Genomic DNA, 109,585 nt, shown 5'->3' on the forward strand with positions numbered 1-109,585 from the left:
TCTACTTGAGAAACTATTGCCAATTTAAAGCCTAAATTGTAATCTCGTTGTGTACGCTTCTTCCTTGCTTGTTCTGAATGTTTCATAAATAAGTCAATTTTGTGTCAACTTATTTCAGGACGGGACACATTTAAAAAGAAAAAAGCCCTTAAAAAAGGGCTTTTTTTTTATTAAGGGTGGAAGACGGGATTCGAACCCGCGACCCTTGGTACCACAAACCAATGCTCTAACCAACTGAGCTACAACCACCATTTAATTTCGGGTGCAAAAATAAGTCATTTTTACATTTCTACAAAACAAAAAATGATATTATATTAAATCAAAAATAGAATTGACTGCTACATAGCGTTCTACGGTATAACCTTCTGCATATTCTACACCAATAATTCTTCCTAAATCATTTGCTCTATAGCGAATACTATCCATAAAATTTTTACTTGATATAGGAGTTGAGGGTTCATTGCTATTTGGATCATAAAATTGAGATTCATAAGCGATAACACTATCCATTTTCACATCTATATAATCACTTATATCAACTACAAAATCAGGTTCAATATTTTTCCATTGAATATAATGAAACACATGTTTTGGTCGCCAAGCTTCCTGAACTTCTTTATCATCAAAAGTTTCTATCCTTCTTAGACCTGATAAAAAGCAAGCATCACTTGTTAATTTACTTCCTTTGCCATGGTCAATATGTCTATCAGTAATTGCATTACAGAGCACAATCTCGGGCTTATACTTTCTTATTTTTTGTATAATTGCTAATTGATGTTCTTCATCATTTGTAAAAAAACCATCTCTAAAATTTAGATTCTCTCGTACAGAAACTCCTAATACCTTAGCAGCATTTTTTGCTTCCTGATCTCTAATCTCTGGAGTACCTCTTGTTCCTAATTCACCTCTGGTAAGATCTAGGATTCCGACTTTTTTTCCTAGCGCAACTTCTTTGGCTATGGTTCCCGAACAACTTAACTCTATATCATCTGGATGAGCTCCTATTGCTAGAATGTCTAATTTCATATTTAATGCTCTAATTCTAGAATTTTTACCTTTTCTATGGCTTGTTGGATATCTTGTGTTAAATCTTCATCTTCTTCAATACCTACACTAAGTCTCAATAGTCCATCGCTTATTCCTTGTAAAGCTCTTTCTTCTTCTGTAAGTAAAGCGTGAGAAGTAAGAGTAGGGGAGAGTATAGTACTTTCTACTCCTGCAAGACTCATAGAACTTTTGATTAGTCTTAATTCTTTTTGAAACTTACTAGCGTTAAGCCCTTCTTTTAATTCAAAAGATAGCATACCTCCGTACCCTTTCATTTGCTTTTTGGCAATTTTATAATCAGGATGAGATTTTAGTCCTGGATAATACACTGCAGAAATATCTTGATGTTTTTCTAGCCATTTGGCAAGTTTTAAAGCATTTTTGTTTTGTTGTTTTACTCGAATTCCTAACGTTTTTATACTTCTTTCTAGCATCCATACTGTAAAATCGCTCAGACTACCTCCGAAATTTTTAGCAACCTGAAAAATCTGATCCATATTTTTTTCAGAAGAAATCACCGCTCCGGCAAGAATATCACTATGACCACCAAGATATTTGGTGGCAGAATGTAAAACAATATCTATTCCCAATTCAATTGGGTTTTGATTGACTGGCGAAGCAAAAGTATTATCGATCATTGTGATAATGTTGTTTTCTTTTGCTAAATCAGCGACGGCTTTAATATCGGTAATCGTTAATAGAGGATTAGAAGGGGTTTCTATGTAAATTACTTTAGTATTAGGTTTTATTTTTTCTTTAAAACCTTCAGACGTTTGTGTGTCTACATAAGAAAATTCTATTCCGTGTTTTTCAAATTCTTCATTAACGAGATTTGCAGTTCCTCCATATAATGTTCGTTGTAAAACTATATGATCTCCTTTTTGTAAGAACGCAAATAATGTTGTGCTTATAGCTGCCATTCCACTGCCAAAAATTAAAGCAGATTCTCCTTTTTCAAGTTTAGCTATTTTTTTGGATAATGCTTCCTGATTTGGAGTATTAAAGTATCTTGGGTAGCGTTTTATATCTACATCTTCAAAAGCATATGAAGTAGACATATATATAGGTGAAACAGCACCTTTAAATTGTTCATCTTTAATTTCTCCAAGATGAGTACATATGGTATTAAAACCCATTTTTTGTGTATCCATAGTTAATGCGATAAGTCTTACAAGTTTTTGCATCTAAATTAAGATATTCAGAAGAATTCGAATAAGATTTAACAGATTAAATCTAAATAGGATATGATTTTTGATAAGGTCTACCTCAGACTAAAACATTTTTACTTTAGAAATGTTTCTCATTATCGATTGGAAGAATTGTTGTGTGTCGTACGGTTTAATAATTACATCATTCATACCTACAGATAAAGCCTGGCCTCTTACTTCTCCTTCTTCTACGGCAGTTAATGCAATAATTGGAATGTTTGGATTAAATGTACGTATTACTTTGGTTGCCTCAAGACCATTCATTTCTGGCATATTTATATCCATTAATACAAGGTCAAATTTTTCATTTTTTATCATTTCTATGGCATCCATACCATTGCTGGCAATATTACAGGTGTATCCTTTCTTTTTTAAGATATTTTGAGTTACAATTTGATTAATCTTATTATCATCGACAATAAGAACATTAAAATTGCTTGTTCCTATACTAAGGTTTTCTCCGGATTTTAAAGAAATTTCTTGTTCTTTAACTGCTTTTTCATAGAATAAATCAAAATAAAACTCAGAACCTTTTCCTTCTTTACTAGTAATGTGGATTTCACTATTATGAAGATGAATAAGTTTCTTTACAATAGCCAGTCCAAGTCCGGTTCCTTCATATTCTTGATTTTCATTTTTTACCTGGGCAAAGTTGTCAAAAATAGTTTGTTGTTTGTTTTTAGGGATTCCTATTCCATCATCCCTTACAATGAAACGAAGAACATGACTATCCTTTTTAGAATCCAGACATTTTACACTAACCCAAATATTTCCATCTTTAGTAAATTTAAGAGCATTACCGATCAGATTTATTAATATTTGCGAAAGCCTTACAGAGTCACCTAATAATGTAGTGGTTATCTTTTTATCAATGTCAATATGTACTGTGTTGTTATTACTTTTTTGTTTGGTATGAAGAGAATTAACAATACCTTCTATTAAAGTTCTAACATCAAAAGAAACTTTTTCTAATTTTACCTCATTAGTTTCTATCTTACTTAGCTGTAAAACATCATTGATTAGTGCCAAAAGATAATCTCCAGAAAATTTTAATGATTCTAAGTATTCATTTTTTTTCTTTTTGTCTGGGTTCTCCATAAGTAAGGAGGTAAGTCCAATAACACCATATAACGGAGTTCTAAGCTCATGGCTAACTGTAGATATAAACTGAGATTTTAAGGTTGACACCTGTTCTGCAGTCTCTTTTGCACTAATTAGTTCCTTGTTTTTGTCAATAAGATCATTGTTAAGTCTTTTCTTCTGAATATTGTTTTTATATGAACTTATTAAGAAAGCCAGAGAAATAAGAATTAATATAATACCAAGAATGATACTGATTCTCCATTTAACAACCTCTGATTCGCTTTCCTTTTTTTGATCCTGCGCTATTTTTATATTTTCTTTAATAACATCAACTTCATATTTAATATTAGCACGTTGAAGTTCTATTAGTTTTTTATAATCTTTTGCTTGAAGGATATTTTGAAACTGTTTTTTCTGAAAATGATATGCTCTTTGATAATCATCTTGTTTGCGATAAAGTTCAGATTTAGCTTCATACGCAGAAGCAAGCTCTTCATAAAATGTAGAAATCATTTCATCATTGTTTTCCTTGTTTTTGGTTTCTCCAAGGGCATATGATATAGCTTGATCTGTATATTCTTCGGATTCCTCGAACCTACGTACACTTAAAAAGTATCTTCCTAAAAGTCCACTTAATTTGGTTTTAACAAGGTTTGAAGATTTTTCATGTACCAGTTTTCTTGCAGGAGCAAGGTATTCATAAGCGCTATCAAAGTCATTTCTAGAAATATAATACTCACCAAGGTTTAATAGTGGTCTTATCATTCTAGATGTATCATTTAGTTTTATAGCGAATTCATAAGATTTTTTATAATAATCTACTCCTTTTTTTCGAGTGAGATTATGTTTTGTATAAACACGTGCAAGATTATTATAAAGATCAGTTTCTAATACTTTACTTTTTGAACTTCTAGCATAAGTAAGTGCTCTTCTGTAATTACTTCTTGCTTTATTATCATTTTCACTTATTTCATAATTTTTTGCAATAATATTATAGATATAGCCTAAACTTTTATCATCATTATTGTATTGTGCATTTTGAAGTGCAGCTTTAGCGATTTCAAAAGATTGCTCATACTTGTATTCTTCTTGCAATTTTTCTGCTTTTTCAATATAGCTTTGAATACTATCTGAAACTATAGAAGATTGAGATTGTACAACTTGAGTAAAACCTATTAAAAATAAGATGGTTATATGTTGAATAACGTTTTTCAACTATTAATAATTCTGGTTAATATACGTGGACGAAAATACGAAAATAGATTTAACATCGTGCAATTCACCGTAAAAAAAGTGCTATTTATCCGTATTTTTTGTAGGTAAATCAATGTTGTTGTAGGAATTATTGTTTTTTTATAAGAAAACTGTTAATGATTAGAAAAAACTATCTATATATAAAGAATTAAAATTGTGCAACAATTTTAGTTGTTTAAGTAGATGTATATTTGCGCTGTCAAAAGATTAATCAATTATAAATTTTTAAAAATTAAAATATGGCATTTGTAGGTAAAAAATTCCCAAATCTAGACGTTGACGCAATGAATGATATGGGGGATACTTTTAAACTTAATGTTTTAGAAGAGGCAAAAAACAAAGGTAAAAAAGTATTACTTTTTTGGTATCCTAAGGATTTTACATTCGTTTGTCCGACCGAGTTACATGCTTTTCAAGAAGCGTTAGGAGAATTTGAAAAAAGAAATACCATAGTTATTGGTGCTTCATGTGATACTCCAGAAGTACATTTTGCATGGTTAAATACATCTAAAGATAATGGAGGTATTGAAGGAGTTACATATCCAATTCTAGCAGATTCTAATCGTAACCTTTCTAGTACATTAGGAATTCTTGATATCACTAATGAAACGTATAATGAGGAGACTGGAGTAGTTACTGTAGAAGGTGATAATGTTACTTATAGAGCAACATACTTAATAGATGAAGAAGGTACTGTTTTTCATGAAGGAATAAATCATATGCCTGTTGGTAGAAATGTAGCAGAATTCTTGAGATTGATTGATGCATATTCACATGTACAGAAAAATGGTGAAGTATGTCCAGCAAACTGGGAAGAAGGAAAAGATGCAATGAATGCAGATAGAAAAGGAGTAGCTTCTTATTTAGCTTCTCATTAAATAGTATAACCATTGTTTTGGATTTCTCCAGAGAAGTCACTCTGGAGAAATTCTTTACTAAATATTAATTTAATTGATATGATTCAAGAGTTAACAGAAGATAACCTTTCTCAACTAGTGAAGGATAGTAATACCGTAATTGTTCAATATTCTGCATCTTGGTGCGGTAACTGTAGAATAATGAAGCCAAAATTTAAAAAATTAGCTTCTGAAAATGAAAACACCACTTTTGTTATTGTAGACGCAGAAAAATATCCTGAATCAAGAAAAATGGCAACTGTCGACAATCTTCCTACATTTGCTACTTTCAAAGAAGGTTCTTTTAAGAATCAGGTTCAGACAAATAAATTTGATGTTCTTAAAGAATTAGTAGATGAAGTTACCAATAATTAAACATCTTACAAGTTTTATTGAAGAAAACGATGAGGATTTTGTAGTAGAAACTATCGAAACCTTAGAAGCTTTAACAGAAGTTCCTTCTCTTAAAGATGAAGAATTAGATGTTATAGGGGAACTTATTTCAAATATGTATGGAGCTTTAGAAGTTGATAAAATGATAAAAGAAGGAAGCTCTAAGAAAGATGCTCTCAATGATTTTATGAAAAGAGTTCTTGGGTCAATAGACAAATAGAAAATAAAAAAACCTTCTAAAATCAGAAGGTTTTTTTATTTTCTAAAAACTTTATGAATATTACCATTTAATCTTATTAATTTTAAACCACTAAAAATAACAATCATTTATTATGGCTTCAATAACATTAAAAGGAAATACGATACATACCAACGGTACATTGCCAGAAGTAGGACAGAAGGCACCAGATTTTGAATTGGTAAATACCGATTTGTCCACAATAAAATTATCAGATTATAAAGGATCTAGAGTTGTACTTAATATTTTTCCATCTATAGATACAGGAATTTGTGCTGCTTCAGTTAGAGAATTTAATAAAGAAGCTAGTCATTTGTCTAACACTAAAGTGTTATGTATTTCTAGAGATTTACCGTTTGCCCAGGCTCGTTTTTGTGGAGCAGAAGGTCTGGATAATGTAATTAATCATTCTGATTTTAAGAATGGTGATTTTGGAAAAAACTACGGTGTAGAGATTATTGATGGACCAATGCAGGGATTACATTCAAGAGCTGTTATTGTTTTAGATGAAGATGCAAATGTGTTGTATACAGAGCAAGTTCCGGAAATTGTACAGGAACCTGATTATTCTGCAGCACTTAAAACGTTGTCATAAGATCTAATGAATAAAATGTTAAAGTTTATTGTCGGCAGGCTTCGAGGTTGTGGTTATGCATTTAAAGGTGCTGTTTTATTGATAAAAACTGAGCCAAGTATACAAGTACAGGTTGGTATTGCCTTACTTATGATTACATTGGGTTTTTATTTTGATATCACTTCAATTGAATGGATTTTACAAATTTTTGCTATAGGTTTAGTAATGAGTATAGAAGGCCTGAATACTGCGATCGAAGCTATAGCAGATTTCATACATCCTGATTTTCATAATAAAATTGGTTTGATTAAGGATATAGCGGCAGGAGCTGTTTTTATAGCTGCGATTACAGCTGTAATTATAGGAGCAATAATTTATGTTCCATATTTCATTTAGAAAATTTTTCAGTCATTTTTACGTTCCAATATAGATATTCGTATTTTTGCGGTAAGACATCCAAAAAATGGCTAAAAGAAAGGTAAGTACAAAAAGGAAAACAGTAAAAAAACCTAAAAAATCACTGAAAGAAAAATTTACATTATCTCGACAACAAAAAGTTGTCTTGGGAAGTTTTTTGTTCTTTCTGGGGATAGGGCTATTTTTTGCTTTTATTTCATTTTTCTTTAACTGGAAAATTGACCAAAGTGAAATATCCGAATTTTATAATAGAACATCGTCTCCAAAAAACTGGCTAAGTAAATTTGGAGCTACGGTAAGTCATTTCTTTATTTTTAAAGGATTTGGAGTTTCTGCTTTAATTTTACCTGTATTAACTTCGTTATCTGGAGTATATCTGTTTTTTGACCTGAATAAAAAACGACTGTTAGGATTCTGGTTTTGGGGAGTGTTAGTGATGTTATGGATATCAGTGGTCTTAGGTTTTGTAGAAAAGGATGGTGGGTTACTAGCAGGTGTTATTGGGTATGAAAGTAATGATTTTCTTAGGGATTATATTGGTTTTATAGGTACAGTTTTAGTACTAGCGTTTTTTGCTATTGTATATATAGTAGTTCGACTTAGATATACTCCGGAAAAAATATCAGATTCATTAAAAAGTACGCAAAAAAATATTGTTAAGGATTATGAATCTACTTCAAAAGCAAGTACTAATGGTCAAGCTGTTTCTGATAATACTGTAAAAAATGATACTGATAATTCTGGTTCTAGTATTAAAGAAAGAATAGACGCTATTATTGCCAAATCTAAAGATTATCGCAAAAAAGATGAAGACAAGGAAAAAGAAAAAGAAGTTGCGATAAAAAAAGAGGACACAAAGGAAATTACATTAAACCCTACCGTGAATGATTTCTATGGAGATCCCAAAAATAGAGATAATGATGTTCCCGAAAAGTTAATCATAAAATCTGAAGATAATCCTGAGGATATTGCAATGGAAGTCGAAACTACGGTAGAAGAAGAAGTTGTAGAAAACCTAAGTGCTAAATTGGTTAAAGATTTTGGTGAATTTGATCCAAAATTAGAATTAGGAAATTATAAGTTTCCGGGGATTAACCTTCTAAAAGATTACACAACTAAAACTGGTGGGATTACTATAGATCAAGGAGAGCTTGAGGAAAATAAAAATCGTATTGTTGAAACGCTCAAAAACTATAAGATAGAAATAGCTCAGATTAAAGCTACCGTAGGGCCTACGGTAACACTTTATGAGATTGTACCAGAAGCAGGTATTAGAATTTCTAAAATTAAAAATCTTGAAGATGATATAGCATTATCATTGGCTGCACTGGGTATTCGTATAATAGCACCCATACCAGGCAAAGGAACTATTGGTATAGAGGTTCCCAATAAAAATTCTACTATTGTATCAATGAGATCTGCAATTGCATCTTCAAAGTTTCAAAATGCAGAGATGGAATTGCCTTTGTCTTTAGGGAAAACGATTTCAAATGAGACATTTGTGGTAGATTTAGCCAAAATGCCTCACCTTCTTATGGCAGGAGCAACGGGACAAGGTAAATCTGTTGGACTCAATGCAATTCTGACTTCATTACTATATAAAAAGCATCCTGCAGAAGTAAAATTTGTGCTTGTGGATCCTAAAAAGGTGGAACTGACTTTATTTAATAAGATCGAACGACATTATTTGGCAAAACTACCTGATACTGAAGAAGCAATAATTACTGATAATACCAAGGTAATTAATACACTTAACTCACTTTGTATTGAGATGGATACACGTTACGACTTGTTGAAAAATGCAATGGTTCGTAATATTAAAGAATATAACGCAAAATTTAAAGCAAGAAAATTAAATCCAGAAAATGGACATCGTTTCTTACCTTATATTGTGCTTGTAGTAGATGAGTTTGCAGATCTTATTATGACTGCGGGTAAAGAAGTAGAAACACCAATCGCACGATTAGCTCAGCTAGCAAGAGCAATTGGTATACACCTTATTATTGCTACTCAAAGGCCATCTGTAAATGTCATCACGGGGATGATAAAAGCAAACTTTCCTGCCAGAATTGCATTTAGAGTTACGTCTAAAATAGATTCACGAACTATTCTGGATACCGGAGGAGCAGACCAATTAATAGGTAGAGGAGATATGTTATTCACTCAAGGAAATGATCTGATCAGGATACAATGTGCCTTTGTGGATACACCAGAAGTAGAGAGAATTACAGAATATATTGGAAGTCAAAAAGCATATCCAGATGCACACCTATTACCAGAATATATTGGAGAAGAAAGTGGCACAAGTCTTGATATAGATAAAAAAGATAGAGATAAGCTTTTTGCAGAAGCTGCAGAAGTAATTGTAACAGCACAGCAAGGATCGGCGTCTTTATTACAAAGAAAATTAAAATTAGGATATAACCGAGCAGGTAGATTGATAGATCAACTTGAAGCTGCTGGGGTTGTAGGACCTTTTGAAGGTAGTAAAGCAAGACAAGTTTTAGTCTCTGATTTGTCATCGCTTAAACAACTATTAGATAATGAATAGATCTCTGAAGAAGTGGTCATAAATAATCAACCATAAGTAATTAATAGAAGAAATGTATAAAATGATAAGAAAGATACTACTTTTACTATTTTTAGTAAGTACCATGGCTATACAAGCGCAAAGCGCAAAGGGCCTTTTGGATGAAGTTTCTAATAAGGTACAAGGATATTCTAATATTGTAATAGACTTTAAATATTCTCTTAATAATCCAACAGAAAATGTTTCTCAGGAAACCAGGGGAGATGTAACACTGCAAGGAAATAAGTACCTTCTTAAAATCATGGGGACAGAACAAATGTACGATGGTAAAAAACTCCATGTAGTTATTCCTGAGGATGAAGAAATAAATATTTCATCTCAGAATGATGAGGATGGCGCCAGTGTAACTCCTTCAAAAATGTTATCCTTTTATAAAGAAGGGTATTCATATAAAATGGATGTTGTTCAGGATATAAAGGGTAGAAAAATTCAATTTGTAAAATTAACCCCTATTGATTCCAAAAGTGATTTAAAAGAAGTATTACTTGGTATTGATAAACAAACAAAGCATATTTACAAAATGATTCAAAAACAAAATAATGGTACTAATGTTACAATTACAGTAAATAGTTTTAAAACCAATCAACCACTTTCAAAAACATTATTTGTATTTGATGAATCAAAATATGAGAATTACTATATTAATCGATTGGATTAATTAAATATTAAACTTTAAAAAATATTTTAGAGGACGTGTATTTTTTATACCCGTTCTTTAAATTTTAATAGACCTATGGTATAGGTTGTTAAAATAGACAAGACGAGTGAAGATTCTAGATAGATACATTTTAACTACTTTTGTAAAGACATTTTTTCCGCTCTTTATCATTATAATGTTTATCCTTTTATTACAGACTATATGGTTATTTATATCAGAGTTAGCGGGTAAAGATTTGGATCTTTCGGTAATTTTAAAATTTTTGACGTTTGCGACCCCAAGGTTAATTCCTATGGTTTTGCCATTGACTATTTTACTGACTTCGATTATGATTTTTGGAAATTTTGCTGAAAATTATGAGTTTGCGGCAATGAAATCGTCTGGAATATCATTACAACGTGCAATGAGAACGTTATCTGTTTTTATATTTTTTGTAGGTATTGGGGCGTTTCTTTTTTCTAATACAGTAATTCCAGCTTCTGAGAAGAGGTTTATAAACCTTAGAAAGAACCTGGTTAAAATAAAACCAGCAAGGGTAATTACTGCTAATCAGTTTAATGATATTGGAGATATAAATATTAAGGTAGCCGAAAAGTACGGTGATAATGATCAGTTTCTAAGAGATGTTATTATACATAAAAAGGCTGCAAGACCGGGTAATTTTACAGTAATAAAGGCAGTAAATGGAGAATTAAAAGGTAATGTTAATTCTGATCTGATTACACTTATACTTAACGACGGTAATTATTATGATGAAATTCAGCAAAACTCCCCACAGAAAAGAGATAAATTACCTTTTGCCAAAACATACTTCAAAAAGTATGTCTTAAATTTAGATCTCTCTTCTTTAGATAATGTTGATGTAGATGCACAACAATATAGTAAAGGATATAATATGCTTAATGTTGGAGGGTTAAAAGAAGAGATAGATACGTTATCAATTCAGGTCAATAATGAAGTGAAGAATGTAAAAACCGAAATTGATAGAAGAATAGGATATGAAGGGCTAAATAAAAACCTAAGTATAGACTCGATTCCTAAAACAAGTACTGATACTTTGGAAATACGAGATTATTTCACAACCGAAAAGAAAATACAAATTTACCATATTGCAATATCTAATACAGAAGGAGTAATACGAAAGTTAGATACTTCTCATAAAAATCTAACATTTAGAAAAAGAGCTCTTAATAAATATGAAATGTCATTGCATGACAAATATTCTTTAGGGATTTCTTGTATATTATTGTTTTTTATTGGAGCTCCGTTAGGTGCTATAATTCGAAAAGGAGGATTAGGATTACCTATCGTGATTGGGGTAGCATTATTTTTGACATATCATTTTATTGGGATTTTCGCAAAGAATAGTGCAGAAGAAGGTGGGATACCTCCATTTATTGGTTCCTGGCTTTCTACATTTATCATATTTCCTTTAAGTATATTTTTTACTTATAGAGCAACTACTGATCGCGGAGTTTTTAACTTTGATAGCTTTATTCAACCAATACGAGATTTCTTTATAAAACGATCATCTAAATCCAAAAAATAGATTTCTTTTTAGATATCTTTGTAGGAACTATATTATAAGAGTATTACTATGTCACAAATTACTGAGACCAAAAATAAAATTAAGCTAAACACCATTCAAGAGGCGATTGAAGATATTCGACAAGGAAAGGTGATTATCGTAGTAGATGATGAGGATAGAGAAAATGAAGGAGATTTTATTGCGGCAGCAGAAAAAGTGACTCCAGAGATGATTAATTTCATGGCTACTCATGGACGAGGACTGATTTGTGCACCACTGACTATTGATCGTTGTGAAGAATTGAATCTGGATATGATGGTTCAAAATAATACAGTTTTACACGAAACGCAATTTACAGTGTCTGTAGATTTGATTGGTCATGGATGTACAACGGGAATATCAGTACATGATCGTGCAAAAACTATTCATGCCCTGGTTGATGAAAATACGAGATCTCATGATTTAGGAAGACCAGGTCATATTTTTCCTTTAAGAGCAAAAAATGGAGGAGTACTAAGGCGTACCGGACATACCGAAGCAGCTGTGGATTTAGCTAGATTAGCAGGATTAAAGCCTGCTGGAATTTTAGTTGAAATCCTAAATGAAGACGGTACTATGGCTCGTCTACCTCAATTATTAGAAGTCGCTAAGAAATTTGATCTCAAATTAGTCTCTATTGAAGATCTTGTAGCATATAGAATGCAGCATGATTCACTTATCGAGAAAAAAGAAGATTTTGATATAGCTACTCGTTTTGGAAATTATAGACTTCGAGCATATAAACAGACTACAAATAATCAAATTCATATTGCTTTGACCCTTGGCACATGGAAAGAAAATGAACCTGTTCTAACAAGAGTGAATTCTACATTGTTTAATAATGATATCCTTGGAACATTAACTAATAATGCTGATAAAAGGTTAGATGCCATGTTTAAACGAATAAATTCTGAGGGTAAAGGGGCAATAATTTTTATTAATCAAGAAAGTCAATCACTTAATCTATTAGGACGTTTAAGTGCACTAAAAGAAATCCAAAACGGAAAAGAGGTAGTAAAAGCTCCTAACATTGTTATGGATAGTAAAGATTTTGGAATAGGAGCACAGATATTACATGATATTAATATTCATAAACTACGCCTAGTGTCTAATACTGTGCAGCAAAAACGTGTAGGTATGATAGGATACGGTCTTGAAATTGTAGATTATGTAGAGTACTAGATTAAATACTCTATTATGATATACTTTTTACCAGAACACTTTGTATAGCTTCAACCATTTTTGAAGCTCTTTCTGTAACTTCTGCTTCAGTCCAATTTAACTTTATAAGACATGAAATAGTACGACCCATCCATGCGTCACTGGCATCAAAAGACTTGTTATTTTTTTGTAAGCCTGATTGTACTTCTTGTGAAAGTTTGCTAAGAGATTTTTGTTCTAAAAGATGTTCCCATTTTTTATAGTAATGCCAGTTATTGTCAAACCAATAAAAACACGCATCAACCCCATGTTCTCCTAAGGCTTTATGAGCTTTTCTTGCAAGGTCTTCTGTAGGTAAAAATATATTAAGAAAAGCATAACTTTCTACTCCGGTTTCTGGAACTCGTCTATAAGTTACTTCGGGCACTGAGGATAATGCTTCACGTAAGATAGTATAATTTTTCTTTTGTATTTCAAGGGTGTGATCTAATTTCCTTAGTTGAGCAATTCCTACAGCTGCATTTAACTCTGATAACCTGTAATTATATCCTAGAAAAGGATGAGTTTCTGCTCCTCGATCATTACCAACATGATCATGTCCATGATCTTGATATTTATGTGCTCGATCAGCAAATATCTCAGAATTAGTAATAATTCCGCCTCCTTCACCACAAGTAATTGTTTTTACATAGTCAAAAGAGAAGCAACCCAGGTCACCGTAACTTCCAAGGGGTTTATTATCATAAGTTGCTCCAATAGCTTGGCATGCATCTTCTAATAGTATAAGATTGTGAGTTTTACAAATCGCCTTTAGTGCCTTAAGGTCAGCCATAGATCCACACATATGAACAGGCATGATAGCTTTAGTTTTAGAAGTTATAGAAGCTTCTACTGCTTTTGGATCTAAAGTTAATGTATCATCAATATCACATAAAACAGGTACCGCTCCAACAGATAATATAGCCTCAAAACTAGCAACAAATGTAAAGGTGGGCATTATAACTTCATCACCAGAGCCAATACCAGCACATGCTAATGCTACCGTTAACGCAGCAGTTCCACTGGATACCACCTGGGCATATTGAGTTTGCATTCTTTTTGCTAAATCCCTTTCTAGTTCTAAGGCTTTATGATGACCATTTCTCATAGGGTCAAATCCATATCGCATCAAAACCCCATTGTCCAAAACGTCTTGAACTTCTTTCTTTTCTTCAGCTCCGAATAACTCAAATCCTGGCATAGCTACAGTATTAAATTAGAAAACTCCTTTCGGCAAAAATACCGAAAAGAGTTTTGATTTTACTGTCTATATTTTAGATTTTTTTAATTATTACAAATCGTGTTGAATTGATCTGATCTAAGATATCTATCTATTAGAGACTTAGATGTTAATAATGGTATCTGTAATAGGACGTCTTACTTTTTTGAATTCTGAAAACATATCATCTTTTGCTCTATATCCTATAGGTAGTACTAATACAGATGAAAGTCCTAATTCATTAAGTTTTAAAATCTCATTATATTTTTCTGGAATAAAACCTTCCATAGGACAAGAATCGATTTGTTCTATAGCACATACTGTAAGTAAATTTCCCATAGCCAAATATGCTTGCTTTGCAGCCCAATTGAGAATTTCTTCTGAGGGTTTGTTTTCAAAAGAATCTACTAATTGCTCTTTAAAAGGTTTTAGTATTTCATCTGGCGTATTTCTCGTAGCCTTTACATTATCAAAATGTTTTGTAATGTATTTTTTTCCAACTTCATTTTCAATACAAAAAACAAGTACATGAGAGGCATCAGCAACTTGGGCCTGATTCCAGGAATGCTCTGTTAATTGTTTTTGTAGTTTTTTATCTTTTATGATCACTAACTTCAGTGGTTGTAAGCCATAAGAAGTAGCTGTAAGGTTAAACGCTTGAGTAAGTGTATCTATTTTTTGTTGGGTTAGAATTTTGGTGCTGTCAAATTTTTTGGTAGCATATCGCCATTGCAAACTTTCTATAATATTCATCCGAAGTTTTTTTTAATATGTCACAAAGATAGTATGATAACATTTACCTTTGATAGATAAAATGATAAGAAAAAACTATATCGCAATTGTATGAATACTATAGATGAATTAATCAAAACATCTGAGACTAGAATTTTTAAAGCTGTATTTCCAAACACAACAAATCATTATGAAACTTTGTTTGGAGGAACAGCATTGCAGCTTATGGATGAAGTTTCGTTTATTTGCGCTACTCGTTTTAGTCGGAAAAAGGTGGTTACAATCTCTACCGATAAAATTGATTTTGAGAAACCGATTCCAGCGGGTACTATTATCGAACTTGTAGCAAAGGTGGTTAAAGTTGGCAGAACAAGTTGTTTGGTAAAGGTTGATATTTATAAAGAAGAAATGTATAGTTACGAACGGGAGATAGCAGTTTCTGGGCATTTTAAATTTGTAGCTATTGATAATAATAAGAAACCAATTCCGATTGTATAGAAAATAAAAAACTCACTGATTTCAGTGAGTTTTTTATTTATATTATAATACATATTAAGCTTTTGCCAATTGTTTTATTTTTATTCTGAATGCCGCAAAAAGTAAAGTCATAAAAGGACTTAACCAATTGAAAATTGCAAAGAAGAAATAATCAACAACGGGTACACCTAGAACTCCACTTTGATAAGCACCACAGGTGTTCCATGGAACTAAAACAGAAGTCACTGTACCAGAATCTTCAAGAGTACGACTTAGATTTTCGGGAGCTAGTCCTTTATCTTTAAAAGCTTTGGCATACATTCTTCCTGGAACAACAATAGCAAGATATTGATCAGATGCAGTTACATTCAATGCTAAACAACTTACAACGGTACTCGCAAAAAGTCCGAAAACAGAATCGAACAAATTTAAAAGAGCTTTACTAATTCTTGCTAGAGCTCCTATGGCATCCATAACACCACCAAAAACCATGGCACATACAATTAACCAGATAGTTCCTAACATCCCTGACATGCCTCCAGCAGAAAATAAATCATTAAGTTCTGCACTACTGGTTTCTACAGCAGTATCAACAGTCATAGCTTTCATAACACCGATATACGCAGAATTAAAAGTAAGTTCTGTACTTCCTGCAATTTGTGTTACAATCTCAGGTTGTGCAATTATTGCTGCTATTGCTCCTAGTAGAGTTCCGGCAAGTAAAGCGATCAAAGGAGGTGTTTTTTTGATAATTAATCCTATCACTAAAACAGGAACAATAAATAACCAGGGAGAAATATTAAAAGCTTCATCTATAGCTTTTAATTGTTCACCAATTTCTGGAGTACCCGAGGTATCTATAGTAAAACCAATAATTATAAAAACAAGTAGTGTTATTACTATCGTTGGAACGGTAGTGTAGGTCATGTATTTAATATGCGAAAATAATTCGCCTCCAGCCATTGCAGGAGCAAGGTTTGTAGTGTCGGATAAAGGTGACATTTTATCTCCAAAATAAGCTCCGGATATCACAGCTCCAGCTGTCATTCCTAATGAAATACCTAATGTATCACCTATTCCTATAAGGGCAATACCTACAGTAGCCGACGTAGTCCATGAACTTCCTGTTGCTATGGATATGATAGCGCATATAATAACGCAAGCTGCAAGAAAAATAGTAGGATTAAGAATTTGTAAACCATAATAGATCATAGTTGGAATAATACCACTAATCAACCATGTGCCTGCCAAAGATCCTACCATTAGTAAAATGAGTAACGCTCCTGTTGTGGATTTTACATTCCGGGCAACTTCTTCCATCATTTGTTTATAGGATACCTTATTAAAAAAACCTACAATAGCTGCAACAGCAGCTCCAAGAAGTAAGATAAACTGATTACTACCACTAAGGGCATCATCACCAAAAGCAAAAGAAACATTATAAAATAACATTCCTACCAAAATAAATATAGGGATTAAAGCTTCCCAAATATTTAATTCCTTGTTTTCTATAATATTCTCGTTTTTGGGATCGGTAGGTGTGATGTTTTGACTTTCCATATGTGGTATTCGAAATTTTATGGATGTAATGTTACGATATTAATAAAAGTTATGCAATGTCTGAATAGAGTTTAATTGCTATAGGAAAGAAATTGTTATCGAATTTTAAAATGAAAATTTCGATTTTCAGGAGTTAAAATGCTTTTAATCGATGTTTTGTGTTTTTTATCGATTATATTGAGTTTTGTGAACTATGATTTTATCATAATATTAGTGATACATCTTACTTTTGAAGTGTGAAAGAAGGAAAGTAAGAGAAAAATTGAGTTGTTTGATTGATTTAAACTTTTTTTGCCCCCTTAACCTAGTAAGCCTCATACCCCCTGAGGCTTTTTAAATAAATATACAATAGGACATACGTACCTATTTAATAATATTGATTATCCTTATTGAACTAAATGTTTTTTCGATTAATTGATTTGTTGATAAAGCCTCTTCCCCCAAGAGGCTTTTTTTATATGTAAGCTTTTCTTGTTATTATCGACTTTATATAATATATTTTTGTTTCGTCGGCATTTTAAAGTATTTCATCGATAGAAAAGTTGAGGCTCATCTAATTATAAAAAAACTTTAGACCATTACCTCATATCTTTGAAGTGTACGAAAGAAAAATATAAATAAAAACATTATAAAAATATTGATTGCCTCGTTGAATTGAACTAAGCGTTTTTAAATTAAATTACCCCTAACACAAAAAAAGCCTCGAACCCCGGAGGTTTTTTTTTGTTAAAAAGATATTTAGTTTAATTTTTATGTAGAAATTAGTCAAAAAATAAATTAATGGAAACCAGTACATACAAAGGTTTTGAGTTATTCTTCCTTTTTGTTTTATTACCTACAAGTTTTTTGATAGAATATCCTAAATTGATAAAGGCAATACTAGCTATTACTGGTTTTGTTTATATTTTAATTCTTCTTAAGCGAAAAGGGTTATTAAAGCTAAAATTCCCTGATAAGGCATATTGGAGGCCTTTCTGGAAAGAAACGGTTATAAAACTAGCTATCATTGTTGTTGTTACAGGGATGTATGTTTTTTTAATTGCTCCAGATAAGTTATTTTCTGTTTTAATTAAAAGGCCAGAGGTATGGGGTATTATTCTATTTGTGTATACGTTTTTATCGGTTTGGCCGCAAGAAATTATTTACAGAACATTTTTCTATGATCGCTATTCTGGATTAATAAGAAATAAATGGTTGTTTATTTTTATCAATGCTATTCTTTTCTCTCTAGCACATCTTTTTTTAGGTAGTTTTCTGGTTCAGGTATTAACCTTTGTAGGAGGGTTGCTATTTGCATATACGTATCAAAAAACAAAATCAACCACTTTGGTGTCTATAGAACATGCTATCTATGGAAACTGGCTTTTTACTGTTGGTATGGGGGATATGTTAGCTTTTCCCGGAGCTCAGTAACTAAGATAAGTATTGAATCAATTGTTGTACAGCTTTTCCGCGATGACCGATTTTATTTTTTTCTGATAAAGGAAGTTCTGCAAAAGTCTGATCATATCCATTCGGAAGAAAAATTGGGTCATAGCCAAAACCACCAAGCCCTTTTTTATCTTCAGTAATAGTCCCAGAGCAAATTCCTGTAAATGTTTTTAATTTCCCATTAATAATTAAGACAATTACGGTTTTAAATCGGGCATTACGATTTTCTTCCTTATTTAGCTCTTTCAAAAGCTTATTCATATTGGCTTCTGCATCTTTATCTTCACCAGCATATCTTGCAGAGTATACACCAGGAGCATCGTCTAGTACTTCTACTTCTAAACCTGTGTCGTCAGCAAAACAATCATAGCCATAATTATCTTTAATGTATTCAGCTTTTTGTTTGGCATTACCTTCAATAGTACCCGAAGTTTCAGGGATGTCTTCTGTACACCCAATATCATTTAGACTAACAATTTCGATATGTTTTGGGACTAACGCCTGTACTTCTTTTAATTTATTTTTATTATTGGTAGCAAATACAAGTTTCATGTGCTGGTATAAAATGTCAATTAAGCTTTAGCGTCAAAATTAGATATCCATTTACTTTGTACTTTGAGTACTTGTTCTATAACATCTCTAACACATCCTTTGCCTCCTTTTTTGAAAGATACATATTTAGAAATTTCCTTTACTTCTGCAACGGCATCTTGAGGGCAAGTTGGTAATCCTACCATTTCCATAACCGGCATATCAGGAATATCATCACCCATGTATAAAACATTTTCTAGTTTGATGTTTTTTGAATTTAGGTATTCATTTAATTGTTTTGTTTTATGATGTGCGCCTAAATATATGTCTGTTATTTCCAATCCCTCAAGCCGTTTTCTTACGCCTTCATTTTTACCTCCAGAAATTATACATACGTTGAAACCTTGCTGGACTGCTGCTTTGAGTGCATATCCATCCTTAATATTCATAGTTCTAAGTAATTCTCCATCGGTATTAATGAGAACGGTTCCATCGGTTAATACTCCATCTACATCAAAAATAAAGGTGGTGATGTGTTGTAAGTATTCTTTATAACTTTTTTCCATATTTAGATTGTATTGCTTTAGTAAGCGTTTGATATATTTCTTTTTGTGTGGTATCTGTTAAGATTCCTAAATGTCTTTCAATTGTTTTTGAATCATTTCGAATAGCCGGGCCTGTTTGGGCTAAATCTGGATTCATTTTAGTTATTTTCTCAACGGTTTCATGGATTAAAGGATGTAAAACTTCAAAAGGAACTCCGTGTGTTATACAAATATCATTTCCTATTGAAAATAAATGATTAGTAAAATTATTTACGAATACAGCCGATACATGTAATATATTACGTTGTTCAGAAGAAATACTATAAACTTTTTCTGAAAGTGTATAGGTGAGTTTTTTTAGTAGCTCGAGATCCTCTACATTTTTAGATTCTAAACAGAAAGGTACAGTGCTAAAGTCAATGTCTTTATCTTTACTAAATGTTTGTAACGGATAAAATACTCCTCCTCTGTTAGCATTATTTAAAATACTCATAGGAACACTACCTGATGTGTGAACAACCAATCTATTGGTAAAAGGCAATAATTCAGAGATTTCTTTAATTGCATCATCACTTACAGCCAAAATGTAAACATCGGCTTCTTTAAGTGCATTGATGTTTGATGTAACTGTATCTTGTTTTTGAGAAGCATGTAAAGGTATACCTCTACGATTATAGCATTGTACTATAGTAACCAAGTGTTGATTGCAAAAGGCACTATATAAGTGTTTAGCCACATTTCCTGCACCTAAAATTGTAACTCTAATCATTTCGCAAAAATAAGGAAGTTACCTTAAAAAGCAGAGTAATACATTTTTTCATTTCTATTTTAAAATAAAAGTAAGTGTCAAAATTAAATCATCATAAAATGAAGATGAAATAAAAGAATAAAAAAAACATCAAATGCAATATATATTTATATAAAAAGAATGAAGTTGTCTTGAAACTTAAACAAGTTTAACATTTCTGTTAAAACCTTAAAATCAAAAGCGCATTATCTTATAATATCGCCCTAAAAACATTAAATTTGCCGAGCTAAAAAAAGAAAGGTATTATGCAAGATAAGCTAGCGAATATTTTGTTCTCTACACGATTAATGGCAATTTTATTTATTGTTTTTGCTGCCTCTATGGGGGTAGGAACATTCTTAGAAGATGCACACGGTACAACAGCGGCAAGGATATGGATTTATAATACTTGGTGGTTTGAGACCATAATGGTTTTTTTTGCTATTAATTTTTGCGGAAACATTGTAAGATATAGGTTGTATAAAAAAGAGAAATGGGCTACTTTGTTATTGCATTTATCTTTCATTCTAATCATTATTGGAGCTTTTGTAACCCGGTATATTAGCTATGAAGGTGTAATGCCAATTCGAGAAGGAGAAACTACAACCACCTTTCTTTCTGAGAAAACATATTTGACCATCTTTTTGGATGGAGAAATTAATGGAGAGCCTCGTCGTCGTATTGTTTCTGAAGATTTAGAACTCGCTCAGGCAACAAACAATGATTTTACCATTGATACCGATTATAATAAACAGCCTGTGACAATTAGGTATAAGAATTATATTCAGGGAGCAGAGTTGGGATTGGTAGAAAAAGAAGATGGAGATAACTATCTTAAAGTTGTAGAAGCAGGAGATGGCAATCGTCACGATCATTTTCTAAAAGAAGGCGAAATATCCAATATACATAATGTATTAGTGTCTTTTAATAAGCCTACCAAAGGAGCGATAAATATTACATATGAAAATGATGAATATTTTATAGATTCTCCATTCGATGGCTCTTTTCTTAGAATGGCAGATCAAATGCAAGGACTTGTTTTTAAAGATAGTCTTCAACCTTTAATGCTTAGATCATTATATCAAACTGCCGGAATGCAATTTGTGATTCCAGATCCTGTAATTCGTGGTGAATATGATATTGTACCTATCGAAACAAAAGAAAAGGGTCAGCAAGATGCTTTAGTTCTTGATGTTTCTTCAAATGGAGAGAGCAAAGAAGTGAAACTATTAGGGGGTAAAGGTTTTAATAATGATATGACCAAGATCTCATTAGGAGGTTTGGATATGTATTTTAAATATGGCTCTAAGCAAATGGAACTTCCTTTTGCGCTAAAACTAAACGATTTTATTGCAGAAAAATATCCAGGGACACAGAATGTATACAAGTCATTTAAAAGTAAAGTTGATATTGTAGAAGGTAACTCTTCTCAACCTTATGACATTTATATGAATCATATTTTGGATCACAAAGGATATCGTTTTTTTCAAGCTTCTTTTGATCCAGACGAAAAAGGAACTGTACTTTCTGTAAATCATGATCGTTGGGGGACCTTAATTACCTATGCCGGTTATATGTTATTGTATCTGGGATTAATGTTAATCCTATTTACCAGGGGGTCTCGTTTTAAGGATCTAGAAGAAAAATTGAGTAAAGTGAAAGCAAAAAAGAAAACATTGACCATGATTTTGGTATTGATGATTTCTACATTTTCTTTTGGACAAGATTTACCAGATCATAATGCCCATTTGGAGACCTTACCAAGTAAAAAACAATTGGACTCTGTTATTCTGGCTAATATGGTACCAAAAGAGCATGCTGCTAATTTTGGTAGTATTGTAATTCAAGATGAACGTGGTCGAATGAAGCCTGTGAATACTTTTTCATCAGAACTACTACGTAAACTCAGTAAAAAAGATACTTATGAAGGGTTAAATGCAGATCAGGTATTTGTATCTATGGTAGAGAACCCTTTTATCTGGTATAGCATTCCAATTATTGAGATTAAAAGAGAAAATGATAGTATTCGTAAGATTTTAGGTGTTCCAAAAACAGAAAGAAGAGTTTCATTAATTGATCTGGTAGAGCCTGATGGATCTTATAAATTAGCTCCATATCTGGAAAAAGCAAGTAGTACGAATACGCCAAGTAGTTTTGAAAAAGATTTCTTAAAAACTCATGAGAAATTTTATTTATTGAATCAAGCCTTGGGAGGTGGTATTCTTAGAGTTTTTCCTGTGCCGGGAGATGAAGGTAATAAATGGGTTTCTGTTCCCGAATTAAACGAATATAAGTTTACCGGAATGGACTCTGTGTATACCAGACAAATTATTCCTATTTATAGACAATCTCTTTTAGAAGCTCGTAAAACCGGTGACTATAGCAAGCCAGATCAGTATATAAAAAGTATAAAAAGTTTTCAAAAGAAATTTGGTAGTGAAGTTTTACCTACTGATAAAAAAATCAAAGCCGAAATTGCTTTGAATAAATATGATATTTTTAGAACTCTATATAGATATTATGGGGTAATAGGATTGTTGTTAATGATTTTTGTAATTGCCAGAATATTCAAGGATTCAAAAGTGATCAGAGGTTTGATTAACGGTTCTATAGGAATCATAATCTTACTTTTTATTTCACATACTGCAGGATTGATTATACGTTGGTATGTTTCAGGTCATGCGCCATGGAGTGATGCTTATGAGTCTATGATATATGTTGCCTGGACTACATTAGCAATAGGTTTAGCTTTTGGTAAACGAAGTAATTTGACAATGGCGGCAACTACTTTTGTGGCAGCTATCATATTGTTTTTTGCACATGAAAGTTGGACAGATCCCGCTATTGCTAATCTGCAACCAGTTTTGGATTCTTATTGGGTATTGATACATGTATCCATAATTGTTGGGAGTTATGGCCCCTTCTTTGTTGGAGCTATATTAGGAATTCTTTCTTTGTTACTTATCATCCTAACAACAAAGTCGAACAAGAAAAAAATGGAACTTACTTTAAAAGAAATTACTATTATCAACGAGATGGCTCTTACCATTGGATTGGTCATGCTTACAATAGGTAATTTCCTTGGCGGAATGTGGGCTAATGAAAGTTGGGGGCGTTACTGGGGATGGGATCCAAAAGAAACATGGGCTTTGGTAAGTATCATGGTATATGCTTTTGTGATTCATATGAGACTTGTTCCTGGTTTACGAAGTAGATGGTGGTTTAATTTAATGTCTGTTATTGCAGTAGCATCAATTATAATGACGTATTTTGGAGTAAATTTCTATCTTAAAGGATTACATTCATATGCTAGTGGAGATAAAGTAATCACTCCTGATTTTGTTTTCTATTCTATTGCTTTTGTGATTATTCTGGGAGGTGTTTCCTATTGGAGAAATGGCATACATTATAAAAAGAAGAAAGGGGTAGTCTAAGATTTTATATTGTATATAAAAGACTTTTGGAAGAAACGCAGCAATATTGACTTTTGGATTGAATACAGAATTAAATTATAAATTTGAAGGCTTTTGTAAATATAACCTAAACCTCTTCAGTTGATTACTTATCGGCTGTTGCTGTGCAATGTGTTTTCCCGATTATTGATTTTTAATTTCACTCTACATTATCATTATTTCCACCAACCATTGAGTTTTCGAATATAAAGTATTTGTCCAGTGTGGTAGGCCGTATGTAAAGCCATATTTGCAATTTCAATATTCCATTCTGCTATTTGTTTTTCAGATGCATTTTCAGTCACTTGTTCCCATTCTGTTTGTATACTATCTAGTTTTTTAGTTACATTTTTCCAATCCAGCTCACTATTTTTTTTAAAAGTATCTTTATTGTCATTGTTAAATTCGGGAACTTCTTCTCCTTTAAAAGCTTTTAAATTCATTTCATTCCAGAAAATTAGATGAGAAATCAATTCGCGAATCGAATGATCTTCAGTATTGTTTTTCCAATTCGATTGCTCTGGAGTAAGGCCTTCTATCGCTTTTTTTGTTGGCACAAACCATTCTTGATTTGTATGAGTATTCTTTAATTGTTGAACGAGTAACGACTTTATATTTGGGTCATTGTTATTTTCTGAGCAGCACAAAACTATTAAGGCTAATCCGATTATTGTGAAAATTCGTTTCATGGTTTTGACTATGTTGTACAATAAAATATTATTAATTTTAATCAATAACAATCTACCTTGATTTGATTTTTCTTTTCGAATATACTTAGAGGTAGATTTAAATTTTTCCTTGAAATAGTTTCTAAAACAAGAAGTACTTCTTTTTGCATTCCTATAGAACCACAAATCATTATAATTCCGTTGTTTTTTAAAGCGTTACTAATCAGATTTGCTTCTTTGGTAATCAAATCCTGAACATATATTTTATCTTTTTGAGTTTGCGAATATGCGGTATGAAAACTCGATAATTGCTCTTTTTTAATAAAATCGTTATAAATCTCTAAGGAAACTCTAGTACGTCCACCCCAAAATAAGTGAGTGTTTGACATATTTTTCTCACTAGCAATCATTCCTAAAAAAGGAGCAATTCCTGTTCCATTAGCAATCATAATGACCTCTTTTCTGATATTTGGAAAATGAAATGTGGAGTTTTGTTTTATAAAGGCTTTAATAGTGTCGCCTTTTTGAAGTTTACTAAAATAGTTTGAGCAAATTCCCAATTCATGTTTTTTAATACTTAAAAGAATATCTCCATTTACTTTTCCAATAGAATATAAGCGTTCAATTTCATCTTCTTTTGGAGAGAAAGAAAAAAGATCACCAGATTGAAAATCAATAGTACGCTTCGTACGTAAACGAAGTAAAAATGTATCATCTTCATTGATTGGTGTTCTTTCTATGATTGTAAATACATTATTTTTTCTTTTTTTCTTTTTTTGAGGTTGTTTTATATGTAAAGAGATTTTCAATGTAGAGCTCCAAATAGAAACCCAATCTTTAAAGGCTTCAAAAGATTGATTGTTTATTTTATATGGTTTTAAAACTGATGTGAATAGGGGATGAGATGCTAATGTGTGATTCACATCAAGTGCATATTTACAAAAATCAGGATATGCTAAAGAACCTAGCCCTACTACAGAAAATTGAATGCTGTTAATCGGTTGAATTGCTTTGAATTTTTGTTCGAATTTTTTTGCATTTGTAGGAGGTTCTCCTTCCCCGTATGTTGATGTAAATATAATGAGATGCCGTGCTTGTCTATAGCTGGAATAGTTGTTTAATTCAGAAATAAAGACAGTTTTTCCAATTGCAGCAAGTGCATTAGCAAAAAGAGTGGCAAAAGTGAATGTGTTACCAGTTTCAGAACCAACCAGAATAATATATTCTGACTCATCCTTGTTATGATTAGAGTGGCGTAATTTACTTTTTTTATGTCTTTTAATCGTCATTGTAAAACCAGAGTACATAAAAAATAGAATAGAACAACTGGCTATAAGTAATATGGTAGACCATAAAATATTTCCTTTTCCGGTGTGTAATACCATGCTCCATTGGGATGCCAAAGTAACAAATGGATATAGTTCTTCACTTATGATTGCCCCTGTAAATTGATTTACAATAAGTTCTCTGTCTGATAGTTTGATAAGAAAATAATCTTCAACAGAATCAGAAAAAGGAAACTCTATTGCTTTGACATTTTTAAGTGTTATGGTTTTGAAAATATCAAAATCTTTGATAGCAATTTTTGGAGTAGATCCACTATTCTCTATACTTACTTGATGAGATATTGTACTTTTTGGAAGTAAAGAGAATTTTTCTAAAGATAAATAAACACCAGTTACTGCAATGAGAAGTATGGGTATAAGTAGTAATCGACCTAAAATTATATGATAAAATTGAGCAAAATACTCTTTCTCAATTTTAAAAAAGAAACGCTTAATACTTCTTTGTCTTTTTAAGATTAACAAGACACCTGTAATTGCTATTATAAATAATATAAATGAGACAAACCCAACAAAAAACCTTCCGGTGCTTTTTAGAAACAAAGAACGGTGTAGATTGGTGGCAAATTTAAAAACAGTTGCCTTTTCTATAGGTTTACCTAGTTTTCCCCCGTTTGTAGGGTCGACATAAATTGTTTCACTATTTCCTTCTTTTGTAATTACAGATGCGATCATTGCATTATTGGCATCTATTTCGAAACTAATTATTTCGTCATAATGATGTTGCAGTGTATGTATTGTTTCTGCTACAGAAAGATCGTTACTTCCTTTAATATGAAAAGATTTTATAGAGTCTGAAATGGGTTCAAACGCCAAAACAATTCCCGTGACAGATGCTATGAGTAAAAAGAGAGAAGAAGATATAGCCAGTAAGAGGTGGCTATATCTCCATATTGAAATAGTCATTTAGTTGGTATTGTTGTTATTGTGGAAGCATACGTACATATCGTATAAACCCTTTGCCTTCTATTTTACTTTTTATAGTTTCTGAAGTTAATTCAAACTCAATATCATCTTTATAATATTTCTGATCTTCAACAGCGGTTTCAAAACGAATTTTATATCCGGTATTAATCTTGTCATTTTCTATTTCGATAATACTAATTGCACGTCCACCACCAGGTATAGTTTCTCCTGTAATGGCATCAATATCTGGCCGTCTTTTTCCATAAAAACTCCACCATTCTGGAATGTCATGATACCATTCTTCATCATCTCCTTGCACATATAATGTCTTTTGGTAATTGCCCTGAGCATCTAATAATGAAATGGCAATATATGCACCTTCACCAGTGTAATTAATCATTTGGATCATACATTTATACTTTGTACTTTCTGAACTAGTGCTGAATCCAAAGACTAAAAACAGTGTAAGTAAGAGTAAAGGGAAGGCTTTAAAAAGAAATTTATTTTTCATTTTATTTTAAAAAATTTAATACAATATTATTCTTCAGTAATAATTCATTTTCATTTGCAAGATCAAGTACTGATTCTTCAAAATCTGTTTTTATTGTTTTATCTGCACCAATTGATAATAAATACTTAAGGATGATATCATCTTTTGCCTGCATAGCTGCTTTGTGCAAGGGAGTGATACCTTCATCGTTTTTGGTATTCACATTTATTCCTAATCTTTCTATTCTTTTTAATAATTCTATATCATTTTTATGTAATGCTAAGTGAAATAAAGTATTTCCATTTGCTTGTATTTCCTTAATATCAAGCCCTTTCTCAGTAAGTATTTCTAATTTTTGATCAAATTCTTCTGTTTTTTTTGCATTAAATGTTTGCATAAGATAATAACCAAGATTATTCCCCTTTTTGTCTTTCACAGAAATATCAGCTCCTTTACCAATTAAAAACTTTACAATTTCTATAGAATTTCCTGAAATAGCGTTAGTTAACGCAGATTTTCCATCTTTATCTTTTTGATTGATATTAACTCCTTGATTTATAAAGTATTCTAAAACTGTAATATCTTTACTTTTGGAAGCCAAAGCATGTAGTGGAGTTACTCCATTTTTTGTTGTAACATTGGGGGTAATTCCTAATTTTTCTAAATATTTAAATGTAGTTAAGGAGTTTGAGCTTCTTCGAGTTCCTTGGCTGGCAAAGATCATAGCATTACCATTTTCTCTATTTAGACCTTTCGTAGAAACTCCGTTTTTGATTAACATATTCATGAATTCGATATTCCCTTTTTTGGCTGCATAGTTAAAAATACCATTACCTTTATCATCGGTACTATTTAAAGCAATTCCTTTAGAAACAAAATAGTCTACAAGGGTATACTCTGTAAGAAAAGGAGCAACTAGAAGCAGAGCGTTAGCTTCATCATGATTTTTTTCTGTGATCACATTAGCACCATGTGCAATACAGAAATCATAAATCGCTGTATTAGTTTGACCAGTTACTGCTGCAAAATTTAATACAGAATATCCATGGCTATCTATAATATCTGTTTTTGCACCCTTATCCACCAAAAATTGCATCATTTCTAAATTGTTGCGATAAGCGGCCCAAAAAATATAGGTTCTTCCGTCATGAGTCAATTTGTTAACACCATTTCCTTTTTTCGTAAGTAAATGTTTTATGGTTGTATTGTCAACTTTTTCAATTAATGCCCAGGAAACAGCATCAAAAAGGTGCTGATTCAATTCAGAGGGGTTGTTGCCTTCTTTAATTTTTTGTTCTATATCGGTAATGCTGGGATTTGTTTTCCAATATTCCCGATCTAAAAAAGCGTTACTATTTTGAGCATAAACAAAACCTATGCATAATAATAAGCTGATGCACATTATTTTTTTTGAATATCCCATTTTATTATTTTTTTACAAAGGATTCAATCACCTTTGCAATATCATTTTTCTGAGTGTAATCATCAGAGAATAAGTGTTTATATAATGCTTTATTATCAACTTTGGCTTCTAAAGATAAAGTTGTGTTTCGACCATAGATATCATCCCATTTGCTTCGAACTAATGCCCATTTTTCTTGATGTTTTACCCACCAATCAGCAGCAGCTTTGCAGCTACTATCATCTACTTTAATATAGGTGTTATATCCTTTTTCTTTGGCCAGTACAATAGGTTCTTTTCCTTCTTCATGAATCACTTTATCATTATCTTGATCGTGAACCCATCCCTTACTGGTGATTTCATGTCTATTTCCCCTTACTGTTAAGTTATAATCACTTCTTTTGGTATATTCTCGTCTAGGTAAAGGAGCGTTGGTTGTGTTCTCCCAAAAACTTTTGCCGTCTACGTGAACCCAGGTTGCAGAACCTTCGTATCTCGGACTATCATCTACCTGATATACTTTTTGAGTCCATTGTCCTTCAACAGCAGATTTGGTTTTATTTTCATATTTCCAGGTGTTATTAGTGTTGAACATGTAAAAATCTGTGTTTTCATAAATCCAATCTTGCCTCCAATGTTTTACAATATGTGGGTCAGACGGGTTTCCAACCTGAAGTAAATGCTGAATAGAAACCTTGTCCTTTTCATCAACAATCAGTTGAGCCCACTCTAAGCCCTTATCTGTCTTTGTTTTAGATGGTTTGTATAAAGAATCTTTACTATACTGAAAAGTTTCGGCAAAATTAAAGGTTACTTCAAAACAACCGCACATGCTTTTAATAGCATCAATGTCTTTTGTTTTTTTATTCTGGGCACTTAGGGTAAGAATACTAAAAATTCCAAATACGATAGAAGGTATTGTTTTCATTGTTTGATAATTTGATGTAAAAAATTTTTTCAAAATTAATTAAATTTATTTAGAATAAATAAAAATAACGAATATATTTGCGCTTTATTAAGAATGATTATAAATAACTATGTGGGTTAAAAAAATGTATCTAAGTGTGTTATGTGTTTTTGCTTTTGTAAAAGGATATACTCAGGAAACTGAAATAGATACTACAAAAGTTACTGAAATAGATGAAGTTATATTAACAGCTACTCGAACAGCAAGACAACTTTCTTCTTTGCCATTACCTGTTACTTTGGTTTCTAAGAAAAAAATTATTCAATCCGGGACTATTCGTCTTAATGAGATTCTAAATGAGCAAACCGGGATTATAACCGTTGCAGATCAAAGTGGTTTTGAAGGAGTCCAAATCCAGGGAATAGCTTCAGATTATATTCTTATTCTTATAGATGGTGTCCCTTTGGTAGGTCGTAGTGCAGGGAATTTTGATGTTAGTAGACTCACTGTAGGAAATATAAAACAAATTGAAGTCGTAAAAGGTCCATCTAGTAGTTTGTATGGCTCAGAAGCTTTGGGAGGTGTTATTAATATTATTACTTCTGCTCCAGAAACCGAAAAACTTTCTGGTAACGCTTCTTATAGAATAGGTAGTTTTACTCAGCAAGATATAAACCTGGATATCAAACAACGTATTAAAAGCTTTAGATATGGAATATTTGCCAACCGTTTCTCTAGTGAAGGGTATGATCTTAACCCTGAGACTGAAGGTCAAACTGTAAATCCTTTTGAAAACTATACTTTGAATGCAAGGATTTACAATGATTTTTCTGAAAACCTATCTTTATTTGCTTCTGCGAGATACTATAATCAAAATCAGGATGCAGGATTTATAGTTAATGATACACGTTTTGAGGGAGATAGTAAAGAAGAAGAATGGAATGCACATCTTCGTTTTGATCACAACTGGAGCAAAAATTTAACTCTTGTATATGAATTGTATTATACCAATTATACTGCGGCAGAAAAGCTAGCAGATCCTATATCTGATGATGTTCTCACAGATAGTGATTTTGATCAGCGTCTTTCCAGACCTGAGGTTAGAAGTACATATACATTTAAAAATTCTAGTAAACTCACAACAGGTTTTGGTTTTCAATATGATCAATTAGATCGTACTTTTTTTGATGAGCAAGTAGATTTTAGTTCTCAATATGCATATGCTCAATATGATATAAATGTTATAAATCCCCTCAATGTTATAGTGGGTGCCAGATTTGATAATCATTCAGAATATAGTAATCAATTCAGTCCTAAACTTGCATTACGGTATAAAATAACAAATACACTTGCAGCAAAAGCTTCTATTGGGTATGGGTTTAAAGCCCCTGATTTTCGGCAATTATATTTTGATTTTACAAACTCGGCAGTTGGATATACCGTTTTAGGGTATAATGTAGCTATAGATAAATTAAGAGAGTTACAGGATCAGGGACAGATATTAGATATTGTTGTTCCAGAAAGTGATTTAGAAGACCCGTTGGAAGCAGAAAGTTCTGTAGGGTATAATATAGGATTGACGTATAAAAAACAAAATTGGAATACAGAGGTAAACTTTTTTAGAAATGATTTTAAAAACCTAATTGACACTCGAATTATAGCTCGAAAAACTAATGGGCAAAATGTGTTTAGCTATTTTAATTTTGATAAAATATACACAACAGGTTTAGAAACGAATATCTCCTATGAGTTCAATAAGAATATTAATATAAGTGCGGGATATCAATTACTTTATGCTTTTGATAAAACAAAAGAAGATGCAATAGATAATGGAGAAGTATTTGCGCGAGATCCACAAACAAATGAGACTATCGAAGTTTCAAAATCAGATTATTTTGGACTTGTCAATCGTTCAAGACATAATGCAAATTTTAAAATATTTTATGACATCCCTTCAGTAAAAGCTAATATAAATGTTAGACTACTATATCGAAGTAAATATGCATTATTTGATACGAATGGTAATGGTCTTATCGATGATTATGATACTAGTTTTGTTGATGGTTTTGTTACCACAAATGTTGCTGCGAGTAAAACATTTTACAAAAATTTTAATCTGCAAATAGGAGCTAATAATCTTTTTGATTACACAGATCCCCTTATTCCTACATTACCCGGAATTCAATTCTTTACAAAAATTAATTATCAGTTTTAAATATTTAAAAATCATAACAATGAAAAAAGTAATTCTTTTATTAACAGCAATAAGCATCGCATTTACTTCATGCAGTAGTGATGATGATAATGATACTCCTCAGGCGGTAGATTTTACTATTAGTGATTTATCCTTGAGTAAAGGCACAGTAGGGTCAGAAGTAACAATTACGGGAACAGGTTTTCCAAATTCTTCTGATGATATTACGGTTTCTTTTAATGATGTACAAGCGGTTATAACGAGTATTAATACTACTACTATTGTGTCCTCTGTTCCTGCGAACGCTACAACAGGAGAAGTTACTGTAAAATATGATACAAAAACAATAAATGCAGGAATGTTTACAATACTAGATCCTTTAGTAGAAAATAAAGTAGAAAATCTGCCAGCACCACAAACAGGAGGACAGGGAACTGGACAAGCCATTGGTGGTGTGTTTACCAAGTTTGACTTCGAGACAGGAACGGTCACTACTAGCGAAACAGACTGGGATATTGCTTTTAGAGGAACAACGATAGCTGTAAATGGAGGAGAAGTAACAGGTACTGCTGATGAACCAGCTCGTAATGGTAATGCTGGTGCTGCAATAGTAACAGGAACATTTGCTAGTGCTACTAGTGCCGAAGGTTTGACTTTTAATCAAGATGCTAGTACAACATTTGCTATACCTACCGGAAGCGATAATGGTTGGTATAATTATAATTTTATGACTAATATTATATCTCCTATCCCTGGAAAGGTACTTGTTTTTAGAACTCGTAATGGTAATTATGCGAAGATAGAAATCTTAAGCTATTACTTAAATGAAGATACTTCTCAAAGTGGTCGTAATTATACTTTTAATTATGTGTATAACCCAAATGATGGAGAAACTGTTCTAGAATAAAGTAATAGTGTTAATTATTACATCCAAAACCATGATTTTCCGATTTATCTGGTTTTAGCAAAAAAGGGAGCTTTAATAGCCCCCTTTTTTTTACACATTAAGTTTTAATAATTGAAACAACCTAATTAGATGATTAGGATGATACGGCAACAACAGGTTGTTTTTTGGTTTCAGTTTCGTTTTTGACAACAAGATCACGTGTCAGCCAACCACTTCTTTTTGCAGTGGCTATAGCGTAAGGAGTGATCCAAAATAGGGTAAAGGCATAAAAAATACTATAAGAATATGCCCAAAACGATTCTGATGTTTTATGTTTCTTAGCATAAAATAAGGCTTGTATGCTAGAAAAGATCAGTATGCTTAATAGTGAAGAACTAAGAAATAATAGAGGGTACGTACATATAAAAAACAACATTAATAATAGAGTTGGGTATGCCATCACCATTTTTAACCATTGGTTTAGTAATAATATTCTGGTACCTGTTTTTGATCCTTCTCTAAAGTTTTCAAAAGCAAATTTGCTCATAGCAATGTTTTCACGAACATTACTTCTTTCCCATCTAATAAACATTTTAGATAAGTTTTTATATCGCTCAGGAATATTGGTGTAAACGTATGCATTGCGTTGAAAGAATACTTTATATCCTTGTTTTAAAATCATATTAGTCATAGCGCGATCTTCTCCAATTTTTGACACTTCTCCCATAAAAGTCTGATTGATCCATGCTTCGCGACAATTAAAAACAGCTTCTCGACGATATGCAGACAGAGCACCCGGTGTACATAGAACAGAACCTAATCTACTTTGTGCAGAGCGTATGAACTCAAAACTAAAAGCAAAACTCACATTTAACATACGTGGAATTATGGCTTTTTCTTTATTTAGTACGAGAACATTTCCTGCTACAGCTCCACATTCCTCATTCACAACAAAAGGACTTACCATATTGCGTAAAGTGTCTTTCTTAACAATAGAATCACTGTCAACAGTAATAAAAACATCTCCCATTCCTAGATTAAATCCACGGTATAAAGCATGTCTTTTTCCTTTATTTTTTGGTTGTTGATAAATCGAAATACGGTTTCCTAAATCTTGCTTAGCCTTTTTCATCCAAGACCATGTATCATCCTGGCTTCCATCATCAATAGAAATGATCTGAACTTTTTCATGAGGATAATCACTTTGGGCAAGGCTAACTAAGGTTTTGTATACCAATTCCCCTTCATTATATGCCGGGACAATTACTGTACACAGCGGTAATTCTTTATCAGATACTGATTCAATTACTTTATAACGTAGGTATAAAAACAGTACATAAATTAGAAAACTAACTTTGACGATAAGTAGTGAGATGCCTACTATCATTAGAGGAAGTCCCCAATTAGAATTCATTCTCTCTAAATAAATTTCTTCAAAATAAGGTTGTAAGAAATAGAACAGAGACCCTGCACCAAATAATAATAGAAATGTTCCTATTAAAATGAATGATGATTTAGAGTTTGAAATCAATTTTTCAAAAGAGTTACTATTTTTTTTTGGAGGAGTTGATGTTTCGGATGGATCAAAAGTTGTTTGCTTCATTAAAATATTTTCTTAAATGACTAGTAGGAAGTAGCCAATATTGATACCACAATGAATGTATTTGATTAACAGGTGTTTATGTTTTTTGCTTAGATTTTAAGTGTGTAGATTTTACACACTTGTGTGTAATTTCCCCGAAAAAAGAGGGTAAATTTCCCGTAGCTTTTATATAAAATTTATACTCTTATTAAGCAATTATAGGTATTGTGAAAAAAAGACTTGATTTTAAAGGCTTTAAAATCAGTTTAATATATTGACTAGTAAAAGTAGAAGCTTTTGAACACTATTATTTTTTTAAAAGAAGTAACTTTTTAAATTTTGTTGTGTCTAAAAAGTATAACCAACAAAAATCACTTCCGTCAGTATATGGACAAAAAAAGACATAGATTTAAATAAAATAGAATTTATAGATTACGTTTACAAAAAAGAAGAACAACACGGGGTATCTGGTGTCAATGACACTTTATATTTTAAGACAAAAGGTGATTCTTTTATGATTAATTGTGTTTATTTGAAAAGGAGAAAATAACACTTATCATTTAATATTTATGAACAATGTTGTGAAAGTTGCACCAGAATAAATTAAAAATAAAATATAAAAATTCGGCTCTGTTTTTATCCGAAAATTCAGCGTCTCTTTACACGCTACGATACAATATATTAAACGTTATGTGCAAGAAGCAGTATCAAATATTATAAGTTCAACAAAAGAAATACCGAATTTGGTAATTCTAATATCATAAACTACTTATTAAACTATTACCTTACATAATGTCTAAAGTCCAAACTTTGTCTCATAAAGATGATGAGCCATTACAGTGGACAAAATTAGTAAAATATACATCCTTTTAATAGAATTATTTCGTCTGTTTCAACAATATCTTTTGAATAATTTCTTTGAGAAGGATGGAAAATAAATGTTTTACCGTCAGTACTTGAAAAATGAAGTAAACCATCAATTACTTCATATTTATAAGTTATAGTATATTCAATTTCTGTACTAGATCCATAATACTCATAGTCAAACCACAAAACATCCTCCAGATCTCTTTTGAAATTTATATTCCATTTTATTCCATCGTAAGTTGTTTCACCTTTTTTCCACCCTTCACAATATGAAACAGTACTATCAAAATTAAAGAAAGATATAAAAAACGGATGGCCTGTAAAGCTCGAAAATTTTATATCTGAAAAGTCGCTATAATAATTTTCTGTATCTGCCCAGATTGTCTCATCATATTTATTTAAAAATCGGCACATCTTTGCTCCCTGACCTGGACCACAGTATATCACCGATGGATCCAGACTAGGATATTGTACTCCATATAAATCTGTTACAATATCTAGCTGTTCAGGCTGTTCAGGCTCAAATTGCTCTTTGTCGCTTTCCGTACAAGAAAACAAACCAAAGAATAAAAATAGTAAAAGCAATTTTTTCATTTCTGATAGTTTTTATAAAAACTACAACCTTAACATAAGTATTAATAATGGTAAAACCTAAAAATATTCTTAAAAAATTAACAAAAGGTCATCAAATTAAAATAGAATCCAGCACATAACAATATATAAGACCATATATCAGTTCCTCCGCCGCAGAGACGAGGCTTATAATCATACGTTATCTGCAAGCTAATATGAAAATCTAACCACAGAACTAGGTAGATACAAGTACAACAAAACACAACTGGTTAAGAAAATCAGTAAACGTAGAGTTAAAGGAAATACATGGGAGGTTAGAATCGAAAGTGAAACTTTGGGTTAGAGTTTTTTTTACTGAATTTTAATTACTACTTTTAAAAAGTAAACACAACCCCATTGTTCAATTATGATAATTGAACAATGGGGTTGTTTGATTAAATGTAAAAATAAATTCTTTGAAAATTAATTACATTTTTATCGATATAAAATATATAGTTACTATAGTAACTATATTCAATTTTGTAAAACATTCTAAAAATGAATATCTCCATTAGATTTATCGGAATTTTATTCTTTTGCTTTTGCTCCTGTAAAAGTTTAAATGATGAAAAAGAAAGGCAAATAGAACAAAGCTCAATTCTGTCCGATGATAAAGTAGTGATATTATTAAATTCTGATCATTACAAATGGCTTAACGAAAATTATGGGTATCAAAAATGGCAACCTAAGGAAAACGAAATCATGTCTATCCAAGAAATCATTGATAAAGCTATCAAAAATGAAGAATTTGACTTTTTAAAAAAGTCAATAAATGAGAATATTAATAAGTATTACAGACAATATATCCCATATATCAATAAAAAGGGAGAGAAAGTAATTGAAATTAATGCCTTTTGCGAAATTTTGGAAATTCCACCTTTACCCGAAAGTGAATCAACACAGTGGACAAAAATGGATTGGAAAAATGAATATATAGTGGTTGATGATGGGGGAAACTGTTATTGGCAAATAACCATTAATATTGATACGAAGACCTATAAAAATTTAACGGTAAATGGAGTGGGATAAAAAACGTTTTACAACATTCTATATGAAATTAGAGCAATTTAGTGCTAGATCAAAAGGTCATTTCCTTTTTGCAATGGCGCTAGATTTTTATAAATTAAATAAGAAATAAAAATGCGCAGATAAATCAATTGGTTCAGGTTTACAGGCATTGCTCCGATTCATATATTTAGCGTTAGTGGTCATATCAAAAAACTCAAAATTTAATAAGTCAATGAATCATGTCAAACAAAATAAAAATACTTGAAGAAAAAGTAGAAGTTTTAGAGCGCGAACTTAATAATTTATCTTCGGATTTTAGAAATTCTTTTGATTATATTGAAAGAGATCCAAGCGGTTCTTTAAATAAAACTCGAATAGTATTGGAAAAAATACTTTTAGATATTTACGAACGTGAAATGAACAAAAAGCAGCCCAAAAAACCAGAAATTGGATCAATGCTTAATGACCAAGATTTTACTAAAAAAATTGATCGGCGTATAGAAACTAGAATAAATTCTATACGACTTATGGCAAATCTCGGCAGTCATGGAGAAATTGTATACAAAGAAGATGCTATAGATATGTTAGACAGTTTGTGTAGCATTTTAATCTGGTATTTTGATAAATATTTAGGTATCTATGTATATCTAAGTGACGAAAAAGAAAGAGTCGATAGATTATTGGAAGTTGGAATGAATAGCTTTATCGAAAAAAAGTATGACCAAGCTATTGCTAGCTTTACAAAGGCAATAGCACTTCATCCATCAGAAGAAAAATTCAAAAAGCGAGGGGATGTATATCTCGAACAAAAAAAGTATGATTTAGCTCTTGCGGATTATGCCATGGCAATTGAGATTAATCCTAATTATACTGAAGTACATAATAATCGTGGGTTAGTATATCATGGACAAGAAAGATTCAAACCAGCAATTGCCGCTTATTCTAAAGCAATAGAAATTAATTCTGATTTTTCTAGAGCATATAACAATCGTGGATATACTTATGAAAAACAGGGAAATTATGAGTTAGCAATAAAAGATTATTCTCTTGCAATAAAAACAAATCCGACTATTTCCAAATATTTTGAAAATAGGGGGTATTTGTATCAACAACAAAAAAAGTACGAATTTGCTCTTGCAGACCTTTCTAAAGCTATAGAGATAGATTCAAATAATTCTAGTGCCTATTTCAGTCGTGGATGGATATATGAAATACTAGAACGGGATGAATTAGCTGTTATTGAATTTTCGGAATCTATTAAGCTAAATCCTAAATATTATCTTGCTTTTTTCTATCGGGGAATTGTTTATGAAAAACTAGGAAAAGATAAATTAGCTATCAATGATTTCGCTATGAGTATCGAACTTAACCCTAGTTTTTCTGATGCATATCATTTTCATGAAAAACTATCAACAAAACTTAAACAAAAAGGATAAATTCAAAAAAGAGTCTTTTCTTTACTTGTTTAAAGCTATAAACTATTCTGTATTTTAAACAATAATTATAAATTATAGTGATATGAATTCTTTTTTTCATGATATTAATTCAGCAAACCTACACTTCATTGGAGTATTTAAATATGAATCAAAGCATATCAAAAATGATTTATACTCGGAGTCTTCATATTTCTTTAATAATCAGGACTATTTTTATCAAAAATATTATCCTAATTGGCTTCATTCTTTTTTTAATCAAAAAACACTACCAGAATATGGTATTAACAATAACCATTTACAACTAAAAAAAGAACATCCCTTATTGCGACAAAAACAAGAACTTATACTACGAGCTGGCGAAGAAGATAAAACCATACATTATGCCTTGTCATCAATAGAAGTTTTCTTGTTTCGGGCCAACTTGGGAATTTTCGTAATTAAAACAACACTTTCTAATGAGCATCACAATAGCGAAGACATTGCTTTGTTTGCAAAGAAGTTTAGGAATACGACTATAAACTCAAACTATACGAATTCAGATTATTCTGTTAGTTTGATAGAAAAAAATATTGTCTCACAATTTCATTCCGACAGTAAAAGCTGGAGACAGTATAACCCACAACTCAAAACAGCTTTTTTTCTTGACATTGCTAATCAACTTAAATCTGATAAAATGAACCAATTATTATTTGATATTGGAACATTTACTGCACCTCTCTATGATGACCTTTTTATACCTGATTCTGAATACTATGAACGGTTAATAGTAGATAACACCATTGCACTTTTCCAAAACTGGAAGGTACTAAGTCTCTATGATAGTTTAACACGTATAGCTGTCAATTTAGATAAAAAGGACACTTTTCGTTTGTGGGAAAATGAATATATTTTGATCTATGTTTATGTATTGTTTGCACGTTACTATTTGTATCACATTAATAACCAACTCACTAACATCGAACTTAATCTTAATGAAAGCCAACTTATTCGAAATAATTTTCATCATTTCATGAATGATTTCGAACACAGCAAGATTTCATACAAATACCTGCCTAACGAAATTTTCGAAAAACTAAAAAATGTTTTAGGTATTAAGGAAGAAATAGTAGTAGTAGAGCAAAAAATTAATCGCATCAATCAGCGCGTTCAAGAGAGGTATGAGAAGAGAGTAAATGCAATATTAGTCTTACTCACTATTTTAACCGTACTCTCTGTGGCTTATGATGCTGGTCAAATGACTCTTGAATGGATTAATGCGAAAAGCCAAATTTTGAAGATTCCATCATTTATCTTTTTAATTATCATCTCATTAATTCTTGTCATTTTATTTTTTCGAAAGAAACTAAAATAGAAACACGAACCGCTAACACCGTATAAAATTAATTGCTAAAGTCTAATAAGTCCTAGTCGAAATATTTGTAGAATATCCCTCAGGTTCGTCCTTTTTTTGCTAATATTAGACAAAAAACTATTGATGAATTAATGAAAGTTCAATAAAACGATCTAGTACGTAAAATAATTGCGTAGGTAACATTTAATTTGATCTGTGTATAACATATTAATAAAATGAATGAAAAAAAAAGCTTACATATAAAAAAAGCCTCTCAAAAAGAAATACATCTTTACACTTTATTGGGAGAATCTCTATGTGCAGTTCAAATATTAGAGGACGCGTTAAGCCATGCGATTGTTTTAAAAAAACAGAACCGGATCAAAAGAAAGAAGCAGATGCTCTTTTAAATAAGCAACGATTTTACACATTTGGTAAGGCCCTAGACATCGTCAAAAAAGAATCATTACTACCCAAACCTTTGGAGATTGAATTGTCAAAACTTCTAAAAGAAAGAAATTGGCTTATCCACCATAGCATTACGGATAATAAAAATGACATTAAATTAGATACTTATTTTTATAAACTATTTGAAAAAATAAAGGCTATTTCATCAAAAGCTCATGAATTACAGATTTCAATTGAACTTGATTTAATTGAATATAGCGAAAAGAAAGGAGTTGATATGACTAATGTCAAAAATAAAATTGATGAGCATTACGGAATTTAGATTTTAATAAAAAGTTCAAATAAAAGATGACAAATACTAAAATTAACTGGTATCATACTATTGTAGCAACAGATGATAATAAAGTAATCAGCGTTACAAATAGAAACTTTGAAGAGAAAGCTGCAGGTTTTCTACATAATTTTCTTGAAGTCCCTTTAAATACTCAACAAAACAGAGCTGTAACTAATACAAAAGCATTTACAGAAACTGAATTGTGTAATGTTTTAGAATTATTCAGGGATTATCAACAATATAAGGAAATTGAGTTTTTGAAGGTTTGTATAGGATATTTAAGATCAAATAAAAATGTTGAAAAACTAACATTCACTTTTCATAATAACTAAAGTCTAAATACGAGATGAGTAATGAGAACATAATAAGGTGTTCGAGAATATGTAAGCAACTTAATTAATAAAAAATCTAATAAAAGTAATATAATAACAGGATCAAGTAGTAATTTGAACAATTAATAATTGTATCCTCAATCAAGATTGTAGATTATTCTTTTATGCGCTTCATCCCTTGTTTTTTCGGGGTATTTATCTTTATAAACGGTATCAATGTCATCTCGTTCATGCCCCATTAATTCATGAATAATATCGGGATCTATGCCTTTGAATTTTGCTAAAGTCGCAAAAGTGTGTCTGATATGTTTTGTAGAAAATTTATGTTGTATAGGAAGAACCTCTATTTTAAGTAATTTAAAGGTTTTGCCAAGGTCTCTATTGTGATTATCTCTAAATGTTTTGTACTCAACAAAACCTTTTCTACAAGAAGAAAAAGAAGATTTTGAAAACAAAAAAGTCTTACATATATATGTAAGACTTTTTGTGAGCCCGATAGGATTCGAACCTATGACCGCCTCCTTAGAAGGGAGGTGCTCTATCCAGCTGAGCTACGAGCCCGTAACTCTGTAAAAGTCGGGGTGGCAGGATTCGAACCTGCGACCTCCGCGTCCCAAACGCGGCGCGATAACCGGGCTACGCTACACCCCGAAAATAAAAGTGCGGAGAGACCGGGACTCGAACCCGGGCGACACTTGCGCGTCGACAGATTAGCAATCTGCTCCATTACCACTCTGGCACCTCTCCTTATTCTTTTATGAACGTCGCATTATTGTTTCAAATGCGGATGCAAATGTAGCTTTTATGAATCTACAATGCAACATTTTTTTACCATATTTTTCTATTTGATTATTGCACGTTTTTAAAAAGTTGAAAATCAGTTTTTTCAGAAGAAATAAATTAGCTTACATTTTGATTTACGAGTTGAAGAATCCTTAAATACTTCTTTTATATATTTGTAAACTATTGACCTATACATTATGTTATGAATATGAACAAAAACAATATAGGAATGAATATGAAATGCTTTTTGGTATTTTTAGTATTTGTTTCTTCATATACTTTTGCCCAAAAGCCTATTCTTTTAGAAGATTTTACATTTAAAGTAGGAGAGAAGTATAAAAGAATACGAAGTCTTAATACGTATCATGTAGCTTCTGGTAATCGGCTTGCATCTATTAAAAAGGGACGTAATTCGATGACAATACAACGATATTCTCTTGATAACCTAAAAGAAGATGTAAAGAAACGACAAGTTGTAGAAGATAAAGGTGATTTTGAAACTGTGATGGAATTGGGAGGGAAAGCAGTTGTGTTTTATTCTATTAATGACAAAGCATATGCTCAAAAAGTTTCACTTACTGGTATAGTGGTAGAAAAACCAATCCAACTTGTAAATGATAGAGAAAATATTAATAGAGATTTTGGTTTTAAGAGCACATATGGGTTTGATGCCGGAGGAAGGATAAATAAGTTTGCTTTTAAAAAGTCTGCAGATGGTAAAAACCTCTTGGTCTTATTTCGTATAGAAACAGGCTCGAATAAAGCTGATAAAATAGGAATTGCTGTGTATAGTGATGCTTTAAATCTTCTTTGGAAAAGAAAAGTAACATTGCCTTATCCTTCTAACAGAATCCAAAATGAAGATTTTGCTATAGGTAATGATGGGCATTTTTATATGACTGCTTCAATTTTTAATGCAGAATCAGATGATAAAGATAAATTAGAAAACACATATCATACAGAAGTTTTTAAAATCACTCAGGATGGAAGCGAGGTTATTAAAAGTAAACTTGATATTTCTGGAAAATCAATAACTGATGCGGCTATAGAAGTAGATGACTCCGGGAAAATAAAAATCTCTGGTTTCTATGCGAATAGAGGTAATAAAAATGAGATTTCGGGTGTTTTTTCTGCTACACTGACTGATAATGGGACCGTAGGGTCTGTTATAAAGTCTGACATCCCTGAGGAAAATTTACAAGCTCTAATACTTAAAAGAGAAGAAAGGATAAATGAAGGAACTCAAAAAGACAATGATATGAAAGATCTTGAAAACCTTAGAGTTAATGATGTTGTTTTTAATGCAGATGGGAGTACAGTTTTATTTGGAGAACAACGCTTTGTAGAATCTTTTACAACATCGAGTTCGTCGGGATCAAGAACTACGTATAGATATTATTATAGAGATATTTTTGCTTTCAAACTCTCTTCTAATGGTAGTATGATATGGATGCATAAATTACCAAAATATCAAATGGGAACAGTAAGTAAAAGGAGTATGTCATATAAGAACTTTATGCACGGAGGAAAACATTATTTATTCTATATTGACGATTTTACTAATCTAAAACGTTCATTTGATGAAACTCCAACACGATATTTTGATGGGAAGAAAGAGTTTATTTATCTAACATCTTATGTTATCGATGATACTACTGGAGAGACTACTAAAGAAGCTATCTTAACAGGAAGTGATGTTAGAAATTCTAGATTAGATGTTTTAGAAATTACTAAAGCTGCTACTTTGCCTAATAAAGATATGATTCTTGAAGCGTATGATGGGAAAAAGAATAATTTATTAGTCAAAATATCGATAGTAAAATAATAAGTAGACTACTTTTTGGTTATACCTTCGAACAAGTGTTTTTTTCTTTTTATAATACTATATAGTTAATGAAAATTATTTCCGCATTATTCCTGTTTTTCTTTATGACTACTGATGTCATTCGTATTGAAGATATACGAGATTCTTACAAAACCTGTACTGTTTCTAAAGAGAAAGCAGATCAGTTTTATGAATTGACAGAGAAAGCACTACAAAATGACGGTGCTATTTATCAGGGATATCATGGAGCCGCCTTAGCATTAAAAGCTTCTTTTTCCTGGAACCCTTTTAATAAGTTGTCTTATTTTAATAAATCAAAGAAAGTAATCGATAAATCAATCGAATTAGAACCTGATAATATAGAACTAAGAATGATTAGGTTAAGTATACAATCTAACGCGCCCAAATTAGCAGGATACTATAAGAATATTGAAGAAGATAGGGACTTTATGTTGGCTAATATTGATAAAGTTAATAATGAAGGTTTAAAAGCGTATTTAAAAGGTTTTATTGAGCATTCTGATGTCTTTTCAAACTCTAATTAGTCGCGTGATACTTTTTTACAATGAATCATGATTTTTTTATTTGTATGATCTGTGGTGAAAAATAAATAATCATCACCTCCATCTTTAATTTTTAACTTTTTTCTCAATAAAGCCACACTTTCTGGAAAGTTCCGTGTAGTTACATTAGCTTTTGTAATTCCTGATTTTGCTATTACTTTTTTCTGATAGGGATATACAATAAGAATTTCAAAACTCCTTCCGGGAAAATCGATGATTTTTTCAGAAGTATAAAGATGAGAGTGATTATGAAGCTTTTTTAATCCCAATGTATTGCCAATAATTAGAAAACCACCACTTTTTAGAATAGCGGCATTGGGTTCATAAAGATAAGATTTAGGAGCGCTTAGGTTTAATGGTTGTTTGATTTCTTCATTCTGGAAAAAAGAAAATTCTTGGTTGCCAGATTTTTGAATATTAACGGTGATCATTCTAATTTCACCAGTATAACCCTTATTTAGAATCCATATCAATTCCTTAACTTCATTATTTACAGCCACAATATGGATTTCCTTAACATATTGTAATGCTTTAATTCCGGTATGAATATCTAATAGCGGCGAGGTTTTTATCATGATATTAGAACTCTTGCCAAATAAAAGTTCTAAGTTATTAGGTACATTAGGAAGACAATCTTCAAGAAAAAATACTTTTCCTTTACTATCATGTCGTCTTGAAGGATCAATATATATCCAATCTACAGTACTCTGATTTTTAAGAATTTCTAATCCATCTCCATGTATAGTAGTAATATTATTTACCTCTAATATCTTAAAGTTATGTGTAGTGATTTCACTTAATGAAGCATTGAGTTCACAGTGAATTACTTTTTTAATTCTTTTTGCGAAATAATAATCATCGACTCCAAACCCGCCGGTAAGGTCAATCAGAGTTTTTCCCGAAATGAGGTTACTTTTATATAGTGCTGTGGCTTCAGAAGAAGTTTGTTCGAGGTTTAAGGTTGGGGGATAATATATTCCACTTTTGGTATGCCACAAAGGTAATTTTCTTTTGGTCTTACGATTTCCTTGAATTTGCTGTGCTAATTCTTGGATGGTAATATCTTTAAATGGACTTCCGCTTAAAATTAGTATACTTAAATCAATAGAACTATTGGATTTCTCCAGGATAAACTCTTGAACCTCTTTATGTAAAATTTTAGTATTCAATGCTTTTTACTTCTGACTGCGATTTACAAATCCTTGGTCAATGTTTTTACAATCTTATATTCTGAAAGGAATTCTTTGGCAATTACTTTTATAGCAGTATAAAATGGAACCGCAACAATAAGTCCTCCTATTCCAAAAAGCAGTCCAAAAATAAGAATGGCTAAAAAGATTTCCAGAGGATGAGATTTTACACTATTTCCAAAAATTAATGGTTGATTAAGGAAATTATCTATCAATTGAATAATGAGGTATCCTATGAGAATGTAAGTCAGTTTAGGTAAGATTATGGTTTGAAAATCTAATCCCAGATTACTGGTAATCGCCAAAATGAGTACAAATATGCCTCCGAATAAGGGACCTATGTATGGAATTAAATTAAAAATAGCTGCAATGAGTGCCACAGCAATAGCATTATTAACACCAAATATTAGTAATAATATAGTGTATAAAATAAATAGAATACTAACCTGTAGTAGTAATCCAACAAAATATCGAGAAAGTAAATCTTTGATTTTGGTAAAAGCTCTCATGAACTTGTTTTCATCTTCTTTTTTTGCAAAAACTAATAAACTATTCTCCAGAAGTTGACTATCTTTTAATAGGAAAAATGAAATAAATAAAACAGAGAACAACCCTATCAAAACAGCTCCAAAACCACTTAAAAATGAATTTATAGCATTTGGTATTATTTTAAGATCAAAAAACTGCATTAAATCAGTTTGTTTAATCAATTCTACAACATTTAATTTATCTACTTTAAGGTAATCACTTACATCTTGATTAAGTCTGTCGAGGTCTTGCCCAACTTTATTGATATCAATTTCTCCTATTAATTGCCCTTGTTCACTTATGATAGGAACGAATAGCATGAAAATACTTAAAAACAACCCTATGGTAATGAATAGTGTTACAACTACAGCCAGAGTGTTGTTAAACTTCAGTTTTCTTTTAAGAAATAATACAAATGGTCTTCCCATTAAAGAAATTACTCCCGCAAAGGCAACATAGATGAGAACGGATTGTATTTTATATAGAAACCATAGTAATCCCAAAATACCAACAATAATTGCTACTGCTCTTAAAATACCATATGCGATTGTTTTTGAATTCATCTATCTAAATTGTTTTATATCTGTTAGAATTAATCCGAATCGATGATACTATCCATCGATATCTCCAATAGCATAACTACCATTGATATTTAAAAATGCAAAATAGAAGATTTTTGGCGTTTCTTTGGTATTGAAAGTTAATTTCCAAACATACCATTTACCTTCAGATTCTTCTTGCGTAATAAACTCGGAAAACTCATAGTCATCATATTTTTGCAATTCTTGAATACGATGACATATATTTTGCACACGCTCTAGCTCTTCTTTGTTTTTAGAATTGCAAGTGTCTTTCCATTTTCTATTACTATCCTTACCTCTATAAACAATGTAAGGAGCTAATTGATTACACTTATTTTGTTCACATAATTCAAAAATAGTCAATAATGTCTTTTTTACAGTTTCTTGTTTATCTGTATCTTGAGCGTTAGATTTTACTGGCAGTATTAAAACAAGTAAGATGATAACTGATATTTTTATTGAATTTGAAATCATATGAATAAGGTTAATTAATCTTTAAGTATTATTGATATTATATAAAAATACTTCTTTTTAGGTTTAATTAATGATATGATAATTTTTGTGTAATTTCATAAAGTGCAATTCCTGTTGCGGTAGCCACATTCATACTACTATTGTTACCGTACATATTGATATGAATACTCTGTTTGACCTTGGTGAGAATTTGATCAGAAACACCAAAATTTTCTTCCCCTATAATCAAGGCTATTTTTTCATTAGCTTCAATTTTATATTCTGAAACAGGGATGCTGGTATCTGTAATTTCAAGAGCTAATAATGTATATCCACTAGATGTAAATTGTTCTATTATGCTAAGAATATTTTCAACTTGATGATAAGGGATAATTTCATGAGTAGCTCTTGCTGTTCGTTGCATTCGTTTACTAACAACTGAAATATTTTCTCCACAAAAATAAATTTGTTCAATACCAAAACTATCTGCTATTCTAAAAAGACTACCAATATTAGCAGGAGAGCTTACTTGATCGCAAATAAGAGTAACAGGAAATTGATTTTTTATAAATCCTGAAGTATGATGATGGAGTTGTTCTGACATTAATTCTCAAAAGCGTATTTAATAATATTTGCTCCCATTTTAAGAGCTTTTGTTCGAACTTCTTCTGGATCATTGTGAACTTCGGGATTTTCCCAACCATCCCCAAGATCACTCTCAAAAGTAAAAAGAAGTATTAATCGGTTTTCATGAATAATCCCTAAGGCCTGAGGCCGTTTTCCATCATGTTCATGGATTTTGGGTAGCCCTTGAGGGAAATCATATTTAGAAGAAAAAACGGGGTGTGTACTGGGTAATTCTACTAATTTTTTATCTGGAAATATTTTGATAAGCTCTTTTCGAACATAAGGCTCCATACCATAATTGTCATCAATATGTAAAAAACCACCACTCAATAAATAATTTTTAAGATTTTCGGCATCTTGTTCTGTGAAAAAGACATTACCATGACCAGTCATATGAATATAAGGATACTGAAAAATATCAACACTTTCTGGTTTTACCGTTATAGGTTTAGCATTAATTGTGGTATTTATATTTTGATTACAAAACCGAATCAGGTTAGGTAGTGCAGTGGGATTGCTATACCAATCACCACCACCTTTATATTGTAAGATGGCAATATCCTGACAGCAAACCGTTGCCGAAATCAAAAGAAAGAAAAGAGATACCGTAAGTTTCCCCATAATAATCGTCTAAAAATAAGACCTAAAAGTACTAAAATTATGGAGATGATAAAACAACTTATGATGGTATTAATACTTATTGTATCGGTAGGTGTTAATGCACAGGATATTGATAAAACACCAATTGTATTAGAATTATTTACTTCTCAAGGGTGCAGTAGTTGCCCTCCAGCAGATAAACTACTTGATGAAATAAAAAAACAATATAAGAATCAGAATGTATTTGTATTGTCGTATCATGTGGATTATTGGAATAGGTTAGGTTGGAAAGATCCATTTAGTTCACCTTTATTCAGCGATTATCAAAGAGAATATGCTTTACAATTTAATAGTAGATCTATTTATACTCCGCAATTAGTAATTAATGGTAGTGAACATTTTACAGGCTCAGATCGTATAAAAGCTGATCAGGCTTTAAAAAAATATTCAAGTTTAAAAGCAAATACAGAAATTGTTTTAAGTGATGTGAAGAAGGAAACTGCTAGTATAACTTTGGATTATAAGGTTAATGGAGGAGTATTTGATAATATAACAGTGGCTTTAGTTGTTTCTGAACGAATAACAGATATTTCGAGAGGAGAAAATCGGAACCGTACTTTAAAGAATACCAATATTGTTGCAGGTCGTATTATAAAAAATGCAGATTCTGGAAATATATCAATTACGATCCCAGAATGGATTTCAGAAAAGGATGAACTTGCAGTTATTGCCTATACCCAAGATAAATCATTGAAGACCACAGGAGCTACTAGAATAGAAATATTGTAAAAATGTTGGATTCTAATTTGTAGGAGGAATAACAATTCCTTTGTTTATAGATTATGTTTATTATTATTCTGAGACAGATCAGAATCCATTTTTAATGAAGCCACAATAGTACTATTGTGGCTTTTTTATATAATAGTTTTAATAATTCTAGTTCATTCTGAGTATTTTAGTAAAAGGATTACTTGATGGAGAATGATTAATATAAAAGTTTTGAAAAATGGAAATACAGGATATAGATAATTTTTTGAAATATTATTCGAGAATAAAAGGACGTACTAAGGCACTATTTGAATATATACCAGAAGATAAAATTGAATGGACTATTAAGGAAGGAAAATTCACAATAGGAGATATTATTAGACATTTGGCACTCACAGAACGATTTATGTATGTAGAAAACATTCAGTTAAAGCCAAGTTTATATACAGGATGTGGAGAAGATTTTGCAAAAGGATATCAAAATACGATTAACCTTTATACTGAATTAAATATAGCATCAAATAAAATCATTTCAGAATTAGATAGAAAGTCATTACAACAAAAATGTGAGACACCAGGAGGTCATAAAATCACAATCTGGAAGTTGCTTAGAGCGATGGTGGAGCATGAAATTCACCATAGAGGCGTTCTATATACTTATCTAGCATTATTAAATATAAAGACACCTCCAATATTTGGATTATCCTCTGAGGAGGTAATACAACATTCAAAAAAACAGTAATCTTAATAGTTGTAGAGTACACTAAATCTTATTTAAGTAAATAAGACTTCCTGTAGTAAGAGTTTTAAAGAAAAAACTTTATTAGAGTCCAATATTTTATATAGTTTTTTTTAAAAATATTTGCGTAACCGAATGATTACATATATATTTGTAACCGATCAGTTACATAATAAGATGAGAAGAGATGTTTTTCAGGCGATAGCCGATCCAGTTAGGAGAGATATTATAGAATTAGTTTCAAATGATACATTAACAGTGAATGAAGTAGCTGAGAAATTTGAAATTAGCAGGCCTGCAATTTCAAAACATATTAGAATTCTAAATGAATGTGGAATCATTGAAATTAGCCAAAAGGGTAGAGAACGATACTGCCAGATTCAACCAAAAAATTTAATTCCAGCTTTTTTATGGATAGAGCAATATAAGAATCTATGGGAAGATAAAATTGACTCATTTGAAAATTACTTAATGAAATTACAAACTAAAAACAAAGAGAATGAATAATCAGAATGATGCAAAAAATCGTACAGTAACAATAGAACGAGTTTTTAATGTACCGATATCTTTGGTATGGGAAGCATGGACTCAGCCAGAGCATATAGCCGTTTGGTGGAGTCCAAAAGGAATGGAAACTAAAGTGATAGAACACGATTTTAGGGTTGGTGGAAATTGGAAATATACCATGGAGATGCCAGATGGAAATGAATTTATAGCAGATGGAGTGTATTCTGTGATTCTGAAGTTTAAAGAAATACGTTCGTCTGCAAACTTCAAACCAATGACAGAAGGTGTAGAGATACAGGCATTGTTTGAAGAAAATGGGGATAAAACCAATTTCACCTTTAATATTATTCATGCAACAGAGGAGTACCGCATTCAACAAGAAAAGATGGGAATCTTAAATGGCTGGGGCTCTGTTTTTGAAAGGCTTGAAGAGCATCTTAAAGTTACTTCTAACTAACCTGATATCATTTAGAAATATTAGGATTCATATAAGTATTCAATTAACCTTTTAAAAAAATAAACATATATGAAAACAATGACTTGTAATCAATTGAATGGAGCTTGTGATATAGAATTTCATGCAGATACCTTTGATGAAATAGCCGAAATGAGTAAAAAACATGCTATGGAAATGTTCCAAAAAGGAGATGAGGCTCATCTTGCCGCTATGCATAAAATGCAGGAACTAATGAAATCACCTGACGCAATGAAAGAATGGTTCGAAAATAAAAGAAAAGAATTTGACAGCTTGCCTTAGAAATGATAGTGATAGTAAATAAACGTATTACTAATAGAATATTAATACCTAAAAAAGAGTAAGCAATAAGGGCTTACTCTTTTTTTCATTATTTTTAATCGATCACAGTAATTAACAGAAAGAGTAAAAAGAAAGTTTTTATATAGTATATCATAATGAACTATGTTTGTAATTATAATGTCATGATAGTATTTATTGGCAATTTATAAAACTCAAAAGAACTTCAGTTATTTATTAAAAGGCCAAAATGGTATTGAAAGCTATGAATTCACTTTTTTATGGTGATGACAATCGATTTAGAGCACCTTGGAGGATATTACTATTTAGTATACTACTATTACTTTCTGTTTTACCTTTGATATGGGTGAAAAATTCTGTTTTGCAGTTTTTTGGAGCTGTGGTTATTTTGATTGTTGGGTTATACTTAAACGCAAAATATTTAGATAAAAGAAATTTTTCAGAATATGGTATTGTATTTAAGAAAAATACTATTATTTATTTCCTTACAGGAATTATTATAGGAATAACTTCTGTTGCTATATTGTTAGGAATAGGTAGTTTAATTGGTGTGTTGTCTATAACAGAGTTTTCAACCCGTCTAAATATTGTAGCGTTATTGCTTTTTGGCGTTAAAATGTTTTTTGTAAGTATTTGGGAAGAAACATTTTTTAGAGGATACCTCTTTACCAATTTTAATGAAGGATTTCAAAGTAGTATTCTTTCAAAAAATCAATCTCTTATAGTTGCTCTATTATTATCCTCAGTATTATTTGGCTTGGCACATTTTAATAATGGCAATGCTTCATTTCTTTCTATTTTTTATCTTTCTATAAATGGGATTGTTTGGTGCGTTCCCTTTATAATTACAAAAAACTTAGGCTTGTCAATAGGATTACATATGTCATGGAATTTTGCTCAATCCAAGTTATTTGGTTTTACAATGAGCGGAAATAGATCTGAGGAATCTTTTATTAAAATTAAAAATATAGGTGCCGATCTATGGACAGGGGGTGAGTATGGTCCTGAAGCAGGGCTTTTGGGGCTTATTGGGTTTGCTCTAATGCTTGTTTTGTCATTGATGTATTTAAAGATCAATCGTATAAAAATCATATAATATTTTCTTTCCTTTCCTAAGAGATCCTGTATGTTTCTATAAAGTTATCTAAAGAATTCATTTCTCAAATAACTATTTTATTTCATTGATTGACCATGCAATAGTTAAAAAAATCGATTTAAAATAGTATGTTCAATAATAATTCATAGTTTTGTAAGTGACTGACCAGTCAGTCAATATTTGATTCTAAATAACTATGAATAAAAAAGACCAAATTGTTGATGCTGCTACAAAACTCTTTTCAGAAAGAGGTTTTGAAAATACTCCAATTTCTTTAGTTTGTGAAAAAGCCAATGTTTCTAAGGGGCTTATTTTTCATCATTTTAAAACAAAAAATGATTTATTAAGAGAAATATTTTCAAAAACAACCCAACTAATAGTAGAGATTAGCAATTCTAAACAAACGCACAATACGGCTCAAGAAAAATTACTCGAATTAATAGAATCATTTTTCACACAATTAGAATTAGACAAAATGCTTATTCAATTAAACTTAAATATAATACTGCAACCTAACACAAGAATTATTTTAAATGATCTCATAAAAGAGAGGTCTTCTTTTATTTTGAATTCTGTTAAAAGTATTTTTCGTGACATTGATTCCAAAAATTCATTGGTAATGAGTTACTTATTTATTGCAGAGTTAGATGGGATTGCCCTCAATTATTTATGCATTTTTGATGAGTATCCTTTACAACAAATCAAAATACATATTATTAATAAATACAGTAAATAATGAAATTTATAAAAACAGATGATATTGTTGTTATTGATAAGTTTAGGGAAGAACTTTATCAAAAGTTTTCTGCCCCTATTGATGCCATGTGGGAAAAGCTTTATATAGCTTCTTCTCAAACGTATTTAATAAAGGATGTTGACCAGAATATTGGATATTGTTGTATAGATGATAAAGGTAGTTTATTACAAATTTTTCTTTCTGATAAATATAATTATCTAATGTATAATGTCATTCAATCTTTGATTGAATCCAAATTGATAAGTTCAGCAAGCTTAAGCTCTATTGAACCGGTTTCATTTAATGCCTGTTTATCTCATTCAAAATCTATACAGACGAATACATTATGTTTTCAATATGTTAATAGAAAATTAAAAAACGAATCTTCATTAGATGTAAAGCTAGTTTCAGAAAGAGATACTCAAGGAATAAAAACTTTCCTTATGGATCAAATAGGATTTGAAGATGATTTTGGATACACAGAAAACCTAATTCAAAGAAAAGAATTTTATATGGTAAAAGAATCTGAAACTATAATTGCTACCGGTGAATGTAGGCTTAGTGATTCTCAGTTAGATATTGCAGATTTAGGAATAATCGTCAATAAAGATTACCAAAAAAGAGGATTGGGTACAGAGGTTTTACAACAACTGGTAAAAAAGGCTCAGGTGATGAAAAGAAAGCCTATATGTTCTACTACTCAAGACAATATAGCTTCAAGAAAAGCAATAGAAAAGGCAGGGTTTTATTGTTCCCATATCATTTTTGATATCAATTTTAAAGAGAATAAAATACAATTATAATGACATATCAAGATTTAGGATATAACGATAGACTTGAAGCATATAGAATCCAACAAAATTTGGATTCATTCGAAACTGGTAGAGTAATAGCTGAACATAAAGAAAGATATGTTGTTAAGACTTGTGAAAATGAGTTTAATGCCGAACTTATAGGTAATTTAAGATTTACTGCAGAAAACAGGTATGATTTTCCCGCAGTTGGCGATTGGGTTGCTTTTTCTCAATATGATGAAGGTAAGGCTTTGATTCACGCTATTTACCCTAGAAATTCTATTATAGAAAGACAAGCTGTTGGTAAATCAGGACAAATACAAATTATAGCAACAAATATTGATTTTGGTTTAATAGTTCAGGCTGTTGATAGAGATTTTAATCTGAATAGATTAGAAAGATATTTAACCATTTGTAACGCTTCTAATGTAGCTCCCGTTATTGTATTAAACAAAATAGATTTAATAAGTAAAACCGAGTTAGAATCTATTAAGGATAGAATTAAACAAAGAATTAGTGATATTCTGGTATTTACCGTGAGTCATCAAACAGCAGGGTATAAAGACTTAGAAAGTTTTATAAAAAAAGGAAACACATATTGTTTGCTTGGATCTTCTGGAGTAGGAAAATCTACACTCCTTAATAACCTTTCAGGACAACTACAGATGAAAACAGGTGAAATAAGCTCTAGTGTAAATAAAGGAAAGCATACCACAAGCCATCGAGAGTTAATAGTGTTAAATAATGGAGGTATTTTGATAGATAATCCAGGAATGCGAGAAGTAGGAATTGCAGATACTACAAGTGGACTAGAAACTACATTTGAAACCATTTTCGAATATGCCCAAAACTGCAGGTTTAAAGATTGCACACATCTACATGAAAAAGGCTGTGCTATATTGAAAGCTGTCGAAAATGGTGAGATTGATGAAGACTCATATTCTAACTTTAAAAAAATGGAAAAAGAAAGAATGTATTTTGAATCGGATGCTAGGGATAGGAAAAAAAAGGATAAAGATTTAGGAAAAATGATTAAAAATGTAAAAAAACAAAGAAAAAATAATAAGTACTAAATACAGAGTTTAAACTTTTTTTAACTGATCAAAAAAGTTTAAACTACTTCTTATATTAAAAACCTTCAAACAAATATGTATTTGTTCTCCGCGAATATAACTTTTGGTGTATGTGTATGGCGAAAAAGAAATATCTTTAAATAAATACTAAGCTGTGCAAACAGTTATAATTTATCATTTCTGAATTTGACAACTTATTCAAATTTGATTTGAGTATTTGAAATTTTATAAAATAAACTAAAATTATGTTAGAAAAATTATTATTAAAACATTTGACAAAAAAAGGGATTATAGCATATTTCGTTGGAACAATTATATTATTTGCTCTTTTGGCTTATTATATATTGGGAATAGCTGGATACTCATTAGAGGAAGGACGAACAATGTTTTTTGTAGGAATAATTATCTTAAATTTATTATGGGCTGGAGCTTGTCTTTTGTTTTGGAAAAAACCAAAAGAAGAAGAAAATGATGATCTTAAAATTAATGATTAGTTATTAAATCGCTTCCTAGTATTAGAAGTCCTCAAACAAATATTTATTAATTCACTTCGAATATAACTTTTGGTATATGTGCATAGTGAAAAAGAAATACTTTTAAATAAAAAATAAAGATTTGATTATAAATAGGTGTAAGTTGATATTAAGAGATGTATATGGCTTTTACACTGTTGTTATTTTTTGTTAAAAAACACTATGGAACAATTTTATCATAAAAATGGAAATTGTATAAGATTAAAAGAAAATAAATTGTTTGATATGATTATATTAATTGTATTCTGCCTTTCAGCAATTTACTTTATATATGTTGGTGAGACTTTGGATAGCATGCCTATCTGGGTTCTTTTTATTTTACCGATTAGTGTTTATATGTATAAAGTTAGTAGAAAAGCTCAGTTTAGATTAGATTCTTCAATCTTAGAAATATCATTTTTTGTTTTTTTTACTCAAAAATATGATTTAAAAAACTTTGAACAATTTCTAATAATTAAACATAGAATGAATTTTTTAAATAATGGAAAAGAAGTAAAAATGATTTTTAAAGGTGAAAATAAAAAAGAAGTATCCTTACTCAGAAAATATAACTTTAAAAATATTGAAAATTTTATCTCAGAAACTGAAAAAATCATTTTCAAACAATGTTTAGGCTAAATGTTTCCCATATAAAAAAGAAATGTTACTTAAGGACATACACTAAGAAAATGAAATATTTTTTAACCATTATGGTATTAATTACTTTTTCTTGTAAAGAAGAAAAAAAAGAATTTATACAACCTGATATCTTAATAGAAGGAGCTGAGTTTGATTTAACCCAATTAAGTTTTAAGGAAGATGTACTTAAGTTAGTGTCTAAATCATTGGATACTATTAATAATGATTATACTATTAAAAATTACGAAAATGCTTCTTATCCAACAAAAGAAGAGATAAAAAATATATCAAATCATAAAGGGATAACCTATTTAGATGAAAAAAGATACTACTTTCAATCCTTAGAATTAGATAGTATTGCCCAATTTCTTGGTCTACATACCAATAGTATAGAGATAGAAACAGATTCAAATTTAAAAATACAAACTTGTTGGGCTACTGCTAAGGTTTTTGATACGTTAACATTAAATTCAGTTTTACATAAGATGTATATTAAGTATGGAAAAACTATTTGGATGCAGGAATATGAAGACGAATTAGGCTTACAAAAGGTGGTCCATGCAAGTACAAACGAAAATGGTAAGGTAGTACATGAAATAAAATATAAAGAATATGATATTGATTATGAATCATATCTATACCAATATAAAATTAATTCATCTGATGATTACCATCAATGGAATTTAAAAGATAGAATACTTCAAATTAAGATATCTGATGGCAATGAATCAACAATAGACCTATCTTCTGGTGAAACAGAAAGTAAAAAATATTATAAAATTGAATTTTTAAATATTACTAAGAAAGAATATGATTTAGTGAAGAATACACTAATATCATCATCAACAGCAAACAATTATCCTATGAGGATAATAAAACCGTATTATATTAAAGAGCTAGATTTTTATACAAATTTTAGTAAATATTATATTGAGGAATCCGAAGATGGAATAAAGGTTTATAATTTTAATAAGTAACATATAATATGGTGTTTTGAAAAAAATGTTAACCTATTTCTTTTTCAAAAATTACTTCCCTTAGATAATAATCAGAATGTTAGGGCACAACTTTAAAAACAATTACTTGATTAAGCTGTGGAATAAATGAATTAAAATTATTATCAGATATAACCACAACTGTTCTGCTTCCATCTTCTAATTTGGGACCAAAAGTAAACCCTTCTAAGTTGTCTACTGTGTTATTTGTTAATTGGTTTCGAATGGTTTCAAAATTAAAAAGCAATGTTTTCGTGGCTTTAGTATACATATCTCCTTTTAAAGTTTCTGTAGCTAATGTGTTTGTTGCATTAGTTGCATCTACCTGATAAATTTTTACTGTATTTCCTCCATCAATATACCCTGATGAAAACGAACGTTCGAGCGCTAAAAACTTGTTTTCGTCATATTCAATGATTTCGACCAACCCATTAACTTCAAATGTGGTTCCAAGTGCAGCAGCTCTTGTTACAAGGTCCAACTCATATGCAAATTGTCGCTCGGCTATACCAGATGTCTTATTTATGAATGTAATACGCACAGGAGAGTCTGTATCTGTTGTAGTTGGTTCTGGTCCATCTTCAATGAGAGGTAACTCAAAAGAAACCCAATATCCTGTAGAATCAAAACTTAATGAAAGTCCTTCTAGCACACCATTATGTCTTGGTCCAGAAGAATCATCTAAAGTATTAGCCTTAAAATTATTAGGTAGCGTGAAACTTTTAATTTGATTGCCTTCTGGACTTATTTCTAATACAGCAGGGTCTACACCATTTGTAATCGAACCTTCACTACTATATATAATAGTATTAGTTTTTGAATCAAAACGTATGGATTCTGGATCAACAATACCTTGTGTTAAAGGAACTCCAGCATTGTCTTTTATTTCTATCATAGTACTAATACTAACAGAGGTAAAGGCATCTTTATTATACGCTATGTCTGCTTCATAATAACGTATAGGTGGAGTAGATGTATCACATATGATATACCATTTTCCATTTTGATAATCAATACCAGAAAATCCACCAATAGGTATACCATCTATTTCCTGGTTTGGAATAACAAATTCATCGATAAACTCCAAAGCACTTATCGTATTTTGTTCACTTACCGGAGGAGTAGGCGTAGGATCATTATCTGTATTTATTTCAGACTCATTGTTATTATTAGATGAACAACTATAACAGAGTATGCCAATAAAGAAGATTTTCCTAAACATTTGTATCATAATGACTCTCATTTGCTGCTAAAGATATTGATTTTAGGATTAACTGATGTTTAAGAATTTATGCAGTTTAATTTTTCTTTTTCTTTAAAGGAAAATTTATTGTTTTCATAAAGATTATTTAAAGGTTTTTCTGTAACAAAAAATAATTTTTTGAATTGCGAAAGGGTTTTTAACTTATTAATTATGAGGTTTTTACCCCTTGTTGTTTGCTGTATTTTCAGTTACTTTAGAGTAGATATAAAAGATGGAGAACATGATCTCTATTCTTATTATTTATTAACCATTTAAGTATAAATCATTATGAAAAAATTAGCATGTAGTATTGCCTTGTGTTTCTTGGTAAACTTGGGCTTTTCACAATTCCAACACAGTTTTGGAACAGAAAAAACAGAAATAGGGATGTCTCTAGATCAGCTTCAAGAAGTTGAAAAGGGGTATTTAGTTGGAGGTTACACTTCTAAGAACTTCTTAGGAAGCCTAGAAGCCACTTTAGTTAAGACCGATCTTGATGGTAATCAAATCTGGTCTCGTATTTATGGAGGTAAAGATTATGAATACTTTAATTCTGTAAGACAATCAACTTTTTTTAGTCCAAATAATCCGGTTTCATACGTTGCCGCAGGGGTAACACGAAGTTTTGGATTTGGAGCAGGAGATGCATTCCTTATGGGGGTGGATACTAATGGTAGCCCAATCTTTTCTGCTGTTTATGGAGGTAAAGAGTTTGATATTGCCCGCTGTGTACAGAACGTCAGAGCTGTTACTGGGCAACCGGGGTATATAATGGTTGGAGAAACAAGGAGCTATACTCAAGCTTTTCCTGGGGCAAATGTATATGTTGCCCTCACAGATAGTTTTGGAAACCTACTTAGAGCAACTGTGATTGGAGGTAGAGGAGATCAACGGGGTATGTGGATTGAGCAAACAAAAGATGGAGGATATATCATTGCTGGTTCTACAACAGATTATCGTTGCGGGGTTATAACATCTATTTCTAATGCTCCTACGGATATTTTTGTTATTAAACTAAGACCTAACCTTACTATAGAATGGAGTAGGATTATTGGTTATCCTGATGAATTAGACCCAACAAGAGCATATAGAAATGCAGCTAATTGTGTAAAAGAAGATAAAAATGGAAATTATGTGTTAACAGGCTATACAACTAGCTTTGGATTGAATAATTCTCAAGATGCATTTTTGCTATTTCTGGATAATGGAGGTAACTTTTTAGGAATGAAAACCTATGGTACAGAAAGAACAGAATCAGGATATGGTCTGGAAATAACAACAAGCACAAGTGGAAATCAATTATATACTGTAGTAGGTCAACAAGTTACTTCGTCTCGTAAAGCAATGATGTTTCAGACAGATGGAGGAGGTAATTTGCTATGGGCACGTCAATATGGAGATACAAAACAAGAAACAGGGATGGAGATGGTAACTGATGATTTTGATAAAGGTTTTGCATTTACTGGATATACTACATCTCTCGGAGCAGGAGGAACTGAAATTTATTTGGTTGAAACAACAGATACAGGAAAAACAGGAACCTCTTGTGAGCGAGAAATAGATCTTAAAGAAGTTAAACATGAGCCTTGTATTACACGAAGTGCACAGCAAATTTTTGTTGATGATTACAAAAAAATAGATCCCGAAGCCATTAGAACAGAATATAAAGAAGATCGTTGCAAAAATCCTTTTGGATCCAAGAACGAAGAGGAAAAGACATTGGGTACAAAATCAAATATTCCAATTTTGTTTCCTAATCCTGTAAACAATATTTTAACAATGAGCGTGGATAAAGGGTTGGTTATAACCCAGGCAAGTATATTTGACCTTCAAGGTAAAGAGATTATTCAAAATATAAACGTAAATGAGAAGGGAAAAATAATAGTCTCTACAGAAGTATTAAAACCAGGAATGTATATCATTAAATTACGAACAGAAACAGGAGAGATTCATCTAAAAAGATTTTTGAAAAAATAAATTTTGACTGTATTGATAATAATGGATGTTGGGCTACTTTGATGACTTCAATATTGAAGTAGCTCAATTTTCTTTTTGATTAAGAATTTAAAAAGGCGACACTATGAGTAGCTATAATTGCAGCAGTCTCTGTTCTTAACCTTGTTTCACCTAGCGTAACCGGAGTGTATCCAGACGTTAATGCCATTTCAATTTCCTTAGGAGAAAAATCTCCTTCAGGACCGATAAGGATAGTGGTATTTGATTGAAGTTGAAGAATATCTTTTAAGGATTGTTTTTTGGTTTCTTCGCAATGCGCAATTAGTAATTGACCATTTTTTTTCTCATGTACAAAATTGGAAAATGGAATTACAGGGTTTAGTTTAGGTAAATATAGTTGTAAAGATTGCTTCATAGCACTTAACAAAATACGTTCGAAACGCTCTGTTTTAATAATTTTCCTTTCGCTATGATCACAGATAATAGGAGTAATTTCATCAACACCAATTTCTGTAGCTTTTTCAAGAAACCATTCATATCGGTCATTCATCTTAGTAGGAGCTACAACCATGTGTAACTTGTATTTTCTATTCTCCTGTTTTTCAAAAGAATTAATGTTAGCAATGCATTGAGAAGGGTTAGAAAATGTTATTTGAGCATGAAACAAATACCCAAAACCATTGGTAATATGCAGATAATCTCCTTCTTTTTTTCTAAGTACTTTGGCAATATGCTTGCTTTCTTCTCGAGAGAATTTTATCTCAGTACTAGATTCAGTTAACGTATTATTATAAAATAATTGCATTAGAATTTTATTCGGGCTTTAGCGACTACATCCATATCAGCAAAATCTTTATTCAGGTATTTTAAATGACCAACAATAGCGATCATTGCAGCATTATCCGTGGTATATTCAAATTTTGGCACAAATGTTTTCCATCCGTATTTATGTTCTCCATCTTTTAAAGCTTTTCTAATGCCAGAATTAGCAGATACACCACCTCCAATTGCGATCCTTTTGATACCAGTTTGCTTCGAAGCTTTTTTCAACTTATCAACAAGAATATTGATAATTGTGTATTGAAGAGAAGCGCAGATATCATTAAGATTTTCGGAAATAAAATTTGGATTTTCTTTAACCATTTTCTGAACAAAATAAAGGACAGAAGTTTTAAGGCCACTAAAGCTAAAATTAAGATCTCCAACTTTGGGTTTAGGAAAAGGAAAGGCTTTAGGATTTCCTAGTTGCGCATACTTATCAATTAATGGGCCACCGGGATAAGGGAGCCCAAATATTTTTGCACTTTTGTCAAAAGCTTCTCCAACGGCATCATCTATGGTCTCACCGATAATTTCCATGTCAAAATAATCATTAACTTTAACAATCTGTGTATGACCTCCACTTATGGTCATCGCCAAAAACGGAAATTCTGGTTTGTCAAAATCATCTTCTTCAATAAAATGAGCAAGGATATGAGCTTGCATATGGTTGACATCAATTAATGGTATGTCTAAAGCTAAAGCCATAGATTTGGCAAAAGAGGTTCCTACAAGCAATGATCCCATTAATCCGGGGCCACGTGTAAAGGCAATTGCGTTTAGGTTTTTTTTGTCAATGTTAGCTTGCTTAATCGCTTGGTCAATTACAGGAACAATGTTTTGCTGATGTGCTCTCGAAGCCAATTCGGGTACTACACCACCATATTGTTCATGTATTTTTTGTGAAGCAACAACATTAGATAAAACTTTTCCGTTGCATAATATAGCTGCAGAGGTATCATCGCAAGAGGATTCAATACCGAGAATGTATATTTTTTGTGGTTCCATTATGAGGAAAAGGGCATAGAAATTGTTAATATTGTCAACAAAGTTAAAACAATAAAACGTATCAGGAAATTTAGGAAAATATTATTGAGGACATTTCTTGTCCTTTTATCGCTATTTGCATTTTTAGTGGTCCTATTTTCTATTCCTGCTGTTCAAACTTTTGTGGGTAAAAAGGTAACGAATAATTTGAATGAAAAATACGGAGTAGATATTGTTATTAATCGAATTGGATTAACTTATGCAGGTGCTGTAAACCTTCAGGAAATTTTAATAAAAGATCATCACCAGGATACACTTTTGTATGCTAATAGTATTAAAACTTCTATTCTTAATATTGGGGAAATTACAAAAGGTAAACCAAAATTAGGAAAAGTTGAAATTGAAGATTTGATCTTTAATATGAAAATTTATAAAGGAGAAAGTAGTGATAACCTTATGATATTTGTGAGAAAGTTTAATACCAAAAAGAAAACTTCTTCCAAAGAAAGGTTTGTCTTAACGACAGAAAATATATACTTAACTCAAGGAAAATATAAATTTACCAATGAAAATTTAAAAAAACCTAATGTTATTAATTACTATGATATTGTTCTCGATGCAGAGAGTTTGATTGTTGATGGACCTGATGTGTATGTAAATATAGACGCACTGTCATTTAACGATGAGAGAGGTTTGCATATTTCTAAGTTACAGACATGTTTCTCTATTAAGCCAGAAGAAATGCATTTTCAAGAACTTGTTATAGAGACGAATGATTCTAAGATAGAAGGAGAGATTTTATTTTCTTATGATGTTGGTGGTTTAGATGATTTTGAAAATAAAGTAAATATCAATGCAAATTTTGATAAAGCAAAAGTTTCTACAAATGACCTTATTCCTTTCTATAAAGAGTTTGGAAGAAATCAGATGTTTAGATTAAAAAATACATCTGTAAGAGGAGTGCTAAATGATTTTAGAGTGATTCATGCTGATATTTCTGGATTAGATAGATCCATAGTTAAAGGAGATATGAGAATTCAGAATGCCGTTGGTGATGCATCAAAGTTTGAGTTAAATGGAGACTTTGAAGATTTAACAAGCAATTATTATGATCTGGTTAATTTATTACCTCGTGTTCTAGGAAATTCATTACCAAGACAATTGTATCAATTTGGTAGTGTAAAAGCAACAGGTAATGCAATAGTGACTAAAAAAGTTTTGGATGTAGATATGGATCTATATTCGCAATTAGGAAAGATTAATGCTTTTGTTTTACTCGAAAAACTGGATGACTTGAAAAATGCTACATATAACGGAAATGTAATTTCAAATAATTTTAATGTTGGGCAATTATTAGGTGTTAAATCTGTAGGAACATCTGCTTTTGATATTCATGTAGATGGAAGTGGTTTTACTTTAGAGAGCTTAAACACTAAAATTGAAGGAGATATTAGTAGGCTGGAAATTAATGGATACACTTATACAGGTTTGAAAGCTATAGGAAATCTTAGAGAACATGTATTTGATGGTAACCTTAATGCAAATGATCCTAATATCAGATTTAGTTTTAATGGAGTAGCTGATTTATCAGAAGAGATACATAACTATGATTTTAAAGCTTATGTAGATCATGTGGATCTTAATAAATTAAATTTATTTACCCGAGATAGCACTTCCATTTTTAATGGAGATGTATATATGAATATGAAAGGAACAGGTATTAACGATGCTTTTGGAACTATTTCTTTCGAAAAAACTTTATATACAAATGAGGATGCTAGTTACTATTTTGAAGATTTTGATATTACATCGAGTTTTGATGATAAAAATGTTCGTACAATTAAAATTAATAGTCCGGATATAGTCGAAGGAACTGTAAAAGGGGTTTTTAGATTTGAAAATGTTTATGATTTGTTTAGAAATTCTATTGGAAGTTTATATACCAATTTTGAGGCTACAGAAATTACTGATGATGAATTCATGGAATTCAATTTTAAGGTGTATAATAAGATAGTTGATGTCTTTTTTCCAGAGATTCAGTTTGCTCCCAATACAATTATCAAAGGAAAAGTAGAGAGTAATGAATCTGATTTTAAACTTACGTTTAAATCCCCATCGATAAGAGCCTTTGATAACTATATGGAAGATGTCGATATTCAGGTAGATAATAAAAACCCTTTATTCAATACATATATTGCTATAGATAGTATTGACTCCAAATATTATGATGTTTCTGAGTTTAGTTTGATTAATGTAACGCTGAAAGATACTTTATTTATGCACTCAGAATTTAAAGGAGGGAAGAATAATAAAGATAATTTTAATTTAGAGTTTTATCATACTATTAATGAGGATAATAACTCGGTATTAGGGTTTAGGAAATCTGATTTCACTTATAAAGGGTTTACTTGGTATGCAAATAAGAAAAAAAGCAAAAGCAACAATAAAATTATTTTTGATAATGATTTTAAAAATATAGATATACGATCTATTGTATTGAATTATGAAGATGAAGAAATTAAGATTAATGGAATTACAAAAGGCAAAGATTATAAAGATTTAAAAGCAACTTTCGAGAATGTAGACCTCAATAAAATAACACCTAGAATTGATAGCTTAAGTTTTTCTGGTAGAGTAGACGGGAATTTATCTGTTCTTCAGGAAAATGGTAATTATTTTCCCAGTACAACCATTACTGTTAAAGATTTAGGGATAAATGAAACACCATTGGGTGAGCTTAGACTTAATGTAGCAGGAAACGATGACCTTACAGAATATAATATCAATACAAGATTAATAAATAATGAAAATATAAAAACATTATCCGCTTTAGGAGGAATCAATGTTTCAAAAACCAATCCATTTATAGATGTCGATCTTGAATTGGATCAATTTGATATTTCAGAATTTAGTGCTTTAGGAGGTGTAGCCTTATCAAATATAAGAGGGTTTGTGTCAGGTAATACCAAAGTTTCTGGAAATTATAAAAACCCTTCTATTGATGGTATGCTATATTTGGAAGAGGCGGGACTTACCATACCATATCTAAATGTAGATCTTGATTTAGATAATGGCTCAAGAGTTATGTTAGAAAAACAGCGTTTTAACTTCGATGCTGTTAATATTACAGATACAAAATATAAAACAAAAGGAATTCTTGGAGGATATATAGAACATCGCCGCTTTTCAAAATGGATGCTTGGTTTAGAGTTATTGGCAAATGAAAGATTACTTGTTCTGGATACAGAAGAGGATGAAGAGTCTTTGTATTATGGAACGGGCTTCATTAGTGGAGAAGCTACTATTAAAGGAGCTACTACTGAATTAGTTATTGATGTTAATGCTACTACAGAAGAAGGGACTGTTTTTAAAATACCGTTAAACGATTCAGAATCAATAGGTGATAATACCTATATTCATTTTTTAAGTCCAGAAGAGAAAAGAGCCAGATTAGAAGGAAAAGAAATTGTATTAGATGATGTTAAAGGATTAGAACTTAATTTTGAATTGGATGTTAATGATAAAGCAGAGGTAGAGATAGTTGTCGATAAAGAAACAGGGAGTTCATTAAAAGGAAGAGGAGCAGGAACATTACTTATCGAAATTAATACTAATGGAAAGTTTAATATGTGGGGTGATTTTGTTGCGTATCAAGGGACATATAATTTTAGATATGGAGCATTTGTAGAAAAATTATTTACAGTTCGTGATGGAGGTACTATTAACTGGGATGGTAGTCCTACAAGAGCAGTTTTAGACCTTAGCGCTGTATATAAAACAGAAGCAAATCCAGCTATATTACTAGAAAACTCTTCTATAAATCGTAAAACACCAGTAGAGGTTGTGGTTGACCTTCAGGGAGAATTGACTCAACCTAATGTTAATTTTAACATAGAATTTCCTAACCTAAGTTCTGTGATAAAAAGTGAATTAGATTATAAATTAAGTGACCAGTCTAATAAGGAATTACAAGCACTATCATTAGTTTCATCTGGACAATTTTATAATGGTACTATTGATGCCAATGCTATTACAGGAGGTTTGGTGGCAGAACGTGCATCTAGTCTTTTTAATGGGATTTTTTCTGATGAGGATGATAAATTTCAAGTTGGTTTAAATTATGTGCAAGGTGTTCGTACATTAGATCAGGAAAATGCAGATCAATTTGGTTTAACACTTTCTACACAAATAAGTAATAGAATTTTAATTAATGGACGTGTAGGTGTCCCGATAGGAGGAGTGAATGAGTCCAATGTTGTTGGAGATGTAGAGATAGAATATTTGTTTAATGAAGATGGGTCTTTACGAGGAAAGATTTTTAATAGAGAAAATGATATTCAATTCATAGGAGCAGGAAATCAAGTGTATGAACAAGGAGTTGGATTGTCTTATTCTGTAGATTTTGATAATTTTAATGAACTTTGGAAAAAGATTTTTAAAAACAAAAAAGCTACAGATTCTATAATTAAACCTAAGGATACAGTTAAAATTGAAACTCCCAATTTTATTAACTTTACAGAAAAGAATAAATAATCAAGAGTAATGATTCTATTGCATAGATATTATTATTTTGCATGTTTAAAACATCAATGACCAACTAAACAACGATATAAATGGCCAAAGAGATTAGAACAATTGGTGTAATGACCTCTGGAGGAGATGCTCCGGGAATGAATGCTGCAATACGTGCTGTAGCTAGGGCATGTGCATATTATAATGTAAAATGTATAGGATTTTATAGAGGGTATCAAGGTATGATCGAGGGGGACTATTGTATAATGAATGCACGAAGTGTGCGTAATATTATTAGTAGAGGAGGTACTATACTTAAATCTGCAAGATCCAAGGAGTTTAGAACTCCAGAAGGTAGACAAAAGGCCGCTAATCATCTTAAGGAAGCAGGAGTGGATGCTATGGTTTTAATTGGTGGCGACGGTACTTTTAAAGGAGGAGAGATTTTTAGCAAAGAATTTGATATTCCTGTTATAGGTGTGCCCGGTACGATTGATAATGATATTGCAGGAACAAATTTTACTATCGGTTATGATACGGCGTTAAATACCGTAATAGGAGCTATAGATAAAATTAGAGATACTGCAAGTTCTCATGATAGGCTTTTTTTTATTGAAGTAATGGGAAGAGATGCAGGATTTATTGCCTTAAATACAGGAGTAGGAGCTGGGGCAGAAGAGATTTTAATTCCAGAGGAAGATTTAGGTCTTGATCGATTATTAGAATCATTGAAACGTAGTAAGCGTTCTGGGAAATCTTCTAGTATTGTTGTGGTTAGTGAAGGAGATAAAATAGGTAAAAATGTATATGAATTAGCAGATTATGTAACCGAAAACTTACCAGACTATGAAGTGAAGGTTACAGTTTTAGGACATATGCAACGAGGAGGATCTCCTACATGTTTTGATAGAACTTTAGCCAGCAGACTTTGTGTAAAAGCTGTGGAGCTGCTTTTGGATGGAGAGAAAAATGTAATGGTTGGAATATTAAATAACCAGATTGTAGCATCGAGTTTTGATAAAGGTCTAAAAGAAGTTCATGAAATTAACAAAGAATTACTTCGTATTTCAGATATTCTTTCTACCTAGGAATCTACTGTAAAACTTATAAAGAGAAGTTACATATTAAAAAACACATATGACTATAGCTATAATTGCTCATGATGGGAAAAAAGCAGAAATGGTTCAATTTCTAAATGAACATCAAGAGATTCTCCATTCTAAGAACATAAAACTGATCTCTACAGGAACTACAGGAGAAAAAGCTAAAAGAGCGGGATTTGATGTAGAAGCATTGTTATCAGGTCCATTAGGAGGAGATGCTCAAATAGCTGCAGGAGTAGCAGAGAAGAAAGTGGATATGGTTATCTTTTTTAGAGATCCTCTTGCAAAACACCCACATGAACCTGATATTTTTATGTTAATGAGACTTTGTGACGTTTATGATGTTCCCCTTGCTACCAATCCAGCTACTGCAGAATTGCTTTTAAAAGGCCTTTAGATTTTATAAATTTACTTTTTGCACTCTTTCAACCGTGTCCTTCATAGAAAGAGATAGCCTGATAATACTATTTTCTGCAGCTATAAGATTGTGACTTACGTTGGGATCAAGAGATATAATATCACCCCTTTTAAGTACATAAGTAATATTATTGGCACCAAAACCTATTTCGCCTTCAAAAACCTCTACGGTTATGGGAAATTTAGTTTTATGCTCTTTCATTTCTTGTCCTTTTTTGAAAACAATTCTAATTTCTTTGGTAGCGTCGTTTTCTATTAATTTTGTAAGTATAGGTTTTTTCTCTCCGTAGGTTACGTCTTTAAGTAATGAAGTCAAATGCATATCTATATATTTTATTTATCCAATTCAAAAGTATAAACATTGTTCTTTTTGTTTTATGAGTTGAATCATAAATCAAAATATACTTAGTGTTGTAGTTTGCATGCTGTTAAATATGGTAGTATGTATTTTATATCAGTGGTAGATTCTATTGGGGATAGTCATATTTTAAATTTTAGAAGATTTGAATATCCATCTCTATTAGAGTTATTAGTCAATGAGTTATTTGATGATATTGGTGATTGCAAAGGTAAAGGGTTATGTGGCACTTGTCATATACGAATCAAGTCATCAATGAATTCTGTTCAGTTTTCTAGTGAATTAGAGCAAAAAATATTAAAAGATCAATTGGAGTATTACCCAGATAGCAGATTGGCTTGTCAAATTCCTTTAGATAAGTATATTCATAAAATACAGATAGAAATAATCGGAAGGGATTAATTGTTTCACACATTTATTCAACATGATTTGAATCATAAAATCAAAGCAGTTACCGATAGTAGTTTTGTTTCTAAAATTTATAAAAACAAAAACTAGAATAATGAAAAAAATATGGATAGGATTTATCACAATTGTAGTGCTCTCTTTTGCAGCATTACTTTGGGTGGGAGTTAAGATATATCAAGAAAAACCTCCAATACCAGAAAAAGTAATGATAGAAGGTACAGATGAGGTTTTGTTTACGAAAAAAAATATACAAAGAGGACAGAATGTTTGGGAATCTATAGGAGGGATGGAAGTTGGTTCTATTTGGGGACATGGAAGTTATGTTGCTCCCGATTGGTCGGCAGATTGGATTCACAAAGAAGCTGTATTTCTTTTAGATAAATGGTCTATTCCTTACGGAAAAGATTATGATAATCTTTCTTTGGAAGATAAAGGGCTATTAAAAGGAAGATTGATAAGTCAGATTAAAACAAATACATATGACTCTATAACGAATAATATCACGATCACGTTGGATAGAAAAGAAGCTATTCTTTCAAATTCGGCTCATTATAAAGATATTTTTTCAAATGGGCATGAAGAATATGCGATACCAAAAGAAATGTTGACAGATGAATCTAAGTTGGATGATCTTAATGCATTTTTGTTTTGGGCTTCATGGGCTGCATCTACGAACAGAATAGGAGATGATATTACATACACTTCTAATTGGCCTCATGAACCATTAATAGATAATACGATTACTATGGATGCTCAGATATGGTCCGGGTTTTCAATTGTTTTGCTCTTACTATTTATATCGATCATGGTTTGGTATCATATTCGTAGTAGTCATAATGAGGAGAATGGTGATCAAATTCCTGATACAAACCCATTAGCTCGAATAAAGTTGTTTCCCTCTCAAAAGGCGACTTTAAAATATTTTCTTGTGATTAGTTTTCTAATTGTATTGCAGGTAGTTCTTGGTATTATAACAGTTCATTATAGCGTAGAAGGTCAAGCATTTTTTGGATTCGAACTATCTCAATACCTTCCATATACAATAAGTAGAACATGGCATACACAGTTGGCAATTTTTTGGATAGCTGCGGCATGGTTGTCAACCGGACTGTTTATTGCTCCATTAGTTAGTAATAAAGAGTTAAAGTTCCAGAAATTTGGAATAAACTTTTTATTTATTGCAATTCTTATCGTGGTATTAGGGTCTATGGTAGGAGAGTGGCTTGGAGTTAAACAATATTTAGAATTAACTACCAATTTTTTCTTTGGTCATCAAGGGTATGAATACATGGATTTAGGTAGGTTTTGGCAAATATTGTTAGCTGTAGGTCTGGTACTTTGGGTGTTTTTAGTAGGTAGACACATACTTGTAGGGATACGACGTAGAGACAACACACGTAACTTGCTAATTTTGTTTTTGATATCAGTAATCGCTATTGGTGCATTTTTCTTTTCAGGTTTAATGTATGGAGAAAATTCATCTTTATCTGTGATAAATTATTGGAGATGGTGGTTGGTTCATTTATGGGTAGAAGGTTTTTTTGAAGTTTTCGCTACAGTAGTTATAGCATTTTTGTTTACAAAGATGAAATTGATAAAAGAAAAAACCGCAGGTAGAGTAACTGTTTTATCCGCGATTATATTTCTTTCGGGTGGTATTATTGGAACATTACATCATTTATATTTTTCAGGAACTCCTGTACATGCAATTGCATTGGGAGCAACATTTAGTGCATTAGAAGTTGTACCTCTTACTTTGATTGGTTATGAAATTTGGGAAAATTGGAACTTGTTAAAAGTAAAAGAATGGGTAAAAGAATATAAATGGCCAATATATTTTTTCCTCGCTGTTTCATTCTGGAATATGTTAGGAGCAGGAGTATTTGGTTTTCTGATAAACCCTCCTATTGCATTGTATTATATTCAAGGACTAAATACTACTGCAGTACATGCACATACTGCCTTATTTGGTGTATACGGGATGTTAGGAATGGGATTAATACTTTTTGCTTTGCGAATGATATCTAAGACAAAATGGAATGATAAAGTCTTAAAAATTTCATTTTGGTCATTAAATATAGGCCTACTTGCTATGGTAGTATTTAGTCTTTTGCCACAAGGTATTTTGCAGACATTGGCTTCAATTAAAGAAGGATATTGGTATGCAAGAAGTTCTGAGTTGTTATATTCACCATCATTTCAGGTAATAAAATGGTTACGTATTATAGGCGATATAATTTTTTCTGTAGGAATAGGGTATTTTTGTTGGTTTACTATTAAAGAAACTCTAAAATGTATGCTTCCTAGGGATAACTAATTCAAAAATCATTAATAGATGAAAAAGATATATGACTATAGTTTTGTTTTGACATTTATTTGGGTTGGCTTTTTATTAGCAATCAGCTTTATGGAGGCACCCTTAAAATTTCAAGCTCCCTCTGTTACTACTGCCATTGGGGTAGATATTGGAAAAATAGTTTTTGGAGCACTTAATAAAGTCGAAATTTTTTTCAGTTTGTTTTTTGCGCTACAAATCGTTAGGATTAAGAAGTTAGACTCAAAACTATTTTTGGGATTGCTGGTACTTTTTATAATTATAATAATTCAATCTTTTTATTTATTACCGATTCTTGATGCGTATGCAGAAATAGTGATTAACGGAGGGAAATCACCTTCAAATATAGAACATATCATATATGTTGTTTTAGAAATAAGTAAATTATTTCTCTTATTGTATATTGGTTATAAGCAAATAACATTATTCAAAAAGAAAATAAAAAATCATTCTTAGATCAGGATTAGTTGTTTTAATATCAGTTGATCGATAGTAATAAATGAAGCTGGTTAAAGAGAGGAGAGCTAAATTCTCCTCTCTTTTTTGGGTTTATACCGTCATAAAAGATGTTTTTAAACAGGTTTGTTTTGTTTTTTGATAATCAGAGAGTTATTCTGTTTTATGTAAGTCGTATTTGATAAAATACGACTTACTTCCCTTGTATTTACCTTACTCAGACTATTACATTTGAAAGATATAAAAGGATATCAAAAACGTAAATCATTTCCATACTTGCACTAAAAAATGAACATAAGAATATCTCATCCTTTTAATATGTAGGATTTATTATGAATATTATCATTAAACAAATAGAACTTATACAACGTATGGATCAACTTATACGTTTGCAAGCTACGGGGACACCTGATGATCTGGCAACCAAACTTGGGATTTCAAAGACTAAATTGTATCGTCTGATTAATATTATGAAGGAATTAAATGCTCCAATAACATATGATATCTCGGTCCAAAGTTTTATATATGCAGAGGTGGTTGGTTTTAAATTTGGATTTTATACTACAGATCAGAAATCAAATGAACTAAACCCATTTGTAGGATAATAACACTTGTTATTTTATGATTAATTGTTCAATAATACTTTCATAGAAAGCAATATTTAAATTTTATTACTTTTCAGAAACTAAAAAAACCAGAGTATAGCTATACTCTGGTTTTTTTTAGTATGGATATATAAAAATATAACTATTGTACTGCAATTACAGAAATCTCTACATTGACAAATTTAGGCAAAGCGGCAACAGCTACGGTTTCTCTTGCTGGAGCAGTATCTTCATTAAAATAACTTCCGTATACTGCATTTACTTCAGCAAAATTATTCATATCATTTAAGAAAATTGTGGTTTTTATCACATTTTCAAAAGTCATGTTTACTTCATCTAATATAGCTTTTAGATTCTGCATTACCTGCTCTGCTTCTGTTTTGATATCATCTAATACCAATTCTCCTGTTTCGGGATTAATAGCAATCTGGCCAGATGTATATAATGTGTTACCAGTTAAAATAGCTTGATTATAAGGGCCTATTGGAGCTGGTGCTTTTGATGTAGTTATTATTTTTTTCATGAGAAGGGAATTTTAATACTATTTATTTCTATTCTATGTCATGAGATAATTGTAGAACTTAATAAATTTAAATTTCTTAAATCTATAGTTGCCTGTCTGGCTCTCTTCTTTTATCCCATTTAATATCACTTAATACTGATGATTTAATTCCAATAAAGAAGTTCCAAGATGTTCTTTCACTAAAAGGAATCCAATTAAAATTCATTACCCAACTTTCTAAATCCCTCTGAAATCTTAAATTGGTAAAAGTAAACCCTGGATTTTTGAGATCATATCCAGACGATGCACCTACAGACCATCGCGGTGCAAGTTCTATATCTCCTGAGAACATAATAGAATGAGACGAAATTTCATTCTGTCGGGCACTATTACTATAGTTCACATTGTAAGATAAACGTAGGTTCCAGGGAATTTTATAATTATAGTCCTTTACGTCTTTATTTGTATCTCTGTTACTTTTATCTCTATCAAAAGACCTTGCTTCTCCAAAATCTGTAACCCCTCCAAAGAGGTCATCAGGTCTTCCTCCATTCCTGAAGTTTTGATTCTCAAGAGGGTCTTCGTTTACTTGTCCTTTTTCAAAATCTTTACTGGTAAAGGAGTATCCAAAATTAGCACTAGCTCTGGTTAAACGAAAAAGACTCCCACCATTATCTATATTCCATACATCAATCTTACGATTATTATTATCTAATGCATAAGGGTCGAGTTGAGCATTAAAATTGATATCTAACTTGTTTTGAATAATAGGAATATTACCTGTGATAGATAATGGACTAAGTTTTAAAGAATCTCCAGCAATATTATAGGCAGTACTTAAGTTAAGGTTATTCAATAAAGTAATTTTTTTAGACTCTGTAGCTGTACTATCCTTACTTTTAACCTTCATCTCGAGATTATTACTTAAAGTGAAGCCAATACTGCTAGAAAACACATTACTTGGGGGTGAGAAAAAACCTCCTTCAAATCTAGAATATTCAAATGCCGATTCATCAATTTCGGTGTCAGGATCATCTGGTTCAGGGTTCTCAAAACGTACATAAGAACCATCAAATGCAGGATTAATACTATAACTAATCGATGGTCTCATTGTATGTCGAATCGCTTCGATTTTCTTTCCTTTTTTAAAGTTGAAGGTTCCATAGATGGTTGTTCCTATACTTGTAGAAAAATTATAAGTACGAAAAGAATCAAAACCTTTAATGGTGTCTCGTACTACTCCTCCTGCACCATTGTTTGCTTCTGGATCAAAATCCTGCTTTATCGTTTCAAAAACCCAACTTTCTTGAAATTGTGTACCTGCACTGGCACTTAAATATTTGAATAACTTAAAGTTAGTGCTTATAGGAATCGTATGACGCATTCCAGCTCTGGCTCTTTTAAACATAGCTGCAGTAAATAGGTCATCATCTGTAGTTTGAACAGTGTTTTGACCGGTAAAAGTATATTGTGCATTAATGTTATGTATAATACCTTTTTTTACACCGACCTTTGGAGCAAAAGGAAATACTCTAGATATACTACCATTAACATTTGGTAATGATAGATTAACTAAACCGGTGTTTGTATTAGAATTATGGGTTGCAGCAACAGTAAAATTAACTTGCGGATCACCTTGAAAAGTTTTTGAATAAGAAACGTTTGAACTCAATTGATTATTCAGGAAATTACCAGTGTTTAATTGATTTGTGGACTGTTGGAAAAAGTCACTACTACCAAAATTCACATTAGCTGTAAATCTCGAACTAGGATTCGCTTTTGCATCTCGACTATGAGACCATTGAATATTATAAGTAGTGGTTTTTGCAAAATCAGGAAATCCTCGTTCGCTGGTAAGGTTATTTTCATACCTAAATCTTAAGTTACCTCTAAACTTATACCGTAATGCATAAGAAGACTCTACAGCAAAAGTATAGCTGCCATTGGTATAATAATCACCAAGTAAGGTGAGATCTGCATAATCACTTAATGCAAAATAATATCCCCCGTTCTGAAGGAAATACCCACGGTTATTCTCTTCTCCGGGACTCGGAATAATAAATCCTGAAGTTCTATCTTCAGTTAAAGGAAAATATCCAAAAGGTAATCCCAAAGGAGTAGGGACATCTGCAATAAACATATTGACTAGTCCGGTTACAATTTTCTTCTTTGGTACAAATTTGATTCTACGAGCGTAAAAATAATACTCTGGGTCTTCAATGTTTTCAGAAGTAGTAAATTTTACATTTTTCATATAAATAACAGAATCATTTTCTCGTTTTGAGATCTCATTTTTGATCTTAAACCCATTTTGTTCTGTCTTTGAATTATATATAAGCGCTTTTTCAGTATCAAAATTAAACCTAATAGAATCTGGTTCTACAACATTTTGCGCTTGTTTAAAAATAGGAGTTTGAGTATATTCTCCTAAAGAATCTTTGATTCCGTATGCATAAACCTCATTTTTGTTATTATCAACAACAATAAATCCAGCGTTAATTTGCATGTCCCCATAAAGAACTTCTGCTTCGTTATAAAGATACATCTTGTTCTCCTTTCGACTCAATTGCATATAATCAGTTGATTTGTAGACAACTTTATCAGTTAAAAGTTGTGGTTCCTGATTAAGAGAATCGTTTTTAACAGTATCCTGAGCTTTCTCACCAAGTAATTCTTCTGGAGTAATTTTAATATTCTCCCCTGTCTTTCTTAAGGTATCTTCCTTTACAGGAATAGGTACCTCTTTAGTCTTGTTTGTTTCTTGTGCAGCAGTTTGACAAATACAAAACAGTGAAAAACTTAGTGAATAAAGTATATGACGTACCTTTGTTTGCAATGGTTTAAATCCTATTTTTGTATAACTATGGCTTAGTTTTTGAAGTGCCAAAATTACATATATTTTTTATGCTTAGATTGTAATTCATAAAAAAATAAAAAATTATGTCAAAAGCATGTCTTCTAAGTTATATAAACATAGAAGATATAAGTTTATTTTATTAGACACAATCTTTAGATTTTTAACTTGTTATATTAAATACTGAAACATAATGGGAATGTTTCAAAATTAGTAGTAAAATTATTTGTAATTGATGAAACGAAGTATAATACACAGTGTTTTTTTATTAATTTTTATAGTATCTGCATTTAATGCTACTATAATTTCTCAAGAAAATGACAAATTTATAGTGGTTCTGGATGCTGGACATGGAGGACATGACCCAGGTAACAGAGGAAACGGATATAAAGAAAAAGAAATTGCTTTAAAGGTTGTTTTGGCTGTTGGAGCAACTTTAGAAAAAGATGATAGGTTCAAAGTTGTATATACACGTAAAACAGATGATTTTATAGAGTTACATGAACGGGGAAGTATAGCAAATAAAGCTGGTGCAGATTTATTTGTGTCTGTGCATTGTAATTCTCACCGTTCTCAAGCGTATGGAACTGAGACTTTTGTGCTTGGTTTGCATGCAAATGATGAGAATTTTAATGTAGCCAAAAATGAAAACTCAGTTATTCTTTTAGAAGATAATTATGAAGCTAATTATGATGGTTTTGATCCCAATTCTCCAGAATCAATTATAGGATTAACGCTAATGCAGGAAGAGTATCTGGATCAGAGCCTGACTTTAGCTAGTTTTGTGCAAAATAGGTTCAAAAAAACATTAAGTAGAAAAAGTAGAGGGGTAAAACAAGCTGGTTTTGTAGTACTACATCAAACATATATGCCTAGTGTTCTTATAGAACTTGGTTTTCTTACCAATAATAGTGAAGGAAAATATCTTAATTCTAAAAAAGGGCAAGCCGAAATGGCAAAATCTATAATAACTTCTATTGTAGATTATAAAGAAAGCCTTGATGCAATTTATAAAGTATCAGAGCCTGAAACTCCTGAAGTGACTAATACTACCGCAAAAATGGAAGGAGATCGTGTGTTTGAAGATATCACATTCAAAGTACAAATTGCAGCTGGATCAAGTGAAATAGAATTACAACCTTTTAATTTTAATGGCTTAGATCAACTATCAAAAATTAAAGCTGGAGATTTATACAAATATTATTTTGGAAGTACTTCTAATTATACTTTAATACAAGAATTAAAGGATATAGCTGTAGGTAAAGGATTCGATTCTAGTTTTATTGTTGCCTTTCGTAATAGTGAATTGATTCCTTTGACAGAAGCACTAAAAGCTAACACATCTTCGAATTAATCTAAATAAATACTGATAATTCATTAAAGAATTATCAATATTAATACATTTTTTATCCTAAATTTGTGTCCTAAAATATAATCTATTTTGAAATTTACTCGAGAAGTCAAAACAGGAATATTAGCGATTTGTGCTATAGCACTTTTAATTTTTGGTTATAGTTTCCTGAAAGGAAAAAATCTCCTGGAAGATGACAGAACGTTTTATGCCGTATATGAAAATGTAGAAGGATTAATACCATCTTCACCCGTAACTATAAATGGATTGGTAGTTGGACAAGTTGTATCCATTAAATTTGCAGATGCAAAAGGTAATCTTGTTGTAGAGTTTAATGTGGATAGTGATTTTACTTTTTCTAAGAATAGCTTGGCTAAAGTATATGGTGGAGGATTAATCGGAGGGAAATCTCTGGCTATTATTCCGGTTTATGAACAAGGGTTAGATGCAAAAGATAAAGATACACTACCAGGTAAAATAGAATCAGGTTTACTCGAATTAGTGAATGATAAACTTGCTCCATTGCAAGAAAAACTTGAAGCTGCTATAACAGATGCAGATACTCTTCTTACTTCTGTTAATGGGATTCTTAATGTAGACAATAAAAATAATCTAAATTCGATTTTTAAGGATTTAAGTATAACGGTTAAAAATTTTAAAAGCGCTTCAGGTTCGTTAAATACTATTTTATCAGGTAATGAAGGTAAATTAAATAATACATTATCTAATTTGGATAAAATGTCCACTAATCTTAATAAAGTGTCAGATTCTTTAGCTCAAATTAATGTCGCTAAATTGGGAAGAGAGTTAGAAGCTGTATTAGCTAATTTTGAAAAGATTTCTAAAGATTTAAATGCAGGTAAAGGAACTGCAGGTAAATTGTTGAAAGACGACAAATTGTATAGTAATCTTGAAAAAACAAGTAAACAGTTAGAATTGTTGTTACAGGATTTACGATTAAATCCAAAACGATATGTTCACATTTCAGTTTTTGGAAAGAAAAATACCCCATACGAAACACCAACAGACTCAATACATTAAAAATGATGCATTATATACCTAATATTCTATTTGCACTTATCTTGATTGCAGGCGTAGGATATTTTACAAAAAATATTCGTAAAGTCATTCGTAATATAAGACTCGGGAAAGATGTGGACCGATCAGATAATAAGAGCGAACGATTTAAAAATATGGCAATGATTGCGCTTGGACAGTCCAAAATGGTACGACGTCCTATTTCTGGGATATTGCACATTGTGGTGTATTTAGGGTTTATTATAATTAATATAGAGGTTTTAGAGATTATTATTGATGGTCTTTTTGGGACACATAGAATCTTTGCCTTTCTAGGAGGGTTGTATGATTTCTTAATAGCTTCTTTTGAGATTCTGGCATTTCTTGTTTTTATTGGGGTTGTAATATTTTGGGTACGCCGAAATGTTATCAAAATAAAACGATTTTGGAATCCAGAAATGAAAGGATGGCCTAAGAATGACGGAAATCTAATTTTGTATTTCGAGATGGTTCTGATGACTCTGTTTTTGGTAATGAATGCATCAGATCTTCAATTACAGGCTTTGGGAGCCGAACATTATATAAAAGCTGGAGCGTATCCTATTAGTCAATATATATCACCACTTTTTAATGGGATGTCAGAAGCTTCATTAATTGGTATTGAAAGAGGAGCGTGGTGGCTACATATTTTGGGAATATTAGTATTTCTGAATTATTTATATTTTTCAAAGCACCTGCATATTTTACTAGCATTTCCTAATACATATTATGGAGATTTGAAACCTAAAGGAGAGTTAGATAACCTAGAAGCAGTTACTAACGAAGTGAAATTAATGATGGATCCTAGCGCTGATCCTTTTGCGGCTCCTGCAGATGATCAAACCGAAGGAGAACCAGAAAAGTTTGGTGCTTCAGATGTTGTAGATCTTAATTGGGCACAATTACTTAATGCATATACCTGTACAGAGTGTGGTCGTTGTACCAGTGAATGTCCTGCGAATCAAACAGGTAAAAAATTATCTCCACGAAAAATCATGATGGATACCAGAGACCGTCTAAAGGAAGTAGGAGATAATATAGATAAGAATGGCAGTTTTGTAGATGATGGTAAACAATTGCTAAATGATTATATCACTCCAGAAGAGTTATGGGCATGTACAAGTTGTAATGCATGTGTAGAAGCTTGTCCTGTAAGTATAAGTCCATTGTCAATTATTATTGATATGAGACGTTACTTAGTAATGGAAGAGAGTGCTGCCCCATCTGATTTGAATAATATGATGTCTAATATAGAAAATAACGGAGCTCCATGGCCATTTAACCAGATGGATAGACTCAATTGGAGTGACGAATAATTAAAATAATAGTAAATTAAATTTTTAACCATTTTTTAACCGATTAAACCATAGATTAATAGAAATTATGAAGAAGGAAGAAGTAGAGAAATTATTGCATGACAAAGTAGAAGAAGGGGAACATATAAGTCCTGTCTTACCAGAAGGTATTAAGAATTATCTTATTGATATCGATGGAACTATTACCGAAGATGTACCTAATGAAGAACCAGAACGAATGGTTACATGTGAACCATTTCCTGATGCGTTAGTTACGTTAAACAAGTGGTTTGATGAAGGACATATTATTTGTTTTTTTACTTCAAGAACCGAAGATCATAGAGAAGTAACAGAAACATGGTTAAAAACCCATGGATTTAAATATCATAGCCTTTTAATGGGTAAACCAAGAGGGGGTAATTATCACTGGATCGATAATCACTTAGTAAAAGCTACAAGATATACCGGTAAATTTACCGAGTTGGTAGAAAGAGTAGTGACTATCGAAGTTTTTGACGATGGAAAACACGATTAAAATATGAGTTTTTTGGTTTTACTTTTTTAAAAGAAAGAACCTTTGAACTTTAAAAATTATAATATGAGTGAAACAATTAAGGTGCCTACGATGGCAGAATATATGGCAGAGGGTAAACAACCAGAAGTTCTATTTTGGGTCGGTTGTGCTGGTAGTTTTGATGATAGAGCCAAAAAGATAACTAAAGCTTTTGTGAAACTACTTCATAATGCAAATGTTGACTTTGCTGTATTAGGTACCGAGGAGAGTTGTACAGGAGATCCAGCAAAAAGAGCTGGGAATGAATTTTTATTTCAAATGCAAGCAGTTACTAATATTGAAGTAATGAATGCTTATGAAATCAAAAAAGTAGTGACAGCCTGTCCTCATTGTTTTAATACATTGAAAAATGAATATCCAGTACTTGGAGGAGAGTATGAAGTAATGCATCATACGCAATTTCTTAAATCCTTGTTAGATGAAGGTAGACTAAAAGTAGAAGGAGGTAAGTTTAAAGGTAAGCGAATTACATTTCATGATCCTTGCTATCTGGGTAGGGCAAATAATGTATATGAAGCGCCAAGAGATTTACTTAGAAAACTTGAGGTTGAATTAATAGAAATGAAGCGTTGTAAGAAGAACGGATTATGTTGTGGTGCTGGTGGTGCCCAGATGTTTAAAGAGCCAGAACCAGGGAATAAAGACGTAAATATCGAGCGAACAGAGGATGCTTTAGAAACAAAACCTGATATTATTGCTGCCGGATGTCCATTTTGTAATACAATGATGACAGATGGAGTAAAAAATAAAGAGAAAGAAGAAAGTATAGAAGTGTTAGATGTAGCAGAGCTTATTGCTAACGCTCAGGATTTATAATTTTTTCTTTAGTACACAATTTTCTTAGAGTTAATATGTTTTTCATATTAACTCTTTTTTATAACAGTATATAGTAATAGTTTTTATTACTTTAGTAAAAAATAGCTAATGTTGGTAGAATTTAATGACCTTCCTGAGGCATCTAGAGTATGGATTTATCAAGCAAATCGGTCATTCACTCAGGAAGAACAAAAAGAAGTCGAGAAAAAATTAAAAGAATTTCTAACACAATGGACAGCGCATGGTGCTGATCTAAAAGCGGGTTATGAAATCAAATATAAACGTTTCATAACTATTGGGTTAGATCAAGGGATGAATGCTGCTACAGGGTGTTCTATTGATGCATCGGTTCATTTTATTTTAGAATTAGAACGTGCCTATGATGTAGATTTAATGGATAAAATGAACGTCTCTTTTAAACAAGGAGAATTTGTTGCATATAAATCTCTTACTGATTTTAAGAAAATGGCTAAAAATAGATCAGTATCACCAAATACTATCGTTTTTAATAATCTGGTTACTAATATTGCCGAATATCGTACCAATTGGGAAGTACCTGCAAAAGATAGTTGGCATAATCGTTTTTTAAATTAAAATTTTTGTGCGGCATATTGTTAAAAAGTTTATTCCTTTCATAATTTTTCTTGCCACTTTTAGTGTTTATCCTCAATTAGAAAATCCTTTGCTAGTAGAAGACTATGAGACTCAGAAACGATGGGTGGATAGTATTTATAATAGGATGACCCTTAAAGAGAAAGTTGGACAATTGTTTATGGTTAATGTGTCTTCTTCTGATTCTAAAAAAGAAACAGATAAGATAAAACAGCTTATAGAGGAGTATACTATAGGAGGAGTTATCTTTTCTAAAGGCGGCCCTGGACGACAGGCCAGGCTTAACAATGAATATCAAGATATATCTAAGGTTCCTTTGTTGATTGGAATTGATGCAGAATGGGGTTTAGGAATGCGATTGGATTCTACTCAAGCTTTTCCCTGGAATATGACACTTGGCGCAATTCAGGATGATGATCTTATTGAAGAAACAGGAAGACAGATAGGAAGACATTGTAAACGACTAGGGATTCATATGAATTTTGCTCCTGTAGTAGATATTAATACTAATCCAAAAAATCCAATAATCGGTAATCGCTCTTTTGGTGAAAATAAAGAAATAGTTGCTCAGAAAGCTTTAGCGTTTATGAAAGGTATGCAACGAGAAGGCATCATGGCAAATGCAAAACATTTTCCGGGTCATGGTGATACCGACACAGATTCACATAAAACATTACCTACAATTAGTTTTGATGCTAAGAGAATTGATAGCATTGAGTTGTATCCATATAAACAACTTATTAAAGAAGGGTTGTCGGGTGCAATGGTAGCACATCTTAATATTCCCAGTTTAGAGTCCAGGTATAATTATCCTTCTTCAATCTCAAAGAAAGTTGTTTCAACATTGTTAAAAGATAGTTTAAAATTTGAAGGTTTAATTTTTACAGATGCTCTTAATATGAAAGGAGCTTCTGATTTTAAAAGCCCTGGAGAAATTGATTTGGCAGCTTTTTTAGCTGGAAACGATGTCTTATTGATGTCAGAAGATGTTCCGTTAGCGTCACAAAAAATAGTTTCTGCATATTACGCTGGAGCAATAACAGAAGAACGATTATCATATTCTGTTAGAAAGATTTTGTTAGCTAAATATAAAGCTGGTTTAAATTCATATACACCGGTAAGTTTGGGTTTTTTACATGAAGAATTAAATAGTGTGAAGAACAAAACACTTCATCATGAGTTAGTTGAAAATTCATTAACGATACTTAAGAATGAAAGAGCTACACTGCCTATAAAAAATCTAGATTTAAAGAAAATAGCATATGTGTCTTTGGGTGATGATTCTGGAGAACCATTTTATGAAGAATTACAAAAATATGCAAAAGTTGATTGGGTAAAAGCAAATCAATTAGGAGAAATGATAGATCAATTAAGTAATTACAACTATGTAATTGTTGGTTTTCACAAGTCTAATGCATCTCCCTGGGCAGCCTATAAATTTAAAGATAAAGAATTAGTGTGGTTGTATGAGATTGCTCGACTTAATACAACTGTTCTTAATGTGTTTGCAAGGCCTTATGCTATGTTAGATATGTTAACAACAACAAATTTAGAAGGTGTATTGATGGCGTATCAAAATAGTACTGTAGCTCAAGAAAAAGCAGCACAATTACTGTTTGGGGCATTAGAAGCTAAAGGAAAACTACCGGTAGGTATAGGTCCTGATTTTCCTGTGGGAACAGGACTTGAAACAAGATTGTTAAAGAGATTATCATATGGGTTGCCAGAGAGCGTTGGGATGAACTCTTATAAACTTGCCAGAATAGATTCTATAGTTGATTTTGCGCTACAAGAAAAAATGACACCAGGTGTACAACTTGTTGTTGCAAGAAAAGGTAAGGTGATATTTAATAAAAATTATGGATACCATACCTATGATAAATTTAGGAAAGTAAAAGGGTCAGATGTTTATGATGTAGCATCACTTACAAAGATATTAGCGACTCTGCCTCTTACAATAGAATTAAAAGATAAAGGAATAATTTCTTTAGATTCAAAAGTAGGAAAACTGCTTCCTGCTTTTAAAGATTCTAATAAGGAGCATATCACAATTAGATCTATGCTTTCTCATTATGCTAAATTAAAAGCATGGATACCATTTTATGTGCATACTATGGATTCTGTTACTAAGAAACCTGATAAAAAATACTATAGAACTACTCGATCTAAAGAGTTTAATATACAGGTGACTAATAACCTATATTTTCGTAGCGATATGAAGGATTCTTTGATTCTAAAGATTAGAGATAGTGAGCTTAGGGATAGATTAAGGTATAAGTATAGTGATTTACCATTTTATCTATTACAGGAATATATAGAAAGTCATTATGGAAATTCACTGAATAAACTAACTCAACAGCATTTTTATAAGCCTTTGGGAGCTAGTAATACTACGTACTTGCCATTAACAAAGTTTAAAAAGAAAAAAATTGTACCTACAGAAAATGATAGGATTTTTAGGGGAGAAGTTGTCCATGGGTATGTTCATGATCAGGGAGCAGCAATGCTTGGTGGTGTAGGAGGGCATGCCGGGTTATTCACAAACGCTAATGATGTTACAAAAATAATGCAGATGTATCTTAATAAGGGGTATTATGGAGGTAAGCAATATTTTGGAGAACAAACCTTGGAAGAATTTAATACCTGTCATTATTGTCATAAGAATGTACGTAGAGGTGTGGGCTTTGATAAACCACAGTTGGGAGATGTTGGACCTACTTGTGGATGTATATCTATGTCTAGTTTTGGACATAGTGGCTTTACCGGAACATTTACATGGGCTGATCCCGAAGAAGAAATAATATATGTTTTTTTAAGTAATAGGACATATCCCAATGCAGCAAATAGAAAGTTGATATCAAACGATATTCGTTCAGAGATACAAAGGATTATCTATGAGGCTATAGATTATTGATTAGAGGGTATATAAACGAATTAGGATTTTCAAAAGTAAAAAAGATGAGTGTTAAGATTTCTGAAGAAGGCCCTGTGTTTTCTCGAATAGTTGCAGGATGCATGAATTGGGGAGAATGGGGAGCTAATTTAAATAAAGAAGAGGTTTGTAAACTAGTAGAAGACTGTTTATCAATTGGTGTTTCTACCTTTGATCATGCTGATATTTACGGACATTATACAACAGAAGAATTATTTGGTAGCGTCCTTAAAAGTAATTCATCGCTTCGCAGTAGAATGCAGTTAATCACAAAATGCGGAATAAAACTGGTTACTCCTAATCGTCCTGATAATACCATTAAATCGTATAATACAAGAAAAGAATATATTATTGATTCTGTAGAGAAATCATTAATAAACCTAAGAACAGATTATATTGATCTTCTTTTAATTCACAGACCAAGCCCTCTGATGGATCCGTTTGAGATAGTAGATGCTTTTAATACTCTTAAAGAAGATGGTAAAGTGTTACATTTTGGAGTTTCTAATTTTACAAAAGAGCAGTTTGCAATGTTAAATCAGTTTGTACCATTAGTAACTAATCAGATAGAGGTTTCTCCATTACATCTCGATCCTTTTTTGGATGGTACTCTTGATGAATGTATGTATAAGAGAATCAGTCCTATGGCTTATTCTGTATTAGCGGGAGGTAAGTTTTTTTCTAAAACTCCCGAAGACCAAATAATGAGAATAAATAAAATAGTGGATAGATTGTCTAGGAAGTACAATGCAAAGCCTGATCAAATTTTAATATCATGGGTACTTAAACATCCTTCTGGTATTCTTCCTGTAATTGGTTCTACAAAGATTAATAGGATAGAGTCTGCTGTACATGCTCTAGATATTAAGATTACTGATGAAGAATGGTTTGAGGTTTTTGAAGCTTCACGAGGAAAAGAAGTTGCTTAGTTGATATCTTTCACTTTACTTTTTTCTGGTTTTTCAGTATTATATTAATGTTAAAATACTTGTAATTTTTAGAGTCGAGTCTTTTTTTAGTTATATTTAATCGACCTAACTCTCAACGTAAATACAATTTTTTCTTGTTAATTGTTGAATCGTAAACCTAGTAAACCTCTCAAATTGTCACTTCCTAACCCCTAACTTAGAAACCAATGAACAAGTATAAACTAACGCTTATAGGATTGGTGTTTTCTGTTTTTATTTATGTAACATCTATTGTTTTAGAACTAGATTTGTTTGAAAAATTCGTTACTCTTTTGAAAAGTTTGGAGCAATATGAATTTGATAAGATGATAATTCCGCTGATCATATTTTTTGTGTTTATTTATTTGGATATGATTAGACGCAATAAAGAAACTTTAGTAGAAAATACTAAAGTAAATATCTATAAGGCTATGCTTAAATCCAGTCATCACATCTTGAATAATTTTATTTATCAGATGGATATTTTTAAGCTTACTGCAGAAGATACTCCAGGTTTTGACGCACAAACATTAGCGTATTATGAAGATATAGTGAGTAATACTTCGCATCAAATTAATTCTCTTAGTAATTTGACCACTATCGATGAGTTTTCTATTCGAACTTCGGTAATGAATAATACCTAATCTAAATTTTATATATAGTTAAACTATATTTTTACCTCCTTTTTTAAGCCATTGGTTTTACCCTAATCTTTAAAATCATGAATAATTATAAGTTAACATTCATTGGATTTGTAGTATCTATGTTTATTTATATTGGATGTATTATTTTAGAATTAGATTTGTTTGAAAAATTTGTTGCTTTATTAGCAAGTTTAGAGCAATTTGAATTTGACGAAATAATAATCCCCATAGTTGTATTTTTTATATTTCTTTTTATTGATACTGCTCGAAAAAGTAAAGAAATAAAAATGGAAAATGCAAAACTTAATATTTATAAGGCAATGCTTTCATCAAGTCATCATATTTTAAATACTTTTATTTATCAGATGAATATATTCAAAATCACTGCAGAAGAAACTCCTGGTTTTGATAAAAAAGTCCTTGTTTTTTATGAAGAAATAATTGATAACGCTTCTCATCAAATCAATTCATTAAGTAACCTCACAAATATCGATGAATTATCAATTCGAGCATCAGTAATGGGGCAAGAGTGTCTTATATAATTGTATTTGTTATTTTTCGAAAAAACTAAAAATAGATCCGCCATATTTTCTTGAATTGCCGAAGTATGGAGATTCTTCTAGAGAGGTATGTTTAGAATGTTCAATAATTAAGATACCATTTTCGTTTAGTAGATTGTTTTCGAAGACTAGTGCTGCAATTTTAGTAAATTGATCGGTAGTAAAATCATATGGGGGATCAGCAAATATAATATCCACGCTTTGTTTTACTTTTTCTAAGTAACTATAAACATCACTTTTTACAGTTTCAATATTAGAATCAAGTTCCTTAGCAATACTTTTTATGTAGCCTAAACAAGCATAATGAGAGTCCACTGCGGTTATGTTTTCTGTTCCTCTGGATATAAATTCATAACTAATATTTCCTGTTCCGGCAAAAAGATCTAAAACTGAGACCTGAGAAAAATTATAATGATTTCTTAAGATGTTAAATAGCCCTTCTTTAGCCATATCTGTAGTGGGTCGAACGGGTAATTTTTTAGGAGCAGTGAGTCTTTTGCCTTTATATTTTCCTGAAATAATTCTCATAATTAAAAATGACTTAGTAATACAAAATGTTGATGAGGCTCAACTCGCATAATATTTGAAGCAAACTTTGATTCTTGAGATCGATTTCCAAAACCAACATTACGAATATACTTATACGCGATATTATGAAAATCACTATTCTTGGTGATATCACCAAGAAATACCAATTTAAACTCTTCTGGATTGAGATTTAATTGTTCTGTAGTGTACATTAAATAATATAAAAAATCTTCTTTGGTTTCGTAATTAAATGTATTGCTTAATATTAAATGCCCTTTGTTGATTACAATTAGATCAAACACAATACTGTTCATGTTTACAAAAACGGTAATAGATTCACTGTTTTTTTCTTTTGTAAGTAATGTGTTTATAAGTATAGTATTTGTGTGTTTATATGTAAATGAGCCAAAAGTATCGAAGAAAAAATTATTTATATTAGTGTATGGTATGTATACGGTAACTAAATCATGTTGATCGAGTTCGTCGTATGTAATAAAATCATTATCGAGAACCTTGACATTAAATTTTAAGTAATCTTTTAATAGAGTCTCGTTAAATAATGGTTTTGGTACAATAGTATATAAGTCATTTTGATGAATTACCTCTATCGTAGTAAACGATTCTTTTAGATTTTCATTACGATCAAAAGTGTATTTGATTTTATCCAGGACTTGTTCTGGTGTTAATCGTATACCAAAATTCTCTTGCTCAATTGCTGTTACTTGGTTATTAGTGTCTACAGTACAAAAAGAAAGTCCATTCAAGCTTACCTGAATGGACAATTTTTTTGATGTATTATCAATAGTATTACTGATCGTTTGCACCATAAGTTCTAGGCCAGTTACCAGAAGTCATTACTTCAGTCATTGATCCTACAGAAAGGAATGCTCCATTTACTCCATCAACCGACTGTACTTCCTTTTCTTGAAATAAAAGATCTTTATCAAGATCATGCAATAAAACATCTTTAGCAACCTTTGCTTCAAACACAGGAATTCTAAGGTCGTTTTTATTAATATACCCAGCATCTAGTTCATAATTAGCTTCTACTCCTTCAATCGGTACCTTCATCATGTTTTTATGGCTTCCTGTCTTAAATAAAGAATCCTTTACAGAAGCGTATCCTAGAGTATCGATAACTACAGTATCTCTTGGTTCATCAATTTTAAGTATTTTATTAAATCTTATAAAACTGGAATCTCTTCTTTGAGTTAATGTAAACTTGGCAGTGTCAATAAATGAAATTAATTTAACCGGGTCTTTTGTAAATCTTCCAGTTACCGATCTATACGCTAGTTGCGCTTTACGGATATCTCTTAAATTTTCAACAGCCTTGGCATATCGTACTTCTTTTATTTTATTGAACTTTACAGGACCATTAACAGAATTGAATACCAAGTATCCTAAAAATCCTATAACTACCCACAGAACTAATTGAACAACAATTTTCATTTTATGATTTAGCTTTAAACATTAGTGTATACGCAAATCTACAATTTTTTTTCAATCGTAAAAGTTTATTGCCAAAAAATCATCCCTATCTTTGATTTATTAATTAAAGGTTTGACTAATAGTATAGATAATTTTAATGAAGGAAAATGAGTTTTATGAATTGTTAAAAGAAGAATTTCCTTTTGAACCTACACTAAAACAGGATATTGTGTTGCAGCGACTATCTTATTTTGTGCTTTCTGGATCAAAAGATTCACTTTTTCTTTTAAAAGGTTATGCTGGTACAGGGAAAACTACATTAATCGGAGCATTGGTTAAAAATTTATGGAAAGCTAAATTGAATGCAGTTTTATTGGCTCCCACTGGTCGTGCAGCTAAAGTCATTAGTAATTATTCAGGAAAACACGCCCAGACTATACACAGAAATATTTATTATCCAAAAAAAAATAAAAGCGGAGGATTAGCTTTTCAACTTAAACAAAATAAAAGCCGCAATACTATTTTTATTGTGGACGAGGCTTCAATGATTCCAGATACACCAAGTGATAGTAAATTGTTTGAAAACGGATCTTTGCTTGATGATTTGATGATGTATGTATATTCTGGATATAATTGTAAAATACTTTTTATTGGAGATACGGCACAATTACCACCTGTTAAGTTAGAGGTAAGTCCTGCATTAGATGCTAATAACTTATCTATGGGGTTTAATAAGGATGTTACTCAAATAGAATTAGACGAAGTAGTGCGGCAAGCAGAAAATAGTGGTATTTTGATGAATGCTACGCGCTTAAGAGAATCTCTTAATGATGAGTTTTATGACTATTTTCAATTTCAAATAGATGGATATCCTGATATAGTTCGATTTTTTGATGGTCATGAAATTATGGAAGCTCTAAATGATGCGTATGCTAGTTCGGGCCATGAAGAATCAGTAATTATATTGAGATCTAATAAAAGAGCCAATATTTATAACCAACAGATTCGATCCAGAATACTTTTTCAAGAAGAAGAATTGTCTCCGGGGGATTATTTGATGGTGGTTAAAAATAATTATTTTTGGTTGGATAATAAAAGTGAAGCAGGATTTATAGCAAACGGAGATATCATTAGAGTGCTTGAGATTTTCTCTATTAAAGAGCTCTATGGATTTAGATTTGCAATTGTTAATGTTGATATGGTTGATTATCCAAATCAGAAACCGTTTGAAACTGTACTCATATTAGATACGCTTACATCTGAAACCCCTTCTTTGTCTTATGAAGAATCGAATAGGTTATATCAAGAAGTTATGGGGGATTTTGAAAATGAAAAATCAAAATACAAAAAATTTATTGGTGTAAAGAATAATAGATATTTTAATGGATTACAAGTTAAGTTCTCTTATGCTATTACTTGTCATAAATCTCAAGGAGGGCAATGGGATACAGTTTTTATAGAACAACCATATCTCCCTGATGGGATTACCAAAGATTATTTACGGTGGTTATACACCGCAGTTACTAGAGCTAAAAAGAAATTATATTTGATTGGTTTTAAAGAAGATTTTTTTGTTAAGAATTAGAGTTCTTAAGTGTTTTATATACTGGGCTTTAAGATATTTTTAAGAAACTAAATGGAAAGGTGTTCTAGAAAATTGATTTAAAAAAGTTATTTTTGCAATTACAGAAAAGCACAAATTTTGAACAAAAATACTCTAAAAACTATCGCAATGATACCTGCGAGATATGCTGCCACGCGTTTTCCTGGCAAATTAATGCAGGATCTTGGAGGTAAAAGTGTCATCAGGAGAACTTATGAAGCCACTATTAATTCTGGACTTTTTGATTCGGTATATGTAGTCACAGATAGTGATATTATCTATGATGAAATTATATCTCATGGTGGTGTAGCTATTATGAGTAAAAAAGAACATACTTGTGGAAGCGATAGAATAGCTGAAGCCGTTGAAAATATGGATGTTGATATTGTTGTTAATGTTCAGGGAGATGAACCTTTTACTGATCGTGAAAGCTTAGAAAAAGTACTAAGCGTATTTTATGAAGAAGATTCAGATAAAATTGATTTGGCAAGTCTTATGACCCCAATGGAAGATTGGGATGATATTATGAATCCAAATAGTGTTAAGGTTATTGTAGATGAAAATAACTATGCTTTATACTTTTCTCGTGCACCTATTCCATATCCAAGAGATAGAGAAATAAACCATACGTATCACAAGCATAAAGGGGTTTATGCGTTTAGAAAACAAGCAATCTTGGATTTTTATCATTTGTCTATGCGTTCATTAGAAGCTTCAGAAAAAATTGAATGTATTAGGTATTTAGAATATGGGAAAAATATTAAGATGGTAGAAACACAACATGAAGGTGTTGAAATTGATACTCCAGAAGATCTAGAAAGAGCTAAAAAAATAATAAATAAAGAGAATCTATTGAATCCTAAACCTGTAACGGCCACCAAAGTGATAACTTCTAATCATAGAAATTTTCCAATGGTACCAAAAGTAGTATTTGGAGAAGGATGTTTTAATCAAATTCAGGAAATTATATCACCAGAACGAAATGGAGTTGCACCTTTTATCTATTTGATTGATAGTGTTTTTGAAAATAATCCTTCTTTCATAGAAGAAAGAATACCATTATTATATACTGATGAGATAATATATATATCTACTGCAGAAGAACCTAAAACTTCTCAAGTAGATATGATAGTTTCCAAAATCAAAGATAATTATCAATATATTCCGAGTGGAATAATTGGAATAGGAGGAGGGTCTATTTTGGATCTTTCTAAGGCAGTAGCGATTATGCTTTCAAACCCTGGAAGTGCCGCTGATTATCAAGGATGGGATTTGGTTAAAAATAAAGCGGTATATCATGTAGGTATTCCTACAATTTCTGGAACAGGGGCAGAAGTTTCACGAACTACGGTGTTAACAGGACCAGAACGTAAACTTGGAATTAATTCTGATTTCACTCCATTTGATCAGGTAATATTAGATCCAACCTTAATTAATGGAGTTCCTAAAGATCAGTGGTTTTATACGGGAATGGATTGTTATATTCATTGTGTTGAATCTTTAGATGGGACCTATCTAAATGCATTTAGCCAAAGTTATGGAGAAAAAGCTTTGGACTTGTGTAAGGAGATTTTTCTGGAAAATAATTTGACCAAAGAGGATATAGATGCAAAATTAATGATGGCTTCATGGCACGGAGGTATGAGTATTGCTTATTCTCAAGTAGGTGTTGCTCACGCTATGAGTTATGGTTTAGCATATGTGTTAGGTACAAAACATGGGATTGGTAACTGTATTGTGTTTGATAAATTAGAAGAATATTACCCAAAAGGAGTAGCTGTATTTAAACAGATGAAGGAGTTTCACGATATTAAATTACCTCAAGGGATTTGTGCAGATGTAACAGAAGAACAATTAAATGTTATGACCAAAGTTGCATTAAGTTTGGAACCACTATGGGAAAATGCTTTAGGGTGTGATTGGAAATCTAAGATAAATGCAGATAAGTTGAAAGAAATTTATCGTTCTTTGTAATTATTCTTAACTTTTTCTTCTCATGCGACGTCTTTCTTCTTTCATATATTATAAAATTATGGGTTGGAAGTATATTGGCGACTTCAGTGCTGATACTATAAAAAAATGTATCGTTATAGTTGTACCACATACTAGCTGGCATGATTTCTACATAGGTCTTTTGATACGACAATTAGCAGGTATTAAGATAAGTTTTCTGGGTAAAAAAGAACTTTTTAAATGGCCAATTGGTTGGTATCTTAGAAAGGTTGGAGGAATTTCTCTGGATAGGACTCCTGGACAGAATAAAGTTGAAGCTATTGCAGAGATATTCAAGAAAAAAGATGAATTACGCTTAACTATTGCGCCAGAAGGAACAAGAAAGAAAGTTAAAGAGTGGAAAACAGGATTCTATCATATAGCAAAAGCTGCAAAAGTTCCTATTATTATGGTCGCTTTTGATTTTGGGAGAAAGCAATGTGTAATCTCTGATCCATATTACCCAGGTAGTAATATTGATGAAGATTTTAAGAATATGTATCAGTTTTTTAAAGGGGTTAAAGGAAAGGTTCCTAAATATAGTTTTGATGTTGATTAAAACTTATGAGTCTTTTGTTCTTTTATAGGTTCTTCTTTTTTTTCTTTAGCACTTCCACCTCCAAAAATAAGAGCAGTACTTGAGAAGGTAGTGCCAAATGTTTTTGCAGCATAGTATACTTGAGAGATTGCATTTTCTGCTTGTTCTGGTGTAAGTTCTTTTAAAGGATGAATATAAACCGACCATAAAATACCATTAGAGATTGCATATTTTACATCAAGAGCAGAATGAAAATTTGCTGTCATACTATCTAATAAAAGATCTTTATCCAGGTTTTTGGATTCAGTAATAGGAGATATGATTCTCATTCGATTATTTGTAGCATCGGTTACGCAAAGCATTGGGGTTTCCTTATATAAAAATTTCCAGTTACCAGAAACTCCACCAAGAGTATCTGCGTTTTTTTCAATGATTTCCTGCAGTTTGGTGTTATCCATATGTTGACTATAGGTGAAATATGAAAAAGAAAGCAGAATAAGGACAAATAATTGCTTCATAGTATACGTTTTAATTATAGTCGTGTTACCTTACAAAACATAACAAAAAAAGAGTTTAGTACCACTAAACTCTTTTTATTTGTATTTTTTAAGTATATTTTGTTATACTTTAGTCCCTTTTAATAATATTTAACGTATATATAATTATACGTTATTCGTTAACAAGCTCCTCCATAGTATGATATACATTTTGAATATCATTAAATTTTCGTAAAACATTGATTGATAGTTTTTTAAAAATAAATATCTAGGTTTTTGTAAACAATTAGTAAACAAAACTTAATAAAAAACTATTACATCATGAAAGATCAAATTACAAAATGTTTTCTAAAGTTAACACTATTCACATCAATTTTATTTTTATTCTCTTGTTCCGCACAAGAAGAAGAAACCATTGATACTTTAATAGAAGAAATTAAATTGTCTGAATGCAATTATAGTTTTGTTCCTGGAACCGAAATTGTAAAATCGAAAATGAAATTTTTATCATCTACTCAGATTTTTGACATGAATGATAAACAAGGAGTGGTTAGTGTCTTTTTTGAAGTTCAATTTGATGGCCAGAATTACGATTTAAATTTTCATACCGAATCTAACATATTTGATAATTATTTAGGGCTTCAGGATTCTAATATAAAGAATCATGAATTACCTATCAATTTTCATTTTCAAGGTCTTGAAAAGGTGATAACAGGGTTCGCTTCTAATGTTGATCTTGTTGAAACTAGAGGGCTTATTAAACCTGATTCTTTTATGGGATATACATTTACTATAGAAAATATAAATCCTCAGTTAATTAACGCTCTAAATGATAAGAATCTTTTTAAGTTTTCTATTCATGAAGATATGTTTGGTATTTATTCATCATATAGAAAAGATGTTTCAAAAGAGATAAAGTGTGTAACATTTGCTAAAAACAATTAATCATGAAAAAGAATATGTTCACACAGGAAACTGAAAATTTAGCTAAAGAAAAAGGATTTAATTATATTTCTGAATTAACTCAAGATGATTTAATTCATCAACTAAAAGCAAAATACAATATATCTATAATCATTGATAGTAATATTCTTATTGATGATAATTCTTTTGAGATATGGAAAAATGGTAAGAAATTAAAATCTGAAATTTTTAAAAATGATATTGATTTTGATAAAATATTCCTACAAGCTTTGATGCTTATATCCTAAGTTAATGTTAAAGTTTTATCAAAATGAGGATGTTGATGGTTTTCCGTAATTTGTTTACGGTTTTTAATTGTACATTTAGAATGTCCTATCCATATTATTTTAATCAAAATTTAAATTTTTATAAACATTCGCATAGAGTGATCTATGTAGTATTTTATGTCTTAAAATTTGCGGTAAACCACAGTATAGTTGCATATTGAAAAAAAAGTTTGTGGTTTTACCGTAGACAACTAAAGGCGAAATGTTCATATATTTGACTACCCCTAGTGTTCAATAAAAAACACAAAGTCAATTGCAAAAATTAAAATAGTACAATGTACCATCAAATGAGGTGCGGATACTATCGTTAATAATATGTCTACTAAATAGTCATTTTACTTGATTATAAAGGATTTCTTATGATTAAATTTGTAGGAATCCTAAAATTAAAGAAAATGAAAAAAGTAGCATTGTTATCAGTAGTATTAATGGCATTATCATTTGTTAGTTGTGAAAAATCTAGCATTAATGAAGAAACATCAGAAATGGACCAATTGGAAGTTTTTCAAGTTGATCCAGAAGAAATCGAAAGACCAGGAGATCAAGGATGAGAATTATCATAAGTTTACTCTCTTAAAAATATTTGCATCTATTGTGGTGATCTTATCTGGATTAATACTTTTTTCAGATAAAGTCACCACTTTTGGTATTACAGAGACTTATGGATTCAAGAGCCCTAAAACATTTATATGGGTTATAACACAAACTCTTTCTCCATTACTTTTATGCTTTGGAGCTTATTTAAGAGCTTATAAAATATCTTTTTTTGCACCTATATATATTTATTTCATTCAATTATATTGGGTCTTTAATGCGCGTGAATTAGGGCTAGATGATGTGTTATTACATGTTTACGCCTTAGGGTTTTGTGTAGCTTCTTTTATTACTTTCGTCCTAATAACTTTATTATTTAAACAATTATCAAGAAGTAATAAAATACTATTGTCGAATGTAAAAAAACTAACTAGACATATAGGAATTGATATTAAAAGAAAATACATTAAAGAAGAAGATAGAAAAGAATATTTTGATGACACTGTAGATGTTATCGAATCTTTAGATTAACTCTTGATATTGGCGAGCATGAAAAATAAAAAGCAATTAGAAATATTAAGGAAAAAATCTAAGTATCTTGATGATGAAGTTTTTGAAGAGTTAAAATCGGATTATGAAGAATTGGCAGATGATCAGGAAAAAGAGATTGATACCATAAAAAACAATCTAAAAGAAAGTAAACTAGGAATTAAAGAGGTGTTTAATTCTCTTACTTTCGAACAAAGGTATTTACTATACCAAACCAATGTGAAATAACTTAAAGAAACATGGTACTCAGTAAATATAATTCTGGAGTGTGGTTTTTGTTTTCTTAAGAGGTAAATTATTAATTTCTAGCTTTTATCAAGTAATACTTTCCAAATTATAGTACATTAATCTTGTGTCAGACTTCTTGTCTCTACTGGATAAATATTTAAATCCCATTTTCTGATAAAACCCTAATGAATTCTTGTAGGCGTCCACAGTAATAAATTTACATCCCGTTTTATTATTGGTACTAAAGTAGTTTTTAGTAAACTGAATAATTTTTGTTCCTAACCCAGATATTTGAATATCTTTGGTTACTGCCAACCTTCCAATTTTCACAGCGGGATAGCTTTTATGTCCACTTTTTTCCTTTGGTAAATGAATACCAATTCTTTGAATAAATTTATCAATGTTTCCTATATCTGTGTGAGAAATTTTATCATTAAGGTAGTTGAAATATGCTAAAGTGTTTTTTCCATCATGTATGAGATAAGTAACAGCTATTAAGTTTTTAGCATAATTTTTTGCATCTTCAAAAAGAAAGCCGTTTAAATCTGCATCATCACAGTCAAACGGCAATATCTCTGTATCAGGTTTTAATCTGATTAATTTTAATTCTTCAAATTTCAAATTCTGCGATGCTTTTTAGCGCTTCGTAACTTTCTTTAATCTCGGTTTTCTCAGCTTCGGAAACTTTTTTCACTTCCTTGTTGTCTTCAATAAAGTTTTTAGCATCTTTACCACTAAGAAAAGGAGTTTCTTTAATTGGTTTTGCCATTGTTTAAATTTTAATATATGTTTACTCTTTCTCTATTACAATGATACAATAACTGTTCCTTTTTACTTTAAACTAAAAGTTAAAACTGTTAATATTTTTATTTGGACTAAATAAAAATAGTCGATATTTTATTTCACCAAAATAAGGAAATCGTATTTGTTATTTATAAGACGTAATTATGTTCAAAAAGTTACAAAAAAGGAGAATTTATAGTTACACATTAATCAGGACACGTCTAATTAACCTGTTCCATTTCAGTTAAAATTCCTTCATTAACAGCAAACATAAAAGATTGTGAAGCGTTTTTAAACTGAATACTCTTATTAAATTTAAACTTGGTCAATGTTCTGTATAAATAACCAAATATCAACCTTGCAGATTTGGTAGAGATAACTACATTTAAAGCATTAATAGTTATAGGGGTTTCTTTTTCTAATATCTCTTTAATATCTCTTAATATCTGACCGCTAGTATCATCGGTAGATATTATGTTTCCATATTTTGACAATGTAATTTCCATAGTTTAAACGATATTAAGCCCTAAGTCATTGTTTTTCATAAAATTACCAAAAAAATTATTTATTTTGGTACTATCTCCAACAAAAAGTTTTAAATAAATAATAGAACCTTTCCAGTATGGTATATCACCAACAAATACCCTGCCATTTGGTTTACAAACATACGAAATATCTTCAGAATAGACCATTAAACTGCCATTAAGACATTCTGAAATTTTTTGAACATACCATAATCCGGTACCACAATGACCTTCATTTTTTTTAGAAGAATGCCCTCTTTTAAATGCATTTTTCATCACTTGTCGACGATTTTTATTCTCAGGATCTAGACTAGAAATAATGCCTTTAGAATTGTCAACACATACAATTTCAATTTTTTTGTCATCTCCTAAAGCCATTAATATGGAGTTTTTGTCTTCTAAAGCATGATACAGAAAATTAGAAGCAATTTCGCATATACATGTTTTAAAGTATTGCACTAGATCAGGGCATATTTCATTGTAATAATCCGATATAAATTTTGTGTATTTGTTTTCTAGGTCGTCTTTGCTTTTAAAATGTTCTCTACTTATGGGGTGAGGTGCAATAAAAAAACCGTCTTGTTTAAAAGGTTTTAAATTCCCATACAAAATATCTGCCTGTTGTCTATTAATAAACTTATCAAACATTTTTTCTAATCTGTATTTGGCGAATAAAGGCAGTAGGCTTGCAAGATTAGCTGTTGGTTTCTTAAGACATTTGTTTTTAACATGATATTCAAAAACTTTAAAAATCATTAGAGCAGAAACAGGATCAAGGTCAGAAGTATAAATATAAAAGTGATGATCTGGAACACTTTTTCCATCATATTTAAAAATAAATGAAAGTTTACGAATTAAAGTAGTTATTCTATTTACACCAATATCACTATCGTTAATATGTATATTTTTCAAGACCTAAAATGTTTTTTGAAATTTTCAAGTAGCTCGCCTTCTTTTATTTTATCCCTATTATCATGTGATTCAAGAATATGGTCAGCAAATTCATTTCCTATTTTGGCAGTTTTTGTATGTAGGTATAGATTATGTTCTATAATGAAATCCTTGATTTCAATGAAAATCCTTCTTACATCTTCATCGTTGTCAAAGTTCTCAAGATTGTATGCACTCATTAATCCATAAAGTTCTTGTTCCCTTTCTAGCGTTTCAGGATTAATTATATCAATTTTAGAGTTCTTTTTGTGTTGTTTTTTTAGAATTCTCACCTTTCTATATTCTATTATTACAAAAAGAATCCCTAAAAGCAAAAGAGTAGAGCCGGTATTGTCATTTAAAAATTTTGATAAAAATGTGATGGTAGACATAGATAAATTTCAGTGAAGTATTTAATACACTATTGCTAAGGATTGTGTATAATGAATATTTGTTAATTGAAATTCTATGTTATGTATATAAAGTAGATATGTAAATCATGTTGTTGGTTTTAAGAATTGATATTAGTATGTAATATACAAATTTTATGGGAGGAGAAATCTTAAGGTTTAATAACTGAATAGTACACTGTTTGAATAGAACCTTGTACCTGTTCATATGTTACATTAACTACATGAGTGTATTTGAATCCTTTTACCTTATTTTCCATTTCCCCATATGAAAAAGAATGTGTCTTAACTCCATCAGTAAAATAAATTTGTTTACCCCCATGAACTTTTTTAACAATATCAAAAGTTAATGTACTTGGCTTATCTTTAATATAACTTGTGATTTCAATTATTGAATCTTTAACGATAATATCGGTTTTAAGTTTTGCGTTTCTTCCTAAAACAAGAGCTACCTCACTATGATAGTGTTGACTTAATCCTAGAACAGGTAAAAATAAAAGTAGTAATGCTATTTTTTTCATTGTTATTTATGTTGGTTAATGTAAAAATACAAGGTAGAAAAACACTTACTCAATACATTTTAATACACTTGCTATGTTGTTTATATACTTTTCCTTTATCTTTTTTTCAACATAACCATCTGAGGTGTAATATCTGAATTCATAAACATTGCTTTTTACAAGTTTATTAAAAATTTCTTCATTAAGACTGAATAATACTCTGGCTTTCCAAATATCAAAACTACCTGCATTAATATAATCCGCTACTATAGAATTTTCAAATTTTAAATCAACAACTTCTTCATCATCAAGCATTAACATGAAACTTCCACCTTCTTTAAATCCAAACAGGTGATTGTCTATAACTGTAATCTCTAAATACTTTCTATTGTCAACTTTAAATCCCTGAACGACTACTGATCTTGAAAGGTTCATAAAAATAGCTTTCCCCTTAGTTTGCTTTACAGATTCTTTGGTGAACTTGTCATATTCATCTTTTTGAAATTTACATTTATCGTATTTTACAGTTTTCTGAGAGTAGGAAAATGAACTAATAAGAAGAAAAAGAGTAGTTATGTATTTCATGGTTTGGTTTTAAAGAGTAATTAAATCTAGTGAATATTTATTTTCCAATCAAATCAATATCTATAGTATCTCCTTTCTTAGCTCGTAGTAAAATCAATAACGCTTCCTTGTCTATCAAATTTTTAAATACAATATCTTCTTTGAAGGTTTCAATGTTTTTTATAACGAACATAGATATATCTTTTAATGAGGCTGGAGAACCATCTTTACTGTAAAATGGAGTTGAGTTATCTTGTTTATCAACTTTTTTATTAACTCCGTGTATTTTTGTGTTTAAATACTCTTCTATTTCGTCTAGAGTTCTAGATCTAGGGTTTATAGAGCTACCGGTTTTTATTTTTTGTAACGCCTGATGAGTTAGTGATGTGTGTTGTGAAACTTCATAAGGACTGATATTATGAAGATCCATTGTCTCTATTATTTTTTTAACTCTATGGTTCATTTTGTAAATATTGTTTATTTGTAATGATTATAAATAACGTAAATATTATAAAAAAGTTTATCAATTATTGCAAAGTTTATCAACTTGTTGTTATATTTGTTATGTAATACAATAATACAATGCAAATATATGGAAACTGTAATTAATCAAATCGTAAAAGTTTTAAAAGCTGATTCAGTAATAGAGCTAGATAGAGATACACAAACCATATTTATTGAAGGTGAGAGTGATAGTATTTACATCCTTTTAGAAACAACTTCTTTTTACGGGGAGTGGGATTTACAACTTTACATCGATGATGAAATAGTAATTGATACCGAAGTAATCACTACCATAAAAAACTACATACATAAGACATATGAAAGTGATATACAATTCACTTCATCTGCTTTCACATATCAAGATCAACAACACGCTAACTCTTTAATATTCGCATAATATGAAATTACTAATCCAAAACTTTTCGGGAACTACAGAAAACGGTGAGAAATATAGAATCGAATGGAGTATCGATAAAGGGGTTATTTCCTTATCACTTAGCTACTACAATGAAAGGCTCGATCAATATAACTGGATAGATATAAAAACTAAAGAATTTGAATCTGATACATTTTTTGATTCACTCAGGGAAATTTTGATAGAGTGTGAAACTGAGTGGGGTATTGAATTGTTTGAATCTGAAATTGAATCAAAATTAACGGCATAACCATGATTGACAATATTAAAAATTTATACAGTCAAGTATACGACAAGACAGCTGTAATCAATGAGGTTGCGAATGAACTTGGTTTAAGTCCAGGTAGTGTTAGAAATAACTATTTGGGACGTGATTTTAGAATTCCAGAAGAGAACCAAGAGCGAGTAGTCACAATATTACAGAACACTTTAAAACATCAGATTGAATCATTAAAGGAGGCTTTGGGAATTGAAGTTGTGGAACATGAAACAATACAGAAATAATGAAAAACAAGTACAGTAAAAAGGAGATATTGAATTTTTGGTTTGCTTTTAGATTGGCGGTTTTCTTCTCTTTTTTGAGCCTGTTATTAATATATGCAATTGTAATATCCGCAGCATTATTATATCACTATTTAACCTAGAAATATGAGATCTATAAACATTACAGCAAGAGAATTATGCGAATCAATTGGACTGGCTTATCACTCTGATATTCTTAAATCTTTACGAGATCTTAATCTAGTTGATTCATTTAAAATAGGCAGAAAGAGATTGTATAAAAGTTCCGATGCTGAGAAGATAAGTCAAATGTTACATGATGGTAAAATATCAATAAGAACATTTCAGAAAAAATACTACATAACCTTAAACGAATAAAACCCAAAATATCATGAAAACAGAACTACTAATTAGAATTATCTACCTCTTGGTAGGAGCATTATTGCCTTTAGGATATTTAATCTACAGAGAATACAAAGAAAGAATTAAAATAATTAAAAGATCAAAAAACAAATCAATATGAAACTTTTCACAGAGAACAGAACCGATGTTACTCTTAGAGTTAAGCGCGGTTTAACCTCATTTTTTGAATGTCCAAAAGAAGCGTCTATACATGCTAGACAAACAGGAAGCTATGTGTACAATATATTCAAAAATAATAAAGATAAAAAAAGAGTATTCGCCGGATATGGCGTACCGAAATAGAACTAATCAGTAAATCAAAAACAATGAGCACAGAACTAACAACAAAAGATCTATTTGGACAAAAATCAATACAACAAAGGTTTGAGTCAATACTTGGTAAAAAGGCACAAGGATTTATTTCTAGTGTACTACAGGTTATCAATGGAAATAAACTATTAAGTACTGCAGACCCTCAAACTGTATTAAATGCAGCAGCTACAGCAGCTAGTTTAGATTTACCTATCAATCCAAATTTGGGGTTTTCGTGGATAGTCCCATATAAAACTAAGATTAATGGTCAAATGGTTAATGCTGCTCAGTTTCAGATTGGATGGAAAGGGTTTGTACAATTAGCACTAAGAACAGGTCAGTATAAAAGGATTAATGCGGTAGAAGTATATGAAAATCAATTTAAATCTTATAACAGATTAACAGAAGAGTTGATTTCTGATTTTGATACGATTGGTGAAGGAAAAATAGTGGGATATGCTGCATATTTTCAACTTGCTAATTCCATGGAAAAAATGGTGTATTGGAGCAAAGAAGAAGTTGTCGCACATGCTAAGAAATATTCAAAAGCTTATAGTTCTTCACATTCTCCATGGAGTGATAAAGATCAGTTTCATGCCATGGCAAAGAAAACGGTACTAAAGAACACAATTTCCAAGTGGGGTATTATGAGTATAGAAATGCAAACTGCTCAACTGGCTGATCAGTCGGTTCAGAATGTAGAAGGAGATTATAAATATATCGACAATGAAACCATAGATATAGAAGCTAAGAATCAAGAAGAGGAAAACATGAGACTAGAGCATTTTATTGAAACTGCAGAAACTATAGAACAATTACAGGATTTAGAAGAACACGCGAATAGTGATTTGTTAAATAGAATTGAAGAACGTAAAAAAGAACTTAAATAATGAATTTCACTAACTATTTATTCAGAGCTTCTCAAATCGGTAAAATTATGAGTGGAATTCCAAAACCTCTTACTCAGAATCAAATAGAAACATTTGAAGCATATCAGGAACGAAAAAACGGGAATGGCAAACCTTTAACCGAGAAACAGGAAGAAACTTTTATCGATTTACGAAGAAAGAAAAATGCTAAATGTCAATTAACTGATGGATCAAAAACATATTTAGAAAAATTGGTATGGGAAGAGCTAACAGGAAGAAAACAAAATCTTAAAGTTAAATATCTAGATAAAGGTATTCAAGTTGAGGAAAGGTCAATCACAGTGTATTCTAAAATTAAGAAGAAGTTTTTTGTAAAAAACAAAATTAGAATGGCCAATAAATATTTTACTGGAGAACCTGATAACGTGCAAGGAAAAGTAAGAGATATTAAAAGCTCATGGGAATATGAAACATTTCCCTTAACAGACCATAAGATTACAAATTCTGATTATGAATGGCAGGTTCAAGTGTATATGAATCTTTTTGACCTAAAAGAAGCAGAATTGATTTACTGTTTAGTTGATACTCCCGAAAAATTAATTAATGATGAGATACGAAGAATGGATTGGAAATTCGATCTATTTAATGGTTCTGGAGAGGTTAAAGAAGAATGTATTCCATTAGTAGTAGAGTTAATATCTAATCATATATACACTATAGAAGGATTAAAACAATTCTGTAATAATAGCACCTTTTGTTATCTGAAATGGTTTGAAGGAATATTTAAAGAAATTCCAGAAGAAATAAGAGTTAAAATTTTTGAGTTCACTAGCAATGAAAAAATGATAGCTCAAGCTAAAGAAATGGTATTACTCTCAAGAAGTTATATGAATCAAATTCTAGAAAAAATAGGGTCTGATATAATGAAGAATAGCAAATTATTAAAATTAGATCAACAGGTCGCTTAAATCTTTATTTATGAATGCATCAATACAAAATAGGAATCAATCATACCTATCAATCATAGGTAAACTTTCAGAAAAAAGAAAATTAATATTTCAATTGATAAGAAGCAATGAACCTTGTACATCGGTAGATATTAGAAATAAACATCATATACCTATAAATGAAATTACAGGAAGAGTTACAGAGCTAAAATTTTTATGCCTAATAGAAGAAGCAGACATCAAAAAGAATCAACATTCACAACACAATAATACTGCCTATAGTACTGTAAAAAGTTTATCCAGAAGGATTGATTTAATTAATCAAAAGTATGCAGAGCTTAGAGATTACCGTGATCAGATCATTAATGATTACAATCTAGGCTTAAATGATGCTACAAAGGAAATCCTTAACAAGGAATTAAAGAAAACCTATTACAAGATAAATGCTCTTACTAAGGTATTGAAAACTATTGAAGCATAATGAACACATACAGATGCAGCAACGGGGAAAGGCTAAAACAATCTGTAATAGAGATGCTAATCACAAAGGCAAAGGAACAAAAGGTAAGAGAACAGTTTGAGGAACATGGATACAATTTTTGTGAAGGATGTGGGGTATCAAATGGAACATACCTGGATTGCAGTCATGATGAAAGTGTGAAAAGCTGCAAGGAAAACGGGAGAACTGAAAAAGCATTTGACACATCTAATATTACAATTTTATGTAGAAAATGCCATCAAAAGAAAGACAAGCTTAATATACAATTTACCAAAATACGATAACATGGAATTTACATTAAAAGTTAAGGACAAGACTCTATTTGTAAATGGAAAGGAAGTCTCTAAAAGAACTATTAAAAATAATGAGGCTGGTTGTACAGATATTATGAAAGTAATAGCATTCTGTAGAGCTGCGGACGAAATAGACGGAATCAACTTTAAATTCGATTAGATGGATGATTGTAAAATACATATCACAGCTTCTTTTATGGACGCATCCACTTTCTTTTTATTCAGGGAAAATGGTGTTGAAGTAAAGTTTACAATAAAAAACAATATGGTGTTTTCTGAGAGATGGTTAAGAGATTACGAAAGGCAATACATCAAGGAAAGTATTCTCAAGAAAAAAGATTCATTCTATAAATCATTAACGTAATAATAATGGCTAAAAAGAACTTACCAAACATACCTATTTATATCGGGGATTGGGAACGAGACTGTAATGTTCTTTCATTGGAATCTGAAATGGCATGGATGAAAATAATTTTCAAAATGCATTTGAATGGAAAACAAAGTAGTTACAAAACTTCTACAAAAGGTCTACAAATTTTATGGAAATCTCAGGGGGAAAAAGTAAAAGAAATTATTGAAGAACTTTTGTTTAATGAAATATGCGAAATATCAGAAATAACAGGGGGTTTCATATTTAAATGTAGACGATTAGAAAAGGAAAATAAGATTTCAAAAACTAGATCTGAGGCCGTTTCAAAACGATATAAGAACAAAAAAGAAGATACAAGCCATCTACAAACCTCTTACAAAAATCTACAAAACACTGACATTGACTATGAAAATGAAAGTGATAATGAAATTAAAAATAAAATTGAAATTGAAAAAGGGGTTGTAGGGGAAATTTTTGAGCATGAATTTACTGAAATATTATCTGATTTTTTTCTTCAGACAACTGAAGCTCAAAAAATGAAAGTCAATGGTTTTTTAAGATCAAAACTAATTAGACCCCAAATAGAAAATTTCAAATTACAAACACAGGCATATGCCGAATACAAAGAATTAACTGGTGAGAAAATTCACAATTGGTTTAGTTATCAAGCTGAATGGGATCGAGAAGATTGGATTAAAAAATTAGAAAGAGAAAAATTAAATAATCAAAGGAAAGATGTCAAAAAAAATAACCAAAACTCAACAGGGGCAAGTGATGAGTTTAGAACAAAGACGGCTGAAAGACTTGGCATTATTCAGTCCAAGTAATTGTGAAAAACATTCTCACAAGATAAGAACCTTAAAAGATGTTTTAACTCTTCCAAGTAAATCTCTTGGTGATTTCAAAAGAGCTTATGGTAAGGATTGGGTGATTGGTTATATATCCATGTGGTTATTGAATTTAAATGATAATTCCAACGTAAAAAATAAAATGGGTGATGCTCAGATTGATTTTACAGCCGAAAGAATATTCGAAACCTATAGTCTTAAAGTAACAGATCTTACACTGTTTTTTAGAAATGTAAAAGAAGGTGTTTATGGTCAATACTATGAAAATCTTTCCCAGGAAAAAATAATGGAATGGCTTCGAGAATATTTTGATTTGAGATGCGAATACGCTGCTATGTATTCGGGAGATCAACATGAAAAAATTTCTTTAACCAAAGATAAGATTAATCCAGAAGTCGCTAAAAAGATGTTTGAAGGTGTAGGAGAGGAAAAAGTTATGCATGACCACGAATCTAATGGGTTGGGTAATAGAACTAAAAGGCAGATTAAGAAGGCTAATGTGATTACGCAAAGAACTGATTTCTTAAACCAGATGTTTATATCTGCCAAATCTATGACAGACAAACAATTAAAGGATTATCTGGTTAGTCAAGATGTTAACTCTGATAATTATGATCAAAATGTTATTGAGATGATTGAGAGGGAACTTGATTTAAGAAATAACCCTCCTAAGATAGAGCCACAAAAGGAAAAACGAATTTTAAGAAGGGATAAAACAAAGTAATATGAAATACGAGGATTTTTTAAATAGTAAAGCAAAAGAAGTAATTCAAATAGGTTTTGATATTGATGAAAATCAACTTAATAATAACCTGTTTGATTTTCAAAAACATATTGTGAAAAGAGCAATTAAGGTTGGGAGGTTTTCAGTATTTGCTGATTGTGGACTAGGAAAAACATTAATGCAATTGGAAATTGCTAGAATATGCTCATTGCTTACTGGCAAACCTTCTCTTATTCTTGCACCATTAGCAGTAATAGATCAAACAATTCAGGAAGGTATTAAGTTTGGTATTGAAGTCTTTAATGCAGGGGAAGGCCATAACTTACAGATAACGAATTACGAACAGTTAAAAAATATAGATCCAGATTGTTACGGATGTGTTTGTCTTGATGAAAGCAGCATTTTAAAAAACTTCCAAGGAAAAATCAAGACTCAAATTTTAGAAGCTTTTCAAAACACTCCATATCGGTATTGTTTTACTGCAACTCCATCACCTAATGATATTATGGAATTAGGAAACCATAGCGAGTTTTTGGGACAGATGAAATTTAAGAATATGTTATCGATGTATTTCATAAACGATATGGATACAGTCCAAAAATGGAGATTAAAAGGGCATGCAGAAGGTCTTTTCTGGAAATGGGTATCTGATTGGTCTATTTGCGTAACTAACCCGTCTGATATAGGATTCGATCAAGAGAACTATGTTCTTCCTGAACTGAAATTGATTGATCATAAATTGAAATCTGACAAGCTGGACAATGGATTACTTTTTAACAATCTATCTGTAAGCTCTACAAACCACAATCAAGAGTTAAAGAGAACATTTGATATACGCATGCAAAAATCAATTGAATTGGCTAATGAAACAGATCAACCAGTAATTGTATGGGTTAAGCATAATGAAGAAAGTACATACTTATCCAAAATGATTAAAGGTGCTAAACAAGTCACTGGTAGTATGAAAGATAAGCAAAAGAAAGATTTACTACTTGGGTTTGCAAATGGAGATTTTAGAGTTCTAATCACTAAACCTAAAATAGCTCAATATGGTTTAAACTACCAACATTGTAACATACAAGTATTCGCATCATTAGATTTTTCATTTGAAGGAACTTATCAAGCTATTAGAAGATCCTACAGGTTTGGGCAAAAAAGAAAGGTAAATATTCACTTGATAACTACTGATACAATGCAAAACGTAATAGAATCAATTAACAGAAAACAGTCTCAGTTTACTGAGATGCAATCAAAACTAAAAGAATATGCAGCCTAATTACCAACTATTCAATAATGATTGTGTAGAACAATTAAAACAATTGAAAGATGAGACTTTCGGATTCTCTGTATTTAGTCCTCCTTTTGCGGAATTATATACTTATTCAGATGATATACGTGACATGGGTAACTCAAAAGATTATGATGAGTTTTTTACACACTTTAGTTATCTAACTCCTGAATTATACAGAACACTTCAACAAGGTAGGCTTATTGCTGTTCACTGTATGGATGTTTCTCTTCAGAAAGGGAAAGATGGTGTTATTGGTCTAAAAGACTTTTCTGGGGATCTGATTAAGGTATTTAAAGATCAAGGATTCATATATCATTGTCGAGTAACAATTTGGAAAAACCCTGTTGTAGAAATGCAAAGAACTAAAGCAATGGGGTTATTACATAAGACTATTAAAAAAGATAGTTCTATGAGTAGAGTAGGAGGATCTGATTACATATTAGTTTTTAGAAAGCCTGGTGATAATGATAATCCAATTGTTCACCAAGATAAAGATCCATCAAAAGAAAATTACTTACCCGTAGATCTATGGCAAAAGTATGCTAGTCCTATTTGGTATGATATAAATTACTCTAAAACTCTACAATATAGAAGCGCTAGAGCAGATAAGGATGAAAAGCATATCTGCCCCTTACAGCTAGAAACAATAGAAAGGTGTTTGCATTTATGGAGTAATGAAGGGGATCATGTTTTAAGCCCATTTGCGGGTATTGGTAGTGAAGGTCATGAGGCAATAAGATTGAAAAGGAAATTTACTGGAATAGAATTGAAACCTTCTTATTTCGATCAAATGAAAAAGAATCTTGAAGCTTTTGAAAAATCAAGGTATCAATTGGAGATGTTTTAAAATGAATTCAATTCTTAATCACATACTAATTTCCTACTACAGAATTATATTATTCAATTTAGAGATAAGGTATTACATGACTAATGACATAGAAGAGATTGCAGGGATATGTGAAATAGGAGAGTATTATGAAAACAAGATTAAAGAGTTAGAACAATGAGCGGAATGAATTATGAGATTCAGAATAGAAAGCTTCAATCATACAAGCACACCTTTGATTACAATTTTTGTAAGAGAAAGTATAATGAATACGCTCGTATGAGTATAGAAGAATTCAAAACGTGTTTAAAGGATAGTAAGAAAATTGGCGAGATAGGTCACTTGTGTTCGTTCATACTTTGGATTAAGAATAAAGAGAAATACGAGTATAGGGATTCTTTAGGGGATTACGGGTTAATACACTTACTATTTCATTGTTTAGAGAGCAATCACCATGCAGATATACACGCAGAATATATGCATGAATTATTTAAAGAGGATATTAAACTAAGTTAAGTATGAAAATCAATAGTTATTTTTCAGGCGGTGGATTATTTGATATTGGCATTCAAATGTCAGGATTGCAGATAAATGAATCTTACGAAATAGACAGCGTCTGTTGTAAAGTTCAAGAAGATAATTTTTCTCATGATGTTATACAGTCAGATATATCAAAAAAGCTTGTACATAATGAAGGAGAAAGCGATGTTAAAATTTTTACTTATCCATGTACCAAATATTCAACAATAGCAGACATTCACGGAACCAGAACTGGGGAATATTTGTTTTTACATTCTCTAAGACACATGGTTATTAAACCACCGGAGGTTTTTGTTATAGAAAATGTACCTGGTATGAGAGCATTTCCAGTAGTTATGGAGGCAATGACCAAATTACCTGGGTATTATGTCACTACATTTTGTCCTATTAAATCTGAAACGTGGTTACCACAGCGTAGGGATAGATTAATAATAATTGGAAGCCGTAAGAATTTTAGTTGGAGAGAACCAGAAAAAGGGGATTCAATTCGATTAAAAGATATTTTAGAAGTTAATCCACGTGTAACTCTTCCAAAAGCAATAAGCCAAAGAATGTCTGGTAAGTATAGAGATTTACCCATTATTTCAGATCCAGATAAAAATGACATTGCACCCACTTGCGTTGCTCATTATGCCAAAGATAAATCAACTCGATTAGTAAAGGATAAAAGATACCATTTAGGAGTACGTCCTTATTCTGTACGTGAATTTGCAAGATTACAAGGTGTACCAGATTGGTTTAAGTTCGATTGCTCAGATACAAACGCTTATAGAATGATCGGTAATGGTGTGTCTGTTCCTGTCGGTGAATGGGTGGGTAATGAATTGAAAAGATATTATAGTTAAAACCAGTATAAATGAAACCAGTTAAAAAATATCAACCAAGTAACGGAACAGAGGGAATGTATTTTACTGATAAGTTTTGCATGAATTGTTTACACTGCGATCCTAACCCAGAAGGTAAAAAGCAATGTCAAATTTTATGTAATGCAATGGCTTATCATTTTACAGATTCGGGTTACCCTAAAGAATGGATTTATGATGAAAATGATAACCCGATTTGTACGAGTTGGCAAAAATGGGATTGGGATAATAATGGAGATCCTGATGATCCAGACAACCCAAATGCTCCACCACCTCCAGTACCAGATAATCAACTAATGTTATTCAGTGTTGCAGATGATATTTTACAAAATCATGTTACTCCGAATAAAGAAACAAAACTAGTATAGATATGAGATTTTCAGAATTTAAGGATGCTGTAGAAGATGCAGAAAGAACAATAAAACAAGCTGATGAAATGGTAGAAAAAATAATACCTATGATTCCTAACAGGTTAAGAAATATAAATTCTTGGCCAGGGATAGAAGCTTTACGAGCCATTAAAAAAGAACTTAAAAACTTTAACTCAGTTACTGGGAAATGGAAATAATAACAAGCCTTTAGGATTATGAGCATCGTTACAAAGAGGTAAACCGTAATGGCATTCAACTAGTGTTGAGAGATGCAGAAAACTAAAGGCTTTAAAAAACAAATAGAATAATGAAAAATGAAAGAACTTATTACAGATGAAAAAAATTTACAGGTAAAGAAAAGAATGATGTTTATTAAGGAGGAGGATTATAACTTTTTAACTTATAATATATTCATAATTCTTAATGGTTTAGGTTGCACCGCTCAAAAAGGAGTTTCAA

General features: G+C 31.1%; 118 protein-coding genes and 4 tRNA genes. 78 read left to right on the forward strand and 44 right to left on the reverse strand.

Annotated elements, in window-relative coordinates; translation table 11 throughout:
• Positions 1 to 174: 174 nt before the first annotated feature.
• The 4 genes from DK442_RS23035 to DK442_RS23050 form a co-directional block, all read right to left on the reverse strand.
• A tRNA-His gene (locus DK442_RS23035) sits at positions 175 to 250 on the reverse strand.
• Positions 251 to 309: 59 nt separating this feature from the next.
• Positions 310 to 1,026 (reverse strand): bacillithiol biosynthesis deacetylase BshB1, encoded by a 717-nt coding sequence (bshB1, locus tag DK442_RS23040; RefSeq protein ID WP_109438281.1) that lies wholly within the window; start codon positions 1,024 to 1,026, stop codon positions 310 to 312.
• 2 nt (positions 1,027 to 1,028) lie between these two features.
• Complete coding sequence (locus DK442_RS23045; RefSeq protein WP_109438390.1) at positions 1,029 to 2,198, reverse strand: PLP-dependent aspartate aminotransferase family protein; 1,170 nt, start codon at positions 2,196 to 2,198, stop codon at positions 1,029 to 1,031.
• Between the two features lie 120 nt (positions 2,199 to 2,318).
• Entirely contained in the window at positions 2,319 to 4,553 is a 2,235-nt protein-coding gene (locus DK442_RS23050; RefSeq protein WP_109438282.1) for a response regulator, read from the reverse strand.
• A gap of 278 nt (positions 4,554 to 4,831) precedes the next feature.
• Between DK442_RS23050 and DK442_RS23055 the strand changes: the two genes are divergently transcribed.
• The 9 genes from DK442_RS23055 to ribB all read left to right on the forward strand — a co-directional run bounded on the left by DK442_RS23055 (position 4,832) and on the right by ribB (position 13,107).
• Positions 4,832 to 5,470, forward strand: a complete 639-nt coding sequence (locus DK442_RS23055; protein WP_109438283.1) for a peroxiredoxin — start codon at positions 4,832 to 4,834, stop codon at positions 5,468 to 5,470.
• Positions 5,471 to 5,548: 78 nt separating this feature from the next.
• Entirely contained in the window at positions 5,549 to 5,863 is a 315-nt protein-coding gene (locus DK442_RS23060; RefSeq protein WP_109438284.1) for a co-chaperone YbbN, read from the forward strand.
• Positions 5,844 to 6,101, forward strand: coding sequence for a hypothetical protein (locus DK442_RS23065; RefSeq protein ID WP_109438285.1), 258 nt, complete (start codon positions 5,844 to 5,846; stop codon positions 6,099 to 6,101). The genes DK442_RS23060 and DK442_RS23065 overlap by 20 nt, the downstream gene beginning before the upstream one ends.
• Positions 6,102 to 6,213: 112 nt before the next feature.
• The gene (gene tpx / locus DK442_RS23070) at positions 6,214 to 6,714 is read left to right on the forward strand and encodes a thiol peroxidase (protein ID WP_109438286.1); all 501 of its coding nucleotides are present in this window, start codon (positions 6,214 to 6,216) and stop codon (positions 6,712 to 6,714) included.
• Between the two features lie 15 nt (positions 6,715 to 6,729).
• Positions 6,730 to 7,089: a diacylglycerol kinase gene (locus DK442_RS23075; RefSeq protein ID WP_109438287.1), complete on the forward strand. Its 360-nt coding sequence runs from the start codon at positions 6,730 to 6,732 to the stop codon at positions 7,087 to 7,089.
• Positions 7,090 to 7,156: 67 nt separating this feature from the next.
• On the forward strand, positions 7,157 to 9,661 hold the full coding sequence (locus DK442_RS23080; protein ID WP_109438288.1) for a DNA translocase FtsK: 2,505 nt from the start codon (positions 7,157 to 7,159) through the stop codon (positions 9,659 to 9,661).
• Between the two features lie 61 nt (positions 9,662 to 9,722).
• Complete coding sequence (locus DK442_RS23085) at positions 9,723 to 10,358, forward strand: outer membrane lipoprotein carrier protein LolA (protein WP_109438289.1); 636 nt, start codon at positions 9,723 to 9,725, stop codon at positions 10,356 to 10,358.
• 106 nt (positions 10,359 to 10,464) lie between these two features.
• Complete coding sequence (locus DK442_RS23090) at positions 10,465 to 11,907, forward strand: LptF/LptG family permease (RefSeq protein ID WP_109438290.1); 1,443 nt, start codon at positions 10,465 to 10,467, stop codon at positions 11,905 to 11,907.
• Positions 11,908 to 11,955: 48 nt separating this feature from the next.
• Positions 11,956 to 13,107, forward strand: a complete 1,152-nt coding sequence (gene ribB, locus DK442_RS23095) for a 3,4-dihydroxy-2-butanone-4-phosphate synthase (protein ID WP_109438291.1) — start codon at positions 11,956 to 11,958, stop codon at positions 13,105 to 13,107.
• A gap of 13 nt (positions 13,108 to 13,120) precedes the next feature.
• Here the strand turns inward: ribB and DK442_RS23100 are convergent, their stop codons facing one another.
• Together DK442_RS23100 and DK442_RS23105 are read right to left on the reverse strand one after the other, a co-directional pair.
• Positions 13,121 to 14,326, reverse strand: coding sequence for a DegT/DnrJ/EryC1/StrS aminotransferase family protein (locus DK442_RS23100; RefSeq protein WP_109438292.1), 1,206 nt, complete (start codon positions 14,324 to 14,326; stop codon positions 13,121 to 13,123).
• 141 nt (positions 14,327 to 14,467) lie between these two features.
• Positions 14,468 to 15,097 (reverse strand): NAD(P)H-dependent oxidoreductase, encoded by a 630-nt coding sequence (locus DK442_RS23105; protein WP_109438293.1) that lies wholly within the window; start codon positions 15,095 to 15,097, stop codon positions 14,468 to 14,470.
• Between the two features lie 90 nt (positions 15,098 to 15,187).
• Between DK442_RS23105 and DK442_RS23110 the strand changes: the two genes are divergently transcribed.
• The gene (locus DK442_RS23110) at positions 15,188 to 15,574 is read left to right on the forward strand and encodes an acyl-CoA thioesterase (protein ID WP_109438294.1); all 387 of its coding nucleotides are present in this window, start codon (positions 15,188 to 15,190) and stop codon (positions 15,572 to 15,574) included.
• A gap of 54 nt (positions 15,575 to 15,628) precedes the next feature.
• Here DK442_RS23110 and nhaC read toward each other — a convergent pair whose 3' ends face one another.
• Positions 15,629 to 17,113: a Na+/H+ antiporter NhaC gene (gene nhaC / locus DK442_RS23115; RefSeq protein ID WP_109438295.1), complete on the reverse strand. Its 1,485-nt coding sequence runs from the start codon at positions 17,111 to 17,113 to the stop codon at positions 15,629 to 15,631.
• Positions 17,114 to 17,893: 780 nt separating this feature from the next.
• Here nhaC and DK442_RS23120 point away from each other — a divergent pair.
• Positions 17,894 to 18,526: a CPBP family intramembrane glutamic endopeptidase gene (locus DK442_RS23120; protein ID WP_109438296.1), complete on the forward strand. Its 633-nt coding sequence runs from the start codon at positions 17,894 to 17,896 to the stop codon at positions 18,524 to 18,526.
• Here the strand turns inward: DK442_RS23120 and DK442_RS23125 are convergent, their stop codons facing one another.
• The 3 genes from DK442_RS23125 to DK442_RS23135 are packed head-to-tail and all read right to left on the reverse strand — an operon-like array spanning position 18,527 to position 20,389.
• Positions 18,527 to 19,096 carry a non-canonical purine NTP diphosphatase gene (locus DK442_RS23125; RefSeq protein WP_109438297.1) on the reverse strand — a complete coding sequence of 190 codons (570 nt, stop codon included), beginning with the start codon at positions 19,094 to 19,096 and terminating at the stop codon, positions 18,527 to 18,529. It lies immediately after the preceding gene.
• Positions 19,097 to 19,116: 20 nt separating this feature from the next.
• Positions 19,117 to 19,641, reverse strand: coding sequence for an HAD family hydrolase (locus DK442_RS23130; protein WP_109438298.1), 525 nt, complete (start codon positions 19,639 to 19,641; stop codon positions 19,117 to 19,119).
• Positions 19,625 to 20,389, reverse strand: a complete 765-nt coding sequence (locus DK442_RS23135) for a Rossmann-like and DUF2520 domain-containing protein (RefSeq protein ID WP_109438299.1) — start codon at positions 20,387 to 20,389, stop codon at positions 19,625 to 19,627. The genes DK442_RS23130 and DK442_RS23135 overlap by 17 nt, the downstream gene beginning before the upstream one ends.
• Positions 20,390 to 20,673: 284 nt before the next feature.
• Between DK442_RS23135 and ccsA the strand changes: the two genes are divergently transcribed.
• Positions 20,674 to 23,841: a cytochrome c biogenesis protein CcsA gene (gene ccsA / locus DK442_RS23140; RefSeq protein ID WP_109438300.1), complete on the forward strand. Its 3,168-nt coding sequence runs from the start codon at positions 20,674 to 20,676 to the stop codon at positions 23,839 to 23,841.
• A 194-nt stretch (positions 23,842 to 24,035) separates the two neighbouring features.
• Here ccsA and DK442_RS23145 read toward each other — a convergent pair whose 3' ends face one another.
• From DK442_RS23145 to DK442_RS23165, 5 genes are read right to left on the reverse strand one after another with little or no spacing between them, the layout of a single operon-like run.
• Positions 24,036 to 24,548: a DinB family protein gene (locus DK442_RS23145; RefSeq protein WP_109438301.1), complete on the reverse strand. Its 513-nt coding sequence runs from the start codon at positions 24,546 to 24,548 to the stop codon at positions 24,036 to 24,038.
• A gap of 41 nt (positions 24,549 to 24,589) precedes the next feature.
• Entirely contained in the window at positions 24,590 to 26,776 is a 2,187-nt protein-coding gene (locus DK442_RS23150) for a PepSY domain-containing protein (RefSeq protein ID WP_109438302.1), read from the reverse strand.
• Positions 26,777 to 26,792: 16 nt separating this feature from the next.
• Positions 26,793 to 27,287, reverse strand: coding sequence for a DUF2271 domain-containing protein (locus DK442_RS23155; RefSeq protein ID WP_109438303.1), 495 nt, complete (start codon positions 27,285 to 27,287; stop codon positions 26,793 to 26,795).
• A 1-nt stretch (position 27,288) separates the two neighbouring features.
• Positions 27,289 to 28,689, reverse strand: a complete 1,401-nt coding sequence (locus DK442_RS23160; protein WP_109438304.1) for an ankyrin repeat domain-containing protein — start codon at positions 28,687 to 28,689, stop codon at positions 27,289 to 27,291.
• A 4-nt stretch (positions 28,690 to 28,693) separates the two neighbouring features.
• Positions 28,694 to 29,596, reverse strand: a complete 903-nt coding sequence (locus DK442_RS23165; RefSeq protein WP_109438305.1) for a DUF6607 family protein — start codon at positions 29,594 to 29,596, stop codon at positions 28,694 to 28,696.
• A gap of 124 nt (positions 29,597 to 29,720) precedes the next feature.
• On the opposite strand from DK442_RS23165, the gene DK442_RS23170 reads away from it, so the two are divergent.
• Both DK442_RS23170 and DK442_RS23175 read left to right on the forward strand, forming a co-directional pair.
• Entirely contained in the window at positions 29,721 to 31,790 is a 2,070-nt protein-coding gene (locus tag DK442_RS23170) for a TonB-dependent siderophore receptor (protein ID WP_235011019.1), read from the forward strand.
• 19 nt (positions 31,791 to 31,809) lie between these two features.
• Positions 31,810 to 32,676 (forward strand): HmuY family protein, encoded by an 867-nt coding sequence (locus DK442_RS23175; RefSeq protein WP_109438307.1) that lies wholly within the window; start codon positions 31,810 to 31,812, stop codon positions 32,674 to 32,676.
• Between the two features lie 133 nt (positions 32,677 to 32,809).
• Here the strand turns inward: DK442_RS23175 and DK442_RS23180 are convergent, their stop codons facing one another.
• Both DK442_RS23180 and DK442_RS23185 read right to left on the reverse strand, forming a co-directional pair.
• On the reverse strand, positions 32,810 to 34,258 hold the full coding sequence (locus DK442_RS23180) for a glycosyltransferase family 2 protein (protein WP_109438308.1): 1,449 nt from the start codon (positions 34,256 to 34,258) through the stop codon (positions 32,810 to 32,812).
• 828 nt (positions 34,259 to 35,086) lie between these two features.
• Positions 35,087 to 35,698 (reverse strand): hypothetical protein, encoded by a 612-nt coding sequence (locus DK442_RS23185; protein ID WP_109438309.1) that lies wholly within the window; start codon positions 35,696 to 35,698, stop codon positions 35,087 to 35,089.
• Positions 35,699 to 36,214: 516 nt separating this feature from the next.
• On the opposite strand from DK442_RS23185, the gene DK442_RS23190 reads away from it, so the two are divergent.
• From DK442_RS23190 to DK442_RS23210, 5 genes are all read left to right on the forward strand, one after another.
• Positions 36,215 to 36,745 carry a hypothetical protein gene (locus DK442_RS23190; protein ID WP_109438310.1) on the forward strand — a complete coding sequence of 177 codons (531 nt, stop codon included), beginning with the start codon at positions 36,215 to 36,217 and terminating at the stop codon, positions 36,743 to 36,745.
• A 218-nt stretch (positions 36,746 to 36,963) separates the two neighbouring features.
• A complete protein-coding gene (locus DK442_RS23195; RefSeq protein ID WP_109438311.1) occupies positions 36,964 to 38,160 on the forward strand; it encodes a tetratricopeptide repeat protein in 1,197 nt (398 codons plus the stop codon).
• An 82-nt stretch (positions 38,161 to 38,242) separates the two neighbouring features.
• Positions 38,243 to 39,511 (forward strand): hypothetical protein, encoded by a 1,269-nt coding sequence (locus DK442_RS23200; protein ID WP_109438312.1) that lies wholly within the window; start codon positions 38,243 to 38,245, stop codon positions 39,509 to 39,511.
• 295 nt (positions 39,512 to 39,806) lie between these two features.
• The gene (locus tag DK442_RS23205; protein WP_109438313.1) at positions 39,807 to 40,220 is read left to right on the forward strand and encodes a hypothetical protein; all 414 of its coding nucleotides are present in this window, start codon (positions 39,807 to 39,809) and stop codon (positions 40,218 to 40,220) included.
• A gap of 26 nt (positions 40,221 to 40,246) precedes the next feature.
• Positions 40,247 to 40,564, forward strand: a complete 318-nt coding sequence (locus tag DK442_RS23210) for a hypothetical protein (RefSeq protein WP_109438314.1) — start codon at positions 40,247 to 40,249, stop codon at positions 40,562 to 40,564.
• Between the two features lie 137 nt (positions 40,565 to 40,701).
• On the opposite strand, the gene DK442_RS23215 is transcribed toward DK442_RS23210, so the two are convergent.
• From DK442_RS23215 to DK442_RS23230, 4 genes are all read right to left on the reverse strand, one after another.
• Positions 40,702 to 41,019, reverse strand: a complete 318-nt coding sequence (locus DK442_RS23215; protein WP_160114316.1) for a hypothetical protein — start codon at positions 41,017 to 41,019, stop codon at positions 40,702 to 40,704.
• Between the two features lie 32 nt (positions 41,020 to 41,051).
• Positions 41,052 to 41,125, reverse strand: a tRNA-Arg gene (locus DK442_RS23220).
• 15 nt (positions 41,126 to 41,140) lie between these two features.
• Positions 41,141 to 41,215, reverse strand: a tRNA-Pro gene (locus DK442_RS23225).
• 12 nt (positions 41,216 to 41,227) lie between these two features.
• A tRNA-Ser gene (locus DK442_RS23230) sits at positions 41,228 to 41,311 on the reverse strand.
• 265 nt (positions 41,312 to 41,576) lie between these two features.
• Here DK442_RS23230 and DK442_RS23235 point away from each other — a divergent pair.
• Together DK442_RS23235 and DK442_RS23240 are read left to right on the forward strand one after the other, a co-directional pair.
• Positions 41,577 to 43,172, forward strand: coding sequence for a hypothetical protein (locus DK442_RS23235; protein WP_160114317.1), 1,596 nt, complete (start codon positions 41,577 to 41,579; stop codon positions 43,170 to 43,172).
• Between the two features lie 68 nt (positions 43,173 to 43,240).
• Positions 43,241 to 43,717: a hypothetical protein gene (locus DK442_RS23240; protein ID WP_143918191.1), complete on the forward strand. Its 477-nt coding sequence runs from the start codon at positions 43,241 to 43,243 to the stop codon at positions 43,715 to 43,717.
• On the opposite strand, the gene DK442_RS23245 is transcribed toward DK442_RS23240, so the two are convergent.
• The 5 genes from DK442_RS23245 to DK442_RS23265 form a co-directional block, all read right to left on the reverse strand.
• The gene (locus DK442_RS23245) at positions 43,714 to 44,904 is read right to left on the reverse strand and encodes a class I SAM-dependent methyltransferase (protein ID WP_109438318.1); all 1,191 of its coding nucleotides are present in this window, start codon (positions 44,902 to 44,904) and stop codon (positions 43,714 to 43,716) included. The genes DK442_RS23240 and DK442_RS23245 overlap by 4 nt on opposite strands.
• Positions 44,905 to 44,927: 23 nt before the next feature.
• Positions 44,928 to 46,016, reverse strand: coding sequence for an AI-2E family transporter (locus tag DK442_RS23250; RefSeq protein WP_109438319.1), 1,089 nt, complete (start codon positions 46,014 to 46,016; stop codon positions 44,928 to 44,930).
• Between the two features lie 48 nt (positions 46,017 to 46,064).
• Complete coding sequence (locus DK442_RS23255) at positions 46,065 to 46,508, reverse strand: hypothetical protein (protein WP_109438320.1); 444 nt, start codon at positions 46,506 to 46,508, stop codon at positions 46,065 to 46,067.
• A 67-nt stretch (positions 46,509 to 46,575) separates the two neighbouring features.
• A complete protein-coding gene (locus DK442_RS23260) occupies positions 46,576 to 47,091 on the reverse strand; it encodes a TrmH family RNA methyltransferase (protein WP_109438321.1) in 516 nt (171 codons plus the stop codon).
• On the reverse strand, positions 47,091 to 47,735 hold the full coding sequence (locus DK442_RS23265; RefSeq protein ID WP_109438322.1) for a DUF4159 domain-containing protein: 645 nt from the start codon (positions 47,733 to 47,735) through the stop codon (positions 47,091 to 47,093). The genes DK442_RS23260 and DK442_RS23265 overlap by 1 nt, the downstream gene beginning before the upstream one ends.
• A 45-nt stretch (positions 47,736 to 47,780) precedes the next feature.
• Between DK442_RS23265 and DK442_RS23270 the strand changes: the two genes are divergently transcribed.
• From DK442_RS23270 to DK442_RS23325, 12 genes are all read left to right on the forward strand, one after another.
• Entirely contained in the window at positions 47,781 to 48,503 is a 723-nt protein-coding gene (locus tag DK442_RS23270; protein ID WP_160114318.1) for a thioredoxin family protein, read from the forward strand.
• Positions 48,504 to 48,720: 217 nt separating this feature from the next.
• A complete protein-coding gene (locus tag DK442_RS23275) occupies positions 48,721 to 49,224 on the forward strand; it encodes a DinB family protein (protein ID WP_109438324.1) in 504 nt (167 codons plus the stop codon).
• A gap of 132 nt (positions 49,225 to 49,356) precedes the next feature.
• Positions 49,357 to 49,728, forward strand: coding sequence for a helix-turn-helix transcriptional regulator (locus DK442_RS23280; RefSeq protein ID WP_235011020.1), 372 nt, complete (start codon positions 49,357 to 49,359; stop codon positions 49,726 to 49,728).
• On the forward strand, positions 49,721 to 50,185 hold the full coding sequence (locus tag DK442_RS23285; protein ID WP_109438325.1) for an SRPBCC domain-containing protein: 465 nt from the start codon (positions 49,721 to 49,723) through the stop codon (positions 50,183 to 50,185). Before DK442_RS23280 ends, DK442_RS23285 begins: the two co-directional genes overlap by 8 nt.
• Positions 50,186 to 50,254: 69 nt before the next feature.
• Positions 50,255 to 50,485, forward strand: a complete 231-nt coding sequence (locus tag DK442_RS23290) for a DUF1059 domain-containing protein (protein ID WP_109438326.1) — start codon at positions 50,255 to 50,257, stop codon at positions 50,483 to 50,485.
• A gap of 262 nt (positions 50,486 to 50,747) precedes the next feature.
• On the forward strand, positions 50,748 to 51,599 hold the full coding sequence (locus DK442_RS23295; RefSeq protein ID WP_160114319.1) for a CPBP family intramembrane glutamic endopeptidase: 852 nt from the start codon (positions 50,748 to 50,750) through the stop codon (positions 51,597 to 51,599).
• Positions 51,600 to 51,795: 196 nt separating this feature from the next.
• Positions 51,796 to 52,335 carry a TetR/AcrR family transcriptional regulator gene (locus DK442_RS23300; RefSeq protein ID WP_109438328.1) on the forward strand — a complete coding sequence of 180 codons (540 nt, stop codon included), beginning with the start codon at positions 51,796 to 51,798 and terminating at the stop codon, positions 52,333 to 52,335.
• The gene (locus DK442_RS23305; protein ID WP_109438329.1) at positions 52,335 to 53,138 is read left to right on the forward strand and encodes a GNAT family N-acetyltransferase; all 804 of its coding nucleotides are present in this window, start codon (positions 52,335 to 52,337) and stop codon (positions 53,136 to 53,138) included. Before DK442_RS23300 ends, DK442_RS23305 begins: the two co-directional genes overlap by 1 nt.
• Entirely contained in the window at positions 53,138 to 54,202 is a 1,065-nt protein-coding gene (rsgA, locus tag DK442_RS23310; protein WP_109438330.1) for a ribosome small subunit-dependent GTPase A, read from the forward strand. Before DK442_RS23305 ends, rsgA begins: the two co-directional genes overlap by 1 nt.
• A 245-nt stretch (positions 54,203 to 54,447) precedes the next feature.
• Positions 54,448 to 54,696, forward strand: coding sequence for a hypothetical protein (locus DK442_RS23315; RefSeq protein ID WP_109438331.1), 249 nt, complete (start codon positions 54,448 to 54,450; stop codon positions 54,694 to 54,696).
• Positions 54,697 to 54,897: 201 nt separating this feature from the next.
• The gene (locus DK442_RS23320; RefSeq protein WP_109438332.1) at positions 54,898 to 55,353 is read left to right on the forward strand and encodes a hypothetical protein; all 456 of its coding nucleotides are present in this window, start codon (positions 54,898 to 54,900) and stop codon (positions 55,351 to 55,353) included.
• A gap of 50 nt (positions 55,354 to 55,403) precedes the next feature.
• On the forward strand, positions 55,404 to 56,330 hold the full coding sequence (locus DK442_RS23325; RefSeq protein WP_109438333.1) for a hypothetical protein: 927 nt from the start codon (positions 55,404 to 55,406) through the stop codon (positions 56,328 to 56,330).
• Positions 56,331 to 56,409: 79 nt separating this feature from the next.
• Here the strand turns inward: DK442_RS23325 and DK442_RS23330 are convergent, their stop codons facing one another.
• Positions 56,410 to 57,579: an esterase-like activity of phytase family protein gene (locus tag DK442_RS23330; RefSeq protein ID WP_160114320.1), complete on the reverse strand. Its 1,170-nt coding sequence runs from the start codon at positions 57,577 to 57,579 to the stop codon at positions 56,410 to 56,412.
• A 300-nt stretch (positions 57,580 to 57,879) separates the two neighbouring features.
• On the opposite strand from DK442_RS23330, the gene DK442_RS23335 reads away from it, so the two are divergent.
• Positions 57,880 to 59,568, forward strand: a complete 1,689-nt coding sequence (locus DK442_RS23335; protein ID WP_109438335.1) for a T9SS type A sorting domain-containing protein — start codon at positions 57,880 to 57,882, stop codon at positions 59,566 to 59,568.
• A gap of 79 nt (positions 59,569 to 59,647) precedes the next feature.
• Here the strand turns inward: DK442_RS23335 and DK442_RS23340 are convergent, their stop codons facing one another.
• On the reverse strand, positions 59,648 to 60,352 hold the full coding sequence (locus DK442_RS23340; RefSeq protein WP_109438336.1) for a 16S rRNA (uracil(1498)-N(3))-methyltransferase: 705 nt from the start codon (positions 60,350 to 60,352) through the stop codon (positions 59,648 to 59,650).
• Positions 60,352 to 61,374 (reverse strand): tRNA (adenosine(37)-N6)-threonylcarbamoyltransferase complex transferase subunit TsaD, encoded by a 1,023-nt coding sequence (gene tsaD / locus DK442_RS23345; RefSeq protein ID WP_109438392.1) that lies wholly within the window; start codon positions 61,372 to 61,374, stop codon positions 60,352 to 60,354. The genes DK442_RS23340 and tsaD overlap by 1 nt, the downstream gene beginning before the upstream one ends.
• 84 nt (positions 61,375 to 61,458) lie before the next feature.
• On the opposite strand from tsaD, the gene DK442_RS23350 reads away from it, so the two are divergent.
• The 3 genes from DK442_RS23350 (at position 61,459) to DK442_RS23360 (ending at position 67,365) form a co-directional block, all read left to right on the forward strand.
• Positions 61,459 to 65,886: a translocation/assembly module TamB domain-containing protein gene (locus tag DK442_RS23350; RefSeq protein ID WP_235011021.1), complete on the forward strand. Its 4,428-nt coding sequence runs from the start codon at positions 61,459 to 61,461 to the stop codon at positions 65,884 to 65,886.
• Between the two features lie 80 nt (positions 65,887 to 65,966).
• A complete protein-coding gene (gene pfkA, locus DK442_RS23355; protein ID WP_109438337.1) occupies positions 65,967 to 66,953 on the forward strand; it encodes a 6-phosphofructokinase in 987 nt (328 codons plus the stop codon).
• Between the two features lie 49 nt (positions 66,954 to 67,002).
• Entirely contained in the window at positions 67,003 to 67,365 is a 363-nt protein-coding gene (locus DK442_RS23360) for a methylglyoxal synthase (RefSeq protein WP_109438338.1), read from the forward strand.
• 3 nt (positions 67,366 to 67,368) lie between these two features.
• Here DK442_RS23360 and DK442_RS23365 read toward each other — a convergent pair whose 3' ends face one another.
• Entirely contained in the window at positions 67,369 to 67,707 is a 339-nt protein-coding gene (locus DK442_RS23365) for a cupin domain-containing protein (protein WP_109438339.1), read from the reverse strand.
• Between the two features lie 120 nt (positions 67,708 to 67,827).
• On the opposite strand from DK442_RS23365, the gene DK442_RS23370 reads away from it, so the two are divergent.
• From DK442_RS23370 to DK442_RS23385, 4 genes are all read left to right on the forward strand, one after another.
• Positions 67,828 to 68,145, forward strand: a complete 318-nt coding sequence (locus DK442_RS23370) for a 2Fe-2S iron-sulfur cluster-binding protein (protein WP_109438340.1) — start codon at positions 67,828 to 67,830, stop codon at positions 68,143 to 68,145.
• Positions 68,146 to 68,245: 100 nt separating this feature from the next.
• The gene (locus tag DK442_RS23375) at positions 68,246 to 70,468 is read left to right on the forward strand and encodes a nitric-oxide reductase large subunit (RefSeq protein ID WP_109438341.1); all 2,223 of its coding nucleotides are present in this window, start codon (positions 68,246 to 68,248) and stop codon (positions 70,466 to 70,468) included.
• A gap of 18 nt (positions 70,469 to 70,486) precedes the next feature.
• Positions 70,487 to 70,942: a hypothetical protein gene (locus DK442_RS23380; RefSeq protein WP_160114321.1), complete on the forward strand. Its 456-nt coding sequence runs from the start codon at positions 70,487 to 70,489 to the stop codon at positions 70,940 to 70,942.
• A gap of 332 nt (positions 70,943 to 71,274) precedes the next feature.
• Positions 71,275 to 71,547: a DNA-binding protein gene (locus tag DK442_RS23385; RefSeq protein ID WP_109438343.1), complete on the forward strand. Its 273-nt coding sequence runs from the start codon at positions 71,275 to 71,277 to the stop codon at positions 71,545 to 71,547.
• 142 nt (positions 71,548 to 71,689) lie between these two features.
• Here the strand turns inward: DK442_RS23385 and DK442_RS23390 are convergent, their stop codons facing one another.
• Positions 71,690 to 72,070: a RidA family protein gene (locus DK442_RS23390; protein WP_109438344.1), complete on the reverse strand. Its 381-nt coding sequence runs from the start codon at positions 72,068 to 72,070 to the stop codon at positions 71,690 to 71,692.
• An 82-nt stretch (positions 72,071 to 72,152) separates the two neighbouring features.
• Complete coding sequence (locus DK442_RS23395; RefSeq protein WP_109438345.1) at positions 72,153 to 74,936, reverse strand: putative LPS assembly protein LptD; 2,784 nt, start codon at positions 74,934 to 74,936, stop codon at positions 72,153 to 72,155.
• Positions 74,937 to 75,138: 202 nt separating this feature from the next.
• Here DK442_RS23395 and DK442_RS23400 point away from each other — a divergent pair, with 202 nt between their 5' ends.
• From DK442_RS23400 to DK442_RS23445, 10 genes are all read left to right on the forward strand, one after another.
• Positions 75,139 to 76,257 carry an N-acetylmuramoyl-L-alanine amidase gene (locus tag DK442_RS23400; RefSeq protein WP_109438346.1) on the forward strand — a complete coding sequence of 373 codons (1,119 nt, stop codon included), beginning with the start codon at positions 75,139 to 75,141 and terminating at the stop codon, positions 76,255 to 76,257.
• An 87-nt stretch (positions 76,258 to 76,344) separates the two neighbouring features.
• The gene (locus DK442_RS23405; protein ID WP_109438347.1) at positions 76,345 to 77,295 is read left to right on the forward strand and encodes an MlaD family protein; all 951 of its coding nucleotides are present in this window, start codon (positions 76,345 to 76,347) and stop codon (positions 77,293 to 77,295) included.
• Positions 77,296 to 77,300: 5 nt separating this feature from the next.
• Positions 77,301 to 78,626 (forward strand): (Fe-S)-binding protein, encoded by a 1,326-nt coding sequence (locus DK442_RS23410; protein WP_109438394.1) that lies wholly within the window; start codon positions 77,301 to 77,303, stop codon positions 78,624 to 78,626.
• 67 nt (positions 78,627 to 78,693) lie between these two features.
• Positions 78,694 to 79,140, forward strand: coding sequence for a phosphoheptose isomerase (locus DK442_RS23415; RefSeq protein WP_109438348.1), 447 nt, complete (start codon positions 78,694 to 78,696; stop codon positions 79,138 to 79,140).
• Between the two features lie 63 nt (positions 79,141 to 79,203).
• A complete protein-coding gene (locus DK442_RS23420; RefSeq protein ID WP_109438349.1) occupies positions 79,204 to 79,995 on the forward strand; it encodes a (Fe-S)-binding protein in 792 nt (263 codons plus the stop codon).
• A gap of 108 nt (positions 79,996 to 80,103) precedes the next feature.
• The gene (locus DK442_RS23425) at positions 80,104 to 80,589 is read left to right on the forward strand and encodes an ABC transporter ATPase (RefSeq protein WP_109438350.1); all 486 of its coding nucleotides are present in this window, start codon (positions 80,104 to 80,106) and stop codon (positions 80,587 to 80,589) included.
• A 7-nt stretch (positions 80,590 to 80,596) separates the two neighbouring features.
• Complete coding sequence (locus DK442_RS23430; RefSeq protein ID WP_370444679.1) at positions 80,597 to 83,521, forward strand: glycoside hydrolase family 3 N-terminal domain-containing protein; 2,925 nt, start codon at positions 80,597 to 80,599, stop codon at positions 83,519 to 83,521.
• A gap of 44 nt (positions 83,522 to 83,565) precedes the next feature.
• A complete protein-coding gene (locus DK442_RS23435; RefSeq protein WP_109438396.1) occupies positions 83,566 to 84,468 on the forward strand; it encodes an aldo/keto reductase family oxidoreductase in 903 nt (300 codons plus the stop codon).
• Between the two features lie 206 nt (positions 84,469 to 84,674).
• Positions 84,675 to 85,130: a hypothetical protein gene (locus DK442_RS23440; RefSeq protein ID WP_109438351.1), complete on the forward strand. Its 456-nt coding sequence runs from the start codon at positions 84,675 to 84,677 to the stop codon at positions 85,128 to 85,130.
• Positions 85,131 to 85,207: 77 nt separating this feature from the next.
• Positions 85,208 to 85,672, forward strand: a complete 465-nt coding sequence (locus DK442_RS23445; protein ID WP_109438352.1) for a hypothetical protein — start codon at positions 85,208 to 85,210, stop codon at positions 85,670 to 85,672.
• Positions 85,673 to 85,681: 9 nt separating this feature from the next.
• Here the strand turns inward: DK442_RS23445 and DK442_RS23450 are convergent, their stop codons facing one another.
• The 3 genes from DK442_RS23450 to DK442_RS23460 are packed head-to-tail and all read right to left on the reverse strand — an operon-like array spanning position 85,682 to position 87,670.
• Positions 85,682 to 86,218 (reverse strand): RsmD family RNA methyltransferase, encoded by a 537-nt coding sequence (locus tag DK442_RS23450; RefSeq protein ID WP_109438353.1) that lies wholly within the window; start codon positions 86,216 to 86,218, stop codon positions 85,682 to 85,684.
• A 2-nt stretch (positions 86,219 to 86,220) separates the two neighbouring features.
• Positions 86,221 to 87,045, reverse strand: coding sequence for a DUF3822 family protein (locus DK442_RS23455; RefSeq protein ID WP_109438354.1), 825 nt, complete (start codon positions 87,043 to 87,045; stop codon positions 86,221 to 86,223).
• On the reverse strand, positions 87,026 to 87,670 hold the full coding sequence (locus DK442_RS23460) for a hypothetical protein (protein ID WP_109438355.1): 645 nt from the start codon (positions 87,668 to 87,670) through the stop codon (positions 87,026 to 87,028). The genes DK442_RS23455 and DK442_RS23460 overlap by 20 nt, the downstream gene beginning before the upstream one ends.
• Before the next feature lie 136 nt (positions 87,671 to 87,806).
• Here DK442_RS23460 and DK442_RS23465 point away from each other — a divergent pair, with 136 nt between their 5' ends.
• The 3 genes from DK442_RS23465 (at position 87,807) to DK442_RS23475 (ending at position 91,803) form a co-directional block, all read left to right on the forward strand.
• Positions 87,807 to 89,234, forward strand: coding sequence for an ATP-dependent RecD-like DNA helicase (locus DK442_RS23465; RefSeq protein WP_109438356.1), 1,428 nt, complete (start codon positions 87,807 to 87,809; stop codon positions 89,232 to 89,234).
• 147 nt (positions 89,235 to 89,381) lie between these two features.
• On the forward strand, positions 89,382 to 91,226 hold the full coding sequence (kdsB, locus tag DK442_RS28880) for a 3-deoxy-manno-octulosonate cytidylyltransferase (RefSeq protein WP_109438357.1): 1,845 nt from the start codon (positions 89,382 to 89,384) through the stop codon (positions 91,224 to 91,226).
• Between the two features lie 58 nt (positions 91,227 to 91,284).
• Positions 91,285 to 91,803 carry a 1-acyl-sn-glycerol-3-phosphate acyltransferase gene (locus tag DK442_RS23475; protein WP_333924842.1) on the forward strand — a complete coding sequence of 173 codons (519 nt, stop codon included), beginning with the start codon at positions 91,285 to 91,287 and terminating at the stop codon, positions 91,801 to 91,803.
• On the opposite strand, the gene DK442_RS23480 is transcribed toward DK442_RS23475, so the two are convergent.
• Positions 91,800 to 92,300, reverse strand: coding sequence for a hypothetical protein (locus DK442_RS23480; protein ID WP_235011022.1), 501 nt, complete (start codon positions 92,298 to 92,300; stop codon positions 91,800 to 91,802). The two genes, DK442_RS23475 and DK442_RS23480, sit on opposite strands and share 4 nt — an antisense overlap.
• 300 nt (positions 92,301 to 92,600) lie before the next feature.
• On the opposite strand from DK442_RS23480, the gene DK442_RS23485 reads away from it, so the two are divergent.
• The 4 genes from DK442_RS23485 to DK442_RS23505 all read left to right on the forward strand — a co-directional run bounded on the left by DK442_RS23485 (position 92,601) and on the right by DK442_RS23505 (position 94,840).
• Entirely contained in the window at positions 92,601 to 93,224 is a 624-nt protein-coding gene (locus tag DK442_RS23485) for a hypothetical protein (RefSeq protein ID WP_109438360.1), read from the forward strand.
• 2 nt (positions 93,225 to 93,226) lie between these two features.
• Positions 93,227 to 93,490, forward strand: a complete 264-nt coding sequence (locus DK442_RS23490; protein WP_109438361.1) for a hypothetical protein — start codon at positions 93,227 to 93,229, stop codon at positions 93,488 to 93,490.
• Positions 93,491 to 93,997: 507 nt separating this feature from the next.
• Positions 93,998 to 94,594: a hypothetical protein gene (locus DK442_RS23500; RefSeq protein WP_160114322.1), complete on the forward strand. Its 597-nt coding sequence runs from the start codon at positions 93,998 to 94,000 to the stop codon at positions 94,592 to 94,594.
• An 18-nt stretch (positions 94,595 to 94,612) separates the two neighbouring features.
• Complete coding sequence (locus DK442_RS23505; protein WP_109438364.1) at positions 94,613 to 94,840, forward strand: hypothetical protein; 228 nt, start codon at positions 94,613 to 94,615, stop codon at positions 94,838 to 94,840.
• 87 nt (positions 94,841 to 94,927) lie between these two features.
• Here the strand turns inward: DK442_RS23505 and DK442_RS23510 are convergent, their stop codons facing one another.
• The 8 genes from DK442_RS23510 to DK442_RS23540 all read right to left on the reverse strand — a co-directional run bounded on the left by DK442_RS23510 (position 94,928) and on the right by DK442_RS23540 (position 99,014).
• Positions 94,928 to 95,461, reverse strand: coding sequence for a GNAT family N-acetyltransferase (locus DK442_RS23510; RefSeq protein ID WP_109438365.1), 534 nt, complete (start codon positions 95,459 to 95,461; stop codon positions 94,928 to 94,930).
• A complete protein-coding gene (locus DK442_RS28540) occupies positions 95,451 to 95,609 on the reverse strand; it encodes a hypothetical protein (RefSeq protein WP_200825165.1) in 159 nt (52 codons plus the stop codon). The genes DK442_RS23510 and DK442_RS28540 overlap by 11 nt, the downstream gene beginning before the upstream one ends.
• Before the next feature lie 235 nt (positions 95,610 to 95,844).
• Complete coding sequence (locus DK442_RS23515; RefSeq protein WP_109438366.1) at positions 95,845 to 96,129, reverse strand: hypothetical protein; 285 nt, start codon at positions 96,127 to 96,129, stop codon at positions 95,845 to 95,847.
• A 3-nt stretch (positions 96,130 to 96,132) separates the two neighbouring features.
• Complete coding sequence (locus tag DK442_RS23520; RefSeq protein ID WP_109438367.1) at positions 96,133 to 97,059, reverse strand: hypothetical protein; 927 nt, start codon at positions 97,057 to 97,059, stop codon at positions 96,133 to 96,135.
• A complete protein-coding gene (locus DK442_RS23525) occupies positions 97,056 to 97,469 on the reverse strand; it encodes a hypothetical protein (RefSeq protein WP_109438368.1) in 414 nt (137 codons plus the stop codon). Before DK442_RS23525 ends, DK442_RS23520 begins: the two co-directional genes overlap by 4 nt.
• A gap of 170 nt (positions 97,470 to 97,639) precedes the next feature.
• Entirely contained in the window at positions 97,640 to 98,008 is a 369-nt protein-coding gene (locus DK442_RS23530; protein ID WP_109438369.1) for a hypothetical protein, read from the reverse strand.
• A 45-nt stretch (positions 98,009 to 98,053) separates the two neighbouring features.
• The gene (locus DK442_RS23535; RefSeq protein WP_109438370.1) at positions 98,054 to 98,572 is read right to left on the reverse strand and encodes a hypothetical protein; all 519 of its coding nucleotides are present in this window, start codon (positions 98,570 to 98,572) and stop codon (positions 98,054 to 98,056) included.
• A gap of 37 nt (positions 98,573 to 98,609) precedes the next feature.
• Complete coding sequence (locus DK442_RS23540) at positions 98,610 to 99,014, reverse strand: helix-turn-helix transcriptional regulator (RefSeq protein WP_109438371.1); 405 nt, start codon at positions 99,012 to 99,014, stop codon at positions 98,610 to 98,612.
• 129 nt (positions 99,015 to 99,143) lie between these two features.
• Between DK442_RS23540 and DK442_RS23545 the strand changes: the two genes are divergently transcribed.
• The 20 genes from DK442_RS23545 (at position 99,144) to DK442_RS23630 (ending at position 109,323) form a co-directional block, all read left to right on the forward strand.
• Positions 99,144 to 99,452 carry a hypothetical protein gene (locus DK442_RS23545; RefSeq protein ID WP_109438372.1) on the forward strand — a complete coding sequence of 103 codons (309 nt, stop codon included), beginning with the start codon at positions 99,144 to 99,146 and terminating at the stop codon, positions 99,450 to 99,452.
• A 1-nt stretch (position 99,453) separates the two neighbouring features.
• Positions 99,454 to 99,720 (forward strand): hypothetical protein, encoded by a 267-nt coding sequence (locus tag DK442_RS23550; protein ID WP_109438373.1) that lies wholly within the window; start codon positions 99,454 to 99,456, stop codon positions 99,718 to 99,720.
• 2 nt (positions 99,721 to 99,722) lie between these two features.
• Positions 99,723 to 99,974, forward strand: coding sequence for a hypothetical protein (locus tag DK442_RS23555; RefSeq protein ID WP_109438374.1), 252 nt, complete (start codon positions 99,723 to 99,725; stop codon positions 99,972 to 99,974).
• Between the two features lie 144 nt (positions 99,975 to 100,118).
• Positions 100,119 to 100,349: a hypothetical protein gene (locus tag DK442_RS23560; protein ID WP_109438375.1), complete on the forward strand. Its 231-nt coding sequence runs from the start codon at positions 100,119 to 100,121 to the stop codon at positions 100,347 to 100,349.
• A gap of 13 nt (positions 100,350 to 100,362) precedes the next feature.
• A complete protein-coding gene (locus DK442_RS28810) occupies positions 100,363 to 100,494 on the forward strand; it encodes a hypothetical protein (protein ID WP_255412250.1) in 132 nt (43 codons plus the stop codon).
• Entirely contained in the window at positions 100,491 to 100,676 is a 186-nt protein-coding gene (locus DK442_RS23565) for a hypothetical protein (protein WP_109438376.1), read from the forward strand. The genes DK442_RS28810 and DK442_RS23565 overlap by 4 nt, the downstream gene beginning before the upstream one ends.
• A 23-nt stretch (positions 100,677 to 100,699) precedes the next feature.
• The gene (locus tag DK442_RS23570; protein ID WP_109438377.1) at positions 100,700 to 101,575 is read left to right on the forward strand and encodes a recombinase RecT; all 876 of its coding nucleotides are present in this window, start codon (positions 100,700 to 100,702) and stop codon (positions 101,573 to 101,575) included.
• Positions 101,575 to 102,522, forward strand: coding sequence for a hypothetical protein (locus tag DK442_RS23575; protein WP_109438378.1), 948 nt, complete (start codon positions 101,575 to 101,577; stop codon positions 102,520 to 102,522). Before DK442_RS23570 ends, DK442_RS23575 begins: the two co-directional genes overlap by 1 nt.
• A 10-nt stretch (positions 102,523 to 102,532) precedes the next feature.
• The gene (locus DK442_RS23580; RefSeq protein ID WP_109438379.1) at positions 102,533 to 102,982 is read left to right on the forward strand and encodes a hypothetical protein; all 450 of its coding nucleotides are present in this window, start codon (positions 102,533 to 102,535) and stop codon (positions 102,980 to 102,982) included.
• The gene (locus tag DK442_RS23585; RefSeq protein WP_109438380.1) at positions 102,982 to 103,284 is read left to right on the forward strand and encodes a hypothetical protein; all 303 of its coding nucleotides are present in this window, start codon (positions 102,982 to 102,984) and stop codon (positions 103,282 to 103,284) included. Before DK442_RS23580 ends, DK442_RS23585 begins: the two co-directional genes overlap by 1 nt.
• Before the next feature lies 1 nt (position 103,285).
• Positions 103,286 to 103,453, forward strand: a complete 168-nt coding sequence (locus DK442_RS28350; RefSeq protein WP_160114323.1) for a hypothetical protein — start codon at positions 103,286 to 103,288, stop codon at positions 103,451 to 103,453.
• On the forward strand, positions 103,454 to 103,657 hold the full coding sequence (locus tag DK442_RS23590) for a hypothetical protein (RefSeq protein ID WP_109438381.1): 204 nt from the start codon (positions 103,454 to 103,456) through the stop codon (positions 103,655 to 103,657).
• A gap of 5 nt (positions 103,658 to 103,662) precedes the next feature.
• The gene (locus DK442_RS23595) at positions 103,663 to 104,490 is read left to right on the forward strand and encodes a hypothetical protein (protein ID WP_109438382.1); all 828 of its coding nucleotides are present in this window, start codon (positions 103,663 to 103,665) and stop codon (positions 104,488 to 104,490) included.
• Positions 104,399 to 105,235: a hypothetical protein gene (locus DK442_RS23600; protein ID WP_160114324.1), complete on the forward strand. Its 837-nt coding sequence runs from the start codon at positions 104,399 to 104,401 to the stop codon at positions 105,233 to 105,235. The genes DK442_RS23595 and DK442_RS23600 overlap by 92 nt, the downstream gene beginning before the upstream one ends.
• 1 nt (position 105,236) lies before the next feature.
• Positions 105,237 to 106,511: a helicase-related protein gene (locus tag DK442_RS28700; protein WP_109438384.1), complete on the forward strand. Its 1,275-nt coding sequence runs from the start codon at positions 105,237 to 105,239 to the stop codon at positions 106,509 to 106,511.
• Positions 106,501 to 107,373, forward strand: coding sequence for a site-specific DNA-methyltransferase (locus DK442_RS28705; RefSeq protein ID WP_109438385.1), 873 nt, complete (start codon positions 106,501 to 106,503; stop codon positions 107,371 to 107,373). Before DK442_RS28700 ends, DK442_RS28705 begins: the two co-directional genes overlap by 11 nt.
• Positions 107,374 to 107,529: 156 nt before the next feature.
• Positions 107,530 to 107,868: a hypothetical protein gene (locus DK442_RS23615; RefSeq protein WP_109438386.1), complete on the forward strand. Its 339-nt coding sequence runs from the start codon at positions 107,530 to 107,532 to the stop codon at positions 107,866 to 107,868.
• A gap of 2 nt (positions 107,869 to 107,870) precedes the next feature.
• On the forward strand, positions 107,871 to 108,737 hold the full coding sequence (locus DK442_RS23620; RefSeq protein ID WP_109438387.1) for a DNA cytosine methyltransferase: 867 nt from the start codon (positions 107,871 to 107,873) through the stop codon (positions 108,735 to 108,737).
• 11 nt (positions 108,738 to 108,748) lie between these two features.
• Positions 108,749 to 109,123: a hypothetical protein gene (locus DK442_RS23625; protein WP_109438388.1), complete on the forward strand. Its 375-nt coding sequence runs from the start codon at positions 108,749 to 108,751 to the stop codon at positions 109,121 to 109,123.
• Between the two features lie 2 nt (positions 109,124 to 109,125).
• The gene (locus DK442_RS23630) at positions 109,126 to 109,323 is read left to right on the forward strand and encodes a hypothetical protein (protein WP_109438389.1); all 198 of its coding nucleotides are present in this window, start codon (positions 109,126 to 109,128) and stop codon (positions 109,321 to 109,323) included.
• Positions 109,324 to 109,585 lie beyond the last annotated feature (262 nt).

The sequence above is a fragment of the Aquimarina sp. AU119 genome (genome assembly GCF_900312735.1).
Taxonomy (GTDB): Bacteria; Bacteroidota; Bacteroidia; order Flavobacteriales; family Flavobacteriaceae; genus Aquimarina; species Aquimarina algiphila.

Bases quoted from the DNA above. Each gene is read 5' to 3' on its own strand.
- bshB1 (WP_109438281.1), bottom strand. From the start codon at position 1,026: ATGAAATTAGACATTCTAGCAATAGGAGCTCATCCAGATGATATAGAG.
- DK442_RS23045 (WP_109438390.1), bottom strand. From the start codon at position 2,198: ATGGATACACAAAAAATGGGTTTTAATACCATATGTACTCATCTTGGA.
- DK442_RS23055 (WP_109438283.1), top strand. From the start codon at position 4,832: ATGGCATTTGTAGGTAAAAAATTCCCAAATCTAGACGTTGACGCAATG.
- DK442_RS23060 (WP_109438284.1), top strand. From the start codon at position 5,549: ATGATTCAAGAGTTAACAGAAGATAACCTTTCTCAACTAGTGAAGGAT.
- DK442_RS23065 (WP_109438285.1), top strand. From the start codon at position 5,844: ATGAAGTTACCAATAATTAAACATCTTACAAGTTTTATTGAAGAAAAC.
- tpx (WP_109438286.1), top strand. From the start codon at position 6,214: ATGGCTTCAATAACATTAAAAGGAAATACGATACATACCAACGGTACA.
- DK442_RS23075 (WP_109438287.1), top strand. From the start codon at position 6,730: ATGTTAAAGTTTATTGTCGGCAGGCTTCGAGGTTGTGGTTATGCATTT.
- DK442_RS23080 (WP_109438288.1), top strand. From the start codon at position 7,157: ATGGCTAAAAGAAAGGTAAGTACAAAAAGGAAAACAGTAAAAAAACCT.
- DK442_RS23085 (WP_109438289.1), top strand. From the start codon at position 9,723: ATGATAAGAAAGATACTACTTTTACTATTTTTAGTAAGTACCATGGCT.
- ribB (WP_109438291.1), top strand. From the start codon at position 11,956: ATGTCACAAATTACTGAGACCAAAAATAAAATTAAGCTAAACACCATT.
- DK442_RS23100 (WP_109438292.1), bottom strand. From the start codon at position 14,326: ATGCCAGGATTTGAGTTATTCGGAGCTGAAGAAAAGAAAGAAGTTCAA.
- DK442_RS23105 (WP_109438293.1), bottom strand. From the start codon at position 15,097: ATGAATATTATAGAAAGTTTGCAATGGCGATATGCTACCAAAAAATTT.
- DK442_RS23110 (WP_109438294.1), top strand. From the start codon at position 15,188: ATGAATACTATAGATGAATTAATCAAAACATCTGAGACTAGAATTTTT.
- nhaC (WP_109438295.1), bottom strand. From the start codon at position 17,113: ATGGAAAGTCAAAACATCACACCTACCGATCCCAAAAACGAGAATATT.
- DK442_RS23120 (WP_109438296.1), top strand. From the start codon at position 17,894: ATGGAAACCAGTACATACAAAGGTTTTGAGTTATTCTTCCTTTTTGTT.
- DK442_RS23125 (WP_109438297.1), bottom strand. From the start codon at position 19,096: ATGAAACTTGTATTTGCTACCAATAATAAAAATAAATTAAAAGAAGTA.
- DK442_RS23130 (WP_109438298.1), bottom strand. From the start codon at position 19,641: ATGGAAAAAAGTTATAAAGAATACTTACAACACATCACCACCTTTATT.
- DK442_RS23135 (WP_109438299.1), bottom strand. From the start codon at position 20,389: ATGATTAGAGTTACAATTTTAGGTGCAGGAAATGTGGCTAAACACTTA.
- ccsA (WP_109438300.1), top strand. From the start codon at position 20,674: ATGCAAGATAAGCTAGCGAATATTTTGTTCTCTACACGATTAATGGCA.
- DK442_RS23145 (WP_109438301.1), bottom strand. From the start codon at position 24,548: ATGAAACGAATTTTCACAATAATCGGATTAGCCTTAATAGTTTTGTGC.
- DK442_RS23150 (WP_109438302.1), bottom strand. From the start codon at position 26,776: ATGACTATTTCAATATGGAGATATAGCCACCTCTTACTGGCTATATCT.
- DK442_RS23155 (WP_109438303.1), bottom strand. From the start codon at position 27,287: ATGAAAAATAAATTTCTTTTTAAAGCCTTCCCTTTACTCTTACTTACA.
- DK442_RS23160 (WP_109438304.1), bottom strand. From the start codon at position 28,689: ATGGGATATTCAAAAAAAATAATGTGCATCAGCTTATTATTATGCATA.
- DK442_RS23165 (WP_109438305.1), bottom strand. From the start codon at position 29,596: ATGAAAACAATACCTTCTATCGTATTTGGAATTTTTAGTATTCTTACC.
- DK442_RS23170 (WP_235011019.1), top strand. From the start codon at position 29,721: ATGTATCTAAGTGTGTTATGTGTTTTTGCTTTTGTAAAAGGATATACT.
- DK442_RS23175 (WP_109438307.1), top strand. From the start codon at position 31,810: ATGAAAAAAGTAATTCTTTTATTAACAGCAATAAGCATCGCATTTACT.
- DK442_RS23180 (WP_109438308.1), bottom strand. From the start codon at position 34,258: ATGAAGCAAACAACTTTTGATCCATCCGAAACATCAACTCCTCCAAAA.
- DK442_RS23185 (WP_109438309.1), bottom strand. From the start codon at position 35,698: ATGAAAAAATTGCTTTTACTATTTTTATTCTTTGGTTTGTTTTCTTGT.
- DK442_RS23190 (WP_109438310.1), top strand. From the start codon at position 36,215: ATGAATATCTCCATTAGATTTATCGGAATTTTATTCTTTTGCTTTTGC.
- DK442_RS23195 (WP_109438311.1), top strand. From the start codon at position 36,964: ATGTCAAACAAAATAAAAATACTTGAAGAAAAAGTAGAAGTTTTAGAG.
- DK442_RS23200 (WP_109438312.1), top strand. From the start codon at position 38,243: ATGAATTCTTTTTTTCATGATATTAATTCAGCAAACCTACACTTCATT.
- DK442_RS23205 (WP_109438313.1), top strand. From the start codon at position 39,807: ATGTGCAGTTCAAATATTAGAGGACGCGTTAAGCCATGCGATTGTTTT.
- DK442_RS23210 (WP_109438314.1), top strand. From the start codon at position 40,247: ATGACAAATACTAAAATTAACTGGTATCATACTATTGTAGCAACAGAT.
- DK442_RS23235 (WP_160114317.1), top strand. From the start codon at position 41,577: ATGAATATGAAATGCTTTTTGGTATTTTTAGTATTTGTTTCTTCATAT.
- DK442_RS23240 (WP_143918191.1), top strand. From the start codon at position 43,241: ATGAAAATTATTTCCGCATTATTCCTGTTTTTCTTTATGACTACTGAT.
- DK442_RS23250 (WP_109438319.1), bottom strand. From the start codon at position 46,016: ATGAATTCAAAAACAATCGCATATGGTATTTTAAGAGCAGTAGCAATT.
- DK442_RS23255 (WP_109438320.1), bottom strand. From the start codon at position 46,508: ATGATTTCAAATTCAATAAAAATATCAGTTATCATCTTACTTGTTTTA.
- DK442_RS23260 (WP_109438321.1), bottom strand. From the start codon at position 47,091: ATGTCAGAACAACTCCATCATCATACTTCAGGATTTATAAAAAATCAA.
- DK442_RS23265 (WP_109438322.1), bottom strand. From the start codon at position 47,735: ATGGGGAAACTTACGGTATCTCTTTTCTTTCTTTTGATTTCGGCAACG.
- DK442_RS23270 (WP_160114318.1), top strand. From the start codon at position 47,781: ATGATAAAACAACTTATGATGGTATTAATACTTATTGTATCGGTAGGT.
- DK442_RS23275 (WP_109438324.1), top strand. From the start codon at position 48,721: ATGGAAATACAGGATATAGATAATTTTTTGAAATATTATTCGAGAATA.
- DK442_RS23280 (WP_235011020.1), top strand. From the start codon at position 49,357: ATGATTACATATATATTTGTAACCGATCAGTTACATAATAAGATGAGA.
- DK442_RS23285 (WP_109438325.1), top strand. From the start codon at position 49,721: ATGAATAATCAGAATGATGCAAAAAATCGTACAGTAACAATAGAACGA.
- DK442_RS23290 (WP_109438326.1), top strand. From the start codon at position 50,255: ATGAAAACAATGACTTGTAATCAATTGAATGGAGCTTGTGATATAGAA.
- DK442_RS23295 (WP_160114319.1), top strand. From the start codon at position 50,748: ATGAATTCACTTTTTTATGGTGATGACAATCGATTTAGAGCACCTTGG.
- DK442_RS23300 (WP_109438328.1), top strand. From the start codon at position 51,796: ATGAATAAAAAAGACCAAATTGTTGATGCTGCTACAAAACTCTTTTCA.
- DK442_RS23305 (WP_109438329.1), top strand. From the start codon at position 52,335: ATGAAATTTATAAAAACAGATGATATTGTTGTTATTGATAAGTTTAGG.
- rsgA (WP_109438330.1), top strand. From the start codon at position 53,138: ATGACATATCAAGATTTAGGATATAACGATAGACTTGAAGCATATAGA.
- DK442_RS23315 (WP_109438331.1), top strand. From the start codon at position 54,448: ATGTTAGAAAAATTATTATTAAAACATTTGACAAAAAAAGGGATTATA.
- DK442_RS23320 (WP_109438332.1), top strand. From the start codon at position 54,898: ATGGAACAATTTTATCATAAAAATGGAAATTGTATAAGATTAAAAGAA.
- DK442_RS23325 (WP_109438333.1), top strand. From the start codon at position 55,404: ATGAAATATTTTTTAACCATTATGGTATTAATTACTTTTTCTTGTAAA.
- DK442_RS23330 (WP_160114320.1), bottom strand. From the start codon at position 57,579: ATGATACAAATGTTTAGGAAAATCTTCTTTATTGGCATACTCTGTTAT.
- DK442_RS23335 (WP_109438335.1), top strand. From the start codon at position 57,880: ATGAAAAAATTAGCATGTAGTATTGCCTTGTGTTTCTTGGTAAACTTG.
- DK442_RS23340 (WP_109438336.1), bottom strand. From the start codon at position 60,352: ATGCAATTATTTTATAATAATACGTTAACTGAATCTAGTACTGAGATA.
- tsaD (WP_109438392.1), bottom strand. From the start codon at position 61,374: ATGGAACCACAAAAAATATACATTCTCGGTATTGAATCCTCTTGCGAT.
- pfkA (WP_109438337.1), top strand. From the start codon at position 65,967: ATGGCCAAAGAGATTAGAACAATTGGTGTAATGACCTCTGGAGGAGAT.
- DK442_RS23360 (WP_109438338.1), top strand. From the start codon at position 67,003: ATGACTATAGCTATAATTGCTCATGATGGGAAAAAAGCAGAAATGGTT.
- DK442_RS23365 (WP_109438339.1), bottom strand. From the start codon at position 67,707: ATGCATTTGACTTCATTACTTAAAGACGTAACCTACGGAGAGAAAAAA.
- DK442_RS23370 (WP_109438340.1), top strand. From the start codon at position 67,828: ATGTATTTTATATCAGTGGTAGATTCTATTGGGGATAGTCATATTTTA.
- DK442_RS23375 (WP_109438341.1), top strand. From the start codon at position 68,246: ATGAAAAAAATATGGATAGGATTTATCACAATTGTAGTGCTCTCTTTT.
- DK442_RS23380 (WP_160114321.1), top strand. From the start codon at position 70,487: ATGAAAAAGATATATGACTATAGTTTTGTTTTGACATTTATTTGGGTT.
- DK442_RS23385 (WP_109438343.1), top strand. From the start codon at position 71,275: ATGAATATTATCATTAAACAAATAGAACTTATACAACGTATGGATCAA.
- DK442_RS23390 (WP_109438344.1), bottom strand. From the start codon at position 72,070: ATGAAAAAAATAATAACTACATCAAAAGCACCAGCTCCAATAGGCCCT.
- DK442_RS23400 (WP_109438346.1), top strand. From the start codon at position 75,139: ATGAAACGAAGTATAATACACAGTGTTTTTTTATTAATTTTTATAGTA.
- DK442_RS23410 (WP_109438394.1), top strand. From the start codon at position 77,301: ATGCATTATATACCTAATATTCTATTTGCACTTATCTTGATTGCAGGC.
- DK442_RS23415 (WP_109438348.1), top strand. From the start codon at position 78,694: ATGAAGAAGGAAGAAGTAGAGAAATTATTGCATGACAAAGTAGAAGAA.
- DK442_RS23420 (WP_109438349.1), top strand. From the start codon at position 79,204: ATGAGTGAAACAATTAAGGTGCCTACGATGGCAGAATATATGGCAGAG.
- DK442_RS23425 (WP_109438350.1), top strand. From the start codon at position 80,104: ATGTTGGTAGAATTTAATGACCTTCCTGAGGCATCTAGAGTATGGATT.
- DK442_RS23435 (WP_109438396.1), top strand. From the start codon at position 83,566: ATGAGTGTTAAGATTTCTGAAGAAGGCCCTGTGTTTTCTCGAATAGTT.
- DK442_RS23440 (WP_109438351.1), top strand. From the start codon at position 84,675: ATGAACAAGTATAAACTAACGCTTATAGGATTGGTGTTTTCTGTTTTT.
- DK442_RS23445 (WP_109438352.1), top strand. From the start codon at position 85,208: ATGAATAATTATAAGTTAACATTCATTGGATTTGTAGTATCTATGTTT.
- DK442_RS23450 (WP_109438353.1), bottom strand. From the start codon at position 86,218: ATGAGAATTATTTCAGGAAAATATAAAGGCAAAAGACTCACTGCTCCT.
- DK442_RS23455 (WP_109438354.1), bottom strand. From the start codon at position 87,045: ATGGTGCAAACGATCAGTAATACTATTGATAATACATCAAAAAAATTG.
- DK442_RS23460 (WP_109438355.1), bottom strand. From the start codon at position 87,670: ATGAAAATTGTTGTTCAATTAGTTCTGTGGGTAGTTATAGGATTTTTA.
- DK442_RS23465 (WP_109438356.1), top strand. From the start codon at position 87,807: ATGAAGGAAAATGAGTTTTATGAATTGTTAAAAGAAGAATTTCCTTTT.
- kdsB (WP_109438357.1), top strand. From the start codon at position 89,382: ATGATACCTGCGAGATATGCTGCCACGCGTTTTCCTGGCAAATTAATG.
- DK442_RS23475 (WP_333924842.1), top strand. From the start codon at position 91,285: ATGGGTTGGAAGTATATTGGCGACTTCAGTGCTGATACTATAAAAAAA.
- DK442_RS23480 (WP_235011022.1), bottom strand. From the start codon at position 92,300: ATGAAGCAATTATTTGTCCTTATTCTGCTTTCTTTTTCATATTTCACC.
- DK442_RS23485 (WP_109438360.1), top strand. From the start codon at position 92,601: ATGAAAGATCAAATTACAAAATGTTTTCTAAAGTTAACACTATTCACA.
- DK442_RS23490 (WP_109438361.1), top strand. From the start codon at position 93,227: ATGAAAAAGAATATGTTCACACAGGAAACTGAAAATTTAGCTAAAGAA.
- DK442_RS23500 (WP_160114322.1), top strand. From the start codon at position 93,998: ATGAAGAAACATCAGAAATGGACCAATTGGAAGTTTTTCAAGTTGATC.
- DK442_RS23505 (WP_109438364.1), top strand. From the start codon at position 94,613: ATGAAAAATAAAAAGCAATTAGAAATATTAAGGAAAAAATCTAAGTAT.
- DK442_RS28540 (WP_200825165.1), bottom strand. From the start codon at position 95,609: ATGGCAAAACCAATTAAAGAAACTCCTTTTCTTAGTGGTAAAGATGCT.
- DK442_RS23515 (WP_109438366.1), bottom strand. From the start codon at position 96,129: ATGGAAATTACATTGTCAAAATATGGAAACATAATATCTACCGATGAT.
- DK442_RS23525 (WP_109438368.1), bottom strand. From the start codon at position 97,469: ATGTCTACCATCACATTTTTATCAAAATTTTTAAATGACAATACCGGC.
- DK442_RS23530 (WP_109438369.1), bottom strand. From the start codon at position 98,008: ATGAAAAAAATAGCATTACTACTTTTATTTTTACCTGTTCTAGGATTA.
- DK442_RS23535 (WP_109438370.1), bottom strand. From the start codon at position 98,572: ATGAAATACATAACTACTCTTTTTCTTCTTATTAGTTCATTTTCCTAC.
- DK442_RS23540 (WP_109438371.1), bottom strand. From the start codon at position 99,014: ATGAACCATAGAGTTAAAAAAATAATAGAGACAATGGATCTTCATAAT.
- DK442_RS23545 (WP_109438372.1), top strand. From the start codon at position 99,144: ATGGAAACTGTAATTAATCAAATCGTAAAAGTTTTAAAAGCTGATTCA.
- DK442_RS23550 (WP_109438373.1), top strand. From the start codon at position 99,454: ATGAAATTACTAATCCAAAACTTTTCGGGAACTACAGAAAACGGTGAG.
- DK442_RS23555 (WP_109438374.1), top strand. From the start codon at position 99,723: ATGATTGACAATATTAAAAATTTATACAGTCAAGTATACGACAAGACA.
- DK442_RS23560 (WP_109438375.1), top strand. From the start codon at position 100,119: ATGAGATCTATAAACATTACAGCAAGAGAATTATGCGAATCAATTGGA.
- DK442_RS28810 (WP_255412250.1), top strand. From the start codon at position 100,363: ATGAAAACAGAACTACTAATTAGAATTATCTACCTCTTGGTAGGAGCA.
- DK442_RS23565 (WP_109438376.1), top strand. From the start codon at position 100,491: ATGAAACTTTTCACAGAGAACAGAACCGATGTTACTCTTAGAGTTAAG.
- DK442_RS23570 (WP_109438377.1), top strand. From the start codon at position 100,700: ATGAGCACAGAACTAACAACAAAAGATCTATTTGGACAAAAATCAATA.
- DK442_RS23575 (WP_109438378.1), top strand. From the start codon at position 101,575: ATGAATTTCACTAACTATTTATTCAGAGCTTCTCAAATCGGTAAAATT.
- DK442_RS23580 (WP_109438379.1), top strand. From the start codon at position 102,533: ATGAATGCATCAATACAAAATAGGAATCAATCATACCTATCAATCATA.
- DK442_RS23585 (WP_109438380.1), top strand. From the start codon at position 102,982: ATGAACACATACAGATGCAGCAACGGGGAAAGGCTAAAACAATCTGTA.
- DK442_RS28350 (WP_160114323.1), top strand. From the start codon at position 103,286: ATGGAATTTACATTAAAAGTTAAGGACAAGACTCTATTTGTAAATGGA.
- DK442_RS23590 (WP_109438381.1), top strand. From the start codon at position 103,454: ATGGATGATTGTAAAATACATATCACAGCTTCTTTTATGGACGCATCC.
- DK442_RS23595 (WP_109438382.1), top strand. From the start codon at position 103,663: ATGGCTAAAAAGAACTTACCAAACATACCTATTTATATCGGGGATTGG.
- DK442_RS23600 (WP_160114324.1), top strand. From the start codon at position 104,399: ATGTCAAAAAAAATAACCAAAACTCAACAGGGGCAAGTGATGAGTTTA.
- DK442_RS28700 (WP_109438384.1), top strand. From the start codon at position 105,237: ATGAAATACGAGGATTTTTTAAATAGTAAAGCAAAAGAAGTAATTCAA.
- DK442_RS28705 (WP_109438385.1), top strand. From the start codon at position 106,501: ATGCAGCCTAATTACCAACTATTCAATAATGATTGTGTAGAACAATTA.
- DK442_RS23615 (WP_109438386.1), top strand. From the start codon at position 107,530: ATGAGCGGAATGAATTATGAGATTCAGAATAGAAAGCTTCAATCATAC.
- DK442_RS23620 (WP_109438387.1), top strand. From the start codon at position 107,871: ATGAAAATCAATAGTTATTTTTCAGGCGGTGGATTATTTGATATTGGC.
- DK442_RS23625 (WP_109438388.1), top strand. From the start codon at position 108,749: ATGAAACCAGTTAAAAAATATCAACCAAGTAACGGAACAGAGGGAATG.
- DK442_RS23630 (WP_109438389.1), top strand. From the start codon at position 109,126: ATGAGATTTTCAGAATTTAAGGATGCTGTAGAAGATGCAGAAAGAACA.